This window comes from Dyadobacter fermentans DSM 18053, assembly GCF_000023125.1.
In the GTDB taxonomy this organism is placed as follows: Bacteria; Bacteroidota; Bacteroidia; order Cytophagales; family Spirosomataceae; genus Dyadobacter; species Dyadobacter fermentans.
In genome coordinates, this window is sequence record NC_013037.1 from 3229607 (window position 1) to 3344949 (window position 115343).

Below are 115343 nucleotides of genomic sequence, written 5' to 3' on the forward strand. Positions count from 1 at the left end.
TGCGGGTTGCATGCGAAATAGCTTTAGGCTGTAAGCTTTAAGCTATAAGCTGGAAGCTGTAAGAATTAGTTAACGAGCATATAGCTTATAGCTTAAAGCCTAAAGCTTAAAGCCCTTTTAATTAAAATCAATAACCAATAATATGTCAATTTCAGTGAACGAGGCCTCCGAGATCCAACGGGAGATTAGTGAACGCAGCGCTCCGGATTATCTGGACCAGCTGGAAGCAGAGGCCATTTACATTATGCGTGAAGTAGCCGGCCAGTTTGAGCGCCCTGCCCTGTTGTTTTCAGGAGGTAAGGATTCGATCACATTGGTTCATTTGGCGAAAAAAGCATTCGCACCCGGCAAAATCCCCTTCCCGCTGGTGCACGTCGATACCGGTCATAACTTCATCGAAGCGATCGAGTACCGCGACCAACTGGCCGAAGAAATCAATGCGAAACTGATCGTTCGCTACGTGGAAGATACCATTAAAGCGAAAGGATTGAAGGAGCAAACCGGCAAGAATGCAAGCCGCAACTGGCTACAAACCTTCACGTTGCTGGATACCATCGAAGAATTTGAATTTGACGCATGTATTGGCGGCGCACGCCGTGACGAGGAAAAAGCACGCGCGAAAGAGCGCATCTTCTCCTTCCGCGACGAGTTTGGTCAATGGGACCCGAAACGTCAGCGCCCCGAGCTCTGGAATTTGTTCAACGGCCGCATTCAGAAAGGGGAAAACGTACGCGTGTTCCCAATCTCGAACTGGACCGAGCTGGATGTGTGGGCTTACCTGAAAAGAGAAGGTATTGCATTGCCTTCGATCTACTTCGCGCACGAACGCGAACTGATCCTCCGCGACGGCAAGCTGCTGAATAATACGCCGGTAATCGAACCCGATCCGGAAGACCAGATCGTAACCCGCCAGGTACGTTTCCGCACCGTAGGCGATATGACCTGCACCGCAGCCGTGGAATCCGCAGCAGCCACCCTGGACGAAGTTATCGCTGAAATCACCATTTCAAGAATCAGCGAACGCGGCGAAACCCGCATCGACGATCAGCAAACGGAGGCAGCGATGGAGGATCGCAAAAAAGGAGGTTATTTCTGATCAAGGGAAGAAAGGAGGATGGAGGAAAGGGAGGATGAGAGAAAAAATATTCACTCATTCACTCATTCAATCATTCGAAATTCAATCATTCAGTCATTCAAAATTAAAAAGGTGGATTTACTAAGATTTATAACAGCAGGCTCCGTGGACGATGGCAAAAGCACATTGATCGGGCGCTTGCTTTACGATACAAAAAACATCCTGGCCGATCAGATGGAAGCCATCGAGCGTGCCAGCAAAACCCGTAATGCCGGTGAAATCGACCTAGCATTGCTGACGGACGGACTTCGTTCGGAGCGCGAGCAGGGCATTACCATCGACGTGGCTTACAAATATTTCCAGACGCCGAACCGCAAGTTTATCAGCATCGATGCGCCGGGGCACATTCAGTACACGCGTAACATGGTGACTGGTGCTTCCAATGCAGATTTAGCTATCATCCTCGTGGATGCGCGTCATGGCGTGGTGGAACAAACCCGCCGTCACTCGCTGATCGCTTCCATGCTGGGCATTCCGCATGTGATCGTGGCGGTGAACAAGATGGATTTGGTGGGAAACTCGGAGGATGCATTCCTTGAAATCGCGAAAACTTACAAAGAACTGGCCGAGAAACTGTCCATTAAAGACCTGACGATCATCCCAGTAAGCGCTTTGAATGGCGATAACATCGTGGAGCGTTCGGAAAGCATGAGCTGGTACACCGGCGAAACATTGCTTTCGGTGCTCGAAAATGTGAACGTATTGAAAGATCAGAACCAGGAAGACGGCCGTTTCGCGGTGCAATATGTGATCCGCCCTCAGACTGACGAGCTGCACGACTACCGCGGCTATGCCGGACGGGTGCAAAGCGGTACTTTCAAAAAGGGTGATGCCATTAAAGTATTGCCTTCCGAAAGAGAGTCTAAAATCGCTAAAATCGAATTCGGCGGAAACGAAATAGCGCAGGCATCTGTTCTTGAATCTGTAACGATATTACTCGAAGACGATATTGATATCAGCCGTGGCGATACGATCGTGACGGTGGACAACTCACCGATCGTGAGCCAGGATATCGAAGCGCTGGTGTGCTGGATGGACGACAAGAAGACGCTTAAACCAGGTAATAAATACGTTTTGCAACACGGTACAGCACGTTCTCGCTGCTCGATCCGTGGAATCGAATACCAGATCGACATCAACTCTTATGAAAAACTGGATGAGGTTGAGGCCCTGAAACTGAACGACGTAGCAAGAATCGTTCTGCGGACAGCCCAGCCCATCGCATACGACCCCTATCAGAAAAACCGCGCAAACGGCGCAGCGATTTTGATCGACGAGACGTCCAATGTGACCGTCGGGGCTTGTATGATCGAGTAATGTTTGGGGGATTACCCTTCGAGAGCTCGGCTTCGACCGCTCCGGCGGCCCGGTCCGCTCAGCCTGACAGTTTACATCTGTTACTTCTAAGCGAGATGTCACCCTGAGCGGAGTCGAAGGGTTTTAACACCCAGCATCACCACACTATTGAATAAAAATATACTATCCCGATAGACGATTAGAATATCATCATGAGCGATTTAATCATTTCTGACAAAGTATCCGCCGTTGCGAAGCGCGATATCATTGACCTGCAACAAAAAATCGGTGGATTCTACTCCGGTGAAACCCCGGAAGAGGCATTCCGTAAATTCCGCCTTACCCGCGGGGTGTATGGTCAGCGTCAGCCCGGCGTGCAGATGATTCGTATCAAATTGCCATACGGACGCATCACAGCCGATCAGCTGGTCCGCATTGCAGATACTTCCGACAAATTTGCAACCGGTAACCTGCACGCCACCACGCGCCAGGATATCCAGCTGCACTTTGTAAAACTTTCGGATTCGCCGCAATTGTGGGCCGATCTGGAAGATGCGGGCATCACGCTGAAAGAAGCTTGTGGTAACACGATTCGCAACGTAACGGCGTCGTCTATCGCGGGTATCGATCCCGATGAGCCGTTTGACGTGACGCCGATCACCCATTCGATCTTCTCCTACTTCCTCCGCAACCCGATCAACCAGGATATGGGCCGGAAGTTCAAAATTGCGGTTTCATCCTCTGAAAAGGACACCGCGCTGGCCTTCATCCACGACGTGGGTCTGATCGCTAAAATGGGTCAGAATGAAGCGGGTGAAACCGTTCGCGGTTTCAAAGTGCTTATCGGCGGCGGCCTTGGCGCGCAGCCTTTCTCGGCACAAACTGCATTCGAATTCCTCGAAGAAGAAAAGGTGATCCCATTCATCGAAGCCATGCTTCGCGTGTTCGATCGCTACGGCGAGCGCGTACGTCGCCATAAGGCGCGTATGAAGTTCCTTTTGAACGACCTCGGCCTCGAAGGCATGATGGAGAAAGTGGAGGAAGAACGCAAAGCGGTTAGAAACAAGATATTCCAGATTCCGGAAGACCTTTTCGGCACCAATGAATACGAGGCCATTAACCACGCGCCGCGTCCGTCATTGTCCGAAGCGGAAATCCTGAAAATCGCTGCTGAAAGCATCGAAGCCGACAAGCTCGATATTTTCACCAAATGGCTGCGTACCAATACATTTGAACAAAAACAAAAAGGCTGGTATGCCGTGCAGCTGCGCGTATTGCTGGGTGATATGAATTCCGACACCGCACGCAGTCTCGCCGATGTGGTTCGTCAATATGCGGCCGACGACATTCGTGTAACCGTGAACCAGGGCTACATTCTCCGTTTTGTGAAAGGCGAAGACCTCGTAGCATTGTACCACGAACTCGCGAAACTGGGCCTCGCAGCTCCCGGCTTCGACAGCACGATGGACATTACAACCTGCCCCGGAACCGATACTTGTAACCTTGCCATTTCGAGCAGCTACGGTATCACCCGCGTGCTCGAAGACGTAATGCGCGATGAGTTTCCGGAAATGATTTATAATCAGGACATTAAAATCAAAATCAGCGGCTGTATGAACGGTTGCGGCCAGCACAATGCGGCCAATATCGGTTTCCACGGCAGCTCGATCAAGAACGGCAAGCTGGTATTGCCTGCATTGCAGGTTTTGCTAGGCGGCGGTTTCTCCGGCGATGGCATCGGGCTGATCGGCGATAAGGTGATCAAAGTTCCAACCAAACGCGGACCGGAAGTTTTGCGCCTGATTTTCAACGATTACGAAGCCAATGCACTGGACGGCGAGTATTTCAACCAATATTACCTCCGCCAGACTAAAAATTACTTCTTCCAGCTCCTGAAACCACTCGCAGACCTGACGACCGTACAAGACGACGACTACCGCGACTGGGACCACGATGAGTTGTTCAAAACGGAAATCGGGGTTGGAGAATGTGCTTCGGTGCTCGTTGACCTCGTGGCGACGACCATTATCGAAGGTCAGGAAAAACTGAACCTGGCGAAAGAATCTTTCCAGTCGGACGTTTGGGCGGATGCCATTTACCACGCTTACAACGTGTTCATCACCGGTGCGAAAGGCTTGCTGATGTCGAAAGACGTGACTACCAACACGCAATATGGCATTATCAACGATTTCGAAACGCATTTCGGCGCGGATTTCAAGTACAATGTCCCTGCTGAATTTGCAGTAGAAAATCAAGCCGAAACGCCGTTTAAAGCATTGGTATTCAGCATTAATAAATTCGAACCAAGCGAAGCATTTGCCAGCTATTTCATCAATACTGCCGAAAGCTTCCTGAATTTCGTCCGCGAAACCCGCGAGGCGCAATTGATCGAAACCGGAGAGCCTGCATTGCAAGAGCTTTCATTCGGAAAAGATAGCTAAAATGGCTGTCGGCAATCGGCTTTCGGCAGTCGGCTTTTTTTGCTTTGGTTGAAGTTGTTCATCATCAATAGCACTCAAAAAGCCGACTGCCGGCAGCCGGCAGCCGAAGTCTCATTCACCATGAAACTGACACTTATCGGTGCAGGCCCGGGCGATCCCGACCTGATCACCCTCAAAGGAATCAAGGCCCTGCGAAAAGCACGGGTCGTGTTATACGATTCCCTTGCCCACCCCTCTTTACTGGATTACTGCCCGGAAGATTGCGTCAAAATCCTTGTCGGCAAACGCTTTGGAAAAACCAGCTGCGGCCAGGATGAGATCAACGATCTGATCGTCGAAAAGGCGCGTCAATATGGAGAAGTGGTGCGGTTGAAAGGCGGCGACTCGTTCATATTCGGTCGCGGTTACGAAGAGCTTATGTTTGCAGCCGAACACGGCATTGAATCGGAAGTTATTCCCGGGATTTCGAGCAGTTATGCGGCTCCTGCATTGGCGGGCATTCCGCTAACCTCCCGCGGTATGAGCGAGAGCTTTTGGGTAATCACCGGCACTACCAAGCAGCATGCACTTTCCAAAGACGTACATCTGGCCGCGCAATCGACGGCCACGGTGGTCATTTTAATGGGCTTACATAAGTTGCAGGAAATCGTCTCCATTTACTCCGAACTTGGCAAATTCGACGAATCCATTTCCATTATCCAAAACGGCACACTGGAAAACCAGAAGGTGGTGACGGGTAAAATCGGAAATATCGTTCCGCTTTCGCAGGTTGCCGAAATGGCCTCGCCGGCGATCATCGTGGTCGGGAAAGTGGCGGCATTACCGGATCTTTCTTATGATAAAGTGCGGGAAATGATGCAGCAGTCGCAGTCGGTCAGCGGGCTTGCGGAATAGGTGTTGAAGCAAGATAATCAGCTCACTTTTAATTAGAGCAAGCCAAGCAGCCAGTCGAGGTTCACGCTTGTCTCGTGGCCTCTGAATTCCAGGAAATAAATCAGTCCGGCCAGGATTACATAGCTGATAAACAGCCACTTCTTCTTCACTTCATATTGGTCGCGGTGATGGAAATAGTCGTACACCATCGAAGCCGTGAAGCCAAAAATCATCAGCACAAAACAGAGAACGCCGCAATCCTGACGGTAATGTTTGTACAAATGCAACGCCGGCGCGCCCAGCACCAGGTACATGAGCCACATGCAGAAACCGGCGCGGTACAGATAAACGCTTAGTCTGCGATCATTCTTGATGTCAAATAACCCTTCCAGCATAGCATTAAGTCTACTGTTGAACCAGTGAATATAGTCAAACCGAAACTGGAATCCTACCTTTCATGTTTCGTTGTTGTCACGCAACGGCCTTATTTACAATGCGTCTAAGCTCGCAACGGCTGCCGTTCAACCGGTAATTTCGGGCAAAATACAATCAAAGTATTAACTTTGCAGCCTGAATACCGATTTAGTACAAGATGTTCCTCCAATGAAAGCGTTCTCGACCCATTTGTTTCTGATGCTGCTCAATGCCGTCTCGAAGCTGTCCTGGGGAGCGCTCTACAAGCTTTCCGACATCGTCCGGTTCCTCATTTTCGACATTGGCCAGTACCGCAAAAAAGTGGTGCTCCAAAATATGCGCAACAGCTTCCCCGAGCTCAGCGAAACGAAAATCCACGAAATTGCCGCGAAATTCTATCGCAATTTCACCGATATTATCTTCGAAACGATCAAGCTGAAATCCATTAAAAAAGACGACTTGCTGCAACGTTTCGACCTGGAAATGCCCATTCTGATGCATTACTTTGAGAAAAGACAGAATGCGGTCGTGGTAGCCGGGCATTTGGGTAACTGGGAAATGCTTAACCTATTCGCCTCCGCCAAGCTGCCGCACCAGATCGTGGTCGTGTACCATGAGTTACAGAACGATACTTTCGAAGACTGGTTCAAAAACGTCCGCACGCGCTTCGGTACCGAAATGGTGACGATGAAAGAAGCCATTTCCAAGGCATTCGAGCCGCGCGACAGGCCGTTTTTATTTGTGTTGATCAATGATCAATCGGCCGTGCCGGAAAAGGCATTCTGGACGAAATTCCTGAACCAGGACACGGGCGTCTACCGCGGCGTGGAGTTGATCGCGCGACGGCTGAATGCGCCGGTACTGTATATGGGTATTCTCAAAAACGAAATGCGCCGCGGATTTTACAAGGCATATTTCAAACTGATCACCGAAAAACCGAAACAGGAACCGACCAACAGCATTCTTCAAAAGCAGATCGGTTTCCTGGAAGCAGATATCCGCCGCCAGCCCGATAACTGGCTTTGGACGCACAAACGCTGGAAGCATCCGCGCCCGGCGCATCTGAACCCGCTACAACTTTTACAGGAAACCCAAAAAAGTGAATAAACCGGCCAAATTCCTCATCCTGCGTTTTTCTTCCATCGGCGACATCGTGCTCACGACGCCCGTGGTGCGCTGCCTGAAAAAGCAGATGCCGGAGGCCGAAATCCACTATTTTACCAAAAGCAAATTCGAATTTCTCCTTCGCGACAATCCTTACATTGATAAGGTATGGCTGCTGGAAAAAGGCAATGCCAAAGAATTGCTCGCATTGCTTAAACAGGAAAAGTTCGACTACATCATTGATCTTCACCGCAACATCCGCACGCTCCGCATTAAATGGACGCTCGGCGTGCCCGCATTCAGTTTCGAGAAGCTGAATGTGCCGAAGTGGCTCATGACGCAGTTCAAGATCGATTACCTGCCCGATGTGCACATTGTGGACCGCTGTTTGGATACCTTAAAAACGTTCGGCATTCAGAACGATGGCGAAGGGCTCGACTATTTTATTCCTTATAAGGATCAGGTAGAACTGGAATGGCTGCCGGAAACGCACCGCCAAAGCTACGTCGCCTACGCGATCGGCGGGCAGCATTTCACGAAGAAAATGCCCGTGCCACGCATGATCGAGCTTTGCCGGAAGATCAACCATCCCGTCATTTTGCTAGGCGGACCGGAGGATGCGGAAGCCGGGGAGGCCATTCGCCTTGCATTGGGCGATGAACTGGTTTTGAATGCCTGCGGCAAATACAATTTCAACCAATCGGCTTCCTTAATACAAAAGGCCTTGATCGTGTTCTCGCACGACACGGGCTTAATGCACGTGGCGGCGGCATTCCGTAAGAAAGTGTATTCGATCTGGGGCAATACCATCCCCGAATTCGGGATGTATCCTTACCGCACCGCATTTGAGAAGCTGGAAGTAAAGGGCCTCGATTGCCGGCCTTGCTCGAAGATCGGTCATAGCAAATGTCCGAAAGGCCATTTCAAATGTATGAACGATATTTCGTTCGATTTCCCGATTCCAGAACTCCCGCGGTAAAATCCGTGTTGCATTTCCGAAACCGTTTTTTCCACACAAACATCCAAAATGGCAAAAAAAGTAAACATTGGTCTGGTGCAAATGAGCTGCACTTCGGACGTTGATGCTAACTTTCAGAAGGCTACCGAAAAAATCCGCGAAGCTGCGCAAAAAGGCGCGAATATCATTTGTCTGCAAGAGCTGTTCAAATCGCTCTATTTCTGCGACATTGAAGATCATTCCAATTTCAGTCTGGCCGAAGCCATTCCCGGCCCGTCGACCGAATCCCTCGGCGCGTTGGCAAGGGAACTGGGCGTGGTGATCATCGCCTCGCTGTTCGAAAAACGGGCGCACGGCTTGTACCATAATACCACCGCCGTGCTCGACGCCGACGGCGCCTACCTGGGCAAATACCGCAAAATGCACATCCCCGACGATCCGGGCTATTACGAGAAATTCTATTTTACGCCCGGCGACGCTCCCGTTACTGAGCAGGATACGGACGGCTACCGCATTTTCAATACCAAATTTGCCAAAATCGGCGTGCTCATCTGCTGGGACCAGTGGTACCCGGAAGCGGCCCGCATTACCAGCCTCATGGGCGCGGAAATCCTCTTCTACCCTACCGCCATCGGCTGGGATGTGAACGAAATCGATCCCATTATCAATGAAGAACAATACGGCGCCTGGCAGACCGTCCAGCGCGGACATGCCGTGGCGAATGGCGTGTACGTTGTTTCCGTGAACCGCGTAGGCCGCGAGGCCGATCAGCAGTTCTGGGGCGGCTCGTTCATCGCCAACCCGCAAGGCCGCCTGCTGTACCTCGCGCCGCACGAAGGCGAAGTGACGCACGTGGAAGAGCTGGACCTCGAAAAGCTCGACTTTTACCGCACGACCTGGCCCTTCCTCCGCGATCGCCGCGTGGATTCCTACCGGCCGATTTTGAAGCGGTTCATCGATCAGCCCTGATTTCGAAATATAATTATTTCAATATACGTCAAAAGAGCGCCCTGGCAACGGGGCGCTCTTTGTTTGTTTTAGATTAGTAAAATTTATTATCGAATTATTACAATTCTAGTCTGTAACGATTTTAAATGACCAATTTTTATTGTAAAAAAGGCTAAGTTTTTAGTTTAATCTCTTGCATTATTTAACATTGTCAGTATATTTGAAAAGTCATTAAACGAATGACAGAACTTCTGAACCGAAGATATATTCCAGCCGCACATGAATATATCTGGTAGTGTTGTCAGGAACTTGCCGCAAATCCGATAGGCAAATCGTAGCCATCTGATGAGTTCGCTCCAACACGATATAATTTTTTTAATACAGTTTTACTTCATACCGTGGACAAACACAACTTGTCGACGTCGGGCTTTTCTTTGGCCTAACTGAAACTGTTCGCACTGTTTGTCCTCGATTAAAGAGGGTATTGCTTTCCGGAAAAGCAGTGTTGCAAGCTTATGGCTGTGTTGTTCTGTCCACGCGAAAGTGTGTGCGGCGCACGGAAGTGTGGACGCCTCACAGCCATAACTTTTTTTCTCCTCCTACTACTACACCTAACATTTTTAAACCTGATTCCCCATGCGTAAAGTTCTACTCTTATTTATATGGGCTTGTCTGTGTTCCCCGGTTGCTTTGGCGCAAGTGCGCCAGCTCACCGGCAAGGTAACGGCAGCCGATGATGGTCTCGGACTTGCAGGCGCGTCAATCATTTACAAAGGCACCAATGTGGGCACGAATGCCGATGCCGACGGAAATTTCAGCTTTTCGGTTCCGGGTGACGGCGTGCTCGTCATTTCTTACGTAGGTTTTCTGATCAAAGAGTTGCCGATCGGCAACCAAACCAAATTTGACATCAAGCTGGACGCCGACACGCGACAGCTGGCCGAGGTGGTGGTTACCGCATTCGGTATCGAGCGTGAGAAAAAGGCGTTGGGATATACAGTACAGGAAGTAAAAGGAAGCGCGCTGACGGAATCGCGCTCGACGAACGTGGCGAATGCACTTTCTGGTAAAATCGCCGGGGTGCGCGTACAATCGAACGGCGGTCCGGGCAGCGGTTCCACGATCCAGATCCGCGGCTCATCGTCCGTTTCGGGCAATAACCAGCCGCTGATCGTGATCGACGGCGTGCCGATGGAGCAAACCGCCAATAAAACCTGGGGCGGCGGCATTTCGGAGATCAACCCCGATAATATCAAGGAAATGTCGGTACTCAAAGGGCCTAATGCGGCTGCATTGTACGGCTCGCGCGCTGCCAACGGCGTTATTTTGATTACTACCAAAAACGGCCAGGGCACAAAAGGTCTTGGTGTGGACATCAACTCCAACATCAGCTTTGAGCGCCCGTGGATCAAACCGAACTTCCAGAACACTTACGGCGGCGGAAATGGCTACCGCACCTGGTATAACGACGGGTGGAGCGGCAACATCACCGATCCGGCAGAAATTGCGCAGTATCGCGCCGTTTATGACGCAAGATATCCTCTGGTTGGATCAGAGGGGACCGACGAAAGCTGGGGAGCTCCGATGGACGGACGCCTGGTGAGACAGTGGTGGACTGGTGACGATGTTGCACCACTGACTCCTCAGCCCAACAACTGGGACGAATACTGGAACACCGGCCGCACGATCACCAACAGCATTGCGCTGAACGGCGGCAACGACAAAGGCTACTTCCGCCTCGGCCTGAGCCGCGTGGACCAGACGGGCATTATGTATTACAATGATTTCCACCGGAACAACTTCCGCATTAATTCGGGCTATAATCTCACCAAAAACCTGAGCATTACGCTTTCGGGCGAGTATATCAAATCCGGCTCGGACAACAAAAGCTACGGCAGCGGACAGGAATTTATCTGGTCGCACCGGCACGTTTCCTGGGCGCAATTGCGGGATTACGAAAGCTACACCGGCGTGCACAACCAGCGCGGCAACGACACCGATCCGCCTAACTGGCAGCATACCTTCTTCACCAACCCGTATTTCTCGCAGCGCAACCTGCCTCAAAGCAACGAAAAGGACCGCCTGCTGGGTAACATCGCATTGAACTACAAGATTTTACCATCACTGAGCATTATGCTCCGCAGCGGCACCGATTACTGGTCGGATACCCGCGTGAATGTGTCCAACTTCCTCCGCGTCCGCAACGGCGTACGCACGCCGGGCCGCTTCTCCGAAGAAGTGCTCCGCAGCCAGGAAACCAACTCGGATTTCATGCTGACTTACAACAAGGACATTTCAGCTGATTTCGGGCTGAACGTGCAGGTCGGTGGCATTCAACGGACTAATTATTACAAAAGAAACTATTTCTATGTAGGCGAAATGGTGGTAGACGGCCTCTACAATGCGGGCAACTCCGTTCCAAGCCAAAACACCATTGAAAGCGAAATCCGCAAATCGGAGACGCAGAGCTTGTTCGGGACGGCTAACCTTTCGTGGAGGGATGCATTGTTCCTCGACCTCACTGCCCGCAACGACTGGTCGAGCACGCTGCCTGCGAATGCACGCTCGTACTTCTACCCTTCCGCGTCATTGAGTGCGGTGCTCACGGAATTGTTTGATGTAAAAAGCAATGTGTTCACGTTCGGCAAAGTACGTGCGAGCTATGCACAGGTAGGTAACGACGCCACGCCTTACCAATTGGCCCAAACCTTCCTCGCCAAAGGCTCCTGGAATGGCGCAGTGCCCAAATTTTCCGAAAACATCGAAATCGCAAACAGCGGTTTGAAGCCGGAAATCACGACCGGCCTTGAACTCGGCGCCGACCTCCGGTTTTTGAAAGGCAAAATCGGCCTGGATGTGACTTATTACAAACAGACGACCAAAGACCAGATCCTCGGCGTGGAAATTTCCAAAGCGAGCGGCTACAACACCCGCATTCTGAATGCCGGAAAAATCACCAACCAGGGCGTTGAAATCTCGGTATCAGGCACGCCGGTGAAGCTGGCCGGCGGTTTCAGCTGGGACGTCTCGCTCAACTGGGCGCGCAACCGCAACAAAGTGATTGAACTGGCAGAAGGACTCACTACCTACACGCTTGCCACACAGCGCGGCATGTCGTCGGAAGCACGTGTGGGCCAGCCTTATGGCACATTTTACGGCGTGGGTTTCCAGAAACACAATGGACAGATCGTGTACGGTGCCAATGGATTGCCACTGACAGCCGCCGGACAAATGCTGGGTAACATCCAGCCCGACTGGATCGGTGGTATGCTGAACACATTGAATCACAAAGGCTTCTCACTGAGCGCATTGGTGGACGTGCGCATGGGTGGCGACATTTATGACGAAGGCACCGGCACCGCGCGCTGGACGGGCCAATATGCCGAAACGGCACTGGGCCGCGAAGAAGGCGTGATCGGCCAGGGTGTGCGGGAAGTGACGGCTGCGGATGGTTCCAAATCCTTTGTGCCGAACGACATTATCGTCACTGCCAATCAGCTTTATGGTTATGCCAATCCGCGCAACTACCACGAATCGGCGATTTTCGATGCGAGCTATGTGAAGCTGCGTGAAGTGTCGCTCGGCTACTCGTTCAGCCCGTCGCTTTTGAAAAAGGTAAAAATCCAGTCGGCCAAGATCTCGCTCGTGGGCCGGAACGTTTGGATGATCTTCAAAAACACCCCGCATATCGATCCGGAGATCGATGCGAAAGGGGGTAACCAGCAAGGATTCGGTTATGGTGAGCTGCCCAGCTCCCGCAGCATTGGCGCAAACCTCTCGCTGTCGTTCTGATTCAATCATTTGAAGACCTAAAAGCATTACGCAATGAAAAGCATTTTAACCCATAAAAGCATCTGGATGACCGCCCTCGCCGGCGCATTGAGCATCACCAGCTGCACCAAGGATTTCGATAGCATGAACGTGAGCCCGAACAGCCCCACGGCCATCGGTCCGCAATACCTGCTCCCTACCGGCATCGAAACCTCGGTAGACCGCTACTGGGGCCACCGCGACCGTTTCGAGCGGATCAACATCGACGCCGCCGAACTGTACGTGCAGCATTTGACGCGCAACATTTACAGCAATGAAGGCGACGATTACACGGTGTCGCCCGCATTGATCTCCAACAACTGGAAAGGCTTTTTCAACGACGGCCTGCTGAATTTCCAGCGCATTATCAACCAAACGAATGCGGAGTCCGCTTCACCTAACGCTAATTATGAAGGAGTGGCGCTGGTTATGCGTACCTGGGTGTTTTCGCTGCTGGTGGACATGTACGGCTCCATTCCCTACACCGACGCCATCAAGGGCACGGCCAGCGACCCGGTTTACACGCCGAAATACGATTCGATGGAAACCATTTACGCAGGTTTGCTCAATGACCTGAAACTGGCGAACGAGAAGCTGACCGTCGGCGGCCCGGCCATTGCAGGCGACATTCTGTATTCGGGTGATATTTTGAAATGGAAAAAATTCGCCAATTCGCTCCGCCTCCGCCTCGCTAACCGCCAGGCTGCCAAAAAGCCGGCAGAGTCGAAAGCGATCTTCACAGAAATCCTCGGCGACGCCACCAAATTCCCGATTTTCACCGGCAATGCGGATAATGCGTCGCTGAAATGCACGACGGTGCTGCCGAGCAACAACGAATGGAACCAGATCCTGATCCAGGGCGGACGTACGGACTGGAATATCAGCAAAACGCTGGCCGATAAGATGAATGCACTGGGCGACACCCGCATTACCGTGTATGCCAACCCGAATAAGGACGGCCTTTACCAGGGCCACGCCAACGGCCTGCCCGACGCCATCGCGACCGGCTACCTCGCCACCAGCTCCACCATCGGCAAGGCATTCACCGACGCCGCCGCGCCGGAAGTGATCATGACCTACGCAGATCTGAATTTCATCCTCGCCGAAGCCGTGCTGGACGGAGACGCGACAGGCGATGCGAAAAAGTACTTCGAAGAAGGCATTACCGCCTCGTTTGCCCAGTACGGCCTCACGCCGCCGGCAGGTTACTTCACCAAAGCCGGTCCGGTAAGCAAGGAAAAAGTGCTCGAACAGAAATGGATTTCGCTCTTCGGGCAAGGCGTGGAAGCGTGGATTGAATGGCGCCGGACGGGCTTCCCGGTGTTCCCGGCCGCCGACCCGCGTGCGGTGCTGAACAATGGCGGCGTGCTCCCTACCCGCTTCAATTACCCGGCCTCGGAATACTCGCTCAACGCGGCTTCCGTAGCCGATGGCGTGAAGCTCAATGGCGGGGCGGACGATATGAAGACCAAACTGTGGTGGGCTGAGAAATAACGGTTTAACTCCAAGAATTTGACCAATATGAAAAATACAAAATCGCTTTTCCCTTCCGCGCTAATCATGCTGGCTCTTGCATTCGGATTTGTGTCGTGTAAAGAAGAAGATCCATTCCTCGACCGCAACGTAGCGCCCGTGCTGGTGGACATTGTCGGCGCGCCTTTCGGGGCTCCCATTGCCAGCGAACCGACGGTGACCTACGCAGCTACGGCCGAAAAACTGACGCTCTCGGCCCGCCTGCTGGAACTCGACAAGACGAATATTCTCGACCATACCAAAGGCATCGACTCCATTCCGGTTCCGAACCTCAGCATTAAAATCACCCTCCGCACGGGCGCCGTGCTGGGCGAGGTTACTTCCGATGCGCAGGGGGTGGTGAAGCTGGAAAAAACGTGGGCCGACCTGGGCATAACTGCACCGAAAGCGGGCAGCATTACCAAAATTTCGTGGTCGGGCAGCCATAAGGGGATCGCATTTACGCGCTTCTCGCAAGTGCAGGCTAACTGATTGAAAAACAAGCCGGATGCACTTCTATCCCGGCTAGTTTATTTGTAAATTGAATTAAGATTTTCACTTCTGAATATTAATCGTCACGTACTTAAACTTTTGAACAATGAATCACAACATCGACCGTCGTAACCTGTTGAAGTCCGGTTTAATGGCATTGGGCGGAATGGCCATCGCCCCGCACCTTACTGCCGGTGCTTTTGAAAATACTCCATTGTCGCTCGACCCGGAAAACCGCATTTACCGCAGCCCGATGGTGCGCGAGCATTTCCTGCCTTCGGATTTCAAAGCACCAAAAATCGTAGCGAAACTGAGTTCGAACGAAAACCCATACGGCCCGCCGATGACGGCACAGAAAGCCGTGGCAGAATCCGTGAAAAACGGTAACCGTTACGCCTGGAAGGAAATGTACGACCTCATTGATAAAATCGCAAAAAAAGAAGGCGTGACGCCCGACCACATCATGATGGGCCCCGGCTCGTCGGATCTGCTGGAAAAAGTGGCATTGGTCACCTTCATGAAAGGCGGCAACATCGTCTCCGCCGACCCTTGTTATATGTCGCTCGTGAGCGTGGCTAAATCCGTAGGTGCTACCTGGAAGCCCGTTCCCTGCACGGCAGACTGGTCGCACGACCTGAAAGCGATGGAAGCGGCCATCGACAAGGATACCAAGCTGGTATATGTTTGTAACCCAAATAACCCGACCGGCGCCATTACGAAAGGCCAGGACCTGCTCGACTTCTGCTCGCGCGTGTCCGAAAAAGTGCCGGTATTCGTGGATGAAGCCTACATCGAGCTTGCGGTAGGTGCCGATACGCAAAGCATGGTGTCGCTTTTGACCCAAAAGAAAAACGTGATCATCGCCCGTACGTTCTCGAAAATCATGGGTATGGCCGGTATTCGCGTGGGTTACATTGCCGCCCAGCCTGAATTCCTGGCCGGTATCAACAAGATCACCCGCGGCGGCATGGGCATTTCCTACACGTCGATCTTCGCAGCATCCGCCAGTCTGGACGACAAGGATTTCCAGGGCAACACCCGCAAACTGAACCACGAGGCCAAAACATACCTTTACGAAAACCTGGACAAGATGGGTTACAAATACATCCCGTCGTACACCAACTTCGTCCTCTTCCCGATCTCCATCCCGGGCAAGGAGCTGCTCTCCAAAATGACCGCCAAAGGCATCGCCGTCCGCTCCTTCGACGTCCAGAATAAGCCCTGGTGCCGGGTAAGTATCGGTACGATGGATGAGATGAAGGCATTTGTGGGCGCACTGGGCGCATTGAGCTAAGTATTGCTTTGTTGTTACATCCCTACGGGATTCCGGCAAAGTGGCTGTACATTGTTTTGCTACCAATATTACGTGCCTGACGGCACTTTAATGTCGGAAGCCGAGTCGCGTAGCGACGTAATATCGGTAGCAAACACATCCGAAAACCAGCCGGTAAATGCCGTAGGCATGTAACAGCAATGGCAATGTGTGACAACACCTGACCACCACTAACGATACCATTTTCACTCCCGTTACAATCCTCCGCGAAAGCGACACTCCTCTTTGATCTTCGATACATTCCTATTACTTAACTGTTCCCGACCATGAGTGACGCATTACAAAAAACCATCACGCTATTATTATTAATTGCCCTGGGATTGTTGCTCAAAAGCAAGTTCAAGAACAAGGACCAAACCAACGGCATCAAGGAGATCATCCTCTCCGTGGCGCTACCCTCAACGATATTTATTTCATTAATGAAGATCGACATCGATTCGTCGATGTTTATCATTCCGCTCGTTACGCTCGTTTTCAACTTCCTGATGTTCTTTTCCGCGCCGCTGGCATTCGCATTGTTCGGCATTGAAAAAAACAGCCCTACCGGTCGCACATTGATGATGCTCATTCCTTCATTGGCGCCGGGGTTATCGTGTTTTCCGTTCATCGCGGAGTTTTTGGGTGAAAAAAGCCTGGCTATTGCGGCGCTGGCGGATGTGGGCAACAAGTTTTTTGTACTCATTTCGCTCTACATTCTCGCGATGAATATGTTTTTGAAAAACAGCGATGACAAGGAAACCAAAATGACCGGAAAGCTGAAAAGCCTCTTCGCGAGTATGTTTCAGGAGCCCATTAACCTGCTCATTTTCATCGCAATCATATTGCTTAGCCTGGGTATCAATTACAGCACATTACCGCCATTGGTAGTGGATATTTTTGATAAAACCAGCGCGATGATGACGCCGCTCGTGCTGCTCTTTATCGGCCTGGCCGTGCAACTGAAAGAAGGTAAGAAGCGTATTGTTGCCAGTATCCTGTTCTTCCGCGCGGGCATTACGATGCTTATCAGCGCGGGAATGATTTACGTGCTCAACATTACCGACCAGAACATGGTGCTGCTTTCGATCGTGATCCCGCTCAGTGCCGCCAGTTTCTGGCCGCTCGCGCACATTTCGGCATTCAACCTGCGGGAGGATGCCAAGGCGATGCCTAAGGAAAAAAGAACATTTGACCTGGAACTCGCTGTGTTGTTACTTGCATTCTCATTACCATTCTCAACGATATTAATTTTGGCAATCCTGTCTTCCGGTTCATTCTTCGCACATACTTCCACGCTCATCACCGCCGGGCTCGTATTGATCTGCCTCGGTGCGGTGCCTAATGTGCTCGGGAAAGTATTTGTGAAAATGTCGAAGGCATCGTCGTAACGCAACACCACATGAAGGTCCTGACCACCAGTATTTTTTCACTCCTGTCCCTTACTGTTTTTGCCCAAACCGAGCTCACAGCCGTCAGCAGCATCCAGTCGCAGGCCACCATCCGCATTTCGAAGAGCACCAAGCGCTGCAAGTATTTTTCGGCCAATGCACCCGTGACGATGGCCGACGGAAGTGTGAAATCCATTGCGGACGTGCGCGTGGGCGAGCATGTGAAGACGTGCAAGGACGGCAAAACGGCCACCACGCAGGTGAAGCAGATCGACATTTTCGACCAGCCCACGTTACCGCTGACGGCGGTGTACCTCCGGCCGGCGCACGACCATGCCACCCCGGATTCGCCGATTGTGCCCGCGTTGCTGCTCGAAGCCACGCCCGACCACAAGGTGCAAACCAATCACGGCAGAAAACGGATGAAAAAGCTTTCCAAAAAGGACATTCTGTATCGCTATGAGCCTTCCACCGGCATTGTATCATCATGGAAAGTGGGCGCGGTGCAAACGAACGCCCGGCGCGTGAAGAAGGCCTACGACCTGGAAACGGTGGACGGCACTTACCTGGTAGACAATGTGATGGTTGCCAACAACTGATTTATTATTTACTCAACAAACGGATAAAAGCCTCGCTTGCGGGGCTTTATTTTTTGGTGGATAGCGCTAAACTGACGCCGGCATTGGTCAGCAGCAAACCTTTTACGACCTTTGCACTTCATTTTTGAGCAGAACCAAAGACATTTCCAAATACCGTGACAGCAAATTCCGCTTCATCGACGCCCCGCGAGCTGGGTTTTACATTTCCCGCCGAATGGGCGCCGCACCGCGCTACCTGGCTTACTTTCCCGCACAACGACGCCTCCTGGCAAGGCGATAAGCTCGCCAAAATGCGTCCGCAATACCTGGCGTTCATCAAGGCCATCAGCCAGGGCGAAAAAGTGGGCGTTATCGCCAACGACGAAGCATTGAAGCAATTCATCATCGGCGAGCTCGACAAAACGGGTGTCGATTTGAATAAAATCGAGTTTATAGTAAAACCCACCAACGACGCCTGGTGCCGCGACCATGGTCCTTCTTTTGTGGTAAATCCCAAAACCGGCGAAAAAATGATCGTCGACTGGGGCCATAATGCCTGGGGAGGTAAATATCCGCCCTACGACGACGATAACCGCACGCCGCGGGCCGTGGCCGAATACCTGAACCTGCCGGTTGTAAACCCGGGCATCATCATGGAAGGCGGCTCGGTGGAATTCAATGGCGCGGGAACCATTCTCACCAGCGAATCCTGCCTGCTGAACCTGAACCGCAACCCGCACCTGAAGCAAGCGCAGATCGAGCAGCATTTGTTTGATTATTATGGTGTAGAGCAAATACTGTGGGTAGAAGGCGGCATAGAAGGCGACGACACCGACGGCCATATTGACGATACGACGCGCTTTGTGAATGAAGATACCGTCGTGGCTTGCGTAGAAAGCAACCCGGCCGACGACAACTACAAAATGCTGCAAACGAATCTCGGCATGCTGAAAAACATGCGGCTGGTCAGCGGCAAGCAACTTAATATCATTGAACTACCGATGCCGAAGGCGGTCGTGATCGACGGTTTCCGCACGCCAGGCTCGTATGCCAACTTTTTGATCTGCAATGCAGGCGTGATCGTGCCGGTATTCAACAATCCGCACGACCAGGTCGCGATCGATATTCTGGAAAAAGCTTTTCCGGGCAGGAAAATCATTCCGCTCCTGGCCACGGAAATTATCTGGGGACAAGGCAGTTTCCATTGCCTGAGCCAGCAGGAGCCGCTGGTTTAAACGTAAAAAGCCGGGAAGCGGTCGCTTCCCGGCTTTTTACTTATAGATCCGGCTTCTTGCGATTGATATACACATCTTCCAGCACATACTTTCGCGTGGCGGAAGCGCCGTCCTCCCATCTGAAACAGAGCATTGGCCTCGCCGGATTCGCATAGGCCAGGATATTGTCCAGCAGCACCGGCCGGTCCGACGCGGTGATATTCCCGCCCGATTTCAACACCGTCAGATTGAATTTCCTGCTGCTCAGGTTGAGCGTCACGACGAGCGTATGCGAAACGCCCGCCGGAATGTTGCCCAGCACTTGCTCCCCGCCTTTAAAATCGGTCATCATGCTGAGCTGCCCGGCGTCGGTCAGGAACAATCGCGCGATCATCGCTGCCGAGCCATCGGTAATGTCGATAAGCAGCCGCTCGCCCGAGCCTGAATGGGTGGCGGTGTAATAGAACCACAGGGTTTGGGTAAAATCAGTAGAAATGCCTTTGAATGAAAGGAACTGATTGTGTGCGGTCAGGCCGGGAGTGTTTATTTCGGTGAATGTAAGCGCCTTGCGGCCGGCAGTGGCGGAGTTGGTCACCTTGATGCGCGGTTGCAGTTCAGTACCGTAGTCGATGGCGTCGCCGACGGGATCGCCCGGAATGTTCTTTGCGGGCAGCGAGCCGACGGTTTCACTCTCGAAACTGGAGGTAAGAATGGCCGTTGTTTTGCAAGATGTAAAGAAAGATACCGGCACCAATGCGAACAGAAGCAAGCGAAAGGTTTTCATAGAAGTATTTGAGTTTGATGTTTACTAAAAGTAACAGCTCTCACACCCCTGTTTCAGCGTAGTAATACCTGCCTGATTAACCGGCTTTCGGTACGTATTGAAACGGAAAACTACTCCCTGTCGGCCAGATTGTCCCACTCCGTGCGCTCGTGCAGGAACACATTGTAATCCACAAAACCCCGGATACCGTCCACCCAGCCCTTTTCGCTGTGCTGCCAGAACAGCACGTGCGCGTCGGAGGCGAGGTCGTCCAGGTGCGTGCGCGAGTAGCCCGCGAGCCAGAGCGGATAATCGTCGAAGTTGCCGGCGATGTATTTTTTGTAATAATGCTCATTGACGTAAATGATAGGCTTCACGCCGTAATGCGCCTCGATGAGCGTGAGCCAGTTGCGCACACCTTTGATAATGATGTCGTCCGGCTTGCCGCCATTGACTTCCAGATCAAGCACCGGCGGCAGGTCCCCGGGTTCCATTCTTACCTGGCCGATGAAGTTATCAACCTGGCGGTCGGACATCACCCTAGGATTATAGAAATGGTACGCACCGCGCTTCATTCCTACCCGCCTGGCTTCCGCCCAGTTGCGTTTGAACTGCCTGTCGAGGTGCGTGGCGCCTTCCGTGGCTTTGATATACACGAAATCAATACTTACATTTTCCGAGCGCGCCATTTTGAGTTTATCCCAATTGATCTTCGCATTGTGGTGCGAAACGTCGATCCCGTGAACGGCATACCGCAGCGGCAGCTTGATACCGAACTTGCTGATAAACTCCCACTGATTTTCGTCTGTTTTATCGCTCCACCAGATCAGTCCGCCGATTATCACTACCACGGCCGCGATAATGGCCCAGCCCTTCGCAGGGAGCGGTTTCAGGTATTTAACATTACTAACTGACGAGCGGGTCTTCTTTTTTGCCATACCGCGCAAAAGTACGAAAGATCGTTGTTCCAGGCATATTGCCGCTCATTTTCCAGAGTTACCATCCATGTACTATGCAATACATAGTACCTGATATTGCCCATATATTTGAATCATCCAAACGGAATTAGTGCTCACCTTTTAAATAAACATAGCCATGAGACCTTCAATCAAAACAATCGCAATGACAATGGTAATCGCTGCAACCTTCGCTTTCAATGCTGTCGCCGAAGACAAGGAAGGCAAAAAAGCGGTAGTCTTCGAAACGGGCATTTTCGCCTCCAAAGCCGGTAAGTTGCATGTTAATGTGGATAAATACACCAATAATAAGGCGTTGATCGTCATCACGAACTACAAAGGCGAGGCTATCCACCGCGATGTGATCAGCCGCAGCACGGACAAGTTCAGAAAGGCCTACAACATCAACGAATTGCCCGAAGGCAGCTACACCGTTGAGATTACGGCCAATGGCAAAAAAGTCGAAAAGCATTTCGATGTGACTGAAATCCGCACCGACCGCCGCGTTGCCGTCAAGTAATCGCCCTCTTCAAAGCCAAAACGGCCAGCTTGGAGTTCCGAGCTGGCCGTTCTGCTTTTTTTGTATTTCAACCGTGGATCAGATCACCACGTTCACAATCCGTTTTGGAACGACGATCACTTTTTTGGCAGGCTTGCCTTCCATCCATTTCTGAACGGTTACGTCGGCCAATACCTCCTTCTCGATGTCCGCCGCCGGCGTGTCCAGCGGGAATGTCAACGACGCGCGCACTTTTCCATTGATCTGCACCGGATATTCGAATACTGAATCCTGCACGTATTTGGCTTCAAAAACCGGGAATTCGGCTTTGGAAACACCTCCTGCTTCATTACCCAATGCCGTCCACAATTCTTCCGAAATATGCGGCGCGTAGGGCGAAAGCAGGATTACCAATTGCTGCAATACTTCTTTGCTCTGGCATTTCTGGCTGCCGAGCTCATTCACGCACACCATAAACGCACTCACTGCGGTGTTGAACGAGAAGTTTTCGATGTCCTCACCGATCTTTTTGATCGTTTTGTGCAAAGTCTTCAATTCGTCGGGCTTCGCGGGAACGTCTTTCACCTGCCACTGGCCGGTTTCGGTGTAAAACAGGCGCCACAGCTTACGGATGAAGCGGTACGTTCCGTCGATTCCATTGGTATTCCAGGGTTTCGCCTGATCGAGCGGCCCGAGGAACATTTCGTACAACCGCAGGGTATCGGCCCCGTAGCGCTCCACGATATCGTCCGGGTTCACGACGTTAAACTTCGATTTCGACATTTTCTCCACTTCCACACCGCAAATGTATTTGCCGTCTTCGAGGATGAACTCAGCATGCTCGCCAGCGATATCCGGCCGCGTCGCTTTGAACTTGTCCACATCCAGCACGTCGTTTTCCACAATATTCACATCCACGTGCAATGCCGAAACCTCATATTGCGATTTCAAACCGGCGCTTACAAACACAGGCTTGCTGTAATCCTCTCCTTTGACGCGGTACACGAAGTTGCTGCGCCCCTGGATCATGCCCTGGTTGATGAGCTTTTTGAACGGCTCCTCTTCCTGCACAAATCCGCGGTCTTTCATGAATTTGTTCCAGAAACGGCTGTACAGTAAGTGCCCCGTCGCGTGCTCGGTGCCGCCGATGTACAAATCCACATCTTTCCAATAGCCGATCGCCTCTTTCGATGCGAATTCGTTCTCGTTTTTCGGGTCCATGTAGCGGTACCAGTACCAGCTGCTGCCCGCCCAGCCCGGCATGGTGCTGAGCTCGTAGCTATAACCTGCTCCGGTTTCGTAACCGTGACCAGAGCCCGAATTATAGCCAACACCTGAGCCATAAGACCACCCAACAGCGCGGCCCAGCGGCGGCTCTCCGTTTTCAGTCGGCAGGTATTTATCAACTTCCGGCAGGTTCAACGGCAGCTCGTTCAAGTCGAGCAGATATGGTACCGGCTGGCCTTCGCTGTCATTTTTGTAATAAACAGGCACCGGCTCGCCCCAGTAACGCTGGCGGCTGAACACCGCGTCGCGCAGGCGGTAGTTGATTTTTCCTTTACCTAATCCTTTTTCTTCCAGTACATTGATCAGCTTTTCGGTGGCCTCTTTGTAGGTCAATCCGTCGATAATGCCTGAATTGATATATTTTCCTTCTTTCGTCGCGTCGGCTTGTGTTTCAATGTCCTTTTGCGCGTCGAGGATCGGGATAATGGGCAGGTTGAAATGCTTGGCGAAGTTCCAGTCGCGCTGGTCGCCGGATGGTACGGCCATGACCGCCCCGGTTCCGTAGCCTGCCAGCACGTAGTCGGCAATGTAAACCGGCACCTTTTCTCCGCTGAACGGATTGAGCACGTACGCACCCGTGAATGCACCCGAAACCGTTTTCACGTCCGACATCCGGTCGCGCTCCGATTTCTTCTGCGTCATGGCAATGTAGTCATCAATTTCCGCCCGCTGCTCCGGCGTCGTGATCACATCCACAAGCTCATGCTCCGGCGCGATTACCATAAACGTAACGCCGTAAATCGTGTCTACTCGTGTTGTGAACACTTCGATAGAGGGAGGAAAGGAGGAAAGGGAATTTACAATACCACTTTCTCCCTTTCCTCCATCTTCCCTTTCCTCCCAAACCTGAAATTTGACCAACGCTCCAACCGAACGTCCGATCCAGTTCCGCTGCTGCTCTTTCAATGACTCCGTCCAATCCACCGTGTCCAGGCCGTCGATCAATCGCTGTGCGTATGCGGTGATGCGCATCATCCATTGGCGCATCAGTTTCTGGATCACGGGGAAGCCGCCGCGTTCGGAAACACCGTCTTTCACCTCGTCGTTCGACAATACCGATCCCAGGCCGGGGCACCAGTTTACGGTTGCGTCGGCGACGTAGGTCAGGCGGTATTTCAATGTCATCTTATATTGTACCTCTTCCGACCATGCATTCCACTCTTCGGCAGTGAATGCGGGGGTATCTTCATCCGCAGGTGCATTGATTTTGGCATTACCTTCCTGCGCGAATTTCGCGGTCAGGGTTTCAATCGGCTCCGCCTGGTCGGTATCGTTGTTGTACCAGCTGTTGAACAGCTCCGAGAAAATCCATTGCGTCCATTTATAGTAGCCCGGGTCGGACGTCCGCACTTCGCGGTTCCAGTCGTAGCTGAGTCCCAGGTTTTTCAGCTGCTCGATATAGCGGCTGATATTCTGCTCGGTGGTAATGGCCGGGTGCTGGCCGGTTTGGATGGCGTATTGCTCGGCGGGCAATCCGAAGCTATCGAAGCCCATCGGATGCAGCACGTTGAAGCCTTTCAGCCTTTTGTAACGGGAATAGATATCCGAGGCAATATACCCCAGCGGATGCCCCACATGCAGCCCTGCGCCCGAAGGGTAGGGAAACATATCCAACACATAATACTTCGGCAACTCCGACTCATTGGACACGCTGAATGTGCCGTTCTTCTGCCAGAAATCCTGCCATTTTTTTTCTATTTCGCGATGACTGTACTCGCTCATATCCTGTTAGTTGTTATGCTTTTCTCTGTGCGCCCCGTGTGCGTATCCGCCCAGAGTCCTGATTATCAGAAAGTAAAGCTTTTGTTTAATTTCTATTCTCCCAAATAAACCGCAAAAATAGCGTTTTTTGATCGGATTCGGGCTGTCCGTCTGATTATTAAGCCATCATCAAATTCGGAACGTTTCGCAGGCGCAGGAGGCTCCTTCGGAGCCGGGAATTCCATGCGCGTTCATTTGCTATAAACAGGTTGCCCCTCCGGGGCGTTTGTTGATCCGCTCGCACGATCGTAACGCCGGTGAATGCTACAAACAGGTCGGGCCTCCGGGGCCTTGTTTGTTCCGCTCGCAGGATCGTAATGCCGCTGCATGTCATCGCAACGCCGCTCCGGAGGAGCTTTCTGTTTATAGCAATCGCCGCCACCCGCCCTCGTTGGCTCCGAAGGAGCCTCCTGCGTCGCGCGATCCGGCATGGAATTTTACTGTTGTGAAGAAGTTATCCATTCTTTTCCCCAATTTTCAAGTGCTATGAAAAACGTGATGATTGCCTTGTGCGCATTGTTGATCAGCTACTCCGCCTCTGCTCAGTACGACCCCGCTTTCCGTTTCGGAATTAAGGCCGGAGCTAACTTATCGAATATCAACGGCAGCAACGACCTCACCCTCGCCCCCGGCGGTGATGCATTCAACTTCAAAGACAACTCGGATCGCTCGCTAGGCTTCGCAGGCGGCGTTTTCTTCCGTTTTGGAAAGACATTCTACATTCAACCCGAGCTGTTGCTGTCGCAAAAAGGCGGCCGGTTCAATGTTTATAAGGATGGCCTGACCAACTCTCAGGGCAAGGTGGATGTGCGGTTCAGCAATTTCGACCTGCCGGTGCTGTTTGGTTTCCGCGTCGCACGGTTTTTCCGCGTGAATGTCGGCCCAATGGCGTCGCTCCGGCTGTCAGGCAATGGCAAGATCGGCGACTCGTTCGATGATTTTACGGGCGATAACTCGGATGTAATGTTCCGGAACAGACTAGCGTACGGCTACCAAGCCGGTGTCGGTTTCGACTTCGGGCGGTTAAGCCTCGACGTGCGTTATGAGGGCAATTTTACGGAGATCGTAAAGGTGAATTTTAACAACGCTACTACCGCCTCGCAGTTCGGGAAGAAGGGCAACCTGTTCCAGGCAACGCTCGGCTACGCGATATTCTAAAACCGGCGGATATGCTCAAAACATCAAACGGAATCTGTGGCATTGGTTCCGTTTTTTTCTTCGCCATGCCTGCCGAATGCGGGGCTATTTCTACTTTTGTGTTTCATTCATTAAATTGCCTGTAAGCGAAAACGCACGAAATCAGGCCCATAAAGCAGCACAGTGGCGATCAATCAAGATAATGTAAGACTGGTTTTCGGACTCAAACTCAAACAACTCCGGCTCGACAAGGGAATGTCGCTCAGCGAACTTTCTCAGAAATCGGGGTTGTCGATTTCGTATATCAATGAAATCGAGAAAGGAAAGAAATACCCGAAATCCGACAAGATCCTTGCATTGGCGAGCGCCATTGAAGTCGATTACGACACGCTGGTTTCATTAAAACTGAGCAAACGGCTCGAACCGATTTCCGATCTGCTCAGTTCGAATGTGCTAACGGAATTACCGCTCGAACTGTTCGGCATTGACCCGGCCAACCTGCTCGAAATCCTTTCCGACGCGCCCACCAAAATCAGCGCATTTGTAGGCACACTCATCGAGATCGCCCGGAATTACAACATGTCGATCGAGAAGTTTTATTTCTCGGCATTGCGGACTTATCAGGAAATGCACGACAATTATTTTGAGGATATCGAACTTGAAGCGGAGCGATTCCTGGAAGAGCACCATGTGGAAGCCAGCCGCCTTCTCGACGAGCAGCAGCTCGAAAGCATTCTCAAAACGCAATACCATTACACGATCGAGCCGATCAACGAGCGCACCAACCCCGAATTCGCGACGGTGCGGTCGCTCACGATCACGAACGCATCCGGCACCCGCCTTTTGATCAACGCCCATTTATCCTCCGTACAACGGGCATTTATCTACGGGCGTGAGATAGGGTATTTGTATCTTAATCTGAAAAACCGGCTGCATACGACAGCGCTCGTGGAAGCGGAGTCGTTCGAGCAGTTGCTGAACAATTTCAAGGCATCCTATTTTGCCAGCGCGGTGATTATCAAGCGGAGTTTGCTGGTGCCGGCCATTGCCAACATTTTTGCACAAAAAACCTGGCAGCCGGAAAGCCTCATTCAGCTCATTCACGATTTCAATACAACGCCCGAGTCGTTTTGCTACCGGCTGAGCAATGTGCTGCCCCGGTATTTCGGCATTAATCAAATTTTCTTTGCGCGGTTCAACAACTTCGTCGGCCAGAATATCTTCCACATGACGAAGGAAATGCATATTTCCAGAAAGCATTACCCGCACACGGTGCGCGACGAGCATTACTGCCGCCGCTGGGTTGCCCTTACCGTCCTGAACGACCTGGGCGACATGATTTTGGCCAAACAGCCGCCGCGCATCCTCTGCAAAGCGCAGAAATCGACCTATATCGACACCCAGGACCAGTATCTGGTGGTGAGTTTTGCGCAACCGATGTCGCCTACGCCCAACCTGAACGTGAGCGTGTCCATGGGGATTTATCTCGATGAGCAGACGCGTGAAAAACTGGCATTTCTCGATGATCCCGCCCTTAATTCCCGCGAGGTAAACCAGACCTGCGAACGCTGCTCGCTCTTCGATTGCCGCGAGCGCATTGCAGCACCGGTGATCCTCCAAAAACGGCATAAGAACGAAGAGCTTCGGAAGGCATTGAAAAAGATGATTAATTAGTTATTGTCAACCAGTTACTCAGGTTATTAGCATTCAAATTCTAAAAATCCGAACCCTTGATGGGGGTTTCTTGTCAAATGGATGTCTGATAAGTACCCGCCGAGTTATTAAAAAATTCTTAGAAATAGGCAGGTCAAAAGTTACATTTCTCTTCTGAATTATCTTTGTCAACTATTTGAAGAAATTGCTATGCCCGGCACATATGATTTTGAGGATCTCATTCTAACACTATCGACGCCGTTTTACATTTGCCTGATCGGCCTTGAGATCTTTTTAACATACAAGACTTCCCATGAGGAACTGGCCAAACGTCCGGCCTATTCTCTGAAAGATACTTTGACGAATGCCACGCTTATGCTGCTCAACGGCGGGATCGACCTGCTTTTCCGGGCTGCGTATGTGGGCGTACTCATCTGGTTTTATAATTTTTCCTTTGTAGAACCAATCTCCAACCCCTATTGGTACTGGCTGGCATTGTTCCTGGCCGAAGACCTGGCATTTTATACCCTGCATTACGTCGATCACCATTGCCGGTTATTCTGGGCGGTGCATGTGACGCACCATTCGTCGGAGCATTTCAATCTCACTACGGGCTTCCGGTCGTCGGTATTCCAGCCGCTATACCGGTTCATTTACTTCATTCCGCTGGCGTTGGTGGGTTTCAATCCGGCTGATATCATCGTCATGTATTCCATCACGCAGATTTACGGCATCATCGTGCATACCGAGTACGTGGGCAAACTGGGCTGGCTCGAATACATTTTCGTAACGCCTTCGCACCACCGCGTGCACCATGCGAGCAATGTGCGGTACCTGGATAAAAATATGGGCATGTGCCTGATCATCTGGGACCGTATTTTCGGCACGTTTCAGGAAGAACTACCCAGTGACCCGCCGCGTTACGGCCTCACCAAGCAAATGGAACAGCGGGGAATCAGGCAGACTATTTTTCACGAATGGCAGGCCATCGGCGAAGATTTCATGCAGCCGGCCAGTTTTGCGACGAAGCTGAAATACCTCCTCAAAGCACCGGGCTGGTCGCCGGACGGCTCGCGTGAAACCAGTAAGGATTTGCAGCGAAAGCTGGCAGATGTTACTTCGGCTATCGGCCGTCAGCCATCAGACGATTTAAGCAATAATTCTAAAAGCCGGCAGGCAATAGCCAACAGCCAATAGACAATAGCCAACAGCCGACAGCCGACAGCCGACAGCCGAAGTTCTATTTAAACGCCCCAATCCCCGTAATCTCCGCCCCCAATATCAGCAAATGAATGTCATGCGTGCCCTCGTAGGTAATCACCGATTCGAGGTTCATCATGTGCCGCATTATGGGAAATTCGCCGGTAATGCCCATTGCGCCGAGAACCTGGCGGGCCTCGCGGGCAACGTTCAGCGCCATTTCCACATTATTTCTTTTGGCCATTGAAATCTGGACCGTGGTTGCTTCGCCGGCGTCCATCAACTGGCCCAGCCGCCATGCGAGCAGCTGCGCTTTCGTGATTTCGGTGAGCATTTCGGCCAGTTTCTTTTGGGTTAATTGAAATGCGCCGATCGGCTTATCGAACTGGATGCGTTCCGCGGAATACTTCACAGCCGTATCATAACAATCGACCGCCGCGCCGATGGCGCCCCACGCAATGCCGTACCGTGCTTTATCGAGACATTGTAATGCGGCTTTCAGACCCAAGGCGCCGGGAAGAATATGCGTTTCGGGAATTAATACATTGTCAAAAACAAGTTCGCCCGTCGCGCTGGTCCGCAGTGACCATTTGTTGTGAATTTCAGGAGTTGAAAGACCTTCCATGCCACGCTCCACGATCACGCCCTGCACCCTACCCTCCTCATTGCGCGCCCACACCACGCCGATTTGGGCAAATGGTGCATTCGAAATCCACATTTTGGACCCATTGAGCAGGTAGCCGCCGTCGGTCTTTACGATATTCGTCTGCATTCCGCCCGGGTTCGAGCCATGGTCGGGCTCGGTCAGTCCGAAACAGCCGAGCCATTCGCCGGTAGCGAGTTTGGGCAAATACTTCCGTTTCTGCTCCTCCGAGCCGAACGCAAAAATCGGCCACATCACCAGCGAGCTCTGCACCGAAACGGTCGACCGCATGCCCGAATCGCCCCTTTCGATTTCCTGGCACATGAGGCCATAGCTGGTGTAATCCAGCCCGCCGCCTCCATATTCCGCCGGGATCGTTGGCCCAAACACGCCCAATTCGCCGAATTTCGGGATTAAGTATTGAGGAAACTCCGCCTTCTGGGCAAGGTCTTCGATGACAGGCTTAATTTCCCGATCCGTAAAATCGCGCACAGCCTGCCGGATGAGGCGCTGCTCTTCGGTCAGCAGGTCGGAAATATTGAAGAAGTCGGTTTGAGTCATTTTTGTAGTCAGGCGTACATCAGTTTGCCTTTGGCTTTCGGGATTTCCCTTCCTAGCTCTTTCGCGGTAGCAATCCATTCGTCGATAACCCTTTGCGCATTGGCCAATGCCTCGCTTTGTGTCGCCCCATTAGCCATGCAACCTGGCAATTCGGGAACTTCAACAATGAAGGATTGATCTTCGTCGCTCCAATATATGATCAGTTGGTGATTACTAGACATAGCCAAAGGTTGTTTCACAATTTCTGAATTAATATTAGTTCATCAAAAAATCAAACCCCAAATACCTTCCTCACATAAACCAAATCTTCCTTATGCGCCTTTACGGCGTCCATTGTTTTCGGTGAAGTTTTTTCAAGGCATTGTTCCAACACCAAATGCGGCTTTACGCCGAGGCTGTCGAGCATTTGTGCGAGTCGCGGGTAGTCGATATCACCTTCAGTGAAGGTTTCCTGCCAGATACCGCCTTTGGATTGTCGCAAATGCAGCTCGGAGATCCGCTTGCCGTAGAGCTTCACGATGTCGAACAATGCGACTTGCGAGTTGCCGGAGCCGCGGTACACCCAATGCACATCCAGGCACAGCGATACGTTTTTCGGATCGGTAGCGAGGAGCATGTGGTGAAATTCCCGGGCGGCGGCACGCAGCTCCACATCGTGCGTGTGGTAGGCGAGCGTCATTCCGCGTTTTTTCAGCTCGGCTCCCAGCTTGTCGAGGTTGCGGGCCTGCTCGGTCAACTGCTCGTCCGATTTGTTCTTCTCACTTCCCCATTGGATAGGATTAGGATTCGTCACGATGATCTTCGTATCGGCGGGTTTCAGCGCATCGGCAATAGCCAGTACCGAAGAGATTGACTTCGAGGCCTCGCCCGCCTCGTGCAGGGAAGTATTGACATACACCGAAGGCATTGCCAGGCGGTATTTTTGCAGCACCGGCAGCAATTTCGGCACTTCGTCCGCGCTGTTGAAAGCCGGCTCGTAGGCTTTCAGGCCGGTGGAGGCGAATTCGGCCAGGGAAGCGTCCGGGTTGGCGCCCCATTCCTTGCCGTCGCGGGCGTAGAACGTAATCCACGAATACTGGTTGCAGGATAACGGAAACGGCGCGGCATGCTGCTCGGCCCGGGCGGCCTCGGAAAGCACGGCAGCCCCGGCCGATACAGCCAGCGTGTTCAGAAATTGGCGGCGGTTTTGCGACATGGCGAATTGTTTTGAATGCTGGCAGCATTGCCATTGTGCAGAAAAGGACATTTCGGAAAAATGCTACCCGGAGAACCGTAAATCGCCCGTAGCAACGGTCCGGCATCTCCGGTTGCCTGCTCCGAAAGTATGTGTACCTTTGCAGGATTAAAGGATAAATCCCTTTCCAAAATTATGCATCATACGCTTCAACTGACGCTGGCGCCCGACATCGCGCTGGACGAGGACAATTTCCGCCGCTTTGTCATCCAGAAACTCCGGCTGCGCGAGAGCGACAATCCATTCATTCGCAAAACACGCCAATCGATAGATGCCCGCAGCCGGCAGGTAAAAATTAATATACAAGCCGAAGTTTATGTTGGCGAAACGCCGCCAGCGCTTGCAGGCCAGCGGATCGTGTACCCGGATGTGAGCAAGCGCCCGCAGGCGCTGATCGTCGGCTGCGGACCGGCCGGCATGTTCGCCGCATTGCGGCTGATCGAGCTAGGTATCAAACCGGTTTTGTTCGAAAGAGGAAAGGACGTGCGCACGAGGCGGCGCGATCTGGCGGCTATTAATAAAGAACATCACGTCAACCCGGAATCGAATTACTGTTTTGGAGAAGGTGGCGCCGGCACGTATTCCGACGGCAAACTTTACACCCGCTCCAACAAGCGCGGCGACATCCGGCGCGTGCTCGAAATATTCGTCGCCCATAGCGCCAGCGAGCAAATCCTGATCGACACCCACCCGCACATCGGCACCAACAAGCTGCCGGTAGTGGTATCCGAAATGCGCGAAAGCATCCTCAAAGCAGGTGGCAAAATCCATTTTGACACCAAGGTAACCGACCTCATCGTGCGCGACAACCGCGTTACCGGCGTGGTCACCAATGACAAGGACGAACATACCGGCATCGGCGTCATACTGGCTACGGGCCATTCGGCGCGGGACATTTACGAGCTGCTGCACGCCAAAAACATCCTTATCGAGAGCAAATCCTTCGCGATGGGTGTCCGGATCGAACATCCGCAGAACACCATCGACAAAATACAATACCACTGCGAGGTGGATCGCGGGCCGTATTTGCCAGCGGCTTCGTACAGCCTTGTCACCCAAACCCGCTACAAAGGCGTGCAACGGGGCGTTTTCTCGTTTTGCATGTGCCCGGGCGGCTTCATTGTACCGGCGGCAACGGCCTCGGGCGAGGTGGTCGTCAATGGCATGTCGCCCTCCCGCCGCGATTCCCCCTATGCCAATTCGGGTATGGTGGTGACGATCGAAGAGGCCGACCTGGCACCTTACAAGGAATTCGGCCCGATGGCCGGCTTACAGCTCCAACGCGAACTCGAACAAGCCGCCTGCAAACTCGCAGGTGCCACTCAAACAGCGCCCGCGCAACTGGCCGTGGATTTCGTCAAAGGCCGCACATCCGCACATTTGCGCGACACTTCCTACCAGCCCGGCCTGCAATCGGTCGACCTGTACGACGTGCTTCCGGGCCACATCGCATTTCCATTGCGCGACGCATTGTCGGATTTCGGCCGTAAAATGCGCGGCTACCTCTCCGGCGACGCCCAACTGATCGGCGTCGAAAGCCGCACCTCCTCGCCCGTACGCATCCCGCGCGAGCGCGAAAGCTGCGAACATCCCGAAGTCAAAGGACTATTTCCCTGCGGCGAAGGCGCCGGTTACGCAGGAGGCATAATGTCCGCCGCCATGGACGGCGAACGCTGCGCGGAGCAACTCGCCAGGCTGTACGCCGGGGCGTTGGTATAAGCGTTAAAATCATTTTATGTAATCGTTATATTTGCATATATTGGTTTTTAACAACAGAAACACACTATACGATGCCAGAAATTTTCCGGATGTTCGGCATGAAGTTCTTCTTTTATAGCCTGGAACATCTACCCATTCACATCCACGTCAGAAGCGCTGACGGGACGGCCAAATTTGAAGTAAATCCGGTGAAGCTTGTCGAGAGCCGCGGCATAAAACCGAAGGATCTGGTCCTCGCGGAGGCATTGGTAGAGCAGCATTCGGAACTAATTATCAAGAAGTGGCATGAATTTCATGGTGAATGATTTAGTACTTAAATGAGTCTGTTATGAAAATCAGCAAGGTTTGGTTCGACGAAACCAATATATATCTGGTACTTGATAGCGGTCATACGATCGGGAACCCTTTGGGGTGGTTCAAACGACTCGAAAACGCGTCGGAAGCGCAACGTCTGCGTTTCGAAATCGGTCCATTAGGTGATAGCATCCATTGGGAAGAGCTGGACGAAGATCTGAGTCTGGAAAGCTTTTTCGATTTCAAAAGAGAACTCAATTACGCAAAAATTTAGGTCCGACACACTACCCCTACCATGACCTAACTACCTCATTAACCCTCTTAAATGGCCGCATTGGAATCGTTTTCCGCTTTTACCGAACAACTGACCCAGAAATTGCAATCCCCGCTCCCAGGTGAAACGGCCCACCGGGTAATGCAGGCTTCCTCCCGGCTCCGCCTTACCTTCAAGCCCAATACCCGCACCCGCCGCAGCGCGGTGCTGATCCTTTTTTACCCCTACCAGGACGAAATCTATTTCCCCCTCATTCTCCGTCCGGCCTACGACGGCGTGCACAGCGGCCAGGTGGCATTCCCCGGCGGGCGTTACGAGCTGAGCGACGAAAACCTCATCCGCACCGCGTTGCGGGAGGCGCAGGAAGAGATCGGCCTCAGGCTGACGGACGTGAAAATACTGGGCGCATTGACCGAACTTTTCATCCCCGCCAGCAACTTTCACGTGCTGCCGGTCGTGGCCGCGATGCCCTATCGCCCCGGCTTCTATCCCGACCCGCGCGAGGTCGAAGATATTTTTGAGATCAAACTCGAAGAAATTTCTGATATTAACATTATCGGATCGAGCGACATCCAAGTGCGTGGCGAACAGGTACATGCGCCGCATTATATGGTGCAGGGTTATAAAATCTGGGGCGCTACAGCCATGATGATCAGCGAGCTGCTGGCCGTGCTCAATGCGCCGGAGAACTGAGTTTTATCGCTTATTTTCCTATATTAGCAGTTAATTCAAGCTGATCTTCCGGTAACCTTCGCCCTGTTTCTTTCTTTTTGAACGAGCGAGTCCCCTGTGAAGGCCGGGAAGCGGATGGCTGATGATTATTTTCTGAATACTTAAAACCTGGTTCCTCCTGCATTTATGGACGAAAACGGAGCTGCGCCCGACGTAGAAGATAGCGGATTGCATGATAAACTGCCCATTTCGGGTTTATACGAAAACTGGTTTCTTGATTATGCCTCTTATGTAATTCTGGAACGCGCCGTTCCGGCGATCGAAGACGGGCTGAAACCCGTTCAACGGCGCATTATGCACGCGCTCAACGAAATGGACGACGGCCGCTTCAACAAGGTGGCCAACGTAGTCGGTTCATCCATGCAATACCACCCGCACGGCGATGCGTCTATTTATGATGCGATCGTCAATATCGGGCAAAAGGAACTGCTTTTCGACACGCAGGGTAACTGGGGCGATATCCGTACCGGCGACGGTGCCGCTGCTGCCCGTTACATCGAGGTGCGGCTGTCGCGGTTTGGCAAGGATGTCGTTTTTAATGACGATACCACCGAATGGCAGCTCTCCTACGACGGCCGTAAGCGCGAACCGATCACGCTGCCCGTCAAATTCCCGCTGCTGCTCACGCTCGGCGTGGAGGGTATCGCGGTAGGTTTGTCCACCAAAATACTTCCCCACAACTTCTGCGAGCTGATCGAGGCGTCGATCGGCATACTACAAGGCAAAGAGGTGACCATTTATCCCGATTTCCTCACGGGCGGGCTTGTCGATGTGTCCAACTATAACGATGGCCACCGCGGCGGAAAAGTACGGGTACGTGCCAAAATCGAGGAGGAGGACAAAAAGATGCTCGTTATCCGCGACATTCCTTTTGGCACCACCACTACTTCCCTCATCGAATCGATCATCAAAGCGAACGATGCGGGTAAGATCAAGATCAAAAAGGTGGTGGATAACACCGCCGCCGATGTGGAAATCCAGGTGCACCTAGCGCCCGGCGTTTCGCCCGACATTACGATGGACGCGCTTTACGCATTCACAGAATGCGAGGTCTCCATTTCGCCGAATGCGTGTATTATTATTGCTGAAAAGCCGCATTTCGTCGGCGTTACCGACATTCTCAAATACAACACCCAGCAGACGGTCCACCTCTTGCAGCGCGAGCTCGAAATCAAACGGCTCGAATTGCTCGAAAAGATCCTGTACGGCTCGCTGGAAAAGATATTTATCGAAAACCGCATTTACCGCGACATCGAAGAGTGCGAAACCTTCGAAGCGGTGATCCGGACGATTGATAAAGGACTTGAACCGTTCAAACCCCAGTTTTACCGCGAGATCACCGACGACGACATCGTTGCCCTCACCGAGATCCGCATTAAACGCATTTCCAAATACGACAGCTTCAAAGCCGACGAGCTAATGCGCAAATGGGAGGCCGACCTGGCCGAAACCGAGGACAACCTGGCGCATATCACGCGGTTCGCGATCGAGTATTTCAGGGATCTGCTTAAAAAATATGGCAAAAACCGCGGCAGAAGGACCGAAATCCGGGCTTTCAACCAGATTGCCGCCAATATCGTGGCCGCCAACAACCAGAAACTGTACGTAAACCGGGCCGAAGGTTTCGTCGGCTATGGCCTCAAAAAGGACGAGTACGTGATGGATTGTTCGGATATCGACGATATTATCGTTTTCCGGGGCGATGGACGGTGCGTGGTTACGAAGGTTCAGGACAAGGTTTTTGTTGGGAAAGACATTATCTATTGCGCGGTTTTTGTCAAAAACGATGAGCGAAAAGTGTATAATGTCGTGTATGTGGATGGCAAAACGGGCGTTTCATATGCCAAGCGTTTCCAGGTAACCGCCGTCACCCGCGACCGGGAGTATGATCTCACGCAAGGCACGCCGAAATCGAAAATTACGTACTTCACAGCGAACGATAATGGTGAGGCTGAGATCATTACGGTTAATCTTCAAGCACAAAGCAAAGCAAAAGTCAAGCAGTTCGACTACAATTTTGCGGAGCTGCTGATCAAAAACCGGAGCGCGATGGGTAACATTCTCACGAAATATCCCGTACGGAAAATTACATTGAAAGCGGCCGGGCGCTCGACGCTGGGCGGCGTGGATATGTGGTTCGATCCAATTATTGGTCGCCTCAACCGCGACGAACGCGGCGAATACCTTGGCAATTTCGGCCCGAGCGACAATATCGTCGTGATTTACAAGGACGGCAGCTACGAGCTTACGAATTTTGACCTGACGAACCATTACGAGCCGCACGAAGTACTGCTTGTCAAGAAGTTCGACACCAAACTGCCGATTACGGCCATTTATTTTGATGGTGGTCAGAAACAGCATTTTATCAAGCGGTTCAACATCGAAACTTCGTCGCTCGACAAGAAATTCCTTTTCATCAGCGACGCCAAAAACAGCAAGCTGATCCTTGCCAGCACAGATGTGCGCCCGCGCCTGGAAATCGTTTATCCCAAAACGGCGCAGAAAGAGCAATCGACCGAGGAATATCTGGTAGAAGACATGGTCGATATCCGCGGCTGGCGCGCGCAGGGCAACCGCATTCCTAACGACAAATTCAAGGACATCCGCTGGCTCGAACCCCTTGCCGTTCCCACAGAAGAACCGGCCGAAACGGTAACCGGCGAAGCCCCGGACGACGACAATGCCGAGGAAGCGACAGAGGAAACTGCGAATGCTTTGGAAGAAAATACTGTTATCCCAACGGAGCCCGAAGACGAAACTGAGGCCAGCGCGGCGGACGGAGACGAAGAATCCAAAACAAAAAGCGAAACCAAACCAAAAAAAGACAAGAAAGGACCCGATTCGAAAAAACAGCTAGGGCTGTTTGAATAGGGAAGAATGCTCAGGAACTGAAAATTCACAAGGCAACGCGTGTACAGGTGAAAAAATTGATCAAAATCATACTAGCCTTATTATTTGCCTGCATGGTTTTCATCTTGCTCTGCAATTTCTGGGTCGTTTACTGTACGCGGCAATACTCTTATTTTTCGATCGAAAGCCTGCCGCCGAATGACGTGGCGCTGGTGCTCGGCACGAGTAAAAAGTCGGAAAAAGGAACGGAAAACCTGTTTTTCAAATACAGAATGGAAGCCACGGCGCGGCTTTTTAAGGAGGGTAAAATCAAATACATTATCCTCAGCGGCAACAACGATTCGCAATACTATAACGAGCCGCTGGATATGCAGCGCGCGCTGCTTAACCTGGGCATTCCCGAGAACGTGATGACGCTCGATTACGCCGGTTTCCGCACGTTCGATTCCATTGTGCGCTGCAAACAGGTGTTCAACCAGGATAATTTCACTGTCATTTCTCAAAATTTCCACAACGCAAGGGCATTATACATTGCTCACAATGAAGGCATTAATGCCATTTCTTTCGCCGCTCAGGACGTTCCTGACGGCTATTCCTTCCGAACCCTCGTGCGCGAATACCTCGCGCGCCCGAAGGCGGTACTCGACGTTCACATTCTACGTCCGGCCGCGGACGTAACTTCCAATATTCAAATCGGGAAAAATGAGCATGACGAATGAGGCCGCGCGCGCACATCACCGTTCTGCTCCTGCTCGCCATTCTTGCTCGCACGAATGGCTTTTCTCAAACGGTTTATAACCTCAAAGGACGCGTCACCGACGCCACTACGGGCGATCCCGTCCCTTTTGCGAACGTCGGCATTCAGGGCCGGCCGGTGGGCACTATCACCGACTTCGACGGCATTTACCAGCTTACATTCACCGCACCTGCGGACTCGGTGGTCGTTACTTATGTGGGATATACCAGCCGGAGCAAAGCGATTATGCCGGACGTAGCACGGCAAACGATTGATTTTCAGCTCACACCCGGAACAACGCAACTGAGGGAAGTGCGGATATCGGCAGGCGAAAACCCGGCCTGGGCGATCCTGCGGAAAATAGTAGCCCGAAAAAAGGCCAATAATCCCGACGAGCTGACCGCCTACGAGTACGAATCCTACAACAAGATCCAGATCGACATTGATAACCTGTCGGATGGGTTCCGCAAGCGGAAATCCGTCAAGAAAATGGCGCATATCCTCGACCAGTTCGATGGCGTGAAGGGTGAAAACGGCGAGACGATCATCCCGATCTTCATTTCCGAGTCGGTTTCGGACGTCTTCTACCGCCGCGATCCGCAGAAAAAGAAAGAGGTGATCAACAAAACCAAAGTCTCGGGCGTGGGGCTGACCGACGGCAGTGTGGTTTCGCAGCTGATCGGGTCCACGTTTCAGCAATACAATTTTTACAACAACTGGCTCAATATCCTGCAAAAGGACTTTGTTTCCCCCATTTCCGACAACTGGAAGCTGTATTACGAATATTACCTGGCGGACAGCATCCCCAGCGGCACCGGATACGACTACCAGATCGACTTCGAACCGCGCCAGAAACAGGACCTTGCATTTACAGGCACGATGTGGGTCGACGGCGAGACGTTTGCATTGACGCAGGTGGACGTGAACGTGGGCAAACAAGCCAACCTGAACTACATCGATCGCATTAAAATCCAGCAATCCTACGAGCTTTCGGAGGCCAATAGCCACTGGCTGCCGCGCAGGACCCGCGTGCTGATCGACGTGGACGAGCCCACCCCGCAAGCCGCGGGAATGCTTTTGAAATTCTACTCCGCCCAATCCGGGTACAAGCTCAACGCCCCGCGCGAAAACCGGTTTTACGACACCGCCATCGAGCTCAAAGACGATTACCGCGACCACGACACGACATTCTGGATAAAAAGCCGGCCGGAAGTACTCAGCGCGCCGGAAAAGCTGACTTTTGAACTGATCGACTCCCTGAAAGCGCTCCCGGTGGTGAAGACCTACACCGAGTTGCTCAACATTTTTGTAAACGGCTACAAGCGCATCGACAAATGGAATATCGACCTCGGTCCCTATTTGTTTTTGTATGCCAACAACAGGGTCGAAGGCCACCGTTTCCGCCTCGGCTTCCGGACCGATCCGGGATTTAGCAAAAAATGGATTTTCAGCGGTTACGGGGCGTACGGCACGCGCGACCATGCATTTAAATACGGCGGCGGCCTGGACTACATTATCAGCCGCAAACCGTGGACAATGGCGGGCATCGCCTACGCACGGGACCTTGAACGACTGGGGCTCACCACCGAAACCATTGGCCCGAGCACCATTTTCGGGGCATTGTCGCGGTTCGGGGCATTCCGTCGGCCCTATTGGCAGCAGGATATTTCGGCCTATTTCAAAAGGGAAGTGGTGAAAGGGCTCACGGGCAGTGTGCAGCTCCGGCACCGCACGTTCGATCCGCTGTTTCCATTCACTTACCGCACCGATCCCGCCGCAGGCGAGCATTCCCCGTTACGGAGCGATTTCGATGTTACGGAAGTGAATTTTGAAGCAAGATTGGCCCGGAAAGAGACATTTTTGCTGAATGACAATGAGCGGATCAGCATGGGCACCGGAAATTCACCGGCATTTACGCTGCGCTACACGCACGGTTTCAAGCATTTGCTCGGCGCCGATTTCAACTACAATAAGTTTTCTTTCAATATTAAACAGAGCTTTCGCGCAGGCGTGATCGGGCGTACCTATTATAATGTAACGTTCGGCTATATTCCTTCCACCCTTCCCTACCCGATGCTCTACACGCCGCTGGGCAACGAGTCGTTCTTTTATGTGGAGAATGCCTATAATCTGATGCGCTATTTCGAGTTTGTGAGCGACCGGTATTTCGCGGTGCGGATGGAGCACAATTTCGAAGGATTTATATTAAACCGCATCCCTGCGATCCGGCGGCTGAAACTGCGTATGCTGGCCACGGGCCGATTGTTTTACGGCAACATCAGCCATGCGAACGAGACGCTCACCACCACTACCGACGAATCGGGCAAACAAATACTGACATTCAACCGCTTAGGCTCAAAACCTTACCTCGAACTCGGCTACGGGATCGACAATATTTTTCGCACGGGCCGCGTCGATTTCATCCACCGGCTCACGTATCTCGACAACCCTAATGTGTCGCCCTTCGCCGTGAAGATTTCCTTCTGGTTTAAATTGTAGGGATTTTAAATGCTTTTGAGGTCTTTGGAAGCATAAGTAAGATGCACTTCCTGCCCGATTTCGAGATCCGGCTTGTTGCGGTAAAAGGATAATTGCTCTTTCCCTTTTAAACAACGAATTTCCCAATGGTTGCCATGAAAGCGCACCGCTTCCACTTTGCCTATCCAACGGCTCTTTTCGGGTTTTCGGGTGGGTTTGATCTTCTCGGGGCGAATGTAGAATTGCTTTTTGCCCTGGTCACCCGCCAGCCAGTTGATATCTCCCGTCAGTTCGGCCACGTAGCTGTTTACCGGATTGTTATAAACCTCCTGCGGCGTGCCGATCTGGACGATTTTCCCATCGCGCAGCACGGCAATGCGGTCCGACCAGGCCAGCGCGTCGGCGGCTTCATGCGTGACGAATATGCAGCTCATCTTCTGCTGCCTGCGCAGGCGTTCGATCGCGTCGGCGAGCACGCGGCGGTTGTGATTGTCCAAATGCGCGAAAGGCTCGTCGAGCAGCAGCACGTCGGGCAGTTCGGCGATGGCTTTTGCAATGGCTGTGCGCTGCTTTTCACCGCCTGAGAGCAACTTTGCCTTCCGGTCTTTCACGTTTTTCAATGCGGTGGTTTCCAAAAGCTCCGCTACTTTCTCGTGTCGGTAATCCGGCTCGTAGAAACGCAGCGAATAAGCTATATTCTCCTCCACGGTTTGGTTCGGGAACAGTTCAAACTCCTGGTGAATGAGCCGGATGGCCTCGTGGCCGGGCATCAGCTCGCTGGCCACGGGTTTCAGCAGTTGCCCTTTGAAAAAAACATCACCTTGCTCCGCATCCAGGAAACGCCCCAGAATGCGCAGCAAGGTGCTTTTCCCCGACCCGCTTTCACCCAGGATACCCAGCCATTCCCCCGGCGCCAGTTCGAGATCGACGGCGGAAAGGACGGTGTCATGGCCAAATGTTTTGGTGATTTGCTGTGCGCGTAGCGTCGGACGGGACTGTTTCATGCTCAGGCCCAGGTAATTTTTTCCTGAATGGAGCTATTCCGACGCGCCGGTGTGTCGGGCGCGTTGTGGTAACCCAGGTAATAGAGGCCGAGGCATTTCTGGCCTTCTGGCAGCTCCAGGTACTCGGCAAGTTCTTTCAGCACCGCCGGACTGCTCCAATACGAGCCAATGCCGTAAGCCGTAGCCGTGAGCCACATATTTTGCACTGCACATGCCACTGCGGCAGTTTCTTCCCATTCGGGCACGTCGTTCGGGTGAAGCTCTGCATTAATAGCGATCACACAGGCCGATTTCAGGATTTTTTCGCCGGCAGCCTCGTAACGCGCCTGCGAGAATGATTCGGCAGGGGTGTTATTCCGGTAGCGCTCCATGAAAAAGCTCGCCAGATGTTGCAGCTTGTCCTGTCCGCGGAACACCATGAAACGCCACGGCTCGGTGCGTTTGTGCGTTGGCGCGTAATTGGCGTTTTCGAGAATGTTCTCGATGATTTCCTGCGGAATCTCCTTCTCGATGTAGCTGGGTGGGAAGATGCTCCGGCGTGTGCGGATGATATGATTAATGACTTCTACGGTCTGTTCCATTACAATTTATTTTACTACTCAAATTTGGTCAAAGGGCAAAACTAACGATTATACCTAAAATTTACCCCGAACCCGTGCTACTTTGCCGCTAAACCATTATTTTCAGCCTCTCCTTTTGCAAAACCCTTTACTTTGGCCCGTCAAAAAACATCGCCAATCAAACCTGAAATCGCATGCTTGTTACTACTACCCCGAACATCGAAGGTAAAAAGATCGTAAAGTATATCGGCCTGGTGAATGGTGAAGCCATCATCGGCGCCAACTTTTTCAAGGACTTCCTCGCGGGCATCCGCGACGTTGTGGGCGGGCGCTCGGGCTCGTACGAGCAGGGCCTGCGCGAGGCCAAGAGCATTGCCATCCGCGAAATGATGGAACAGGCCCAACGCCTCGGTGCAAATGCGGTGATCGGCGTGGATATCGACCTCGAAACGATCGGGAACGGCAGCTCAATGCTCATGGTAAGCGCCAACGGCACCGCAGTGTGCTACGAATAGTGCTTGCATCGTAATCCGCGCATTAGGATGCCCCGCATGGGATGCCCCGCATGGGATGCCCCGCATCTAAAATACGGCGCGGGCGATCTGCGAGACGTTATCGGACTTGCCCATTGTGTAAAAATGAAGCACGGGCACGCCATAGGCCAGCAGCTCCCTGCATTGTTGAATGCCCCATTCAATTCCTACCTGACGCACCTCTTTGTCGGTCGCGCATTGTTCCACTTCTTTTACCAGCTCCTGCGGGAATTCCAGGTGGAATATGTCGGCCAGGACGGTCAGCTGTTTTTTAGTTGAAATCGGTTTCAAGCCGGGGATGATCGGCACGGTAATGCCTTCGGCGCGGCAGCGTTCTACGAAACTGAAATATTTCCGGTTATCGAAAAACATCTGGGTCACGATATAATTGGCGCCCAGCTCTACTTTCCTTTTTAGAGCCGCGTAATCCGTATCGAACGACGCCGCATCGAAATGCTTTTCGGGATAGCCGGCCACGCCGATGCAGAAGTCCGTTGGCCATACCTGCGTTTCCGCATTGAGGAGTATGCCCTTATTCATATTATCCACCTGCGTCACCAGCTCCGATGCATAGGAATGCCCGCCGGGTTTTGGCCTGAACACGCCCGCAGAACGCTCGGCATCGCCGCGCAGCACGAGCACATTGTCGATGCCCAGGTAATGCAGGTCGATGAGTACGTCCTCGGTTTCATCTTTGGTAAACCCGCCGCAGATCACATGCGGCACCGCGTCCACTTTGAACCGCTCCATGATCCGCGCGCAGATACCCACTGTTCCGGGTCGCTTGCGGATGGGAATGCGTTCGATGGTGCCGTCGGTCCCGACGCGGTCGATGAGCTCCTCGCGGTGATACGTAACATCTACAAAAGGTGGATTGAACTCCATTAAAGGCTCGATTGAATTCAACAATTCGTTGACGTTCTGGCCTTTCAGCGGGGGAATGATCTCGATGGAGAATAAGGTTTTGCCTTCCGCACGGCGGATATACTCGGTAACTTTGGTCATTATAAAGGCGGTGGTGTGTTGCTAACGAGTACAAAGAAAGCAAAAAAATGGCCTACCGCATTACAGTAGGCCATTCCACGTAAACCCTCCTCTATCAGTGTTCGTCAAAAATGTTAATTGGGTTGCTGACAGGGCGTCAGTCCCAAAGCAACAATTTGCTTGACTGAATACTAATAACTAAAATTCTGTGCCAAATTAGGAAAGAAAGAGATTGCGAGCAATTCATATCAAACTTTTTTTATCGAAATGTAGATTAATTACTACGTTTCTCGGCAAAGATCCTGTTTTCCCGGCGTTTTAGCGGCAGTTTAGAGTTCAATTAGCATATCACCGGTTACAACCAGTGTTTATAATTTCACCACTTTTGGGAAATGATTCCCCAGGAAGCAACACATTTAAGCCTGGCCGACGCCAGGTCTCGTCATCTGGATGTGTTCGATGGCATCTTCCAGGTAAACCTCGCCCGATTGCCTGAAACCGAACGACTCGTAAAACCTTTTCAGGTAGAGCTGCGCACCAATGCGGATCGGAACGTTGCCGTACAGGGCTTCGACCTTCTGGATCGAGACGTTCAGCAGCTCGATGCCGTGACCGGCACCGCGGCCCTGCGATGAAACCACGATCCGCCCGATTGCCGGGTATTCGTATGATAATCCCGGCGGAACGATCCGCGCGAATGCCATGAGCACACCATCGCGGTAGCCCGATAGGTGGTGGCTCTGCAAATCCTTGTTATCCATATCCAGGTAACAGCAGCGTTGTTCGAGTACGAAAACCTCGCTTCGCAGCCGCAGGATGCCATAGAGCTCTTTGGTAGTGAGTTCGTCAAATGTCTGAAAGCGCCAGTTGAGTTGATTTGTCATGAAGAATTGTTCAAAAGAATTTATTTCGCCTGATATTGACCGTTTTTATAAATTTGCGGCACAATTAGCAATACAAGGTACCAACATTAAAATAACTAATAATATATTATAAGTATGGGAAGGGCTTTTGAATACAGAAAGGCACGGATGTTCAAACGGTGGGACAAGATGGCCAAAACTTTCACGAGGATTGGAAAAGACATCGTTCTGGCGGTGAAAAACGGAACTGCAGACCCCGCCACCAACTCGAAACTCCGGGTTCTCCTGCAAAACGCCAAGGCAGTGAACATGCCGAAGGAAACCGTGGAAAGGGCTATCAAACGCGCAACTGCCAAAGATCAGGACGATTATAAGGAAATGGTGTACGAAGGCTACGGCCCGCACGGCATCGCGATCCTCGTTGAAAGCACGACAGATAACCCAACCCGCACGGTGGCTAACGTAAGAAGCTATTTCAATAAGCTCGGCGGCAGCCTGGGAACAATGGGCATGCTCGACTTCATTTTCGACCGCAAATGCATTTTCAAGATCAAAAACACCGGTAAGGACCTCGAAGAGCTGGAATTCGAACTGATCGACGCCGGCGGCGAGGAGGTTTTCCTCGACGAAGAGACTAACCTGATCAACATTTACGGCGAGTTCTCGGCGTTTGGTGCATTACAGCATTATTTCGAAGAGAACGGCTATGAAATCGTGGAAGCGGATTTCGACCGCATTCCGAACGATACCAAGACATTGAGCGAAGAGCAAATCGCGGAAGTCGAGAAACTGATCGAAAAGATCGAGGAAGACGACGACGTGCAGCGCGTTTACCATAACATGGCTTAATGCAGCGCCACAATCCGGTGTTGTTTTTTCATAAATTCAAAATAGGCCCCGGCTTCCTTCCCTAACAGGGAGGCGCCCACGGGAGACGAAGATGAGACTGCCAAAACGGTCTCATTTTCTATTTTAACGGCCCCCAGACTGACGGCGATGAAGAACCAGCCCGCCGTCGTTTCCAGCAGCGTCCCTACCGCACTGCGCACAGGCGACTCGCCTTCGCCTATCTTTTCGAGGATCAGCCGCTCCTGCCGCGCCTGCTCGTACTGGCGCGCGTGCATATTCCTGTCCAGCTGCCCCATCGACCGCGACGTTTCATATTTGTCCCCCATCGAACTCTTCCCCTGATCATTCGCCGACTCCTGCGCCGCTTCCATGGCGGTCCACGCCACCTGCATGCGCTCATCGAGAAGAGATTTGAGTTCGGCGATCACCGTTGCTTTATCCATTTGTCAGAAATATGGCTGCCCGTGCGGCAGCTGTTATCAAAAGGTTGCAAATATAATGAGCAGCCGTTCAATAATGCGTACTCACTCGCAGCCGCCGGGGGTACGACAACTGCATCGAAATAAATAGTCAGACCAGCCCCTATTTCTTCTAAAAATACAAATCGCTATCATCGAAAAAGTGCGTCCTGAATGCAACTACTTTGGACGTACCGGCGAGTTATGTTTAAAACACTAATAACCAACTGAAAACTAAGTAAATACCAGCCATTCTACGTCAAAATAGCTGCCATTTTTCTAGCATTTAATTGACAATAATTTTAATTTTTGTCAGCAACAACCTCCTCTATTATCATGAAATATTTATACTACACATTATTGGTGGCCTGCTGGGCATCATGTCCATTTTGTTTTGGTCAATCTGTTAAGATCAATGAGCTGATGGCTTCCAATTCCAGCTCCTATTTGGATGAAACCGGTTCGGACGAGGACTGGATCGAGCTTTACAATGCCGGCGCTACGCCCGTGGATTTGAGCGGTTATTATCTTACCGACGACGCAGGCGAGTTGAAAAAATTCCAGTTACCATCCAGCAGCGGTGCACTAACCATCCAGCCCGGCGGCTTCCTGATCCTCTGGGCGAGCGGTTTGCCGTCGCGCGGGCCGAAACACCTCGGCTTCGGGCTTAGTGGCGACGGAGAGCAGCTGCTACTGGTCGCACCGAACGAGACGATCATCGACCAGCTCGATTTCCCGAAACAGCGAACGGACATTTCCTATGGGCGCAAAACGAACGGTTCTTCCGAAATCGTGTATTTCTCTCCCTCCTCGCCCAACGCCGGCAATATGGCGGCCAACTCCTACACGGGTTTCGCGTCGCCGCCGGTGATGAGCGTGGAAAGCGGCTTTTTCCAAAACAGCTTCACGCTCACGATTTCCACCGCTGTGCCGGGTGCAGAAGTGTATTACACCACCGACGGCTCCCAGCCCGACAAAAACAATATCACAGCGCCGGGCAAGGCTTATCAATTCAAAAACCAATACCCGAAAAACCCCGGAGATGGCATAGGGTCCACCTTTACCAATCACTTTCTTACGCTGAAACAGAATTCGCCCGTCAACATCCCGATAACCGACAAATCGGGGCAGCCTGACGTCCTTGCGGCCATTTCGGCTACCAACGATTTTATCCCTACCTATAATTCGGTGCCGGTGAAGCCGGTTTACAAAGGGATGGTCATCCGCGCAAAGGTTTATGAGGCCGGAAAACTGCCCAGCGAAACGGAATCCCGGACGTATCTTTTCACAACCGATGGCCAGCCTAAATCGCAGCTAGCGGTATTCTCCATCAAAACCGACCCGGACGATATGTTCGATTATGAGGACGGGATCGGGGTTGCGGGGAAAGATTTTGTGGATTGGCGTAATGCGAATCCGGGCGCCGGGTCGTTTGGGGCGCCGGTGGGAAACTATTACCGCAACACGGAAATTCCCTCGAATGTGGAAGTGCTGATCAACGGCAGTCCGGTCATTAACCAGGACCTTGGCCTGCGCATTCACGGCCAGGGGTCGAGGACCAGCGACAAGAAGAGTTTCCGGCTGTACTCCACCGGCCCGAATGCTTCCCAAAGCGATATCGACTACCCGCTTTTTCCGTCACTTCCTTTTCACACATTCAGGAGGCTGATCATGCGGAATTCCGGCAATGATTACGAGCGGACGCTCATGAAGGACTCTTACATTCATCAGATCGCGAAAGGGCTCGACATTGAATTGCAGGAATACCGTCCCGTCACAACCTACCTCAATGGCGAATACTGGGGCATTCACGACCTGCGCGAACGCCAGGATGAATACTATTTTGCCAGCCATTACGCGCTCGAACCCGAAAACATCGAGTTTTTCGCCGACCCCGAGATTGAAAACAATTCTGGGCATTACGCGGACCTTTCCAATTTCATCAAAACCCACAACATGGCCGACGCCGGCAATTATGACTACGCGTTGGCGCGAATGGACATCGACAATTTCATCGACTACTGCATTCTCGAACTTTATGCTGCGAACTGGGACTGGCCTTATGGGAATGTTACCTATTGGCGGCACAAGGTGCCGTACAGCCCGGCAGGCGGCAAGGGAAAGGATGGCCGCTGGCGCTGGGCACTTTTCGATGTCGATCTGAGCTTTGAAGAGCTGGATGCCAACCAGTTTCCCAAGGCATTGGGCGCCCCCGATTTCCTGCTGCAATATCTTTTGCCCAATACAACTTTCAGGAACAAGTTTATCAACCGTTATGCGGACCTGATCAACAGCCATTTTCAGCCTCAGCGCCTGCTGGATCAGATTAATGTTTGTAAAAACCTGATTGCGAATGAGATGCCGGAAAACATCAAACGCTGGAACCGCCCGGCGAGCATGGCTACCTGGGAGTCGAATGTTAACCTGATGGTCAATTTCGCTACCAACCGGCCCAATGTGGCCCGGGGGCATATTCAAGGACAATTCAATCTTAGCGCAGGCACACAGCAGATCTCCGTTCATGTTTCCAATCAGGACCACGGCTATGTGCGCGTGAATACGATCGACATTCTTCCGAGTACCCTCGGCGTTTCTGCGAATCCTTATCCATGGAATGGCATTTATTTCAAAAACGTGAACATTTCCCTTACGGCGATCGCCAAACCGGGCTATAAGTTTTTGCAATGGGAAAACCTGACTACCAATGCTATTTCGCACAGCGCCACCATTGGATTTGCGCCATCCTCTTCGTCCAACTATCGTGCGGTGTTCGCAGTAGATGTCGCCCCGGCACAAGTGCCCGCGCCGCTCGACCCCAGCGCATGTGCGTACGATTTCAATGCGTGGCTGGCTACTGCGGCCGGGAATACCTTTCCGGACAATATGCGGTTTGTATATATGGAAAACGACGACCCGGACCTTAATTCGCCCGTCGTCGGATTTACCAGCGGGGTTTATAACCTCACGAGCCGCACGCGCATCAACGGCCTAGGCGACCAGGGCATTTCGTTTATCAACACCGGCAATGCAGCGGGTAACCCGGGCTATCCGGGCATGAAGCTCGGCGGCGCCATTCTGGCATTGAATACCATCGGCAAGACCGTCGCGAGTGTGAAATGGACGGGCGGGACGGTCACGCCCAATGCAAGGCCTTACGCGATCCGGCTGCAATACCGCCTTTCGGAAACGGGGCCATTTACCGACGTGCTGAACCCTAATAACCAGCCGGTGGAATATGTCCGGTCGGCCACGGCGGGGCACGAGCAGGTGATCGATTGGGTGGCGCTCCCGGCCGAAGTCCTCAACAAACCTTACGTGCAGCTGCTATGGCGGTATTATTGTACGGACGCCACTTTGACGGGCGCGCGGGACGAACTGCGCCTGGACGATATTATGGTGCAAACCTGCTCCGACCCGCTGCCGGTGACGCTCGTTAGTTTTAATGCAACCACAGTGGAAGAAAAAGTACTGGTAACCTGGGCAACGACCGAAGAAAGGGACCACGACCATTTCGAGGTGCAGCGGTCGCACGACGCCCGCAGCTGGGCGGCCCTGGGACGCATTTCGGGAAAGGGAAGCGTGAATAGTTTCAACCAATACCGCTTTGAAGACCCATGGCCGTTATCCGGAACAAGTTATTATAGGTTAAAACAGGTCGATACCGACCAAACCTATGCGTTTTCCCACGTAGTAACCGTGCAACGGCCCGGGTTTGCTGCGAGCGTTTTTCCGAATCCGGCAGACCACATATTGTACTTGAAAATACCCGTTCAGAAAGGCGGGTCGAGCTACACTGTTATGGATGTTTCGGGGAACGTGCGGCTGCGCGGCTATGTAATGACTGGCCGGTCGTCGATTCCGATCGGAAGCTTATTACCGGGCTTTTATATCATGAAAATCCTGAATGATGACGGGACATCCGCTTTGTTGAAGTTTGTCAAAAAGTGAATGTCCCGTCGCTCTGGCCTCGCATTCGGGCGGGGTCAGAGCTTCGTTATTTTCTTTCTTACAAGCTCTCCGCCGGAATTGAACTCGATAATGTATTCGCCACGGTTCAGTTCCGAAACGTCGAGCTCTTTGCCCTCCTGCTTTCGCAACAGCTCACGGCCATTCAAATCCATTACCCTCAGGCCGCTCACGGCTGAGCCATCGCTCGTGGCGACTTCGATGATGTGCTGCGACGGGTTAGGAAAAACCGCCGACTCGCGCGCCACATTGTCGCTGCGCACGACGATGATCCTTGAAAGCGTCGCCGTCCCGTCGTAATCGACCTGGTTCAAGCGGTAATAGGTAGTGATGGGATAAGGCGACTCATCTGTAAAACGGTAGGTGTTCATTTCCTTGCTGTCGCCAGCGCCTGCTATGTTGCCCACCGTAGTGAATGTCTTCGCGTCGCTGCTTTTTTGAATCTCGAAATAGTCGTTACTCGTTTCCGAGCTCGTGACCCATTCCAGTTCGTTGAAGCCGTTAATGCCTTTTTGGCCATTAAACCGCACGAGTGTGACCGGCAATGGCGGCGGTGGAAGCGGCGGGGCGCTTGCCATGAACGGCTGGGCATTGGCTAGTATATTTTCGGACGGATCGACGATTGCGTCCCGCCAGAGGCTGGCTGCCATGCTCTGTCCCTGTTCGTTGAAGTGCAGGCCGTCGTAGCGCCCCTCATTGCCGATCGCATTCAAATTCGCTCCGCGGAATGTATAAGGGTCATCGTTGATCAGCTGATTCTGCGCGTCGGTAATTCCCTGCTTGATGCCGTTGTTGTAGCACGATGTGGCCACGAGCCATGGCAGTGCCTGGAAACCGGCCTCATCCCGCATCTTTTGGACAACTTGCTGGCTCCGGGAATAGAACCCCGGCCCGTCGGTATCGCCATCGTTGATACCATGCGCGGACAGGACGGCCCGCAGCCCGGTCCGGGGCGCATATTTGCTCATCGTATTGCGGATATTCACGTACGGCATCCGGATGTCATATTTGATAAATCCGTGGTCGAATGGAATATCGTAGGCAGCTTTCTGAAAATGCCCCATGTTGCTGCCTCCGAATGCCGCACTGTAAAACAGGATGGGCACGTTCAATGCTTCTACGAGCAAATCACCCAGTTTGGACCAGAACCAGGGCTGATCGGCCATCGGCGCGATCCCGCAGTTCTGACACAAATGCGTGGGAATGAGTGGTGGAAGGTGCTCCGGGCTTCCGGTTTGCAAATACTGGTTCCGAAGACCGGGATCGGCGTTAGGGTTCATGGAATTGACCATATCGCTCGTGGAGCCGGTCACAGCACCTTCGGCTGCGGCGGCATTGGAATGGCCCACAATGAGGAACACTTCCCCGACGCCCACCTTTTCGATCGTCACCGAGCTGCCGATCTGCTGATTTCCGTTGTTCATACCCCTTACTTCGAGATCGAACCGGCCGCCTGTGGAGGTGAGGAAACCGCTGAAAACGCCGTTGGTCAGGTCTGTGGTGATCGTTGTCCAGTTCACACCGCTGCCGGGCTCGCCGCCCCTGGTCTTTAACCGGGCCTCGATACGATGTACCTGATTCCCGGTACAAATGCCGGTAATGTAGACATTGGCATTACCACTCTGGTTACGCTGAAAAACCACTCTTGACGGCGGGAAACTAACACTGACCTGTGCCTGCACCAACGGATGGGTAAACAAGAAAGTAAAAAATAAATAGAGTTTTACGCGCATAGAAAGACGTTTAAAAAATTGAAAAACTGAACGAACCGGGTGCTGAAAAAGGCAACAGAACATTGGTCCGTCTGCCGGGGACGGATTGATTGATACTTAATACACCTTTTGGTTAAATGATTATCAGGAAATAGGGAGGAATCTCTAACGAAGCGTCGGGTAGTTGAGCATATTGACAAAAATAACAAAGTCAATGCCGCAAGTTAGCGAGAGTTACCGACAAATTATTCTACGGTATTTAGATTCTTTTCTACGGACAAAATGGAGGTTTATCTAAAATGATAAAAACCGAAAATTCCCTCCGGATTTTCGCATTGAGCGCTTCCTTATTATCTTTGCCAAACTTTCTTGAATACAAACAATGACACAACTTTCGGTCCGGCACTTACTTGGAATTAAAAACCTGAACGAGAACGACATTCAAACTATCCTGGATACAGCGACACAGTTCAAGGAAGTCATTAACCGCCCTATCAAGAAAGTACCTTCCCTGCGGGACATTACCATCGCCAACGTATTTTTCGAAAATTCCACCCGCACACGGCTATCTTTTGAGCTTGCCGAGAAGCGACTTTCTGCGGATGTCGTGAATTTTTCGGCGTCGGGAAGTTCGGTAAAAAAGGGCGAGACACTGCTCGACACGGTTAACAACATCCTGGCCATGAAAGTGGACATGATCGTAATGCGGCACAGCAGCCCCGGCGCGCCTCATTACCTTTCGAGCCGCATTCCGGCGAATGTGGTAAATGCCGGCGACGGCACCCACGAGCACCCTACCCAGGCATTGCTCGATGCATTCTCGATGCGTGAAAAACTGGGTGACCTGGCAGGTAAAAAGATTGCGATCATCGGCGACATCACGCATTCACGCGTAGCATTATCCAACATATTCTGCCTGCAAAAGCTGGGTGCCGAAGTAATGGTATGCGGGCCGTCTACACTGATCCCCAAACACTTGGGCGAGCTTGGCGTTAAAATCGGCCATAATGTGAAAGAAGCATTGCAATGGTGCGATGTAGCGAATGTGCTGCGTATACAACTGGAACGGCAGCAGATCAAGTATTTCCCGTCGCTGCGCGAGTATTCGTTGTATTATGGTATCAACAAGGCCATGCTCGACGAGTTGAACAAAGAGATCGTACTCATGCACCCGGGGCCGATCAACCGCGGCGTGGAACTATCGTCCGACGCTGCCGATTCGCACCATTCCATTATCCTGAACCAGGTGGAAAACGGCGTGGCCGTACGGATGGCCGTGCTATATCTGCTCGCACAGCAATAATCAGCACCTTACTTCTTTTCGCTTTCTTCCCAGCAGGCCTTTGTCCCATACTTTCTGAATATAGTCGGGCGGGTAAGGCACTTTGCATTCGGTATTGCCCATATTGACCTTCACTTTCCCGATCCTTTTCCCAACTTCCATTGCTTTTTTGGCCAGCGGGGGATAGTACGAACCTACGGCGATCACGAAGCCGTTCATGACGTACCGCACCTGGTTAGGCGCCGAATGCACCTCTCGCTCCACGCGATCGAGCAACTGATCGATTTCCTGCTGATCGAGCTGGTCGTCCGGGGTTAATGCCAGAATGCAGCCCCACGTTGCCCAGCCGGCATCGGCGGTGAGTTCGTCCTCGGATTCGATCCATTTCCGGGCCATTTCGAATTTCCAGGGACTTTCGGCCGCATTCCATGCCACGGTATACTCGCTGATCATGTGCCAGGTTGCTCCATTTATCCACTCGTCGAGCACCTCGGGCGTCATCAGCGCGGGTTTCGACATTAGCCCGGCCAGGTACATCGCATCCGAATTCCCGGTCTTAAACAGTTCCAATGCCAGTTCGTGGTCATTTTTATGCCTTTTCAGGATCGGTTTCATATCGCCGATCCTCACGCCGTAAATAGGCTCCACCGCACCGTGGTTCTTCATTGTTTTGAGCGTTTGCTCGGTGCCGAGCAATGCCAGCTCGTTCATTATCTCCTTCACCTGGTCCATTTCCGGAAGATTTGTTTTACATTCAAAATATAATGTTTTTGACAGAAATTATCCTTTTCATCCAAACCTAAAAATTCACCTGCCATGACTCACACCGAGGGAATGCTTCGCGACGGCGCGCTGGAAAATAAGACGATTATCGTAACCGGAGGCGGCACCGGACTGGGTAAATCAATGGCCGGATACTTCCTCCGGCTCGGCGCCAACGTGGTAATTTGCAGCAGAAAAGCCGATGTCCTTGCCAATACGGCGGACGAGCTTCGCCAAAGCACCGGCGGCCGAATTACGTTTGTGGCGTGTGATGTCAGGAAAACAGAAGAGGTGGAGCAGGTGATCGCGAGAGCCATTGAAACTTTCGGGCGCGTGGATGGGCTTGTCAACAACTCGGCGGGAAATTTCATCAGTCCTACCGAGCGGCTTTCTTACAAAGCGGTGGACACGATCGTGGACATCGTGTTGCGCGGCACTTATTATTTCACGCTGGCTTTGGGTAAATATTGGATTGAAAATCAGATCAAAGGCACTGTTCTCAACATCGTAACTACCTATGCGACAACCGGCTCCGGCTGGGTCGTTCCGTCGGCCATGGCCAAGGCGGGCGTCCTCACGATGACCAAATCGCTTGCATTCGAATGGGCGCGGCATGGTATCCGGCTGAATGCGATCGCACCCGGCCCTTTCCCGACCAAGGGTGCCTGGGACCGGCTGTTCCCCGAAGAACTGGCCCGGAAATTCTCCTTCGAAAACCGCATTCCGCTCGCACGCACCGGCGACCACCAGGAACTGGCCAACCTCGCGGCATATTTAATATCCAACTTTTCGGCCTATATGACCGGCGAAGTGATCACGCTCGACGGCGGGGAAGTGCTGTCTGCGGGGCAATTCAATTTCCTGAAAGAAGTAACTGACGATCAATGGGATGCCATCGAAGATCAGATCAAATCCGCTACCCGTACAGGCAAGACTCCGGAATAAAAATTTTATTATCGTTTTATTGGGTAATTTTGCCCGTTCCTTCGTTATTTGACAAACGATGAATACACGTACATGAGAACAAATTTTCGCTTTTGCATCTATATAATGTCTGTTTTGGTGATGGCCGGTTGCGCCTCATCGAACAAGTCTATGAAGCAGATTCCCGAGGCGCAGGTACGGCCCACCGAGCAGCAACAGCAGCAGGCTTCCGCCCCTGTGAATGAGGAACTTTCATTGATAGCGATCCAAAGCAAATACCTTCTGAAAGACACTACCCAAACGCAGGTCTTTTTGTATGTGGATGCCTATAAAGGAAAAAATCCGATCGGCGTAGCGGATTTCGTCCGGCTTTACAACCTCAACTACGTCATCTACTCGGATTACGGCACGCGCGAAAGGCTCGGCTATGGCAATGTAAAGCTCGATTCTTCGAACGTTTCGCGAATGGGCGACAAAATCGTCATTTCCTACGAGCTGAAAAGCCCCGACCGCGACTACGGCGTGCTGCTGAGCGAAATCAGCCAGGCCGGGACACTCAAAAAAGTACTGAACGACCTTACTATCCGCTTCAAAAAGTTGGCTGTGAACCAGATGTACGGTGTGTACACGGGTAATTCAACCCAGCCGTTGCAGCGGCATTATATCAATTCCACGGAGCAGTTTACCATCAAAAAGGCAGGCGAAAGCACCGACCAGCTGCACGTTTATTACTACAACCACGATTTCGAACCGGCAGGCTCGCCGATGAACATCGCGCCTAAAAACGTGAACAAGTCGCTGGAAGTGGACAGCACATTCACCATTACCGCTAACCAGCCGCTGCAATTCAGTAAGGAAGGTCTTTACAACGTTTTCGCGGATACGACCCAGTCCGAAGGTTTGGGCATTCTGGTGGTAAACGAGCGCTTCCCGAAAGTGACACGCCCGCAACTGCTGCTGGGCCCGTTGCTTTACATGAGCACGAACAACGAAATCAACGAAATCAAGAAGGCGGAAGATTATAAAAAAGCGCTGGATAAATATTGGCTGACGCTCATGAACGGAAATGCACCGCTGGCTCAGCAATCCATCCGCTCGTTTTACGGCCGCGTGGAAGAGGCAAACCAGCTTTTCACCACCTACAAGGAAGGCTGGAAAACCGACAAAGGAATGATCTACATCGTACTCGGCCCGCCGGACAAGGTGCAGCGCAGCAAGGACCGCGAAGTATGGACCTACGATCAGAAAGGCAACGCACAAAACGTCAATTTTACATTTAACAGGAGAAACAATCAATTTGTGGATGATCATTATGAACTGGTTCGCTATGCCGAATACCAGCCGATTTGGTATCCAGTAGTAGAAGCATGGAGAAACGGAAGTATACGGTAAGAAAACCAGCCCCCAAACAGTCCCAGGCCGACATGGTTTTTGGGACACAGTCGGTGTTGGAAACCCTTCGTTCGGGAAAAGAAATTGAACGGCTATTTATCCAGCGGGAGTTTGGCCTCGCGGAGATCGAAAAACTCGCCAAAGAACTGGGCGTTCCCTATCAGCGGGTGCCGGTTGAAAAGCTGAACCGGGTAACGCGCAAAAACCACCAGGGCGTCATCGCATTTGTATCGCCGATCCAGTACATGCCTTTGCACAATGTGCTTACGCAGGTATACGAGGACGGCAAAACCCCGCTCCTGCTTCTGCTCGACCGCGTTACCGATGTCCGCAACTTCGGGGCCATCGCACGTACAGCCGAATGCGCGGGCGTACAAGCGATCATTGTTCCCACGAAAGGCGGGGCTCAGATCAATGCCGATGCGATGAAAACATCGTCAGGCGCATTGAACTTCCTGCCCATTTGCCGCGAGCCGAATCTTTACGAAACGCTCACTTACCTGCGCAACAGCGGCCTGCAAATCATCGCCTGTACGGAAAAAACCGACAAATCACTCTATGATATCGATTTTACGGTACCAACAGTGATCATTATGGGCTCAGAAGAAGACGGTATTTCCAAAGAATTCATCGACCTCGCCGACAGCGGCGCACGCATCCCCCTTGCCGGACAAGTGGAATCACTGAATGTGTCGGTGGCGAGTTCGGTGGTGTTGTATGAGGCGGTAAGGCAGCGGATAAAGTAGCAGTTGTACGCGCTATTCAAGAAAAAGCGTATATTTTAAATAACACCTGAACCGGCATTGGATTGCATCTCCTCTAAGCACGTCAGGTGTTTTTTTTTGGCCTTACATCTCACTCCTGCCGAAAACTCTTCATGATCCAGCCGCCGCCTACAACATCGTCGCCTTCATAGAACACGGCTGCCTGTCCCGGCGCGATGCCGTTTACGCCGTCGTGGAAGCGGGCTACGATTTGGTCGGGGCCGGTTTGCTCGATGAGCGCCGGGGTGCCGTCGTGTTTGTAGCGTACTTTGGTGATAGTTTCCAGCGGCTTTTCGATGGATGCGTATTTTTGAAGGTTCAATTTGCTCACATTCATGCCGTCGCGGAAAAGGTCGGGCATGTCGCCGAGCACAACTTCGTTGGTATCTTTCCTTATTTCCGTCACGAAAACCGGGCGGCCTAATGCAATGCCGAGGCCTTTGCGCTGGCCGACGGTGTAGAACGGATAGCCTTCATGCTTGCCGACAATGGTGCCGTCCGCGTAAACGAAGTTACCTCCTGCTACTTCCGCTTCCAGTCCGGGAATGCGTCTTTTCAGGAAGCCGCGGTAGTCGTTATCCGGCACGAAACAGATTTCGTAGCTTTCAGATTTATTAACGAGGTCAATAAAACCTCTTTCACGCGCCATTTCGCGGATCTCCGCTTTATGCAGATACCCCAGCGGCAGTTTGGTCCTCGCCAGGCTTTCCTGCGACACACCCCATAGCACATAGCTTTGATCTTTCCAGGCATCTATCCCCTTGGAAACATAATGGCGGCCGTTATTGAACTGCATATTGGCATAATGCCCGGTAGCGATAAACTCGCAATCGAGCCGGTCGGCGCGGCGGAGCAATGCGTCCCATTTGATGTGGGTATTACAAAGCACGCAGGGGTTCGGCGTGCGGCCTTCCAGGTACTCGCCTGTGAAATGGTCGATCACGTAGTCACCAAACTCGGCGCGGATGTCGAGAATATAATGCGGAAAACCGAGCTCTACCGCGATATTACGTGCGTCGTTGATGGAATCCAGCGAACAGCATCCGGTTTCTTTCTTGGTACCGCCGCTGCTGGCGTAATCCCAGGTTTTCATGGTCATACCGATGACCTCATAACCTTGTTCGTGGAGAAGAACAGCTGCCAGCGAGCTGTCGATGCCGCCGCTCATGGCGACGAGAATGCGTCCGTGTTTACTCATTGTAGTAATCTGCCGAAGGTTGAATGCCTTCCGATTTTGATAGATTTGAAAAATTGTAACAGCAGCTCGCCGCCGTACAGTTCCGCAAAGGTATGCATTAATTGGCTCACGCGATCACCTGCCGGATTACATTCTTGATATTCAGCTCAATAATCTCCGTCATGGTTTCGCATTTGTTGTAATGCGGGTCGGAATAGTGCTGCGCTAGGCCTTCCCGCAGCTGGTGAATGTGATCGACGGTTGAGATTTTGTCCCGAATGCAAACATCCCGCAGGTCGCGCAGACGGTGGCGCTCCGCCTTGGCCTGGTACATGATCGACGATTGCTCTTCCTGCTGGTATTGCACCACCGTTTTGTCGGTCAGATATTCCATAGCCAGCTGCACATACGGCCGGTTTTCCTTGAAAAACTGAGGCATGTATACTTTGATGTTCCCTTCGTAGAACTGCTGGTCAAAGTCGATTGCCCGAAGCCGGAACTGGAAATCGTCGAAATCGGGGGTGATTTGCATCACGAAATTATAAGAACGCATATCGCCCAGCAGGGTAATCTTGCATCGCTCGTTGAACTTCACAAATTCTTTGGCGATACGGATCGGGTTATAGTCCGGGTCGCGCATACGGGTGCGGGCGAATTCGTCGCCGGGAATGCCGGCAATGTGCTCTTCGATGAGCGTTTCGCCGTCCACGATATAGTTGACCTGGTTTGGCGAAAAGATCTCTTCCAGTTCCAGCCCGTAAATGCGCGACGAATCGGCTTTTTTCACATAGAAATAATCGTAAATATCATTCAGCCGGTTCACGATCTTGACCCTGAACGGATTGGAATTGCCAAACTTGCAGTAGTCGATGCGATCGATGTATTTGTGCTCCACAATGCGCAGGTTACCCGAGGCTTTGAGCATCGCGTACACCTTCTTGAGCCCTGCATGCAGCCTTTCGAGCTCATGCGGCGGGTAAAGCGGACTTTCCCACAGCGTATCCCTGCCGTTTTTGTCAGTCACCGGAAACGACTCGTAGAAGTTCAGCAAATCGTGATAGGCCACCGGCAGCCGGGCATCACGCTGGTAAAAACGCAGGTATTTACGCAGCTCCGGGCTCACCGGATAAATCGGCTTTTTCTGTAATATTTTAACATCCCCCATTTCCATACAAGGAAGTTACGCATATTTGGCCTATTAAAACCATTGAAATGCCATTATGAGCTTATACGGACTGGTGATATGCGGCGGTGAGAGCACCAGAATGGGCACCGACAAAAGTCTTTTGGTATATGATCAAAAACCTCAGTACGAACACGTTGCCGACCTGCTCGTACCACTATGCGAACGCGTTATAATCAGTTGCAACGCAGAGCAGTTCAAATCCTTTCATACCCGTTACCACAAGCTCGAAGACCAGCCCGCATTCGCAGGCGCCGGCCCGATGACAGGGTTGCTATCCGTGATGGAAACGCTACCCGACAATGACTTTCTCGTGGCGGGCTGCGATTATCCATTCCTGAGCTCCGACGAAATGGCGAATTTTCTGCATTCCATTGAGAAGGATTTACCGGCCGCGGCCTTTTACAATGATGAAGGCTTTTACGAGCCGTTATTGGGATGGTATTCCAAATCAATCGGAAAAGCATTAAAAGAGGCATTTGCAGCGGGCAGGCATTCATTACAGCATTTCCTGAGGGCGAATGGTGCAGGAAAGTACCGGCCTTTGTCGCAAAAAACGATGATAAGCGTTGATACGCCGGAAGATTTCCGGGCAGCGAAGCGCGCGTTGGACATTAATGATATGCAAAATGGAGAGCAGCTCGATAATCACCCATAAAATCACGCGGATCGGCCGCAGCAATTCCGAGGTGCTCGACGACGCCCTGGCCGTGGAGGAGCCGCTGGAAATCCAGGTCGAATACCTGGCCGACGGCCGTAAAGTGCGCAAAAGCATATCGGTAACCATGCGCACGCCGGGCAACGATCCAGAGCTGGCAGCCGGTTTTTTGTTTACGGAAGGCATTATCCATTCCAGCGATCAGATCGGGCACATTACGCATTCAGCATTGGACGAGAACCGGGTGGTGGTGCAATGCTCGGAAGGGTTCGCGCCGCAACTCGCATCGCTTGAACGCAACTTTTACACCACTTCCAGCTGCGGCGTGTGCGGCAAGGCGAGCATCGACGCCATTAAAACCCGGTCCGTTTTCGATGGCACCGACGACGATTTAACGCTGGCAGCGGAAACGCTTTACAAACTGCCCGGGCAGATTAATCATCACCAGAATGTATTCGAAAGTACCGGCGGCCTGCATGCTTCGGCGCTATTCGACAGCTCGGGGCAGTTCCTGATGCTGCGGGAAGATGTGGGCCGGCATAATGCATTGGACAAACTCATCGGTGCGGCATTACTAACCGATGGCCTTCCGCTCAACAACCATATATTGCTTCTCAGCGGCCGCGCGAGCTTCGAACTCATTCAAAAAGCAAGCATGGCGGGCATCCGGGCCGTGGCGGCAATCGGTGCGCCATCGAGCCTGGCGGTGCAGCTGGCGCAGGAGAGCGGGATTACACTGGTGGGTTTTCTTAAACATGACAAGTTCAACATTTATACCGGTCATCACCGAATACTGTAACTATGAAAATTCGCATTCACCGGAACTCCGTCCGTTTCAGGCTATCGAAGTCGGAAGTGGGCAAGCTTGAAAACGAAGGCTACCTGGAAGAAACGACCGATTTCGGACCGGCGCAGCTCATTTATGCCGTACAGAAATCGCCGGTTAGTGAGTTGAATGCCCGTTTTGAACAAAACAAGGTGACACTCGAAGTGCCGGAAGGGCTGCTCGCCGGCTGGGCCGCGAACGACACTGTCGGTTTTGAAGGAAATATGCCGCTCGCCAACGGTGATTCGTTATATATGCTGATCGAAAAGGATTTTAAATGCCTGGATAACGTCAACGAGGACCAGTCCGACAATTACGACAACCCTAAAACCTGCTGAGCCATGTCCGAAAATCCGATCCCAGGAGCCGAAAACCCGGAAAAACTGACCGGTTTAAAGAAAGGCGAGATCAAAAAAGTAGCCGCAGGCATTCCGGCAGTAGTTTCCGCATTGGAAATGACCGTCGGCGAGGCGGGTTTTCAGCGCGGCATGAAAGCGCTTCTCAATCTGAACCAGAAAGGCGGCTTCGACTGCCCAAGCTGCGCCTGGCCCGACCCGGATGACGAGCGCTCGGGCATTGCCGAGTATTGTGAAAACGGCGCCCGCGCAGTGGCCGAGGAAGCTACCGCCAAAAAACTCACGGCGGAATTCTTCTCGCGGCATTCCGTACAAGAACTCGGCAAACTATCCGACTATGAGATCGGCGGCAAAGGCCGCATTGCGGAGCCGATGTACCTGCCTGCCGGCGGCACCCATTACCAGCCCATTACCTGGGACGCCGCTTTTGCACGGATCGGCACGGCGCTGAACAAGCTCGCGTCGCCGGATGAGGCCGTGTTCTACACGTCGGGCCGCACCAGCAACGAAGCGGCATTCCTGTACCAGCTTTTCGTGCGGGAATTCGGCACAAACAACCTGCCCGATTGCAGCAATATGTGCCACGAAAGCAGCGGAACGGCATTGGGCGAATCACTCGGGATCGGCAAAGGTTCGGTGACGCTCAACGACTTTTACCACGCCGAAGTGATCATGATCCTCGGCCAGAACCCCGGCACCAACCATCCGCGGATGCTGACAGCGCTGCAAAAGGCCAAAGCCAACGGCGCGACGATCATTTCCATTAACCCGCTGCCCGAAACCGGCCTCATGGGATTCAACAACCCGCAGCGCGTCGCCGGCGTACTGGGCCTCAACTCCTCGCTCACGGATATTTTCCTGCAAGTGAAGATCAATGGCGACATGGCGTTGCTGAAAGCGATCACGCTGCTCTTGCTGGAAGAGGAAGAAAAGAACCCTGGTACTGTGTTCGACCAGCAATTTATCCAACAAAACACACAAGGCTGCGCCGAATATCTGGAAGACCTGAAAGCGTACAATGCGCAGCAACTCGCCGCAGAGGCAGGTGTGCCATTCGCGCAGGTGCAGGAAGCCGCGCGTGTGCTTGCGGGGAAAAGCAAGGTTATAGCCTGCTGGGCGATGGGGCTTACGCAGCATAAAAATGCCGTCGCGACCATCAAAGAGATCGTCAATTTACTCTTGCTTAAAGGCAGTATCGGCAAGCCCGGTGCTGGCACGTGTCCAGTTCGCGGGCATAGCAATGTGCAGGGCGACCGCACGATGGGTATTTTTGAGCGACCCACCGCGAAATTCCTGGATTCGATCGAACGAAACTTCCATTTCGCGCCGCCGCGTGGACATGGCTACGACGTTGTAGAATGCATTAAAGCCATGCATGCGGGCGAAGCTAAGGTGTTTTTTGCCCTGGGAGGCAATTTCCTTTCGGCAACGCCGGATACCCGGTTTACCGCCGCGGCACTTCAAAAGTGCGAGCTCACCGTCCACGTTTCGACCAAACTCAACCGCAGCCACCTCGTGCACGGCCAGGAGGCATTGATATTGCCCTGCCTCGGCCGGAGCGATAAGGATATGCGCGGCGATGAAAACCGGTTTGTGTCGTGTGAAAATTCAATGGGCGTGATCCAGTTATCCCGCGGCGTGCTCACGCCGATTTCTGAGCATTTGCTGAGCGAACCGGAAATTGTGTGCAGGCTGGCCAAAGCCACTTTGGGAACACGCAGCAACGTATCGTGGGACAAATATGCGGCGGATTACGACCTCATCCGCAACGATATCGAACGCACCATTCCCGGTTTCGCCGATTACAATGAGCGGGTAAGGCAGCCGGGAGGCTTTTATTTGCCCAATTGCAACCGTTCCGGGGCGTTTGACACGCCGAGCGGCAAAGCGCATTTCCACATTGCCGCCCCCGAAACACCAGTTCTCAAACCGGGCGAGCTGATGATGATGACCATCCGCAGTCACGACCAGTTCAACACCACCGTGTACGGCCTCAACGACCGCTACCGCGGCATTTACAACGAGCGGCGCGTCATTTTGATGAATAGCAAGGACATACAGGAACGCGGCCTGCAAAACGGCGACCTGGTGGATCTGCACAACCATTTCGACGGCATCGAGCGGGTAGCGCATCAATTTGTGGTGGTCGAATACCCGATTCCCGAGCAATGCACGGCGACCTATTTCCCCGAGACCAATGTGCTGGTGCCGATCACGAGCGTGGCCGAGAAGAGCAACACGCCTACTTCAAAAATGGTAATCCTCACCGTGAAGCCGCATGGGGCATTGGCATAACTTAATATTCTGCTAACAAATGCCGGATGATCTTGCCTTAATTTCGCAGCTGATAGCCCGTATGGGGTAAAATGAGCCGAAAACTATCTTTTAAAGTGAAGTTTAATTTGAATACAATGAAAAAAGGATTTTTAATGCTTGCAATCGGGCTGATGAGCCTGGTGTCGATGGATGGTATGTCACAAAAGAAAAACAAGGTGATCGCGCACCGCGGCGCCTGGAAAAATACCGGCGCAACCGAAAACTCGATCGGTGCGCTGGAACACGCGATCAAGCTGGGCTGCTATGGCAGCGAGTTTGACGTGCACATGTCGGCCGATTCGGTTTTGTATGTTTTGCACGACCATTCCATTCAGGGAACGGACATCGAAAAGACAAATTCAGCCGAGCTTTCAAAAATTAAACTGGCTAATGGCGAGCAGCTGCCTACGTTGGAGGCTTATCTGAAAGCGGGTTCGAAGCAGAAGAAAACGCGTTTGATCCTCGAAATCAAAACATCGAAGATCAGTAAGGAGCGCTCGCTTGCGTTGGCGACCAAATGCGTGGAATTGGTTAAGAAAATGAAAGTCGAAAAAATCACGGACTACATTGCATTCAGCTGGGATGTGTGCCTGAAAGTGAAAGAACTCGCGCCGAAAGCGCACGTGGAATATCTGAACGGAGACAAAACGCCCGACGAAATCCAGGCAGCCGGCCTCGATGGCATCGACTACCACTATACCGTTTTGAAGAAAAAAGAAGATTACATCCCCGCAATGCGCCAGAAAAAGCTGACTACCAACGTGTGGACAGTAAACAGCGAAGAAGATTTGAAATACTTCCTCGAAAAGGACGTGGATTACATTACCACCAACGAACCCGAGCTGTTGCTGAGCCTTTCAAAGTAAGGTTTTTTGGAATACATTAAAAGCAAAACTCCCGACCGGTTACCGGTCGGGAGTTTTACTTTTAATGTAATATCCATGCATTAACGAATGCGGGCCATTTGCAGCTGGCCGTTCGTTTCCTGCCATGCCCGGATCACTTGTGTCAATTGCTTGTATTCGATCAGAAAGCCATCGTGGCCGTACAGCGAGTCTATCTCCTGGAAAGCTGCGTCGGGAATGTGCCGGGCCAGAAATTGCTGCTCCGAAAGCGGGAAAAGCAAATCGGATTTAATGCCGAGCACGAGCGTTTTGGCCTTCACAAGCCCGAGCGCGTGCACAATGCCACCGCGGTTGCGGCCTACATTATGAGAGTCCATGATTTTGGATAAAACCCAGTAGGAGAATGCATTGAACCGTTTTACAAACTTATCGCCCTGGTATTGCTGGTACGACGATGCGCGAAAATCGTCGATCTGGTCGGGATTGTCGCGGGCTTGCGTAAAGTTATAGGTATCATAATTGCGGTACGAAAGCAATGCGATTGAGCGAGCGGCACGCATGCCCATGGCGCCCGCGTCGGGGCTTTCGTCGGTATAAGTCGGGTCGGCTTGGATGGCCATCCGCTGCGATTCGTTGAATGCGATGCCCCAGGGCGAATGCAGGGCGTTGGACGCGATCAGGATTAGTTCATCGAACAAATGCGGCTTTTCAACCGCCCATTCGAGCGCCTGCTGCCCGCCGAGCGAGCCGCCAATGCAGATTTTGATCTTACTGATCGACAATTCCTGCCGGAGTAAATCCAGCGTTCCCACCACGTCGCGAACAGTAATGGTCGGAAAATTGCGGTAGTAGGGCTCGTTGGTGCGCGGGTTCACCGACAACGGCCCCGTGGAGCCGTAAGCCGAGCCTAGCACATTGGCGCAAATAATGAAATGCTGTTCGGGATTGAAATACTTACCCTCTCCTACCAGTCCGTCCCACCAATCGGTGGCATTGGAGGTGCCAGTGAGCGCGTGGCAAATCCACACGATGTTGGTATCGCTGGCGTTCCTTTCTCCGTAGGTAGTGTATGCGAGTTCAAATCCCGGCAATTCGCCGCCCATCTCGAGCGCGTAGGGATAGGGGTATTTAAATGTCTTCTGTTCCGCTTGCATAGAGCCACAGCAGGTGGTTAAATTCAACACATGGTAAAATTGACAGCCGAAATACAGATTTTCGGTTGCAGCTGCGAGACTAAAGCCAATCGGCTTACGGAAATTTCTAACTGTAAGAGCACACGAATTGAGTTTATATCTCCTAATAACTTAGGTGGGAATTAGCACCTTTCTCCGATGTGGTAGCAGGTTGCCAGAGGTTCGTTGAGCCCATTCTCTCGCCTCTTCTTTATAAATCAACCGCCGTTCAGGGAAGCAATTGATTGATGCTGCAATATTAAGCCGGGATGCCTGAAAATACAAATAAATGCGAAAATTCTGTCGCCCCGCGGCCATGTCCGGAAGCGCGGAGGCGTATCTTTGCCTCTTAACTATTTTTAATGTAATGAGAATCTTTTTTCACAGTCTGCTGCTCGTAATGGGCGCTGTGCAGGCATTTGGACAGTCCGTAACACCCTCACCGGAAATCATCCGCAAACACATTTCCTACCTAGCGTCCGATAAAATGAAGGGCCGCGGCACCGGCAGCAAGGAAAATGAAAAGGCCGCAAAATATGTGGCGAAACAATTCAAAAAGTACCAGCTTTTACCCAAAGGCACCGACGGTTACTACCAGCCTTTCACGGCGAAAATCAGACGCATAGTGGTCCCCGATAGTGTTCGCGAGGCCCGGAACGTGATCGGATTTCTCGACAACGGCGCGCAGTACACCATCGTGATAGGCGCTCATTTCGACCACCTTGGCCTCGGCCGGCAGGGCAGTTCGAAGGCCGACAAGCCCGAAGGCCAGATCCACAACGGCGCCGACGATAATGCCTCCGGCGTGGCCGGTTTGCTCGAACTGGCGCGGTATTTTTGCGGAAATGACAAAAAGGAACCCTATAATTTCCTTTTCATCGCATTCGGTGCGGAAGAACTGGGGCTCGTTGGCTCGCGTTATTTTGTCAATAACCCGACATTGCCTTTGGCTGAAATCAACTTTATGTCCAACATGGATATGATCGGTCGGTACGACCCTAACCGCGGCGTGGGCATTGGCGGCTATGGCACGAGTGCGGAATGGCCGGTCGTTTTTAAAGATCTAAAAAGCGATACGAAGTTTTTTACCGATAATGCCGGCAGCGGCGGCTCCGATCACGGTTCGTTTTATGCCAAACAAATCCCGGTGCTGTTTTTCCATACCGGCGGCCACGACGATTACCACAAGCCTACCGACGACACGGAGAAGATAGACGTGAATGCCGAGGCTGGTATCCTCGGGATTCAGATCAAACTCATTGAGAATGCGATGTTATTACCAAAACTCAGTTTTACAGAGGTTAAATAAACCTATTTTGGAAACCCTTTAAAGTCAGTTTGTTTTGTACGGTTTTGTTGCTCCCTCATTTACCTATGGCCAGCCTCACATCTCTCCAGAAGAGTTGTACGGAACGCTATTCCGTGACGTGCAGTGCAGCCACATTTTCTCTGATTCCAAAACATTCGCCGATGCGATCCCATTGGAAGATCCGGTGCTGATTATCGAACGGTATCACCGCGAAAAGCACCTGCCCGAGTTCAATATGGACACCTTTATTCGGGGGCATTTCAGGATGCCGGCGCATATCGTGTGTGATTTTGTGTCCGACAGAAGCGAGCCTGTTTCCGAACATGTGGGCAAGCTCTGGTCGGTACTCACGCGCCAGCCCGAAAACCAGGAGCGCGGTGGCTCATTGATTCCCCTGCCTTACCCGTACGTGGTGCCGGGCGGGCGTTTCAGGGAAATATATTATTGGGACAGCTACTTTACCATGCTCGGGCTCAAAGAGTCGGGGCGGGCGGAGCTGATCGAGAATATGCTTAATAACTTCGCCTACCTGGTGGATACATTGGGCTTCATTCCGACGGCCAACCGGACTTACTACCTGAGCCGCTCGCAGCCCCCGTTCTTCTCGCTCATGGTGCGGCTGTTCAGCGATATGGAGGGTAAAAAAGTATTGAAAAAATACCTGCCGCAAATGCAGAAGGAGTACGACTACTGGATGGATGGCGGCCACGAGCCCGGCGAACCTTTCACAGCCCATCGCCGGGTGGTACATCTGCCCGACGGCGTGGTGCTGAACCGCTATTGGGACGATAAGGCGACGCCCCGGCCGGAATCGTACGGCGAGGACACCGACCTGGCACGCGAGGCCAGCGAGGCGCACGGCACCGCGCCCGACGAACTGTACCGGCACATCCGCGCCGCGGCCGAGTCGGGCTGGGATTTCAGCAGCCGCTGGTTTGCCGATGAAACAGATTTCACCAGCATTCACACGACGGACATCCTGCCGATCGACCTGAATTGCCTGATGTACCACCTCGAAAAGACCATCGCCGAGGCCTACCTGCTAAGCGACAATCGCCGGATGCATTTGCTTTACGAGGAAAAGGCGCGCCAGCGGAACATCGCCATTCAGACCTATTTCTGGGACGAATCCAGGCATTATTACATGGATTACGATTTCAAAAAAAGGAATTTTACCAAGGCGATCACCATTGCGGGTACTTTTCCATTGTTTTTCAAACTCGCCCCAAAACCGCATTCGCATTATGTGCGGGCATACATTCGTCTCAACTTTTTGAAATCGGGCGGGCTGCTCACCACCATGGTGCGTACCGGCCAGCAATGGGATGCCCCTAACGGCTGGGCTCCGCTGCAATGGATCGCCTACAAGGGATTGCGGAACTACAATTTCCACCGCACGGCCAATGAACTAAGCGACGAATGGCTCTCGCTCATCGAGAAAGAATTCAGGCATTCGGGCAAGATGCTCGAAAAATACAATGTATCCGACACGAACCTGCTTGCCGGCGGCGGTGAGTATGAAATCCAGGAAGGCTTTGGCTGGACCAACGGCGTGTATCTCCGGATGAAAAACAGAAAACGGTAGCGGCGCCTGGTTGCATGCCGCCCGTTCTTCTATCCATTTTCCAATAAATAATATTAAAAATCAATAAGAAAATCTTCCCTTAGCAGATATTTTTAATACCTTGCCGTAACCAAGCCCATTTGACTTCATGAAACTTCCCATATACCAAATCGACGCTTTTACGGACAAGTTGTTTGGTGGAAACCCTGCCGCGGTAGTGCCTTTGGAACAATGGCTGCCCGAGGAAACGATGCTCGCCATCGCCGCTGAAAACAACCTTGCCGAAACCGCATTTTACGTCCCGACCGAGTCCGGATTCCACATCCGCTGGTTTACCCCTGCCGTTGAAGTGGACCTCTGCGGCCACGCCACGCTCGCGGCCGCTTATGTGATTTTTAATATTCAGAATTACGAAGGGCACTCGATCCAATTCGAATCGCGGAGCGGCGTGCTCACCGTCGATTGCAAGGAAGACTGGCTTACATTGAACTTCCCCGTGGATCAATACCACATCGCCGTGCCGCCTCCGGGGCTGGTAGAAAGCCTCAAAAACACAACGCTCCTGGAAGTATACAAAGGGAAAACCGACTATCTGGTCGTGGTTGAATCGGAAGAAGTGGTTAAGAACCTTGATTTTGACATTATCATCCTGTCCACGATCCCCGCACGCGGTGTGATCGTGACCGCGGCAGGCGACGAGGTCGATTTCGTGTCTCGCTTCTTTGCGCCGCAATCGGGCATTGACGAAGATCCCGTGACCGGCTCCGCGCACACCACGCTCATCCCCTACTGGGCCGAAAAACTGTCCAAAACGAAACTCAATGCCCGTCAGCTATCACGCCGCGGCGGCTTTCTGAAATGCGAGCTGGACGGCGAACGCGTATTCATCGGCGGCCAGGCAAAACTATACCTCAAAGGCGAAATACTGGTAGATTAGGCGCGGCCGGCTAGGTGCTACCGGCCAGGCGCGGCCGGCTAGGTGCATACCAGCTAGGCGCGGCCCGCGAATTTTGTACGCTGTCCGGCGTACAGCCCGGCCACTACGAGCACCGTTCCGAGAACGGTGTAGATCGTTACCGGTTCGCCCATGAGCCACCATGCGAAGAAAAATCCGAACAAAGGACAGAGGAAAAGCCAAAGGGATGCCTTCACGGTGTCGAGCCGGAGCAGGTAGAACCAGCAGATAAGTCCGGCGATCGATACGGCCAGGCTAAGCCACAATACCGAACCCCAGAACATCGTATCCAACCGGGTGGTGCTGAAATCGCTCACGAGCAATGTGACCGGCAGCAGGAATGCGCCGCCCAAAAACACCTGCCAGCCGTTGATGAGCAGATTGGGCAGCTCCCATCGAACCGTAGCGTAGTAAACGCTCGCAGCCGACACAGCCACCATGCTGATCAGCAGCAGGATAACACCACCGAGCGTGGTGTAACTGTCGGCAAGCAAGGGATATGTTGCCACAGCCACGCCCGCCATTCCCAGCACAATGCCTGTCCATTCCTCTGCCCGGGGCTTCCGTTTGAGCCACCACGACGACAGCAGCACGATGATCAGCGGATTGGTGGAAACCGCCAGACTGCCGATTCCGGCCGCGGTATATTTCATTGCATACACGTACAGCCCCAGGTAGAACGTTGTATTCAGAAAACCGAACAATGCCAATTGCTTCCATTCGGTTTTTCGGGGCAACCGGTAGGCCTTATCTTTGGCAAACAGGTACGAAAATGATAGCAGCAATATACCGGCGATAAAAAACCGGACGTTTGCCAGTATCAAAGGAGGTGCAGATTGCACGCCGAATTTCGTTGCGACCGACGCCGACGACCAGAGAATGGAAAAGAGAAGACCGATACCGATGTTTTTCACACGCAAGAATAATAACCAGCCAAAATTACTAGTTGTACCTCGGCTTCCGCCCCCACTTTTTATATTTTTGGGTATGATTAACAAAAAAAATGCGCTGCGGGCGGTGTTTGCCACGCTGCTTTGTGCCCCGGCGCTCCACACGCATGCCCAAAATCAATGGACCTATGATTTCAACAATGGTTTGCTGCCGATTGAAAGCGGCGGCCCGGCGCTGAAACCCGTGGGCCAGGCCGGGCAGATCATCAAGGAACAGATCCCCGGCTCCGATTACCTTTCCCGGTCCATTTATGTTTTTGAAAAAAATAGCGGCCTGCAATTCAACAATGCCGAAACGAAGGGTTTTCTCAACAAATCGTTCACGGTCGAGATCTATTTCAAACTCACGGAACTCGACAGCTGGAAACGCGTGCTCGACTTTAAAAACCGCAAAAGCGACTACGGAACCTACATTTATAACGGCAAACTGAATTTTTACGATTTCGCGGTGAGCGAAAAAGCACCTGTGCGCGCAAACCAGTATGTGCATTATGTCTACTCGCGCGACCACGAAACCAAAACCATTAAGATGTACATTAATGGCCTTTCGAAAGTGGAGTTCAAAGACCCCGGCACCGAAGGCATGCTGGACGCCGACCAGGTGTTGAACATGTTTCAGGACGACCTCATTGCCGGCAACGAGTCCGGCGCCGGCACCATTGCACTCATCCGCCTGTACGACCGCGTGATGACGCCCGTATTCGTTCGCCGGAGCTATCAAACGATCGCCAAAAATTTTAAAGAACCGGTCGCCAAGAAAGAAGAGCCTGAAAAAGAGCAGCTCGTGGAGGAAAAGCCGGAGCCTGCCCGAAACAAAAACCTCGCAATGGTAACCGGCCGGGTATATGACGGCCGCAGCCTGAAACCCGTGAACGACGCCGAAGTGCACGTCCGCAAATCGGCGAACGACTCGCTGGTGGCGCATACCAAAACCGTCGGAGGCGTTTACAATGTAGAGCTCCCGCCGCACGAAAGCTACCGGATTACGGCGCAAGCCGATGGGTTTCAAGCCCGAAGCGTGACGGTCCGCACCAATAATCGTTTTGAGGAAATCAAGGCACTGATGAACATGTCGCCCGAGAGCCACTCCACGCCGCTCTCGACCCTGTATTTCAGTCAGGGCACCGAAGTGCTGGAAGACAGCGCCCTGTCCGATCTCGATTCGATTGTGAGTTATTTTCAGAAAAGACAAGACCTGCGCCTCGTACTGAAAGGCCACACGGACAATACCGGCAGCTTCGAAAAGAACCTGGAACTTTCCAACAAGCGCGTGGAAACGGTGAAGGCCTATCTGATCGGCAAAGGTATCATTGCAGAGCGCATTGAAGGGTCGGGCTACGGATCGGCGCAGCCGCGGCAGATGAACCAAACGGAAGCTACGAAGAAGTCAAATCGAAGGGTGGAAGTCTGGGCAGAGCCGGTAAAAAGATAAAGCCATCTCATGGAGATGGCTTTATACTGACTATTCCTAAACCCTTAACCTTTTCTTATCTTATATATCTTTACGCTTCAAAAGCTTTGTTTCTAACTTGGTAACGCATCGGCGCTGCCGATCGTTTCATTGTTTTTGTAAAGAAAGAATCCTGTCAATAATACTCGAATTTTTCTTCTCTACAAAATTCAGAGAACTTAACCAATATACGCTGTTAATTATTCTCCAGATCTGACGAAATCTTGCTGTTTCGTCCTTTTTCAATGCTTCCGGCGCTTTCGATTTTGCCGGTTCGCAATCCTGAAATCCTGTTATTTTACAAAGATAATTTTATTTCAGTTAGCGTCATGGATTTATTCAATTCTAATGGCGCCGTATTGCATTACAAATGTCCGCATTAAATTTGAAATTACAAATTGTCCAAAAAACGTATATCAAAATTTTCTTTGGAATTTTATCGCAATTTCAACACTTCAAAACTTATTTTATACTAGTAATCAGTAAAACACTTTTATTTAATTTTACAAAATCATTCAAAAACCAAATAAATACAATTCTTGAAATATTTATATTTTCTTTAAAAAGTACTATCATTGGTTATAATTGTTCATTGTCGCCTGTATCCCCAAAGTACAAAACGATGTAACCATATCACCTGCTTTGTCCAAAATGATGGGCAGCTCCGCCATTTCCTCATTGGAAAAAGGTTTTAGCACATAATCTACTTGCCTGCCGCGTGGAAAATTATTTCCGATCCCGAAACGCAATCTGGGGTATTCTGTGGTGCCGATTATTTCCTCAATATTCTTCAATCCGTTGTGGCCGCCGTGGCTTCCCTTCGGCTTAATCCGCAACGTCCCGAACGGCAATTGTAGCTCATCCACAATGGTTAGTGTGTTTTCGGCCTGCACTTTGTACTGATCCATATAATACCGGATCGATTTCCCGCTCAGGTTCATATAGGTAGTAGGTTTGATAAAATAAATGTGCCTGCCTTTATACTTCCACTCTGCCACGAACGCCAGTTTTTCAAAGGAAAATTTGAAATCGTGCTGCGCGGCAAGGCGGTCGAGCACCATAAAGCCTGCATTATGTCGGGTAAAAGCGTACTCCGGACCTATATTCCCCAGCCCGGCAATCAGATATTTCATTGAATAAAAGTTTTAATTTCGTCTAAGAGCACATTAATTTAGGCTAAAATTCAGGGAAATTTCATGATACCCCAAAAACGATTAGTACTCAGCAGCCCCCTTCTGGAAATAATGATCAGTCGGCTATGCCAGCAAGTGATTGAGAATCACCAGGATTTTTCTAACACGGTCGTCATGGGCTTACAGCCGCGGGGAATCCACTTTGCCGAACGCATTGTAGAGGAACTCCGCGCGAAGACGGGCCAGAATATCCTCGTGGGGCATCTTGACGCTACCTTTTACCGGGACGATTTCCGCCGCCGCGAGTCCCCGCTCGTGCCGAACAAAACCAATGTACCTTTCCTGATCGAAGGCAAAAAAGTGATCCTGATCGACGACGTGCTCGCCAGCGGACGCATGGTGCGCGCCGCGCTGGACGCCATGACGGCATTTGGCCGCCCCAAAGTGGTGGAACTGCTCGTGCTGATCGATCGCCGCTACAACCGCGAACTGCCGATTGACCCCGATTATGTCGGAATGGAGGTGAGCACGCTGGAAACGCAGCGTGTGCAGGTGGAATGGAAAGAACAGGGCTTCGAGGCTGACCATATCTGGCTCGTCGACTAGCGCATTGCCTCAGGGCTGATGCCCCGGCCGTGAAGCCTCTTCCTTGGCCTCCACCTTCCCGATTTCATCGGTTTTATAGGTAAGTTTATTCACATAAAACACCTCGCGCCCCTGCCCGATCGACGACGGACCGATGCGGTGCATGCCGTACGCAAGGAAATATTGGCCGTACCACGGCGAAAGGTAGCCGTCCTCATTGTTCAGCACCTTTTCTTTTTCCGACTTCGGATTGATCTTAAACTTCTCCGTTTCGACCACCACCTGGTTGCGGCTGATCACCTCCGTGTGGATTTCCCCTTCCTGCGGGTATGCAAGCACGAAATAGTCGTCAACAGGCGTTACCTGCACCATTTCCTGTAAATCGAAGCTCGTCAGGTCTTTAATCGTGATGGTATTGTCCCAAATGAGCTTGCCGCTCTTGTCGAACCCGCACACAATGGCGTGCGTGTAGCGATAACCTTCGAGCGCTCGTGCCACGTACGGGCGCGAGATCCCGCCAGAGATCACCGGGCTGGTAGAGCGCTGGTTTGGGTAGTACACTTCGGCTACCAGCACGATTTCCTTCTCGGTCTGGATCAGCTGGTGCACCAGCAGCCGGTAACGGAACCGGTTTTCCTTGCCAAGACTTTTGCGCTTGCCTATTTTTTCGAGCACCCGCGCGCGCCGTTTGGGTTTCATGTAGTTGAAGAAATTCTGCAACTCCGAAAACTCGATGAACTGCGGCTCCTCCGGCGTATCGTGGGCAATATGCGTGACATAAAGCCCCTGCGAATATTGCGTACATCCTACCGAATAGTTGCCGATCAGGTAGGAATCGTCCGGATTGAGCGGCACAATCTGGCCAGAAATGAAACTGTAACGCGGATCGCTCAGCGATGTCCTTTTCAGCAGCTTTCCGTCGTAGTTGTAGGTTTTGATCTCAAAAACGCAATTTTTTTTCCGGTAAGCATAGGTGATCACATTGATATATCCGTCGATTTCATTGATATCGACATTGTTCAGCTCCGTATTTTTCTCAAACAGGCCGGGCAGCACGCGTGTGGTGTGGTCGAAAAACGAATGCACGATCACGATCGGGCGCGAGCGGTAGTAGCCCGAGACGAGCGCCTTGCTTCCTATGACCTTGAAATGCTGCACATCAACACCTGAGAGCAGGTTTCCCTTATAAGTGTCGATGGAGCCGTCGTGATAATTGAGTTGCAGGAACAGAAACCGGTCCGTATCGGGCTCCGCGAACAGCCAGTAGCCGCTTTCCTCGGCTTTGTAGGCCATCACCGGAATGTAGCGGAAATCCAGCTTGTAGGACGTGCGCCAAAGCGCTTTGAGCGTGGTATCGTATTTCACAAACTCCCATTGTTCGCTCCTGTTGGAAAATTCGCTTCCCCGGATAACCGACAAAATACCCCGTTCGCCCAGACTGAAAACCTCGAATTGCTCGGAAGAAGAAGAACTGGTCGGGATTTCGAGGCGATCGGACTGCTGCAACTGTGCCCAGGCCGCCCACAGCGGCGCAAAGACCAGTAACAGCATTATTTTTAACCCGGAATAATTTATAGAACGCTTATGCATAACTTCTTCCTGCTGGGGTGTGACACACATCAATAATTAGCCTAATTTTGCATGTTGCAAGGCTCACATTGCTATTAATATTAGAAATAATTTCACTTAAATAAAAACTTGCGGGAATGTAACCCCCGATTTTTCATGACAATTGAAGCAATACTCAAGGAGGATATTCAAAAAGCGGTCCAAAAACATTTCCAGCTGGAAAGTCAGGAAGTTATCCTACAACCTACCAAGAAAGAATTTGAGGGATTTTACACATTTGTCACATTTCCTTTGACCAAAGCGGCCCGCAAGGCACCGGCCGAAATCGGGCAGATTATCGGCGATGAGCTCGTGGCTTCGTCCTCGCTTGTGGCGGGTTTCAATGTCGTGCAGGGCTTTTTAAATATCAGTTTGAAAGACAGCACGTGGCTGGACCTCTTCGGCGGGATTCATTCCGATGAGGCATTTGGTACGCTGCCTTCGAACGGCAAGTCGGTGATGGTGGAGTTTTCATCCCCCAACACCAACAAACCGCTTCACCTGGGCCATTTGCGCAACAACTTTCTGGGAGATTCCCTTTCCAAAATCCTGAAAGCGAGCGGTTACGACGTGGTCAAAACGTGCCTCGTCAACGACCGCGGCATTCATATCTGCAAGTCTATGCTGGCCTACCGCGAGCTGGGCAATGGCGAAACGCCCGAATCCAGCGGAATCAAAGGCGATCACCTGGCGGGCAAGTATTATGTGCTGTTTGATATTGAGTATAAAAAGCAGATCAAAGCGCTGGTGGCGGAAGGTTTGAGCGAGGAAGAAGCTGCTAAAAAGGCGCCGTGGATTCTGGAAGCGCAGAAACTGCTCCTGCTTTGGGAAAATAACGACGCCGAAACGGTCGCGCTTTGGCAAAAAATGAACAACTGGGTGTATGACGGCTTTGCGCAGACTTACAAGAAAATCGGCGTAAGCTTCGACAAAACCTATTATGAATCAAATACTTACCTGCTAGGGAAGGACATCATTGAAGAAGGACTTCAAAAAGGGGTATTCTTCAAAAAACCGGACAACTCGGTTTGGATCGACCTTGCCGAAGAAGGGCTGGACGAGAAACTCGTGCTTCGCGGCGACGGCACGTCGGTTTACATTACCCAGGACTTGGGCACAACCGAACTGAAAAACGGCGATTTCAGCAACGACCGCTACCTGTGGGTAGTGGGCAATGAGCAGGATTATCACTTCAAAGTGCTGTTCGCGATCCTCAAACGCCTCGGCCGCACCTACGCCGATGGCTGTTACCACATCAGTTACGGCATGGTGGATCTGCCGTCGGGCAAGATGAAATCCCGCGAGGGAACAGTTGTCGACGCCGACGATCTGGTGGCGCAAATGGTGCAAACCGCCACCGATCGCACGCAGGAACTTGGTAAAATCGACGATTTCAACAGCGAAGAAGCGAAGCAGCTTTACAGTCAGCTTGCATTAGGCGCATTGAAATACTTCCTTCTGAAAGTTGATCCCAAGAAGAGAATGCTCTTCAACCCGGAAGAATCAATTGATTTCCAAGGACATACAGGGCCATTTATCCAATACACCTATGCCCGCATCCGTTCCATTATGCGGAAAGCGGAGCAGGCAGGCATCGCAGCGGAAGTTCCGGGCGTAAATTATGCAATGCACCAGGCAGAACGCGAACTTGTTTTTTCATTGTCGCAATACCCGGTGAAGGTTTTGGCCGCGGCCAACGAATTCGCCCCGTCGCTCATTTCGCAGTACGCATTTGAGCTTGCGAAGGTCTATAACCAGTTCTACGCAGAGGTTTCGATCTTCTCGGACCCTGATCCCGAGGCGGTGAAATTGCGGGTTGCATTGTCGAGTGCGGTTGCGGAAACGATTCGCAAGGCTTTGGGGTTATTGGGCATAGACGTTCCTGAGCGAATGTAGGATAATAGTTACCAAAATCTGCTGATCAGTGCGTTTTTGGGAAATGGTAACGACAACTCAAATATGTGCCAACCGTTTTATTCATATATGTACTAACCATAACCAAAACTACGATGAGCTTCATTAAGACACTTTTCATTATGATTACATCCTTGATTACCGGGCTTTTTGCCGACAAATCTGAAATAGCGGTCCGTCCGGAAAACGCTCCCGTTGCAAAACAAACGCTGTATGATTTCAAGGTAAAATCGCTGGTAGGCGGTAAAACCGTTGATCTGAGCAAATACAAAGGCAAAAAGGTCGTGATCCTGAATGTGGCCTCCAAATGCGGCTACACGAAGCAATATGCCGATTGGGAGAAATTCTACAAAGACCACGGCGACAAAGTGGTGGTGTTAGGCTTTCCTGCCAACAACTTCGGCGGCCAGGAGCCGGGCACCAGCGAAGAGATCGCGACATTCTGCTCGGCAACTTACGGCGTGACCTTCCCGATGTTCGAGAAAGTATCCGTAACCGGCGACGACCAGGCTCCGATTTACAAATGGCTGAGCGACAAAGATGCGAACGGCTGGAACGACAAAGTTCCTACCTGGAACTTCTGCAAGTACGTAATCAACGAAAAGGGCGAACTGACACACTTCTTCGCCTCGAAAGTACTGCCAACCGACGCCGAGTTTACGAAGGCGGTTGGAATTTAGGTAAATGGGCTGTCGGAGACGAGTATCCAGAATGTTTTGATACGCGTCTCCGGCCGTTTTCAAAAAGTCGGCTATACACAGCTATGAAAGATATTGAAAAAGCCCGTCGCTACCTTCGTAATGCTGGGGAAATGCTCCGAAAAAATGAAGTTGATGAGGACGGTATTTACAATAACCGCAAACATGTAAAGATTGCAGGAAATCGCGCTTACTCTGGTGTTCTAACAGCCCTGGACGCTGTGCTGGGTAACAAGACCAGCGACCGAAAGACCTTGGATTGGTACGAAGAAGAATTAACTAATATCGATCCGAAGATTTTGCCCTATTTCCTGACAGCTTATGATGTACTTTACCTGGCAATGGGTTACGACGGTAATCTAATTGCCGCTATTTCAAAAGAAGGCCTCGACATCGCCGAAAAAATCATAAACTGGGCCGAGCAAAGAACAGCAGCCTGACATTACCCGAATTAACAATACCCAAAAATGAATCCCTGGATCGAAGCCGCACGCCCGAGAACACTTCCTCTTGCCTTGTCTTGTATTTTAATGGGCTGCTTCCTGGCCGCTGCTTCGGGACAATTCAGCTGGACGGTGGCGGGTTTGAGCGTGCTGACGACCATTCTTCTGCAAGTACTTTCCAACTTTGCCAACGACTACGGCGATGCCGTGAATGGCAAAGACACCGAGCTACGTGAAGGGCCGCGCAGGGCAGTGCATTCGGGGCACATTACGGCAGAGAAAATGCTGCGTGCGATTATCATTTTCTCGGTGCTCGCATTGATTTCGGGCGTTGCCTTACTTACGATCGCGCTGAAAGGAGCACCTGCCAACACTTTCTGGGTGTTTCTGGGCATCGGCATTGCGTGCATTATCGCGGCCATTACCTACACGGCGGGCAAGCGGCCGTACGGCTACGTCGGCTTTGGCGACCTTTCTGTGCTGATCTTTTTCGGCTGGGTGGGCGTGCTCGGCAGCAACTTCCTACACACGCACGTGTGGGACTGGGGCCTGTTGCTTCCTGCAACTAGCTGCGGCCTATTCGCAGTAGGCGTGCTGAATATCAACAATATCCGTGACATCGACTCCGACCGGGCTACCGGCAAAAACTCCATCCCCGTCCGCATTGGCCGCGAAAAAGCCATCGTGTACCACTGGTGCATTCTGCTGATCGGTATGCTATGCGTAACGGTTTACAGCGCCCAGCACTTTTCGAGCTACGCCAGTCTGATTTTCTTTCTCAGCTTCCCACTTTTCGTCAAAAACGGTCTCGCAATCTCACGCCTCACCAAAGCCAGCGAACTCGACCCTTACCTGAAACAAATGGCGCTCTCGACGCTGCTTTTTGTGATTTTGTTCGGGATCGGGATTGTGATCTGAGGATGACTGGAGGCCAGATAACGAATCTATCTTTTCCGAAAGCTAAATGCGTTTATATTCCCCGTAGTCATTGCTTCACAAAAAAGTTAAGTGGTGAAAGACTACAACAATCAACTTCCGCAGATTAAACGAAAGAATGGAATTTCATCATCACTCTGACATTCCTGCAATCCTTCGAAGTACACGCGATCGCCAAGATCTCTGGCACCGATGATGACTAACCTTGTACATTAACTCGATCGCGGTAAAGTTTCGTCCGTTGTCAGCTATCAGTTCAAACATAATATCTGTTTGATATAACCCGTCGCTTCCACTGTTGTTTATGTCTTCAAAAAAATCCTGACTTTCTAAGGAAATTTCGTTATCGAACAAATCTTCAGGCCCATTCAACCAAGCAGTGTATCCTACTCGAATAATTGAATTATTGATTACGACAACCTGCGAATCCCATTTTGCCTTCTCTCCTAAAATGTCTGATTGATAACGGGTAAAAACTTCATCGAATTCTTCGATCCTAGTAGGAATTGACTTTTTGAAGCGCCAAACAACATTAGATAAAATTTCCATAATCTGTTCATATCAAGTTTACATAGCCTTATCAGCGAACTATTGATATAAACTTAATTGAGAAGCAGGATTCAGTCACAGGCAATATGCGCCTAACTTATCTTACGACTATACGCGATTTATTCTGCGGCAAGCTGCTAATTTGCCGTACCTGAGAAGGAAGTGAACAAGTTGATAGTTCAATTTAGCCGATGTGCAGTAGACTGCTATTTTACGAACGGCTTAATTGCATTACCCAACAGGCTATAACCTTTATCATTCGGATGCAGGCCGTCGGAGAACAGGGTTTCGTCGATTTTTCCGTCGGGTTTCAGGAATACTTTTCCCGGGTCGAGGAAAGTTACATTTGCTTCGCCGGTGATCTGTGACAATCTTTGGTTCAATGCTGCCACGCGCTGTTCCTGCTGGCGGCGGGGGTAAATGCCCATCATGACGAGCTGCGCCTGTGGCTGCCGGTTTTGGATAGCCGCAATCAACATTTTCCAGCCTTCGGCTATTTCATCGTCACTGTTGAGGCCGAGGTTATTTGTGCCGATATTCACGAACACTTGTTTCGCTTTGAAACCGTCCAGTTCGCCGTGGTAAATGCGCCAAAGTACATTCTCGATGCGATCCCAGCCGTAACCCATATTCACCGAATTTTTTCCGAAAGTGCTGTTCCAGGAAGATTCGCCTACGGCACGCGGCCCTTTCGGCAAGCCGCCCCAGAAGTGCGTGATCGAGTTGCCTATTACCACGGTGGACGGCGCGTTTTTGCGATTCAGGTCCAGCACTTCGGAATGTCGTTTTTCCCAATCATAATTGTGCAACTCGCGCATTTGAGTTACCGGACGGGTTGTTGAAAATTCGCCTGACGGCTCATGAAGCACCTTCCTTAAATGCTTTTCATAGCCATCGGCCATTTGCAGCATTCCGAGATCAGTAGGATGCGTGCCATCCACGGTCGACTCGTAGGTTTGGTCAAAATCTGCTTTTGGAATGATGTAAATGTTTTGAAAACCCTGCGATTTCAGTGCGGCGAATGCGTCTTTCAATACCTCATTTACCTCCACATAATAATGCTTGCTCTGGGCGTTGATGGCCTCATCGGTATACCCCGCATGCTCAGCGAGCACGATCGGTACATCGGGGCGCTTCCGGCGCAATGCCGTAACGGTATTGATCACGCGCTTTTTAATCTCCTCCGTAGTCAGTCCCAGTTTTGAATCGGGACGAATGGTGAGATTAGGCAGGCAGTCCAGCACATACACTTTCGCATCGATCTCCCCTACCAGGTCCACCACCTCGGTTTCCAGCCTGCCATTTCCCGAAAAGCCGAGATTAATGAGCGGCCGGTCCATTTTTCGACCTAATATGGATGTCCAGGCCATCCCCGGCCGCGACGCACACGCGCCCTGCGCGATGGAAGTACCGTAAATCACGATCGGTTTTTCCGGCCTAACGGGCAGGGGCACAAACTCGGTGCCTGCTGCCGTGCCCACTTCCAGCCATTTCACGCTGTTGTAAAGCGGCAAAAAGAGGCGGTATTCTCTCCCATGTTTGTGGTAATTATCGTTCGGAGCGAGGTTGCGGAAATCGTAGGTAATGGTATCCCCAAATGCATATTTACCCGCACACCAGAGCCATTCCCCATCGCTGCTTACTGCATAAAGGTCCACGCCGCTCACGCCTGTGGCGGGCATATGCGGGAGCGCGTGTTTACCGCCAATCGCATACCGGATCTTAATATCAGGGGAATTGGACCGGAACCGGATCATCAGCCCGGCAGACTGGTTGGACAAATTCCACACCACATCCCGAACCTGCTTTTCAGCCCGTGCCGGAAGGCGGTCATACGGATTTTTCAATTCCTTCGGCCACGCTTGCCCTTCCACGACCGGAAATGCAGAGGACTGCGGGTTCCACCATGTGTATTGGCTACTTTGAGCAAAAACCTGGACACTCAGGAACAGGATCAGGCAAAAACTGAAAATGGATCTGGAAAGCATAAAATGAGAACGGACACCCTTGTATCGCTACAAAAGTGCCCGTTTGGCCATTTCTCCCGTTTTGGAAGGATATTATTTCACGATCACGCCATCGGCTATAAACGTCAGCTCTTCCTTCGGCTCGGTGATTTTGGCTATTTCCTCTTTGCTCTGTCCCGCATCCTGGGCGTAATGCCTCAGATGCTCCACCGGCACCATTGATTTCTTGGCCTCTCCTTCGAAAACCACCGTTTTTCCGGCAATGTCTTTCGGAACAAAAAAGCCATAATCCTTAAACATCACACGCATCGTCTCGCCATTATTGAGGTTAACTTTCATCCAGCAGCCTTTCACCTGGCAAACCGATTCCACAGTCCCGGTCACTTTGGCCGGCATTTCATTCTTCCCCTCCATCTTAGCCGGAAGCGCCGTCGCCGCAATCGCCTTTTTCTCGTCGATCTGCTTGCCAAAGTTGCCTTGCGCCTTCGCGAAAGAGATGGTGAGAATAAGCAGGAGTACTGGAAGTATCTTTTTCATAGTCACAATGTTTTAAGTGCGTTATGTATTCGTTTGCTTAAAGTTAACACCTCTCTCCCGACAATCAAAACCACTCATTCCAACACTTCGACCCAACCTTTGCAGTGATTACCCTGCGGTGTGTCGACTACGTAAAGGTAGGTGCCGTTGGCGATGTCTTTGCCCCAGTTGTTCTTGTAGTCGGTGGATTTGAAGATTGATTTGCCCCAGCGGTTGAAGATTTCCAGCGAGGAGGAGGCTACCGGCACGATGAAGAAATCGTTTTTGCCGTCGCCATTCGGCGTGATCACGTTGCTGAGTGTGAATGCAGGCTCGGCGCTGATCTTTTTGGAGGCCGTCAGTGAGCAGCCGGCCGCGTTGTAGGCCGTGAGCGTGATCGTATATTCGCCCGGAATTTCATAAATGTAGTTTTTCACTTCCGGGTCCGACACCGGGTTGCCCGTGCCCATGTTCCATTCGTAACGGTGCGCTCTGCCATGTTTGCTGGTCAGCGAGTAGGAAAATGGCTCGTTACAGGCGCCGCCCGATTGCACCACATCGAAGTCCGGCGCGTAGGACTGGTCCACATTCACCGTAATTTCGCGCAGCGGGCGACAGCCGTCTTCATAAAGCCCTTCGATCACGTAGGTGGTCGTTTGCGTGGGTTTTACGGTTACCGACCTGCCTATTGTTTCTGGCAAGCCCGTCGTGGCGTGCCATTTATATTGCGGGGCATTGCCGGAGATGGTCAGCGTGACAGTCGCGCCCAGGCATACCTCCGTGTCGGGCATATCCACGAAATCCGTCTTTTTACCAACGTTAATTTTAACTTTCTCGGTCACCTTGCAACCCACTGCATTGCTGATTTCAACGGAATATTCGGTCGATTCTTTGACGGTGGCCACAGGCGTAGCAATATTCGCATTATCGAGGCCGGTTGCCGGAGACCATTTGTATTGCGTGCCTCCGCTTGCGCCCAGTTTGATGGCTGAATTTTCACAGACCGTTGTATCACCTGTCACAGTCGTCACGAGCGTTTCGACGACGATCTTCTTCTGCGCAACATCCATTCGCTTGCAGCTCAGCCGGTTATAGGCAGTAAGTGTTACCGTATACTCTCCCGGTTTGGCAAATGTATATTCCGATTGCTCCCCGTCGCGGGAAATCGTGTTGCCATTCACCTCCCAGATGTAATCGACACCGCCCTCGCTGGTGTTCATAAATGTAAGTTCCAGCGGCGCGCAGCCTTTCAAAACATCCTTCGTTTGCCCTGCATAAACATCGAAATCAGCTTTCAAACGGTCGATATCAATCTTGAATGCGGCATTATTGCAATTCTCGCTGTTGTTGGTTTCCGACCACGCTTCGGGCGTCGTGGGAAAATGGCTGCCTCCGCATGCGCAGGTTGCGTGGTAAATCATCCCGTTTTTATCGAACCGGCTCGTTCCGCCGTCAACGTGGTCGCCTTGCAGGCGCTGGTCGCGGGCCAGGCTTCCGAAAAACGTCGCGTACAGCAGCGACTTCGCACCTTGTTCGAGAATGGCGATGTAAAAGTTATTGCCATTCGTGGTAGGCTGCATGGCGTCCTCGGTAACGGGCAGCGCCGTGGTGCTGCTCGCAGGATTGTTGGCCGTGCTGGTGTTGACATTTCCACCCCAGCCCGCCAGGTAAATATTGCCGCATTCGCTCACGAGAAAGGCCGTAGGCGAAATATCCGGCGTGCCCCGGCCGGAGCCGATGATGGTCGAGAATATGCTTTGGGTCAATGAGGCATTCAATGCATGCACAAACTGGCCGCTTTTGGCATTCTGATAAACACCCTGGCTCACGGGATAGCTCCCCATCGTTAGCCCGTACACGTACACCTGATTGGCCTGATCCGTATCGAGCAGGTAAGCGCCATCCTCCTTGTCGGTGCCCAGGTATGTGAGCGCCGACAGCTGATCATTGGCAAAACGGGCTACAAATCCATCTTCGGTGCCTTTCAACGCCGTCTGGTAGGCGCCCGGTTTAGTCTGCAAATTGCCGCTTTGAGTAATCCCGGCAACATACACTTCGCCGCTGGCAGTCACTTTCAACGAATATGCAGCGTCCCATTTTTCGCCGCCCAGATAAGTTGACCATAACAGCTGGTCCAGCCCCGCCGACAACTTGAAAACGACTCCATCCTGGTCGCCAGCCAGCTTGTTTTGGGCTGGATTTTTAAGCGGAAAATTCATCGAATTTGTGGATGAGGCCACATATACATTGTCATTCTTGTCAATCCCGATTTCGCCACGGAAACTATCCCCGTAGTTCCGTATCGTCACATTGTCGGTTATGCTGACGCCGTCGTTGCCGCTTCCGCCAATGAATGTCGAGCCGGTGAGCTGACTGCCTGCTGCATTCAATTTCGACACAAACAAATCACCGCCGTTGGCAAGTCTTAGTCCTGAAATGGGCTCAATATTGCTTCCGCCGCCAAATGTCTGTTGAAATGCATTGGTGCGGGCAGGGAAATCTTTTGAAGAAGTTGTGCCCAATATCAGCAGCTCTTTCCGGCTGTTGACGATGAGGCTTGTGGGAAGGTCGGTATTGTCACCGCCCAGGAAAGTTGCGTAGAGCAGGTCGGTGCCGCTGGGATTGAATTTCAGGATAGAAACATCAACCAATCCCTCAAATCTGACCTGAAATGCACCGGTTGTGGCCGGGAAGTCGGTTCCGAACACGGTGCCGCCGGAGTAGAGGTTGCCCTCGTCGTCGTAGGTCGCGGTATGGCCCCAGTTATCCGACGACGCGCCCGAGTAAGTAGAGAAAATCAGTTCCGGGTCAATGGTCAGTGGCAATGTTTTGTCATAACCGTCCGGTAATTCGAAATGCGCCGTATGATCGGCGGACAGCCGGAATGCCGATGCTACGTCCTTCGTGCGCGCATCGGCCGACTGAAAGGAATAAGGCTGCGCCTCCCGGATGTCCCCCACCGAAGTCTTGATCACAATCTGCCCCGATTCATTCAATGTCACCGCATCGGCGCCTTTGTACTGGAAGCGAATCCGGGAAGCATCCGCGCCTGGCCCGACGATGAATTCGTATTTAAGTTTCGCCTGGTTCAGGTAAATGCGCAGGTCGATGTCCGGATAAATGTCCTCGTAAATCACCTCCTCAAAGCCCCTCGCTCCGTCAGCCCAGGTAGTCTCATCTTTCCCGAGAAAATAGTTGTACGATGCCTTACTCTGATTAACCGTCTTGCAATGGGCAGTTGGCGACGCATTGAGGAAAGAAACTTCCACCCCATGCGCACGAACGCCCGGCGCGCTCATGTCCGCACGTGCGGCAGGTCCACCGCCGTTCCCGTTGGCGTGCAAAGAGGAAACCTTGTCGGCATCATAAAGTACGTAAAGCAATGAATGCTGTTTCAAAAAGAGGAAACCACCGGGAATAGCGGCCCGAAAACGGATGTCCGGGTCCCATTGGCCTTTGTTCTCGATGAAGTAGGCCGAAGCAGCCTGTGAATGCTCGGCTGCGCGGACGAGGATCAGAAACGATATAAGGAGAAGCCGTAGAGTTTTCTGCATATTCCGCGCGGCAGGTTTTTTCTATTTGAACGCAGAAACCGAGATGATATTTTTACAAAAATCGTATTCCTGCTGCACATTTGAACCCAGCAAAACGAGCTGATTCTGTGTATTCTTCATTACGTGATCCAGGTACCAATTGATGCCTTGCACATCCAGATTTGTCGTTGGCTCATCCAGAAAAACCACCGGCACATCCGACAAGAATGCCAGCCCGAGCTTCACGCGCTGCTTCATTCCCGACGAAAAATGGCGGATGATCTTGTTGCTGGCATGCGGCAACTGGATAAAATCCTCGAAATCCTTTGCGGAAATGCCATTTTTAAAGGGCTTGAATTTGCTGTGAAAGTCGATCTGCTCCCGCAATGTGAATTCCTCGATCAATTCAAGGTAAGGTGCCGCAATGACGATGTGCTTGTACCAATGGTCGGTTTCGACCTCTTTACCATTGCTGGCAGTGTAGGTAATTTTGCCCTCGGAAACCGGGATCATGCCCGTCAGCAGTTGCAGCAACGTCGATTTTCCGCTTCCGTTTGGCCCTACAAAAACATATTGCTCACCCGCTGCAAGCTCAAAACTTGCATTGCGCACAATCCACTCCTTAATGAACTTCTTTCCTATTTTCTCGACTGAAATCTGCACTTGGTCCCTTGTGATGTATCCTGGTTTGCCCGCTTACCGGGCGAAAATGTCCTTCTGCTAATTATTACGGTCCGACTTCCGGTCTTCGATCGTCAGCTTCACCAACTCGATGCGTGTGTCCTGCACGGAAACGATCTGGAACGAGTAAGGCGGCATTTCAACAACCTCGTTTTCGTCTGGCAAATCGCCGTAGAAATGAATGAGCATACCGGCAATCGTGTCATAATCGCCTTCCGGAAGCTCCCAGCCGTATTTATCGTTCAGGTAGTCGAGCTCGTGGCGTGCGCTGAGCATGTAGGTATGTTCGTCGAGCTGGCGTTCTGTCCAGTCTTCGGTGGTGTCGTATTCATCCTGAATTTCTCCGAAAATCTGCTCCACCACGTCTTCCACGCTCACCAGTCCGGAAGTTCCGCCAAATTCGTCGACTACCAATGCAATACTCCGCCGTTCTTCGAGAAAACGGAGCATGAGGTCGCGCGCAGGCATCGCTTCCGGCACGATCAGGATCGGCGTGATGATGCTGCTGATGTCCTTCGGCTTTTTAAACAGCGACAATGCGTGGCAATAGCCCAGCACTTCGTCCACCGATTCTTTGTGCACGATGATTTTGGAATGCCCGCTGGTAAGAAATGCCGTCCGCAGGTCCTCGATGGTCGCATTGACATTCACCGCTGAAATTTCCATGCGCGGGATCATGCAATCCCTGATCCTCAAATCTTTGAAATCCAGCGCATTGATAAACATACGCTCTTCGATGCTATGGTCGTCGAAATCGGGATCATCGGCTGAAATGATATCGTCGCGCAAGGAGGGCGACAAGATATTTTCCTTCACAAACGGCTCGATCACCCAGTAGAGCGGCGTCATCAGCCACTCACCGAAACGGACCGGGAACGCTTTCAGATCGAGCACTTTCGGAAAGCTGCGGCCGATTTTGACCCAGCTCGAATAGCTGACCATCCACAAAACGGCCAGTGCAGCGAACAATGCGACGATGAGCAGCCAGTTTTGTGTGCCGGTGCTGAGCTCGAATAATGGAAATATTGTGATAACCCCCATAAAACACCCCAAGGCAACGGCCAGGAGGCGGATCATACGCAGGATGCGACGCCAGTAGAGCGTTTGCTCCACCTGCTCGCTTTTCTCGTGCCGGAGCGAATAACGGTCGATCCACACATCCAGCAGCACCGACCGCACCGCGCCATAATAGCCCGCCAGCAGGAAGAACACGATCGTGGTAACGAGGAAAATGAGGTTCATCGCTTCGGTTTTTTAACAGGTTTGGGCTTCCGGTCGGGCCTGGGTTCACCGGCCTGCTTGGCTAGGGTAGCAGCCCTGAGTCGGCTGAATTGGAATAGTAAAAAACAAATGACGCACAACAATAGCAACCAGTAGCTTTCGAAAAGCCCGGCGCGCCGGAATTCGAGTACCCACAAGGCGAGAAAGCCGAAAGCGAGGGCCAGGAAAATCGTCCGGATCAGTTTGGAATTCATTAATGAAGGATATGCTTAAACATGCAGGGTATCAGCCCTGTTTTTTCAATGATTTTCAAAGATACCACAGATTGCGCCAAAACGGTCATCCATGCATTAATCTTCGTTTCAACGCATAATAAACCATACATAACTCGGTCATTTCACCCTAAAATAGCTAACTTGCAGGGATTGCCGTACAATTCAGGGCCGACACTTGAATTGTAAAATTAATTCTTGAAAAAATATCCTTTATTACTATGAGCGAAACGACAAAACGCTTTGCACCCGGTGTTGTAACCGGCGATGGAGTTAGTGAAATTTTCCGCCACGCCAACGAAAACAACTACGCCCTTCCGGCCGTGAACGTGGTAGGAACCAATTCAGTGAATGCGGTCCTGGAAACAGCCAAAGCGGTTAACAGCCCTGTTATTGTTCAATTTTCGAATGGCGGAGCTATATTTTATGCAGGTAAAAGCCTTTCTAACGCCAACCAGCAGGCGGCTATCGCCGGCGGTATCTCCGGTGCACAGCACGTACACCAGATGGCGGCATTGTACGAAGTACCTGTAATCCTTCACACAGATCACTGCGCGAAAAAGTTGCTTCCGTGGATCGACGGTTTGCTGGAAGCAGGCGAGCGTCATTTCGATCAGTACGGCAAGCCATTGTACAGCTCGCATATGCTCGACCTTTCGGAAGAGCCTTTGGAAGAAAACATCGAAACCTGCGCTAAATATTTCGAGCGTATGGCGAAAATCGGCATGACCCTCGAAATCGAATTGGGCGTGACCGGTGGCGAAGAAGACGGTGTGGATAACACAGATGTGGACAGCTCGAAACTGTACACGCAGCCTGAGGAAGTGGCATACGCTTACGAAGAACTTTCAAAAATCTCCCCTAACTTCACCATTGCAGCTGCATTCGGTAATGTTCACGGGGTATACAAGCCAGGTAATGTGAAGTTGGAGCCGAAAATCCTCCGCAACTCACAAGACTATATCAAGCAGAAATTCGGCACCGGCGACCTGCCTGTTAACTTCGTATTCCACGGAGGATCAGGCTCATCCCGCGAAGAGATCCGCGAAGCGATCGAGTACGGCGCGATCAAAATGAACATCGACACCGACATGCAATGGTCGACCTGGGAAGGTGTTCTCAACTACTACAAAGCAAAAGAAGGCTACCTGCAAGCCCAGCTCGGCAACCCCGAAGGCGCAGATTCGCCCAACAAAAAATACTACGACCCACGCGTATGGCTACGCAAAGGCGAAGAGAGCATGATCGCTCGCTTGAAAGTGGCGTTTGAAGATTTGAACTGCATTAACCAATTGGGATAATCGGTTCCGGATTTTGAAGAAAAAGCAACCTGAAAGGGTTGCTTTTTTTGTGGCCGTTGGCTGAAACATCAGCGGATCAATGTCAGCGAACCCATGATTTCGGGACTGTTTTCGGTCAGCCTGATTTTGTACGCGTACACGCCGGGCATTTGCAACGCGCCCGCCACTGTCCCGTCGAATGCATTCTGATAACCTTCGGAATGGAAGATCACCTCGCCCCAGCGATTGTAAATGGTTACCCGGCATTTGGGATAACCTTCAATGCCTTTCAACTCCCACGTTTCGTTGATCCCGTCCTGGTTCGGCGTGAATGCGTCGGGGATGAAGATGTTTTCGGTGATCTTTACTTGAACTTCGCCCCTGGCCACACAGCCGGATGCATTCGTGGCCGCTATCAGGTAAGTAATGCTTCGGGAGGGAGTCGAAACGGGATCGGCGTATGTGACATCGTTCAGAAAATCGGGCGGCATCCACCGGTAGGCCACATCCAGCGAATCTTTCACGCCGATATGAATAGGCTTGTCGCGTGAAGCATACAGAATTTCCACCAGATCCAGCGCCGGGGCCCGACTTACCGTGACCTCACGTTTCGCAACGGCATTCGGGCAGGCCTCCGAGCCCTCGATGATATATTGGATTTCATGCGTTCCCTCACCCGCAGCTTTCGGATCAAAGGTGTTGCCCGTCACGCCCGCCCCCGCAAATGTTCCGCCGGGCGGTGCAGCATGCAGTTCAATTGGCAATGTCGTATCACAAATGGGCGGAATGCTATCCATTTCAGCGCCTGATGACACGACGCTAACGCGGACTGTTTCAGATTCGAAGGAATCCGGGCATCCGTTTATTTTAGTGGTTAGAAGCCGATATTCGCCCTCTTCTGAAACGGTCACGCTTTGCGCATTGGCGCCCCAAATCGTTTTGCCGTCTTTGGTCCATTGGAATTCGGGTTGCGGGTTGGAGAAGGTTTGTTTGGAAGTTAAGATCGCTTGTGAACCTTCGCAGATGGTGAGGGTTTGGATGGCCGTGGTGTCTTTGTAAAGGTTTTTGTCCAGAGTTTGCATTTCGTTGCAGTCGAGAACCACCAGCGTGTAGTAAAAGCTTACAGAACCAATTTTTTGCCCATTTCGGTATTCTTCGACTGAAATACCTACAAAGTACTGGCCTGCTTCACCAGCTCTAACCGTCATCAGGCCGGTATTCTCGTTGATGGTCAGTCCCGGGTTTCCGTGAACCTGATCGCGCTCGGAATAACCATTTGCCCATGTTAGATCGTAAAAGTGGACTATATCTTCCGAAATAGTCCTTTCGGAACTTACCGCGTAGGGCTTGGAAAGTTTGTATTTAAGAATGTCACCATCGCTGTCCGCTGCCGCGAAATAAATGTCCGCAAGATCATCCCTGCACACAAAAAAGGTCTTAATATTTCCAATAGTCGGACTTGAATTCCGCACAACAGCGCCATTCCCCGTCATTGGGGGAATGATCGTTGTCACCCATTCTTGCGAACCGGGCGAGTTAAGAAAATTGCGGTCCTTTCCATCCCGGGTTCCTACTGAATGCCATGCCACGATAAAGCCGTTATCCGAACGTAAACTGGCTAACTGCGGTACTTGTATCGTTTTTTCGTAGATATTGACTAACACATGGCGCTGGCCCTCAAAATCTTCCCAGGGGCCTGTTCCGGCACAAGCAAGTGTATCCTGCTCCACTTCCCGCGACGATATTTTGTCCAGGTAAAAAAGACCGAAATACTGCCACTGCCTGCTGGTTTCCCAATGTTTGTCGTTCTTGAAAAGGTAAATGTATTGCAGCGGCTGCCCCAGCTCTGCGCTTGTTGCATCAAGATACAGCGTCAATCTTATCTTGAATTTATCATTTGCACCCGGCACTGTCTGCCATTCAAGATGGCTTCCCATCACCGAAAGGCAGAACGCCTGATGGCTGCAACAAAGCAATGCGATGATTAGAAACAGTCTGACCATTCCCGACAGGTTAAATTAGAAGCGGCTGCCGCATCCGACAATCCACTCCCATTTTACCAATCCGCAACTCGCAAATGAAATCCAATGTGCAACGGGCTGATTTCAATTAGCAAGGATTACATCCGGCATTTTCGCATCGGCCGGGAAAACCGTTTATTCATTTGCTACTAACCCGCGGATAAAGGGAGTCCACTTGCCTGCAAGGCGCCGGATATCTTGGCGTCATGAATATCCCGAGCCCGGAATGCCCCATTCAGCGATTTTACTTTCTTGATACATTGCGCGGAATCGCGTCCTTTTCCGTTCTTATCTGGCATTATCAACATTTCTATTTCGACAATACCGAGCGGAAAGCGGATTTTGACAGAGCCGTCCAACCTGCCTACGGCATTTTAAAACCTTGTATGATTATGGAATAACTAGCCGTTTACCTGTTCTTCATTTTGTCGGGGTTCATCTTTTTCTCTATGTATGCCCACGACATTGCACGCCGGACGGTGTCGTTAAAAACCTTTGTTTGGAACCGGTTTTCGAGACTCTACCCGTTACATCTCGCGACGCTGCTACTCACTTGTGCATTGCAATTTGTGCATTACCGGCTTTTTCGAGCCTACTTCGTATATAGTTATAACAACCTGAAACACTTTGCGTTGCAGCTGGGATTTATTTCATATTGGGGTTTCAGGATGGGCATTCTTTCAACGGCCCTGTCTGGTCGGTGTCGGTGGAGGTTTTGTTATACGGCATATTCTTTGCCTTTTGCCGCTTTGTACCGTTAAAGCCAGGGTTCCTGCTGCTCATGAGTCTGCTAGGGCTAGCTATCGGCGGCGTTCATGCCGGTGCGGGCCTTTTCTGCTTTTTTATCGGCGGGGTATTGTATTGGCTTCTGGAATACCAGCGTCGGAGGCCGCGATCGGTTTTCAGGGATATATGGCTTCCCGGCCTGGCAGTTGTGACGGCTGGTTCTGTATTTTATCTGTCGACTTTTGCCCAATCCGCCCATTTCAAAATTCACATCGCATGTGTAAGCATTCTGCCTGCAATGGTCTATTTTCTGGCATGGTTACAAGTCCGCTTCCCCACTGCGGGAAGTCCTGGGCAGCGTTCGGCGACCTGACCTACGCCTCCTACCTGATCCATTTTCCGCTGCAAATAGTCATGCACGGCCTCTTCAAACGATACGCATTTTTCAACCCCGATCAACCGGCGACGCTCATTGCATTTGTCATTTCCACTTACGCATTGGCCTATCTTACATATCGTTTTTTTGAGTTGCCGGCTAAAAACTACCTGCGAGACTGGTTGACTTAACTGAATTTATTAAAAAAGCAGCCCCGAAAGACTGCACCGATTGTTCATTCCCTCCTGCCTCCTGCTTATTTAAATTTCCGTGGCGGAAGAGAGCCACTAGCTTCGCGGACATTTAAACAGCAACCATTACGATGCTAAAACATTCTCTCAGATTGGCATTCTTCGTCCTCGTCAACCATGTATGCGCACAAGAAACGCCCGGCCGAGTTGCAGCGACGATCGCCAACAACGACCTTTTCGTGAAAGCTTATGTGAATGACAAAGGGCCGTTCAATTTCCTGGTCGATACGGGAGCATCCGGTATGGGCCGGATCGATGAACGCGTTGCGCATGCTCTCGGCCTTATCGCGTCCGACTCTGCCAGAAATTACGACGGAAGCGGGAAATTTAACACCGTACCCGTTTTTACTGTGTCCAGCTTGCGGCTAGGCAATTTGACGGAGCACAACGTTGTTCTGTTATCAAGGAATTATAACAGCCACCGCAAAGAAGGCAGAATGCTTATTGACGGCATCATCGGACGGGAGTTTTTCCAAGAGTACCTCCTTACGATCGACGCAACTCGCGGAGAAATCACCTATTCGAAGGATTCTTTGAATGGCGGTGATAACGGAGTCGTTCATTACCAACGAGGCTTTGAAATTAGTGCAGTTGTTGGAGATACGTCTTGTTTGCTGCATATCGATACCGGTTCTACCCTAAGCCTGCATTTTCCCAAAACTGTTATTGACCGGCTTTCGCACACCGATACCAAAAACAAATCCATTGCACGGCGTGCCAATTCCGAATACTTCATTCAGGAAGCAATACTGCACTCCCCGATATCTGTCAGCTCCGTCAATGCCAAAGACCTGCTAGTAGACTATTCCGAGCAAGCACGATTTATCAACGTGGGTATGCGGTTTCTTAAAAACTATAAATTAATCATCGACCAGAAGCGTCAACTTCTCAAAATTGAGTAGCGGACCTGGCGCTACTCCGCCACCATCATCCGCTTCCGGTGCGCCACACCCCAATCGCGCAGTGTCTTGATCACAATTTCCAGCGAATGGCCGTATTCGGTCAGCGAGTATTCGACGACCACCGGAATGGAGTCGTAAACCGTCCGTTTCACAAGGTCGTTGCTTTCCAGCTCGCGCAGCTCTTTGGAGAGCATTTTGTCGGTGATACCGGGCACTTCTTTCGCGATTTGCGAGAAGCGTTTATTCCCGAACATCAGGGATATGATGATCGGCAGCTTCCATTTGCCGCTCAGTACTTCCAATGCGTCGCGCACGGGCAGGATGCTTTTCGTGCACTCTCCCCAGCTGTGCGGGTTTTTCTCCTTCGTTTTTTCCATAGCCGATTTTACCACTATCCTTTTGTATACTACTTACAAATGTATAGTAAATTTAATTAAGTTTGCATGCCGGTTAATCAAAAAGGCACATCAAACTTAGATAAAAATGAGCGAGTTAATAGAAAAGTTGAATTGGCGCTATGCCACCAAACGCATGAACGGCGAGTCCGTTCCACAGGAAAAGCTGGACAATATCCTTGAAGCCATCAAGCTGGCACCGTCATCGGTCGGTTTGCAGCCCTATAATATTGTGATCGTAAAAGATCAGGCACTGAAAGACAGGATCCACAACGAAGCCGCGTCCCGCCAGGCGCAGATTCCGGATGCCTCGCATTTGTTGATTTTCGCCGTTTGGGAGAAGGTTACGTCGCAGCATGTGGACGATTATATCAAATTCTTCGCCGCCACCCGCAACATAAGCGTTGAGTCGCTGGCAGGTTTTCATAGCAGCATTAACGGTGGTATCCTCAGCCGTAGCGAGGATGTAAATTTCGACTGGTCGGCACGTCAGGCATACATCGCGTTAGGCCACGGGCTCGTAGCTGCGGCTACCGAAGAAGTAGACGCCACGCCGATGGAAGGTTTTGACGCAGCCAAGGTGGACGAGATCCTCGGATTGCGCGAGAAAGGGCTGCGCAGCGTGGTAATCCTTGCATTGGGTTACCGCGATGCCGACAAAGACCCATATGTGAATGCCAAAAAAGTGCGCAGGTCGCGCGAAGAACTTTTTATCTCCATCTGACATTGTTTTAACGGGGGAGGAACGTCAGGATACGGTAAAGTGTAGTCAAGTGTAGTCAGGAATGGTCAAGAATTGTTGGAGCCATAAATGACAATACCTGACCAAAAATGACAAAAATGACTCTCCCCAAAGATCATAATACAGAACCGCGATAATCATGAAAGTCGAAATATGGAGTGATGTCATGTGCCCGTTTTGCTACATCGGCAAGCGGCGCTTTGAAAGTGCGCTGGCGGAGTTTCCGCAAGCGGACCAAATCCAGGTGGAGTGGAAAAGCTTCCAGCTGAACCCGCAAATGAAAACCGAACCGGGCCGGAGCATCAACGACTACCTGGCCGAAACAAAAGGCTGGACACCCGAATATGCCCAGCAGGTAAACGACCAGGTTACTAACATGGCCGCCGAAGTGGGCCTGGAATATAATATGGACAAGGCAGTGCTCGCCAACTCATTCGATGCCCACCGTTTTTTGCAGTTTGCCAAAACTAAAGGGCTCGGCGATGCCGCTGAGGAGCAATTGTTCAAAGCCTATTTTACCGATGGCCGCAACACGGCCGATCACGCCACGCTGATCGAACTCGGAACGGCCATCGGCCTGGACGCCGCAGAATTGAAGGCCATTCTCGAAGGCACGCGTTTCAGCGAGGATGTACGTCGGGACATTTACGAGGCACAGCAAGTAGGCGCACGCGGCGTCCCGTTTTTCGTGCTCGACCGCAAATATGCCGTTTCAGGGGCGCAACACACCGAAACATTCCTGGGCGCATTGCAGCAATCATTTGCAGAGTGGGAAAAAGCCAACCCCAAACCACTCGTAAACCTGGCCGACGGTGCAAACTGCATCATCGACGGGCAATGCGACTGAGCCAGATATTTGAATGCAAAAGCGGTCTCCGGGAACTCCGGTGGGCCGCTTTTTTGTTTTCGGGCGCATGGCTGGTACGGTTCTATAAGTAAAGTCGGTGGCGCGGGCCTGGAATGTCGTGTAATTTGTGCTAATTGCGATAATTTGTTGCACAAAAAACCTGGCGTCCAACCACCGCTATCAGCACTTTACACCCGACTATATGCGCTTTCTGGCATTCTTGCTGCTCTTTTTGGCCATGCAACAACTCTCCCGCGCAGGCGGGTTGCGGGGACGCATTACCACAAAAAATGGCGAAGCACTCCCCTACGCGGGCATCGCCGTGAAAGGCACCAGCAACGGCACCATGGCCAATGAGGAAGGCGAATACGAGTTTTCCCTCTCGCCCGGTAGTTACGAGATCATTTTCCAATACCTGGGTTTCAAAAGTATTTCCAAAACCCTCACCATCGGCTCCGATTTCACTGAGCTGAACGTGACCATGGAAGAGCAGGCACTCAGCTTGCAGGAAGCCACCATCGGCAAGGCCAAGGAAGACCCCGCTTACAGCATTATGCGCCGGGCCATTGCCAAAGCCCGCTTCCACCAGTTGCAAGTGCGTGGTTATACGGCCAGAGTGTATTCACGCAGCACCGGCGTCGCCACCAAAATCCCATTCCTTTTACAAAAAAGGCTGAAAAAAGAAGGCGTACAGCAAGGCAAGGCCATTCTCAACGAAAGCGTGGCGGAGATTAAGTACCGCCGTCCCAATAACTACAGCCAGCGCATTATCTCCACCCGCAACAGCCTCGACAACAGCATTCCTTCACCCAACGAATACATTCTCGCCAGTTTGTACAGTCCCGAGATCGCGGGCACCATTTCCCCGCTGTCGCCCAAGTCATTTGCCTATTATAAATTTGAGTACGAAGGCTATTTCGAAGAGCGGGGCGAGGTTGTGAATAAAATAAGGGTTATCCCGAAAGCTTATGGCGAAGGGGTTTTTAAGGGGAGTTTGTTTATTCTTGAAGACCGTTGGGCCATTCATAGCTACGATTTGCAAACTACTACCAGCGGTTTGAACATTTCTGCCAAGCAGCTGTTCAGTCCGGTGCAGGGTGTATGGATACCCGTGAACCAGCAATTTAAACTGAATGGCAGTTACCTTGGTTTCGCCGGGGAGTTCCGATACCTGGTTTCGCTCACATACGAAAAGCTGGACGTCGACCCCGGCTTACGCGAGGACATTGCCATCGCCGACCACAAAAAAGAGGATGCGCCAAAAGTTAAAGGCGGTAAAGACCTCGAAAACCTGATCCAGGCGCAAAAGGAATTCTCTACGAAAAACTTCCGCAAACTCACCAAACAATACGAAAAGCAGCAGAAAAAGGAACAAAAAGGCCAGTTAGGCAACGATCGGCTCGTGCGCCAGGATTCGATCGTGATCGATTCCATGGCCAACAAGCGCGACACGACCTACTGGCAGGCGCTCCGGCCCATTCCGCTCACGAAGTCGGAGGTTTCCAGCTACGTCACGCAGGATAGCATTAAGGTTGTCAAAGATTCGCTGCGTGTGAAAACGAAGCCCGATTCTACGCATTTCAAGCCCATTCACCTCGCTTTGGGCAACACCTATCAGCTGGGTAACCGCAATAGTTTTTATTTCAAAAGTCCGTTGCTTTCGATCAGCTATAACTCGGTGGAGGGTAATGCGATCAACATCATTACCGAGTGGCAGAAGCGCTGGGGAAAAGCGTCGTATTTCAGTCTGCGGCCGCTGGTGCGCTACTCGTTCGGGCGGAAACGGTTGTATGGGAACCTGGAAACGAACATTGGCGGCAGAAACTGGAATCTCGGACTGTCGGGCGGGGAAATGGCCTCGCAGATTAACAACCGCGACCCTATTCCCCCTCTCCCGAACAGCATTGCCGCGCGGTTTTTCGATCGCAGTTTGATGAAGGTTTATCAAAAACAATTCGGCCGCATTCAATACTCGCTCCGCAACATCGGCGATGTGCTCAGCCTGAACGCCAGTCTGGACTTCGAGCACCGGAAAGAGCTTTTTAACCAGGAAAGCGCCCGGCCGATCATATTCTGGAGCCAATTCGGATTTACGCCAAACAGGCCGATCAACCGGGAACTGGACAACACCGGCTTTGAGGACCACCGGGCATGGATTCTAGATCTTACCGCTACATTGCGCCCTTGGAGGAGATACCTGATCCGAAATGGGGAGAAACGCTATTTGAGAAGCAAAGGCCCGGCATTCAGCGTGAATTATAAAAGCGGATTGGGCTTCCTCGGCGATGTGGATTATTCGCTCTTGCAAGGCACCATCCGGCAGGACCTGAGTCTCGGCCCGAGGAGCAACCTCGAATACCTGGTAAATGCAGGAGGTTTTATGCGGGCCAGAACGATGTTTTTCCCCGATTACCAGCACTTTATGGGGAATGAATTCTTCTTTCAATACGTCTATCCACCCGACCAGTTCCGGATGCTACCCTACTACCGTTACAGCACCTCGAAATGGTTTTTCCAAACGCATTTAACCTGGACAATGCAGCATTTCCTGCTCACACGCATTCAGGCCTTGCGCGTAACGGGCATTTCCGAAACGTTGCAGCTGCATTACCTGCGCGTGCCCACGATGCGGAATTATTCGGAAGCCGTTTATGGGCTTGATAATATCATGCGGATCGTCCGTTTGGAGGCCGTTGCGCAATTCCACGCCGGGCATTTCCAGGGCATGGGATGGCGCATCGGTGCCTCCTTTCGGTTCGGACGGTAATTATTTCACTTTCGCAGCCTTGAAACGCGGCGTGGTTTTCGAAGCCGTCGGCGGCCATACATTATTGTCGAGATCGAGGTCGGCCAGGCGCTGGCTTGGGTCGATTACGATCATTTGAATGTCGGCCACATTCCGGTCTATCGTGAAGGAATACTCAGGGTAAGTCCAGCCCCAATCGGCCAATTGCGTGGTTTTGGAATACCATTTTTCATTCTTTTCACCCCGCATGATTTCAAGCGGTATGTAAAAATTTTCCTGCGTGCCGTCCTTGTAGCTCACCACTACATCCAGCGGCATAGGCATCTGGCCGATTCTTTCCAGCACCACATCGGTTTTACCGGCATTAGCCACTACTTCGCGGATGCTGTAATCGATCGTTTTGGTAGTCCCTACAAAATTCTCCCAAAACCAGTCGAGTTCCAGGCCCGACTCCTTTTCCATAATGCGCTTCAAATCCGTCGGGTTGGGATGCTTGAACTTCCATTCATTGAAATACCGCTTCATGCCGCGCTGGAATGCTTCCTTCCCCATGATATAATTGAGCTGGTTCAGGAAAACGGCCCCTTTGTTGTAGCTCGCCACGCTGTATGCCTTGTTGGTATTATAATGATCGGCGTGCGTCGTAAGCGGCTCTTCCGCACCCGACTTAACGAGCGCGCGGTAGCTGTTGGTCGAATTGCGCTGCGGGTCGCCCTTGGCAGGGAAGAGCTCCGCCATCACGATATTTTGCGCATAAGTCGTGAAGCCTTCGTCCATCCAGGGGTATTTCGATTCGTTGGTCGCCAAAAGGCCCTGGAACCAGCTGTGAATTGACTCATGCACCGTCACGCTCGTCAATGCATGGAGGTTCAGGCGGCCGGTGATAAGCGTAGCCATCGGATATTCCATACCGCCGTCGCCGCCCTGGATCACCGAGTATTGCTTGTAAGGATAACGCCCGAACTGCTCATTCATGATCTTGAAAGCACGCACTGCCAGTGGCTGCATTTGTTTCCACACATTAGCCAGCGTGTCGGTTTGGTAAAAGAAATGCAGGTCTAGCTTATCGTCCACTTTCACAACGTCGTGCTGATAATCGCGGTCGGCGGCCCACATGAAGTCGTGCACTTCCGGCGCAACAAAATGCCAGGTAAGGCGGTCACCCGGTTTGTGGGATACATTTTTAGTTGAATAGCCGTGGCCGATCTTATCGGGATTCTGCAAATAGCCAGTCCCCGCGATCGTGTAGGCTGCGTCCATGGTGATTTTCACATCAAAGTCGCCCCAAATCCCATGAAATTCGCGGGCAATGTAAGGGTTCGCATGCCATCCTTCGTAATCGTATTCCGACATTTTGGGATACCACTGCGCCATCGAATAGTCGATCCCCTCGGCATTGGCCCGGCCTGTGCGGCGGATTTGCAACGGTACCTGCGCTTCAAACTCCATATCGAATGTATGCTGCGATTTTGGAAGAATCTTCTCGTTCAGCGTCACTTCGAGGATAGTCCCAACCACTTCGTATTTGAGTGCTTTGCCATTTTGTTTCAATGAAAGCACCTTTTCATAACCGATTTCGGAAGGCGATAGCTTGGAAATACGGTCCTTCACCCGCGGATCAGGGTCGCTGATCGAGCGCGAACGAACGTCCATCTGACTGCCGGGCTGGAATGCATTGAGGTATAAATGGTAAAATACCTTTTGAAGTGTATCCGGGGAATTGTTGGTGTAAACGAGCTTTTGGATGCCTTTGTACCGATGATTGACGGCGTCAAAGTCGATCTCCATCTGATACTTCGCGCGCTGTTGCCAACGGTCACTTTGTGCTGAAACCTGAAACGCAAGCGCGACCAGCAAAAGCACTGATAATTTAAATTTCATTCGAACAAGTGTAATTTGATTAAACCGCAAATTACGTCAAATCCCCTTGAAACTGTGCATCATTCTCCACAAAAAACCTCATTTTAAAGCGATTGCAGCGGTTTCAGGCATTTTGAGCGCATTTACGCTTCTGGCACAGAGTTGGTAATTATTGGATCAGATATCAATAATCAAAAACCTAAAATACTTGTCAATCATGCTTAGATGGACCGTAATATTTCTCGTAATCGCTATCATTGCCGGTATCCTTGGATTCGGTGGAATAGCAGCAGGCGCAGCCGGAATCGCTAAAATTCTTTTCTTCGTATTCCTCGTCCTTTTTGTGTTAAGCTTATTAAGCCGCGGCGTCGGGCGATCCTGACGACTTTCGGAAATATAACAAATGAAAAAAGCGGACTCAGTGTCCGCTTTTTTCGTATTCCTTATTCCCATTCAATGGTTGCAGGCGGTTTGGAAGAAATGTCGTAAACGACCCTGTTCACCCCTTTCACCTTGTTGATAATGTCGTTGGAAACTTCCGCGAGGAAATCATAGGGCAAATGCGCCCAGTCGGCGGTCATACCGTCCACCGAAGTTACCGCGCGCAGGGCTACCACGCGCTCATACGTGCGCTCGTCGCCCATTACGCCCACGCTCTGCACGGGAAGGAGCATTGCGCCTGCCTGCCAAACGTCTTTGTAAAGGTCCCATTTGCGGAGGCCGCCGATAAATATCGCGTCTACCTCCTGCAAAATCGCTACTTTTTCCTCCGTAATGTCTCCTAAAATGCGGATCGCCAGGCCTGGTCCCGGGAACGGGTGGCGGCTAAGGATCTTCTCGTCGATACCCAGTGTACGTCCAACCGCCCTTACTTCATCTTTAAACAATGTATTCAGCGGCTCCACGACTTTCAGTTTCATGAAATCGGGCAAACCACCCACGTTGTGGTGTGACTTGATGGTCGCCGAAGGTCCTTTGACGGAAACGGATTCGATCACGTCGGGGTAAATAGTACCCTGTCCAAGCCATTTCACGTCCTCGATCAAATGCGCTTCCTGATCGAAAATATCGATGAACGACTTGCCGATCGCCTTGCGTTTCGCTTCCGGATCGCTCAGGCCGTCGAGTTGCTGGTAAAAGTGTGATTTAGAATCTACACCTTTGATATTGAGGCCCATGTCCTGGTAAGAATGCAGCACTTGCTCAAACTCATCCTTACGCAGCAGACCGTTATCTACGAAAATACAATACAAATTCTGACCGATCGCGTGGTGTACCAGCGTAGCAGCCACCGTGGAATCTACGCCACCCGAAAGTGCCATTACGACCTTGTCGTTACCCAATTTCTTGCGAAGCTGCTCGATCGTATGCTCTACGAACGACTCGGAAGTCCAGTCCTGCTTGCAACCGCAAATGTTCACTACAAAATTGTGCAGCAGCTTTTTACCTTCCGTTGTGTGCGTTACCTCGGGGTGGAACTGAATACCGTAGGTTAATTCGTCCTCCACTTTAAATGCAGCCACTTTCACGGACTCCGTAGAAGCGATCACGTGGAAATTCTGCGGCGCGCGCATAATAGTATCACCATGCGACATCCACACCTGCGATGATTCCGACAAGCCTGCCAGCAGCGACGAGTCCGGATCGCCGAGTTCCAGCTTCGCGCGGCCATATTCACGGTGCTGCGAAGGTTTCACATCGCCGCCCAGCTCCTGTGCGAGCAACTGTGCGCCATAGCATACGCCGAGCAGGGGCAATGTTTTGCGAAATTTGTTGAGATCTACCCGGGGAGAATCTTCGTCCCTTACAGAACAGGGGCTTCCTGAGAGAATGACACCTTTGACGTTGGGAGTGAGTTCGGGGAAATTGTTGTATGGGTGGATTTCACAATAAACATTCAGTTCGCGAACTCTCCGTGCAATTAACTGGGTGTACTGTGAGCCAAAATCTAAAATCAGAATTTGTTCAGTCATATATATGCTATCTAAAACGCAAAGGTAGGGAGATTGGCGGAAAAGTGAAAAATGAAGTTGAAAGTTTAAGAGAGAGTATACACAGAGACTGAGTTTACCTTCTGCTAAATCGGCATTGCCGCAGGATTTTTGAAGCGTGATCGAGGTTTGCGGACGGGTTAGTTTCGCAAAAAAAGTCCGACGGGCCGATCAGTAAGAACTGCGAACATCGTCCTGCGCACCACCTCTCTCATCATATGAAATCTAAATTGTCACTCCTATTGGTGATTTTCACCTTTTACAACACATTGGTTATCGGCCAAACAGCTTCCGGCAAGATTGAAGGTGCTGTCGTGGATGAGAAATTGGCGGCATTGCCATTCGCCAGCATCGTATTAACAAACATCAATGACACGACATCAGCGATTGGAGTAACGGCCGATGAAAATGGCAGTTTTAGTTTCGACAAAGTCACAAATGGGTCATACATCGTTGCCGTCTCTATGGTGGGCTACCAGAAGGCTGTTAGTGAGGTTTTTACGATTACAAACAACTTCATCCGGATACCAACGCTACAACTGGCAAGCACACCGCAAAATCTCTCCGAGGTTACCATATCCGCGAAAAAACCGTTTATCGAACAGCAGATTGATAAAACAGTGATCAATGTTGCAAGCAGCATCACGTCTACCGGAAGTTCCGTTTTGCAGGTATTGGAAAAATCGCCGGGCATAACCGTAAACGCACATCAGGAGGAAATCGAGCTGGCGGGCAAATCGACGCCCCTGATACTGATTGATGGACGACCTACCTATCTGTCACAAGCCGACCTTTTTATGCTCCTAAAAAATACACCGAGCGAAAACATCGAGAAAATTGAGCTCATAACCAATCCTTCCTCGAAATATGACGCGTCAGGAAATTCGGGCATCATCAACATTATTTTCAAAAAGGGAAGCCGGCCCGGAACGAATGGCAGCGTCACGATGTCCGGTAGCGTCATAACTCATGGCTATGGTCGGGGTGATATTATCGGCAACGTCAATCACGGCGTAGGGAAGATTAACTTATTTGCTTCACTAAACGGAATGGAGGGAAAAGGATTCAGCAAGACTATTTATGACCGAATCATTACTAATGGATCTGACCAGACACGCTTTGATCAGGTTTATGGGAATATCCATTGGGTGAAAAATTACGGCTATCGAGTCGGGATAGATTATAATATCAGTAAAAGCACTAGTGTCGGCGCCAAAGTTAATGGCGCATTTAACGAAGTCCACACTTTGTCCCGATACTCAGATACTAAATTGTACGATGCGCAATTAACACTTAAACAAAGTTACTATACAACCGCAGCTACCAGGAATGCGCAGAATAATTTCAATGCTAATTTTAACCTAAGACATTCGACAAAAAAGGGCATGGAAATAACTTTTGACACGGATTACCTGTCTTACATTGGAAAGCGTATCAACTCACTCACAACTAGTTTCTTCAAGCCCGATGGCAGTCAGGACGGCCCGCCGGAAGCAGTCAGAAACACGATGCCTCTTCTTATCAGGATTGGAGTTACCAAACTGGATTTTGTCAAAAAATTTGAAAAGTTTTCGTTTGAAGGTGGACTGAAATCAAGCCTTGTCAAAGCCGATAATGAAATGCTTTATGAAAGCCTTGAAAACCAGTGGTTCGTCGATAGTCTTCGCTCGGATCGTTTCATTTATAAGGAAAACATCAACGCCGCTTATTTGTCTTTTCAGGGACCACTTACATCCCGCACCACATTGCAACTCGGCTTGCGATTGGAGCACACCAGATTATCAGGATATTCGGTGACATTGAAAAAACGAAATGATCAAAATTACGTCCGACCGTTCCCGACCCTCTTTTTATCACATGAGCTCAATGCAACCAACCTGCTGACCTGCTCTTACGGCTACCGCATTGACCGGCCCAACTACCAGCTACTTAATCCTTTCGAAAGCTACCTCGACCCGTACACTACCCTGCGCGGAAACCCTGTTTTGAAGCCACAGTTTACTCATAACATCCAACTCACGCATTTGCTACGCGGTTACATAACTACCACGCTCGCCTACTCAGTAGTCAGAGATCTGATTGTTAAGGAGTATCCCTATATCGTAACGGAAGAGCAGAAAATGTATCTGACACCTGAGAATATGCGCTTTCAACGAAATCTGAATGTGACGATATCCGCACCAATATCCATACTACCCTGGTGGATCATGCAGGTAAATTTATCTGGGCAGATGAATCGGTATCGTGCGTACTATAAATATGAAGTGTTTAATGTTAGGCAATCTAACTTCACATTTGCGCTAACTAATGCCTTGAACTTAGGTAAAGACTGGACGGCTGAGGTTTCAGGAAGCTATTTCAGCCGACGCATTTATGGACTTATTCAAAGTCGCCCCTCCGGCTTCATCAACTTCGGCGTCCAAAAGTCTTTTCTGCATAACCGCATGTTCTTGAAATTTGCAGGCCAGGACATCTTTTGGACAAACAAATTTGTAGGTTCCACAAAGTTTGCCGACATGAATTTCACCGTTACGTCACTAGGGGTAAGCCAAGTCTTCACAATTTCTTTTTCCTACAAATTCGGAAACTCGAACATTTCCAAAGAAAAACCTTCTAACAACCATGTAGAAGAGCTGCAAAAAAGAGCATCCGGTGGCATATAGTAACGTTCAAACCACTATTTAACCGTTTAAACTTTTTTCCAGCCTTCATGCAACTTCCTTTTATCCCTTTGTATCTATAAGCCGGAAGATGGGCACACACCACTTATCTAACGTTTGAACCATTTATGTAATCAAAGGTTCTATGTTATACCAAGTACCTATCTTTGCAGTGTACCTAATGGACAACTCGCCCCGGGTGCATTGAACTTTTAACTATTAGCCATGAAAATCTTAATCAACCTAACTGCAGCACTGCTGCTGGGCAGTGGTATTGTGCTCGCACAAGCGCCCCAGCCCCTTACCGGAAAAGGAAAGGTGACCGGCGCGGTGCTTGATGAAAAGTCGCAGCCCTTCCCCTTCGTGAACATTTTGCTGCTGCAAGCGAAAGATTCGGTGCTCGTGAAAGGTATCGCAGCCGACGAAGACGGCAAGTATGCATTCGACCAGGTGGCATCCGGCAAATACCTCACGCTTGTTTCGATGGTGGGCTATCAGAAAGCATACAGCGAACCATTTAATGTGAAAGATACGCCCGTAAACCTTCCCACTTTCACTCTCAAAACCGACACACAATCGCTGAACGAGGTGACCGTCGTGGCGAAAAAGCCATTCATCGAACAAGAGATCGACCGGACGGTGGTGAATGTGGAAAACAGCATTGTTTCCGCCGGCGCAACGGCGCTGGAAGTGCTGGAACGCGCTCCCGGTGTGACGGTCGACCAGCAGAACGAACAACTGAAACTGCGTGGTAAGGAAGGTGTAATCGTCCAGATCGATGGAAAACAAACCTTTTTATCCCAGCAAGAACTCATCACACTCCTGCGCAACACACCGAGCGACAACATCGAAAAAATTGAACTGATCACCAACCCTTCGGCCAAATACGACGCGGCGGGAAACTCGGGGATCATCAATATCAAAATGAAGCGCAATAAAAACTATGGTACCAACGGCAATGTAAACCTGGGCGGCGCCTGGGCAAAATACGGGCGGGCAAATGCCACTGGTACATTGAACCACCGCGCTGGAAAAGTAAGCTCATTCATTAGCGCCGGCGCTTTTTATAATAAGGGTTTTAACAACAACGACATCTACCGCACCATTCCCTTCGAGGATAAAGTGACGATTTTCGACCAGAAAACGGAGCGTATCAACCGGTCGGAATACTACAATGTGCGTGCCGGCGTCGATTATTTTGCAACGGATAAAACCACATTGGGCGTACTCGTTTCGGGTTTCTACAACGATTGGAGCAACCCGTTCGGGCAAACGAATACGAGAATATTGAACGAAGACCTGAGCCTGCAACGGACATTCCGGACCAACGTTTTCAATGGCGGCAAAATGAATAACATCAGTTCCAACCTGAACCTCAAACACCAGTTCAACGACAAAGGCAAGGAACTGACTTTCGACCTCGACTACGTGCATTACGGCGGCAAAAAGAAAAGCGAGCTGGATACCCGCTACTTCAATGCCAACGGCACGCCCGACGACGCGGCTACCGAAATTGTCCGCAACGACATGCCTTCGGACATCAACATTGCAATGGCGAAACTGGATTACACCCAGCCGATCGGTAAAGGAAAATTTGAAACCGGTTTGAAAACCAGCTACGTGACTTCGGATAACGACATGGTGTTCGAAACATTCATCGACAGCTGGCAGCTCGACCCGAAGCGTTCCAATCGGTTCAAATACACCGAAAATGTGAATGCAGCTTACGCCAACTACGCCGGCGCTATCACCAAAAAAATCAAATACCAGGTCGGCGTCCGTGCTGAACACACGCACTCGATCGGCAACTCGGTGACGCTGAACCAGAAGCGCGACAGAAATTATATCGATCTGTTCCCCAGCGTGTTCCTGTCTAACCAGCTGGATACAAATAACGTCCTCAACCTGTCGTACAGCCGCCGGATCGACCGCCCGAACTACCAATCGCTGAACCCGTTTGAGTTTTACCTCGACCCATACACATTCCAGCGCGGTAACCCGAACCTGAAACCTCAGTACACACATTCGTTCCAATTGGTACACGTGTACAAAAATGCATTGAACACAACGCTGGCTTACAGCCGCATTAAGGATATGATCGCAGATGAGCTGCCGCAGCAGATCGCGTCGGAAAACAAAACATTCGTGACGTCGGATAACCTTGATAATCAGGACAACATCAGCCTGACGGTGTCCTTCCCGATACCGGTAACTAAGTGGTGGCAGGTGCAGACGAACTTTACGGGCGTGTATAACCATTACAAATCATATTACCTCGAACAACAGCTCGAAATCAAGCAGGTATCGTGGAATATGTATGCGAGCAATCAATTTACCATCGGCAAAGGATGGTCCGCTGAGCTCTCCGGATGGTATAATAGCCGGCAGTTCTATGGCTTGTACGCCGCCCGCCCGATGGGAATGATCAATGCAGGTGTTCAAAAGAATATCATGAACAAAAAAGGAACGATCCGCCTGAATGTGAACGACATCTTCTGGACCAACCGCTTCAACGGTACTGCGGTGTACAAGGATATCGATTTCAGAGTGCGTTCCGAATGGCCCAGCCGCCAGTTCAGACTGACCTTCACTTACAACTTCGGTAACCAGAATGTGAAGGGAGCCCGCCAGCGCAACACCGGTTCGGATGATTTGCAGAAACGCGCAGGCGGCAATTAAAAGTGGAATCCCGGCCGAACGAGGCCAGTGTTCATAAATTAGTTAGGTTTGTTATGCAGAAAATCCATCCCGCGATGTGCGGGATGGATTTCTTTTTGATATAAACCTAAAAGGAGAATGCTTATGCTTGCAGCGCCGCAACACCCGGAAGCACTTTGCCTTCCATGTATTCGAGCAATGCGCCGCCACCGGTTGAAACGTAGCTCACGCGGTCGCCATACCCGGCATTATTGATCGCCGAAGCAGAATCACCGCCGCCGATCAATGAGAATGCGTCGTTTTCTTCGGTTACTGCCACTACCGCCTCAGCAATCGCGTTGGTTCCTTTGGCAAAGTTCGGGAATTCGAAAACGCCCATTGGTCCGTTCCAGAGTACCGTTTTGGAGTTCTTGATGATATCGCTGAAAATCTTTGCAGTTTCAGGGCCGATATCCAGTCCTTCCCATTCGTCGGGAATGTTGCCGGCTTGTACCACCTTGCGCTCCGCGTCGTTCGAGAACTTGTCGGCGATTACGGTATCCACGGGGAGGATCAGGTTAATGCCTTTTGCTTTCGCTTTCTCGATCAGCTCCAATGTAAGATCCTGCTTATCAGCTTCCAGCAAGGATTTTCCAATGCTTCCGCCTTGCGCTTTGGAGAAAGTATATGACATACCGCCGCCGATGATGAGGTTATCCACTTTATCAAGCAGGCGTTCGATGATCAGGATTTTGTCGGAGATTTTTGCACCGCCCATGATCGCCGTGAATGGTCTTTCCGAATGCTCCAGAAGACGTTCTGCATTATCCAGCTCCGCTTGCATTACATAACCACAAACTTTGTCGGCAAAGAACTTACCGATTACAGCCGTGGAAGCGTGCGCGCGGTGAGCAGTTCCGAATGCATCCATCACCCACACGTCACCCAGTTTCGAAAGCTTTTCGGCGAATTCTTCGTTACCTTTTTCTTCTTCTTTATAAAAACGCAGGTTTTCGAGCAACAGAACTTCTCCCGGCTGCAATGCAGCGGCCAGCTCGGTAGCGCTTGCGCCAATGCAATCGTCGGCAAACTTCACGGTTTTGCCCAGGATGAGCGAAAGCGGGTTCACCAGGTGTTTCAGGGAGTATTTTTCGGTTGGACCGTCCTTGGGGCGACCCAAGTGTGACATTAAAATGACGGAACCGCCGTCATTAAGAATCTTGCTGATTGTAGGAATGGTCGCACGGATACGGGTATCGTCCGTGATCTCAAATTTTTCATTAAGCGGGACATTGAAATCCACGCGCACCAGGGCTTTTTTCCCTGAAAAATCATAAGAATCTAATGTAGTCATGGGCAGGTAAAATTGTTATCCATAGAGAACAAATGTAAATCAATTTCTTAATTATATACTATGCATTTCAGAAAAGGCAGCACGCATCATAACTATAATCCAATTTTTACCTTTCATTTTTCTATAAAAAGGATAATTAACCAAATTTTAATATAAACCGGCCCGTAGCGGTCAGCAGCGGCCTTATTTCATTTTTTGAGGGCAAAAAGCTGATCATTTTAATATCGCGAAATAGATATTTTTGGTAACTTTATTTCTTCATCAACTAAGGAATGAGCGCTTTGTCTGCCGAATTGCCCGATCCGTTTACCCAGGAACAAGTGTTCCCGACGGACCTCCCGCCCAAGTATTATCTCGAATATTTCAACTACGTACTCGCGTTCGTGCGCAAGCGCTATGCCCACATACTGCACGAGAGCGAGCTGGAATTTCTGAATGATTACGAGTCGCTGTCCGAGGATGCGCAATGTCTTTTTATCCGTTTCAGCAACCGCAGCAAATCGTTTTTCCGCACCAACAGCCTCTCCTATTCGGAGATCGGGGACCTGCCCGCAGTGCTCACGGAGCTCCTCGAACGGAACTTCATTGAAACGCTTTGCGAAGCGCACGACACACGCTTTGCGGAAGTAATCGACCTTTTTACCAAACCGGAATTGCTGGAAGTCACCAGGCTGCTGCAACCGGACGTAATGCCCGCCAAAAGCATCAAAAAGCCCGATCTCGTGCGCTGGCTGCTGTATGAATATGATTTCAAGGTGCTTTGCGAGGTGATCGGCGAGATAGAACCGGTGGTGAAAGTGTCGTTCGAGGCGGAGGTGATGCTGATGAAGTTCCTGTTTTTCGGCAACCGCTATGCCGATATGACCGAGTTCGTCGTCCGCGACCTGGGCCACGTCCGGTTTCAGTCGTTTGATGAGCAGTTTTTGTCCATTCAATTTGATACCAGGAAAGACGCCGACGATACTTTAATGGTATCCTTAATGAAGGAAACTTTCGACGTGATCAAGCAGGATCTGCCGCCGGAAGAAATTTACGACTGGTTTATGAACTGGCATGTGGCGAGTGGCACTAGCCTCAGTAACAAAGCATTACCATCATTTAACTCATTTATATTAAAAGTAAGCGCCTGGCTCGAACGTAAGAAAATGCTTTCACAAGCGCTCACCATTTACCAGCTCACCAATGACGCCCCCGCCCGCGAGCGGCGCGTGCGGCTGCTGTACAACCTGGGCGAGATCGACGAGGCGCTGGCCTTGTGCGAGGAAATCGCCGAAAGTCCGCAAAATGCCGACGAGCGGTTTTTCAGCCTGGATTTTCATGAAAAGATCAAAAACAAAAAAGCCCGGATCATCAAACGAACGACCCGGGCCTTGAAAGCCGCCGAAGCGATAGAAGTACCGGTTTCCTTCCGCTTCCGGGTGGAGTTCGGCGCGATTACTTATTACCAGGAGCAGGGCTACAATGCATTTTTCAGCGAAAACGAGCCGTGGCGCGCATTGTTCGGGCTGCTGTTTTGGGACATTATATATGATACCAATGTGCAGACGATCCATAACCCGCTGCAACGCATTCCGTCCGATTTTTTTCTGCCCGATTTTTATTTCAAACGGTCGGCACAATTGAAGGAACGGCTCGAAGCCGCGCATTCGCGGGAAATCATCGACGAGCTCGTCAGCCAGACATTCGCGGATAAATACGGCATTACCAACGTGCTGGTCCCGTGGTACGAAGGCGCATTGGACAAGGTTTTGACCTTAACTTCCCTGCTTAGTCCCGAAAAGATCCACAAAATCATGCTCGAAATGGCGCTCAACCTCCGCGAAAACACCCGCGGCTTCCCCGACCTGCTGGTTTGGAACGACGACGATTATGCATTCATCGAAATCAAATCGCCGACCGACCACCTTTCGTCGCGGCAGCTGCATTGGCAACATTTCTTCGCCGAGCACGGTGTGCAAAGCCGCATTGTTCGGGTGAACTGGATCAAAGAGGACATTAGTCTAATGTAAACTCGGCCGTTACCGGCAAGTGATCCGACGCGTATTTTTCGTCGATCACTTTCGTGTTGGCGCTTTTGAGCTGGCTATCCTTCTTATGCATGATGAAATCGATGGTCTTTTTCGGCACTTCCACCGGGATCGTCGGCTTGCAATTGGTGCAGGAGCGGGTGAAATGCTGATCGAAAAAGGCGATCACGGGACTGTCCGGCGTGGCATTGAAGTCGCCGCCGAGGATCATGGGCAACTCTGTATTTCCGAAATGCTTCCAAATCGTTTCGGCTTGAAGCATGCGGTTCGGCTCCTTCAATCCCAAATGCGTGCTGGCGAAAATCAGCTTGCGGTTATCGGGCAATTGCACGGTTACCGCGGCAATGGTGCGGTCTTCTTCCTTCAATTCGGGGCGGATCGGCAATGCATATTTCGCAGAATCGACGATCGGGAATTTGGTGAGCACCGCCACGCCGTAGTCGCCGCCCTGGTGATCGATCGCCTTCGAAAAATAGAACTTCATGCCGGTTAATGCGGCGAGTTGCTGCGCCTGGTTTTTGCCTTTGCCGGAGCGCTCGGTGTTCACATCCACTTCCTGCAAAGCCACAAAATCGGGCTTTTCGGCATTGATCACCTTCGCAATCGCCTCTACGTCGATCTTGTCGCCGGCCGAGGGCGGGTTGCAATGGTGGATGTTGTAAGTCATCACTTTGAAGCGCTGCTTTTTGACAGGCTGGTCAGGCGGCGTTGCGGCCACTCCGTGGAATGCGAGGAGCGCCAGCAGGGGTAAGAAATAGTTTTTCATTGGTGGTACGATGGATTATAAATTGGTGCGTCAAAAATAGCTATCATTACACATTCATTAACAATCCCTGCTTCATGAAGCTCCGAAAAATTCTATTCGCCGTGGCCGCGCTGACGGGCCTCGGCGTGGCGCACGCGCAAACCCGGCCGGAGGATGTGAAAACTTTCACGCTGCCCAACGGCATGAAATTCCTCGTTTTGGAAGACCATTCGATCCCGACGGCCAACATGTACCTCTTTTGGAAAGTGGGCTCGCGCAACGAGGTGCACGGCATTACCGGCCTCTCCCATTTCTTCGAACACATGATGTTCAACGGCTCCAAAAATTACGGCCCCAAGCAGTTCGACCGCGTGATGGAAGCCAACGGCGGCTCCAACAACGCGTACACGAACGAAAACGTGACCGTGTACACCGACTGGTTCCAGAAAGACGCGCTGGAAACGATTTTCAAACTCGAATCCGACCGCATCGGCCACCTCACGATCGACCCTAAAATGGTGGAAAGCGAGCGCGGCGTGGTGCTTTCGGAGCGCAGTACAGGGCTCGAAAACAGTAATTATCGGGTGATCAATGAGCTGGTCCAGTCGGTCGCATTCCAGGAGCATCCTTATATGTTTCCCGTGATCGGCTTTGAGTCGGACATTAAGAGCTGGACGCAGGCTGACCTTGAAAATTATTTCAAAACCTACTATTCACCTAACAACGCAACGGTTGTGGTGGTGGGTGATATTAAATATGAAGTGGTCAGGAAACTGGCTGATCAGTACATGGCCCCGCTTGCCGCGCGCGCCCTCCCGCCGAAGATCCGCACCGTGGAGCCGCCGCAGAATGGCGAGCGCCGCGTGACGACCTACAAAGACATTACCACACCCAACGTGCTCCTCGCCTACCACGTCCCCGAAACCGCCCACGCCGATTATTATGCGCTGGACCTGTTGAGCAGCTTGTTAAGCTCGGGCAACTCATCGCGGCTGGTGAAATCGCTGGTCATGGATACTACCATTGCTTCCACGGTTTTCACAGGGCTCGACAATGGCTTCGACCCCACATTATTTGCCGTTTACGGCGTGGCTGGGGATAATATCTCCGCTCCCGACCTTGAAAAAGCCATTGAAAAGCAGATCGATATGATCATCCAAAACGGCGTTACCGATTCGGAATTACAGAAAGTGAAGAACCAGAAACTCATGGAATTTTACCGCACGCTGGAAACCATTAATGGCAAAGCGAACAGTTTGGGAACTTACGACGTGTTTTTTGGGGATTATAAAAAGATGTTCGAAGCGCCGGAAAACTATAAAAAGGTCACTGCGGACGACATTAAGCGCGTTGCCGGCCAGTACTTCACCGAGCGCAACCGCACTGTGGGCTACCTGCTGCCCGAAAAATCGAAATAACAGCCATTCAAATGATATTGGAATGAAAAACATACTCATGCTAATCCTGGCCTTTTGCACATTGACGGCAAAGGCCCAGAATAATTTCAAAGTACCGCCTTACGAGAAATTCAAACTGAAAAACGGGCTGACGGTTTACCTCATGGAGCAACACGAGGTGCCGCTGATCAACGTCTCGGCCGTGTTCGATGCCGGCTCCATTAACGACGGCGAGCGCTATGGCCTGGCCAGCCTCACTGCCGACGCATTGCTTTTCGGCACGCAGAAATATACCAAAGCGCAGATCGAAGAAATGACCGATTATGTAGGCGCCAGCATGTCCACCTATGCTTCGAAGGACAATGCGGGCTTAACGGCCTCTTTTGCCGCGAAGGACCAGGAAAAATTATTTGAACTGATCCAGCAAGTGCTGTTGTACCCCGTTTTTGATGCCACCGAATTCGACAAGCACAAGCAACGCACATTGCTCGAACTTGCCCAGGCGAAAGAAAGCCCGCGCACGGTGATCGGCAACTATTACAATGCGCTTCTTTTCAACAACTTCCCTTACGCGACGCCCACGACGGGCAGCAAATCGACGGTCGAAAAGATCGATGTCGCCTCCGTGAAGGCATTTTACCTAAGCAATTACACCACCGGAAAAGGAGCTATTGCGGTAGTAGGCGATTTCAAAGCGGCGGACATGAAGAAAAAAGTAACCGCAATGTTTGGCGAATGGAAAACCGCTCCGGCACGGATGGTGAAACGCGTGGCACCGAACCTGGAATTTGAGAAAAACAGGGTCTTGCTGGTGAACAAAGAAGATGCCCGCGAAACGACTTTCATGATCGGCGGAAAGGGGATCGACTATAATTCACCTGATTACGTGCCTGTGGTGGTGATTAACACCATTCTCGGCGGCCGGTTCACGTCCTGGCTCAACGATGCATTGCGCGTTAACTCGGGGCTTACCTACGGCGCAGTGAGCCGGTTTACCCGGTACAAATATGCAGGCACGTTTGGTATTTACACATTTACCAAAAACTCCACGACGGTGCCGGCGATCGATATGGCGCTGAATGTGCTGGATAGTTTGCACAAAAACGGCATTAATGAAGAAATCCTCGCGTCGGCGAAGGCCTACGTCAAAGGCGATTTCCCGCCGGATTACGAGTCGGCCGGGGCATTGGCGCGGCTGCTGACCGATATGTTTACCTACAATTTCGACGAGAGTTTCATCAACACTTTCCAGGCCAAAGTGGACGGACTGACGGTAGCGCAGGCAAAAGACATTATTGCAACCTATTTTCCCAAAGACAAGCTCCAATTCGTGCTCGTAGGCAAGGCGTCGGAGATCAGGGACCAGGTTAAAAAGTACGGCGAGATCAGCGAAAAAGAGATCAAGGCCGACGGGTTTTAGTATATCAACAATGGGTAATGCTTTAAACAGGACTGGGTTACAGAAACTTTTTGGCAATACCTATCTTAAACAATCAACGAAATGACGATGAAAAAACTAATCGGTTTGGGCTGTCTGACGGCTGCATTGCTGGGCGGTAGCGACCTTTTTGCACAAGGCAAGCCCGTGTACACGGCGCCGATCGGCTTACAGGCATATACTTTCCGCGGCAGCTGGGGCAAAGGGATCGAAGCGACCCTCGACACGATCAAATCCCTCGGCGTCACCGAAATGGAAGGCGGCCCCATTGCCGGCATGACCACCGAAGAACTGCGCAAGCAGCTCGACAAGCGTGGTATTAAAATGCGCTCCATCGGCGCCGACTACAAAAAGCTAAGCGAAAGCACCGCGCAAACCATCAAAGATGCCAAAATCCTGGGCGCCGAATATGTGATGGTAGCCTGGATTCCCCACGAAAAAGGCAATTTCAATCTGGAAACCGCGAAAAAAGCAGTAGCCGATTTCAACAAAGCCGGCAAGGAGCTGAAAGAGGCAGGCATTTCACTGACTTACCATAACCACGGCTACGAATTTGTGCCTTACGAAGACGGAACGCTGTTTGATTACATTGTAAAAAATACCAATCCGGAGTATGTGAACTTCGAAATGGACATTCTCTGGACTGCATTCCCGGGACAAGACCCCGCGAAGCTGCTCCTGAAATATCCCACCCGATGGAAGCTCATGCACCTCAAGGACTTGAGAAAGGGTGTCAAAGGTGACCTCTCAGGCGGCACGCCAACCACCAACGACGTAGCACTTGGCACCGGCCAGATCGACATCCCGGCCACCCTTAAAGCAGCGAAAAAAGTAGGTATCAAGCACTATTTCATCGAAGACGAAAGCCCGTCCTACCTGAAACAGATTCCGGTAACGATTGCTTATATCAAGAGTATCAAGGAATAAAGTAGCAAGGGGAAAGGACGAAAGGAAAGCAATTATCAGACAGGAAGTAGAAAGGAAGCGACGAACAAGCCACGGAGTGGCTGCCTGTTTATAGCAATAGAACGCCGATTCAGCGGCTGGCTCCGTCGGAGCCTCCTGACAAACCGAAGGAGGCTCCGACGGAGCCAACGCATGGCGGATATCCGGGATGCTATAAACAGGTGGGCCCGCTGGGCCACTCTGCCTTTTTCCTTCGTTTTCCACTCTTTCCTTCCGCCTTTTCCTTCATTCCACTTTTCCACTCATTCCTACCTTTCCTTCGCCCTTCCCCCCGGCCAATGCGAAACTTGCCAAGTCTGCCGATACTTTTTACTTTGCATCAAAAAAGCAATCAACATGGAACCAGCGCTATTGAATGAAGTACCGTCGCTCGATTTGGCCGATTTTACGTCGGGAGATGCCCGGCGCAAGCAGCAGTTTGTGGAACACCTCGGCGAGGCATTTACCAACATCGGTTTTGTAGCCATTAAGAATCACGGATTAAGCGACGAACTCCGTAATGACCTCTACGACAGCGTTCAGGAGTTTTTCTCACAGCCGGACGATGTCAAGAGAAAATACGAATTCCCCGAATTGTTCGGTCAGCGCGGCTACATCGGTAAGGGCAAGGAAACGGCCAAGGGCTTTAAAGTGGCGGATTTGAAAGAGTTTTACCATGTAGGTCAGCCGGAGCCGGTCGGCCAGATGCCTTCCAATATTTTTCCCGAAGAATTTCCCGATTTCAAAAAATATACGCTCGAAGTGTATCATACCTTCGAAAGCACCGGCAAAACGCTGCTCCGCGCCATTGCCATTTACCTCGGATTGCCGGAAGATTATTTTGAAGATAAGGTCAAAAACGGCGACAGCCTGCTCCGGGC

At 51.3% G+C, this 115343-nt stretch carries 94 protein-coding genes and 1 riboswitch (2 of these 95 running past the window's edge); of the genes, 61 read left to right on the forward strand and 33 right to left on the reverse strand.

All coding sequences use genetic code 11. The features are described from left to right. The 5 genes from DFER_RS12915 to cobA form a co-directional block, all read left to right on the forward strand. A protein-coding gene (locus DFER_RS12915) for a phosphoadenylyl-sulfate reductase (protein ID WP_015812082.1) crosses the window boundary here: on the forward strand, nt 1–21 show its end. Its footprint begins 681 nt before the window's first position; only the last 21 of its 702 coding nucleotides appear in the window; the start codon falls outside the window, past its left edge; it ends in the stop codon at nt 19–21. Between the two features lie 121 nt (nt 22–142). Further along, on the forward strand, nt 143–1096 hold the full coding sequence (gene cysD / locus DFER_RS12920; protein WP_015812083.1) for a sulfate adenylyltransferase subunit CysD: 954 nt from the start codon (nt 143–145) through the stop codon (nt 1094–1096). A gap of 111 nt (nt 1097–1207) precedes the next feature. Continuing rightward, nucleotides 1208–2452: a sulfate adenylyltransferase subunit 1 gene (locus DFER_RS12925; RefSeq protein ID WP_041736432.1), complete on the forward strand. Its 1245-nt coding sequence runs from the start codon at nt 1208–1210 to the stop codon at nt 2450–2452. Between the two features lie 191 nt (nt 2453–2643). Next, on the forward strand, nt 2644–4872 hold the full coding sequence (locus tag DFER_RS12930; protein WP_015812085.1) for a nitrite/sulfite reductase: 2229 nt from the start codon (nt 2644–2646) through the stop codon (nt 4870–4872). A 120-nt stretch (nt 4873–4992) separates the two neighbouring features. Continuing rightward, nucleotides 4993–5766, forward strand: a complete 774-nt coding sequence (gene cobA, locus DFER_RS12935) for a uroporphyrinogen-III C-methyltransferase (RefSeq protein WP_015812086.1) — start codon at nt 4993–4995, stop codon at nt 5764–5766. 32 nt (nt 5767–5798) lie between these two features. Here cobA and DFER_RS12940 read toward each other — a convergent pair whose 3' ends face one another. Beyond that, on the reverse strand, nt 5799–6140 hold the full coding sequence (locus DFER_RS12940) for a hypothetical protein (protein ID WP_015812087.1): 342 nt from the start codon (nt 6138–6140) through the stop codon (nt 5799–5801). 208 nt (nt 6141–6348) lie between these two features. On the opposite strand from DFER_RS12940, the gene DFER_RS12945 reads away from it, so the two are divergent. From DFER_RS12945 to DFER_RS12990, 10 genes are all read left to right on the forward strand, one after another. Then, nucleotides 6349–7266, forward strand: a complete 918-nt coding sequence (locus tag DFER_RS12945) for a lysophospholipid acyltransferase family protein (protein ID WP_015812088.1) — start codon at nt 6349–6351, stop codon at nt 7264–7266. After that, entirely contained in the window at nt 7259–8242 is a 984-nt protein-coding gene (locus DFER_RS12950) for a glycosyltransferase family 9 protein (protein WP_015812089.1), read from the forward strand. Before DFER_RS12945 ends, DFER_RS12950 begins: the two co-directional genes overlap by 8 nt. A gap of 48 nt (nt 8243–8290) precedes the next feature. After that, nucleotides 8291–9190, forward strand: a complete 900-nt coding sequence (locus DFER_RS12955) for a carbon-nitrogen hydrolase (RefSeq protein ID WP_015812090.1) — start codon at nt 8291–8293, stop codon at nt 9188–9190. A gap of 615 nt (nt 9191–9805) precedes the next feature. Then, a complete protein-coding gene (locus DFER_RS12960) occupies nt 9806–12961 on the forward strand; it encodes a SusC/RagA family TonB-linked outer membrane protein (protein WP_015812091.1) in 3156 nt (1051 codons plus the stop codon). Nucleotides 12962–12994: 33 nt separating this feature from the next. Beyond that, the gene (locus DFER_RS12965; RefSeq protein ID WP_015812092.1) at nt 12995–14473 is read left to right on the forward strand and encodes a SusD/RagB family nutrient-binding outer membrane lipoprotein; all 1479 of its coding nucleotides are present in this window, start codon (nt 12995–12997) and stop codon (nt 14471–14473) included. A gap of 27 nt (nt 14474–14500) precedes the next feature. Next, nucleotides 14501–14983 (forward strand): hypothetical protein, encoded by a 483-nt coding sequence (locus tag DFER_RS12970; RefSeq protein WP_015812093.1) that lies wholly within the window; start codon nt 14501–14503, stop codon nt 14981–14983. Nucleotides 14984–15089: 106 nt separating this feature from the next. Further along, the gene (locus DFER_RS12975) at nt 15090–16277 is read left to right on the forward strand and encodes a pyridoxal phosphate-dependent aminotransferase (protein ID WP_015812094.1); all 1188 of its coding nucleotides are present in this window, start codon (nt 15090–15092) and stop codon (nt 16275–16277) included. Between the two features lie 305 nt (nt 16278–16582). Then, nucleotides 16583–17683, forward strand: a complete 1101-nt coding sequence (locus tag DFER_RS12980; RefSeq protein ID WP_015812095.1) for an AEC family transporter — start codon at nt 16583–16585, stop codon at nt 17681–17683. 11 nt (nt 17684–17694) lie between these two features. Next, complete coding sequence (locus DFER_RS12985) at nt 17695–18282, forward strand: Hint domain-containing protein (RefSeq protein ID WP_015812096.1); 588 nt, start codon at nt 17695–17697, stop codon at nt 18280–18282. A 155-nt stretch (nt 18283–18437) separates the two neighbouring features. After that, nucleotides 18438–19496, forward strand: coding sequence for an agmatine deiminase family protein (locus DFER_RS12990; protein ID WP_015812097.1), 1059 nt, complete (start codon nt 18438–18440; stop codon nt 19494–19496). Between the two features lie 40 nt (nt 19497–19536). On the opposite strand, the gene DFER_RS12995 is transcribed toward DFER_RS12990, so the two are convergent. Then, nucleotides 19537–20259, reverse strand: coding sequence for a hypothetical protein (locus DFER_RS12995; RefSeq protein ID WP_015812098.1), 723 nt, complete (start codon nt 20257–20259; stop codon nt 19537–19539). Between the two features lie 110 nt (nt 20260–20369). Then, entirely contained in the window at nt 20370–21176 is an 807-nt protein-coding gene (locus DFER_RS13000) for a glycoside hydrolase family 25 protein (protein WP_015812099.1), read from the reverse strand. A 157-nt stretch (nt 21177–21333) separates the two neighbouring features. On the opposite strand from DFER_RS13000, the gene DFER_RS13005 reads away from it, so the two are divergent. Next, nucleotides 21334–21714: a T9SS type A sorting domain-containing protein gene (locus DFER_RS13005; RefSeq protein ID WP_229206244.1), complete on the forward strand. Its 381-nt coding sequence runs from the start codon at nt 21334–21336 to the stop codon at nt 21712–21714. Between the two features lie 78 nt (nt 21715–21792). Here DFER_RS13005 and leuS read toward each other — a convergent pair whose 3' ends face one another. Continuing rightward, nucleotides 21793–24702: a leucine--tRNA ligase gene (leuS, locus tag DFER_RS13010; RefSeq protein ID WP_015812101.1), complete on the reverse strand. Its 2910-nt coding sequence runs from the start codon at nt 24700–24702 to the stop codon at nt 21793–21795. Between the two features lie 525 nt (nt 24703–25227). Between leuS and DFER_RS13015 the strand changes: the two genes are divergently transcribed. The 3 genes from DFER_RS13015 (at nt 25228) to DFER_RS13025 (ending at nt 28728) form a co-directional block, all read left to right on the forward strand. Then, nucleotides 25228–25899 carry a porin family protein gene (locus DFER_RS13015; RefSeq protein WP_015812102.1) on the forward strand — a complete coding sequence of 224 codons (672 nt, stop codon included), beginning with the start codon at nt 25228–25230 and terminating at the stop codon, nt 25897–25899. 162 nt (nt 25900–26061) lie between these two features. Continuing rightward, nucleotides 26062–27552, forward strand: coding sequence for a helix-turn-helix domain-containing protein (locus DFER_RS13020; RefSeq protein ID WP_015812103.1), 1491 nt, complete (start codon nt 26062–26064; stop codon nt 27550–27552). Nucleotides 27553–27741: 189 nt separating this feature from the next. Next, the gene (locus DFER_RS13025) at nt 27742–28728 is read left to right on the forward strand and encodes a sterol desaturase family protein (protein ID WP_015812104.1); all 987 of its coding nucleotides are present in this window, start codon (nt 27742–27744) and stop codon (nt 28726–28728) included. Nucleotides 28729–28771: 43 nt separating this feature from the next. Here the strand turns inward: DFER_RS13025 and DFER_RS13030 are convergent, their stop codons facing one another. Genes DFER_RS13030 through DFER_RS13040 form a run of 3 tightly spaced genes read right to left on the reverse strand, consistent with a single transcriptional unit; the run spans nt 28772 to nt 31130 of the window. Further along, nucleotides 28772–29935 carry an acyl-CoA dehydrogenase family protein gene (locus DFER_RS13030; protein WP_015812105.1) on the reverse strand — a complete coding sequence of 388 codons (1164 nt, stop codon included), beginning with the start codon at nt 29933–29935 and terminating at the stop codon, nt 28772–28774. Nucleotides 29936–29943: 8 nt separating this feature from the next. Beyond that, entirely contained in the window at nt 29944–30156 is a 213-nt protein-coding gene (locus DFER_RS13035) for a type II toxin-antitoxin system HicB family antitoxin (protein WP_015812106.1), read from the reverse strand. A gap of 50 nt (nt 30157–30206) precedes the next feature. Continuing rightward, the gene (locus tag DFER_RS13040) at nt 30207–31130 is read right to left on the reverse strand and encodes a sugar phosphate isomerase/epimerase family protein (RefSeq protein ID WP_015812107.1); all 924 of its coding nucleotides are present in this window, start codon (nt 31128–31130) and stop codon (nt 30207–30209) included. Nucleotides 31131–31304: 174 nt separating this feature from the next. Here DFER_RS13040 and DFER_RS13045 point away from each other — a divergent pair, with 174 nt between their 5' ends. The 7 genes from DFER_RS13045 to DFER_RS13075 all read left to right on the forward strand — a co-directional run bounded on the left by DFER_RS13045 (nt 31305) and on the right by DFER_RS13075 (nt 40273). Continuing rightward, entirely contained in the window at nt 31305–32888 is a 1584-nt protein-coding gene (locus tag DFER_RS13045) for an NAD(P)/FAD-dependent oxidoreductase (protein ID WP_041735062.1), read from the forward strand. Nucleotides 32889–32959: 71 nt separating this feature from the next. After that, nucleotides 32960–33193: a DUF4160 domain-containing protein gene (locus DFER_RS13050; protein WP_041735065.1), complete on the forward strand. Its 234-nt coding sequence runs from the start codon at nt 32960–32962 to the stop codon at nt 33191–33193. Between the two features lie 23 nt (nt 33194–33216). Next, complete coding sequence (locus DFER_RS13055) at nt 33217–33456, forward strand: DUF2442 domain-containing protein (protein ID WP_015812110.1); 240 nt, start codon at nt 33217–33219, stop codon at nt 33454–33456. 51 nt (nt 33457–33507) lie between these two features. Next, nucleotides 33508–34149 (forward strand): NUDIX hydrolase, encoded by a 642-nt coding sequence (locus DFER_RS13060; protein ID WP_015812111.1) that lies wholly within the window; start codon nt 33508–33510, stop codon nt 34147–34149. A 165-nt stretch (nt 34150–34314) separates the two neighbouring features. After that, nucleotides 34315–37059, forward strand: a complete 2745-nt coding sequence (locus DFER_RS13065; RefSeq protein ID WP_015812112.1) for a DNA gyrase/topoisomerase IV subunit A — start codon at nt 34315–34317, stop codon at nt 37057–37059. Nucleotides 37060–37151: 92 nt separating this feature from the next. Continuing rightward, nucleotides 37152–37757, forward strand: coding sequence for a SanA/YdcF family protein (locus tag DFER_RS13070; RefSeq protein ID WP_015812113.1), 606 nt, complete (start codon nt 37152–37154; stop codon nt 37755–37757). Continuing rightward, on the forward strand, nt 37754–40273 hold the full coding sequence (locus tag DFER_RS13075; protein ID WP_015812114.1) for a DUF5686 and carboxypeptidase-like regulatory domain-containing protein: 2520 nt from the start codon (nt 37754–37756) through the stop codon (nt 40271–40273). The genes DFER_RS13070 and DFER_RS13075 overlap by 4 nt, the downstream gene beginning before the upstream one ends. A gap of 5 nt (nt 40274–40278) precedes the next feature. On the opposite strand, the gene DFER_RS13080 is transcribed toward DFER_RS13075, so the two are convergent. After that, nucleotides 40279–41256, reverse strand: coding sequence for an ABC transporter ATP-binding protein (locus tag DFER_RS13080; protein WP_015812115.1), 978 nt, complete (start codon nt 41254–41256; stop codon nt 40279–40281). Between the two features lie 2 nt (nt 41257–41258). Continuing rightward, nucleotides 41259–41837: a nitroreductase family protein gene (locus DFER_RS13085; RefSeq protein ID WP_015812116.1), complete on the reverse strand. Its 579-nt coding sequence runs from the start codon at nt 41835–41837 to the stop codon at nt 41259–41261. A 173-nt stretch (nt 41838–42010) separates the two neighbouring features. Between DFER_RS13085 and DFER_RS13090 the strand changes: the two genes are divergently transcribed. Further along, nucleotides 42011–42331, forward strand: coding sequence for a heavy metal-binding domain-containing protein (locus tag DFER_RS13090; RefSeq protein ID WP_015812117.1), 321 nt, complete (start codon nt 42011–42013; stop codon nt 42329–42331). Between the two features lie 66 nt (nt 42332–42397). Here DFER_RS13090 and metF read toward each other — a convergent pair whose 3' ends face one another. Beyond that, nucleotides 42398–43354 carry a methylenetetrahydrofolate reductase [NAD(P)H] gene (metF, locus tag DFER_RS13095; protein ID WP_015812118.1) on the reverse strand — a complete coding sequence of 319 codons (957 nt, stop codon included), beginning with the start codon at nt 43352–43354 and terminating at the stop codon, nt 42398–42400. A 395-nt stretch (nt 43355–43749) separates the two neighbouring features. Continuing rightward, nucleotides 43750–44217, reverse strand: coding sequence for a GNAT family N-acetyltransferase (locus DFER_RS13100; protein WP_015812119.1), 468 nt, complete (start codon nt 44215–44217; stop codon nt 43750–43752). 114 nt (nt 44218–44331) lie between these two features. Between DFER_RS13100 and DFER_RS13105 the strand changes: the two genes are divergently transcribed. Continuing rightward, on the forward strand, nt 44332–45045 hold the full coding sequence (locus DFER_RS13105; protein WP_041735069.1) for a YebC/PmpR family DNA-binding transcriptional regulator: 714 nt from the start codon (nt 44332–44334) through the stop codon (nt 45043–45045). On the opposite strand, the gene DFER_RS13110 is transcribed toward DFER_RS13105, so the two are convergent. Continuing rightward, the gene (locus tag DFER_RS13110; protein ID WP_015812121.1) at nt 45042–45488 is read right to left on the reverse strand and encodes a hypothetical protein; all 447 of its coding nucleotides are present in this window, start codon (nt 45486–45488) and stop codon (nt 45042–45044) included. The genes DFER_RS13105 and DFER_RS13110 overlap by 4 nt on opposite strands. A gap of 351 nt (nt 45489–45839) precedes the next feature. On the opposite strand from DFER_RS13110, the gene DFER_RS13115 reads away from it, so the two are divergent. Beyond that, nucleotides 45840–49451, forward strand: a complete 3612-nt coding sequence (locus tag DFER_RS13115) for a CotH kinase family protein (protein WP_041735072.1) — start codon at nt 45840–45842, stop codon at nt 49449–49451. 35 nt (nt 49452–49486) lie between these two features. Here the strand turns inward: DFER_RS13115 and DFER_RS13120 are convergent, their stop codons facing one another. Then, complete coding sequence (locus tag DFER_RS13120) at nt 49487–51202, reverse strand: T9SS type A sorting domain-containing protein (RefSeq protein WP_015812123.1); 1716 nt, start codon at nt 51200–51202, stop codon at nt 49487–49489. Nucleotides 51203–51563: 361 nt separating this feature from the next. Here DFER_RS13120 and DFER_RS13125 point away from each other — a divergent pair, with 361 nt between their 5' ends. After that, nucleotides 51564–52484 (forward strand): aspartate carbamoyltransferase catalytic subunit, encoded by a 921-nt coding sequence (locus DFER_RS13125; protein ID WP_015812124.1) that lies wholly within the window; start codon nt 51564–51566, stop codon nt 52482–52484. Here DFER_RS13125 and DFER_RS13130 read toward each other — a convergent pair whose 3' ends face one another. Next, complete coding sequence (locus DFER_RS13130; RefSeq protein ID WP_015812125.1) at nt 52485–53195, reverse strand: DNA alkylation repair protein; 711 nt, start codon at nt 53193–53195, stop codon at nt 52485–52487. It abuts the gene before it with no gap. An 84-nt stretch (nt 53196–53279) separates the two neighbouring features. Here DFER_RS13130 and DFER_RS13135 point away from each other — a divergent pair, with 84 nt between their 5' ends. The 3 genes from DFER_RS13135 (at nt 53280) to rlmB (ending at nt 56287) form a co-directional block, all read left to right on the forward strand. Further along, the gene (locus DFER_RS13135; protein ID WP_015812126.1) at nt 53280–54170 is read left to right on the forward strand and encodes an SDR family oxidoreductase; all 891 of its coding nucleotides are present in this window, start codon (nt 53280–53282) and stop codon (nt 54168–54170) included. Nucleotides 54171–54320: 150 nt separating this feature from the next. Then, entirely contained in the window at nt 54321–55541 is a 1221-nt protein-coding gene (locus DFER_RS13140) for a GWxTD domain-containing protein (RefSeq protein ID WP_015812127.1), read from the forward strand. Further along, nucleotides 55517–56287 carry a 23S rRNA (guanosine(2251)-2'-O)-methyltransferase RlmB gene (gene rlmB, locus DFER_RS13145; protein ID WP_015812128.1) on the forward strand — a complete coding sequence of 257 codons (771 nt, stop codon included), beginning with the start codon at nt 55517–55519 and terminating at the stop codon, nt 56285–56287. Before DFER_RS13140 ends, rlmB begins: the two co-directional genes overlap by 25 nt. A 109-nt stretch (nt 56288–56396) precedes the next feature. On the opposite strand, the gene mnmA is transcribed toward rlmB, so the two are convergent. Together mnmA and DFER_RS13155 are read right to left on the reverse strand one after the other, a co-directional pair. Next, on the reverse strand, nt 56397–57503 hold the full coding sequence (gene mnmA / locus DFER_RS13150; RefSeq protein ID WP_015812129.1) for a tRNA 2-thiouridine(34) synthase MnmA: 1107 nt from the start codon (nt 57501–57503) through the stop codon (nt 56397–56399). A 106-nt stretch (nt 57504–57609) separates the two neighbouring features. Continuing rightward, the gene (locus tag DFER_RS13155) at nt 57610–58653 is read right to left on the reverse strand and encodes a hypothetical protein (RefSeq protein WP_015812130.1); all 1044 of its coding nucleotides are present in this window, start codon (nt 58651–58653) and stop codon (nt 57610–57612) included. A gap of 49 nt (nt 58654–58702) precedes the next feature. Between DFER_RS13155 and mobA the strand changes: the two genes are divergently transcribed. From mobA to DFER_RS13180, 5 genes are all read left to right on the forward strand, one after another. Beyond that, a complete protein-coding gene (gene mobA / locus DFER_RS13160) occupies nt 58703–59323 on the forward strand; it encodes a molybdenum cofactor guanylyltransferase (RefSeq protein WP_015812131.1) in 621 nt (206 codons plus the stop codon). Continuing rightward, on the forward strand, nt 59295–60122 hold the full coding sequence (gene fdhD, locus DFER_RS13165) for a formate dehydrogenase accessory sulfurtransferase FdhD (protein WP_015812132.1): 828 nt from the start codon (nt 59295–59297) through the stop codon (nt 60120–60122). The genes mobA and fdhD overlap by 29 nt, the downstream gene beginning before the upstream one ends. Nucleotides 60123–60124: 2 nt before the next feature. Continuing rightward, nucleotides 60125–60487, forward strand: a complete 363-nt coding sequence (locus DFER_RS13170) for a DUF7009 family protein (RefSeq protein ID WP_015812133.1) — start codon at nt 60125–60127, stop codon at nt 60485–60487. A 3-nt stretch (nt 60488–60490) separates the two neighbouring features. Then, nucleotides 60491–62800, forward strand: coding sequence for an FdhF/YdeP family oxidoreductase (locus tag DFER_RS13175; protein ID WP_015812134.1), 2310 nt, complete (start codon nt 60491–60493; stop codon nt 62798–62800). A 116-nt stretch (nt 62801–62916) separates the two neighbouring features. Beyond that, nucleotides 62917–63687, forward strand: coding sequence for a glycerophosphodiester phosphodiesterase (locus tag DFER_RS13180; RefSeq protein WP_143828731.1), 771 nt, complete (start codon nt 62917–62919; stop codon nt 63685–63687). Nucleotides 63688–63767: 80 nt separating this feature from the next. Here the strand turns inward: DFER_RS13180 and DFER_RS13185 are convergent, their stop codons facing one another. Then, complete coding sequence (locus tag DFER_RS13185; RefSeq protein ID WP_015812136.1) at nt 63768–64820, reverse strand: homoserine O-acetyltransferase family protein; 1053 nt, start codon at nt 64818–64820, stop codon at nt 63768–63770. Nucleotides 64821–64950: 130 nt separating this feature from the next. Continuing rightward, a riboswitch (SAM riboswitch) is annotated at nt 64951–65058 on the reverse strand. A 147-nt stretch (nt 65059–65205) separates the two neighbouring features. On the opposite strand from DFER_RS13185, the gene DFER_RS13190 reads away from it, so the two are divergent. From DFER_RS13190 to DFER_RS13200, 3 genes are all read left to right on the forward strand, one after another. Further along, nucleotides 65206–66147 carry a M20/M25/M40 family metallo-hydrolase gene (locus tag DFER_RS13190; protein WP_050774690.1) on the forward strand — a complete coding sequence of 314 codons (942 nt, stop codon included), beginning with the start codon at nt 65206–65208 and terminating at the stop codon, nt 66145–66147. 94 nt (nt 66148–66241) lie between these two features. Continuing rightward, the gene (treA, locus tag DFER_RS13195) at nt 66242–67732 is read left to right on the forward strand and encodes an alpha,alpha-trehalase TreA (RefSeq protein ID WP_050774691.1); all 1491 of its coding nucleotides are present in this window, start codon (nt 66242–66244) and stop codon (nt 67730–67732) included. A 127-nt stretch (nt 67733–67859) separates the two neighbouring features. After that, on the forward strand, nt 67860–68648 hold the full coding sequence (locus tag DFER_RS13200) for a PhzF family protein (protein ID WP_015812139.1): 789 nt from the start codon (nt 67860–67862) through the stop codon (nt 68646–68648). Between the two features lie 53 nt (nt 68649–68701). Here DFER_RS13200 and DFER_RS13205 read toward each other — a convergent pair whose 3' ends face one another. Then, the gene (locus tag DFER_RS13205; protein ID WP_041736437.1) at nt 68702–69580 is read right to left on the reverse strand and encodes a DMT family transporter; all 879 of its coding nucleotides are present in this window, start codon (nt 69578–69580) and stop codon (nt 68702–68704) included. A gap of 73 nt (nt 69581–69653) precedes the next feature. On the opposite strand from DFER_RS13205, the gene DFER_RS13210 reads away from it, so the two are divergent. Further along, nucleotides 69654–71048 carry an OmpA family protein gene (locus DFER_RS13210; protein WP_015812141.1) on the forward strand — a complete coding sequence of 465 codons (1395 nt, stop codon included), beginning with the start codon at nt 69654–69656 and terminating at the stop codon, nt 71046–71048. 590 nt (nt 71049–71638) lie between these two features. On the opposite strand, the gene pth is transcribed toward DFER_RS13210, so the two are convergent. After that, complete coding sequence (gene pth / locus DFER_RS13215; RefSeq protein WP_015812142.1) at nt 71639–72199, reverse strand: aminoacyl-tRNA hydrolase; 561 nt, start codon at nt 72197–72199, stop codon at nt 71639–71641. A 111-nt stretch (nt 72200–72310) separates the two neighbouring features. Between pth and pyrR the strand changes: the two genes are divergently transcribed. After that, nucleotides 72311–72805, forward strand: a complete 495-nt coding sequence (gene pyrR, locus DFER_RS13220; protein ID WP_229206245.1) for a bifunctional pyr operon transcriptional regulator/uracil phosphoribosyltransferase PyrR — start codon at nt 72311–72313, stop codon at nt 72803–72805. A gap of 9 nt (nt 72806–72814) precedes the next feature. Here pyrR and DFER_RS13225 read toward each other — a convergent pair whose 3' ends face one another. Then, nucleotides 72815–74335 (reverse strand): hypothetical protein, encoded by a 1521-nt coding sequence (locus tag DFER_RS13225; RefSeq protein ID WP_015812144.1) that lies wholly within the window; start codon nt 74333–74335, stop codon nt 72815–72817. Between the two features lie 174 nt (nt 74336–74509). Between DFER_RS13225 and argS the strand changes: the two genes are divergently transcribed. The 4 genes from argS to DFER_RS13245 all read left to right on the forward strand — a co-directional run bounded on the left by argS (nt 74510) and on the right by DFER_RS13245 (nt 78365). Beyond that, a complete protein-coding gene (gene argS, locus DFER_RS13230; RefSeq protein ID WP_015812145.1) occupies nt 74510–76288 on the forward strand; it encodes an arginine--tRNA ligase in 1779 nt (592 codons plus the stop codon). Nucleotides 76289–76428: 140 nt separating this feature from the next. Then, nucleotides 76429–76986 carry a glutathione peroxidase gene (locus DFER_RS13235; protein ID WP_143828732.1) on the forward strand — a complete coding sequence of 186 codons (558 nt, stop codon included), beginning with the start codon at nt 76429–76431 and terminating at the stop codon, nt 76984–76986. A gap of 83 nt (nt 76987–77069) precedes the next feature. Next, nucleotides 77070–77444, forward strand: coding sequence for a DUF5618 family protein (locus DFER_RS13240; RefSeq protein ID WP_041735075.1), 375 nt, complete (start codon nt 77070–77072; stop codon nt 77442–77444). 27 nt (nt 77445–77471) lie between these two features. Beyond that, nucleotides 77472–78365, forward strand: a complete 894-nt coding sequence (locus DFER_RS13245) for a 1,4-dihydroxy-2-naphthoate polyprenyltransferase (RefSeq protein ID WP_015812148.1) — start codon at nt 77472–77474, stop codon at nt 78363–78365. Nucleotides 78366–78515: 150 nt separating this feature from the next. Here the strand turns inward: DFER_RS13245 and DFER_RS13250 are convergent, their stop codons facing one another. From DFER_RS13250 to DFER_RS13280, 7 genes are all read right to left on the reverse strand, one after another. Continuing rightward, complete coding sequence (locus tag DFER_RS13250; RefSeq protein WP_041735077.1) at nt 78516–78932, reverse strand: hypothetical protein; 417 nt, start codon at nt 78930–78932, stop codon at nt 78516–78518. 206 nt (nt 78933–79138) lie between these two features. Beyond that, complete coding sequence (locus DFER_RS13255) at nt 79139–80920, reverse strand: SGNH/GDSL hydrolase family protein (protein ID WP_015812149.1); 1782 nt, start codon at nt 80918–80920, stop codon at nt 79139–79141. Nucleotides 80921–80992: 72 nt separating this feature from the next. Next, complete coding sequence (locus DFER_RS13260; RefSeq protein WP_015812150.1) at nt 80993–81436, reverse strand: DUF4920 domain-containing protein; 444 nt, start codon at nt 81434–81436, stop codon at nt 80993–80995. 74 nt (nt 81437–81510) lie between these two features. Next, entirely contained in the window at nt 81511–84969 is a 3459-nt protein-coding gene (locus DFER_RS13265) for a DUF7948 domain-containing protein (protein ID WP_015812151.1), read from the reverse strand. 21 nt (nt 84970–84990) lie between these two features. Then, a complete protein-coding gene (locus tag DFER_RS13270; RefSeq protein WP_015812152.1) occupies nt 84991–85611 on the reverse strand; it encodes an ABC transporter ATP-binding protein in 621 nt (206 codons plus the stop codon). 57 nt (nt 85612–85668) lie between these two features. Continuing rightward, nucleotides 85669–86871 carry a hemolysin family protein gene (locus tag DFER_RS13275; protein ID WP_015812153.1) on the reverse strand — a complete coding sequence of 401 codons (1203 nt, stop codon included), beginning with the start codon at nt 86869–86871 and terminating at the stop codon, nt 85669–85671. Beyond that, nucleotides 86868–87104: a hypothetical protein gene (locus DFER_RS13280; RefSeq protein ID WP_015812154.1), complete on the reverse strand. Its 237-nt coding sequence runs from the start codon at nt 87102–87104 to the stop codon at nt 86868–86870. The genes DFER_RS13275 and DFER_RS13280 overlap by 4 nt, the downstream gene beginning before the upstream one ends. Before the next feature lie 239 nt (nt 87105–87343). Here DFER_RS13280 and fbaA point away from each other — a divergent pair, with 239 nt between their 5' ends. After that, nucleotides 87344–88423, forward strand: coding sequence for a class II fructose-bisphosphate aldolase (gene fbaA, locus DFER_RS13285; RefSeq protein ID WP_015812155.1), 1080 nt, complete (start codon nt 87344–87346; stop codon nt 88421–88423). Between the two features lie 68 nt (nt 88424–88491). On the opposite strand, the gene DFER_RS13290 is transcribed toward fbaA, so the two are convergent. Then, a complete protein-coding gene (locus tag DFER_RS13290) occupies nt 88492–90405 on the reverse strand; it encodes a T9SS type B sorting domain-containing protein (protein ID WP_015812156.1) in 1914 nt (637 codons plus the stop codon). A 1020-nt stretch (nt 90406–91425) separates the two neighbouring features. Here DFER_RS13290 and DFER_RS29250 point away from each other — a divergent pair. After that, nucleotides 91426–91716, forward strand: a complete 291-nt coding sequence (locus DFER_RS29250; protein ID WP_187293464.1) for an acyltransferase — start codon at nt 91426–91428, stop codon at nt 91714–91716. A gap of 152 nt (nt 91717–91868) precedes the next feature. Continuing rightward, a complete protein-coding gene (locus tag DFER_RS13300) occupies nt 91869–92678 on the forward strand; it encodes a retropepsin-like aspartic protease (protein WP_229206246.1) in 810 nt (269 codons plus the stop codon). Nucleotides 92679–92689: 11 nt separating this feature from the next. On the opposite strand, the gene DFER_RS13305 is transcribed toward DFER_RS13300, so the two are convergent. Then, on the reverse strand, nt 92690–93055 hold the full coding sequence (locus DFER_RS13305; protein WP_015812158.1) for a winged helix-turn-helix transcriptional regulator: 366 nt from the start codon (nt 93053–93055) through the stop codon (nt 92690–92692). Nucleotides 93056–93161: 106 nt separating this feature from the next. Between DFER_RS13305 and DFER_RS13310 the strand changes: the two genes are divergently transcribed. From DFER_RS13310 to DFER_RS13320, 3 genes are all read left to right on the forward strand, one after another. Beyond that, a complete protein-coding gene (locus tag DFER_RS13310; protein WP_015812159.1) occupies nt 93162–93797 on the forward strand; it encodes an NAD(P)H-dependent oxidoreductase in 636 nt (211 codons plus the stop codon). Between the two features lie 157 nt (nt 93798–93954). Continuing rightward, nucleotides 93955–94662 (forward strand): DsbA family oxidoreductase, encoded by a 708-nt coding sequence (locus DFER_RS13315; protein WP_015812160.1) that lies wholly within the window; start codon nt 93955–93957, stop codon nt 94660–94662. A gap of 202 nt (nt 94663–94864) precedes the next feature. Then, nucleotides 94865–97429 carry a DUF5686 and carboxypeptidase regulatory-like domain-containing protein gene (locus DFER_RS13320; protein WP_015812161.1) on the forward strand — a complete coding sequence of 855 codons (2565 nt, stop codon included), beginning with the start codon at nt 94865–94867 and terminating at the stop codon, nt 97427–97429. On the opposite strand, the gene DFER_RS13325 is transcribed toward DFER_RS13320, so the two are convergent. After that, complete coding sequence (locus tag DFER_RS13325) at nt 97430–99289, reverse strand: M1 family metallopeptidase (RefSeq protein ID WP_015812162.1); 1860 nt, start codon at nt 99287–99289, stop codon at nt 97430–97432. A gap of 196 nt (nt 99290–99485) precedes the next feature. Here DFER_RS13325 and DFER_RS29600 point away from each other — a divergent pair, with 196 nt between their 5' ends. Continuing rightward, nucleotides 99486–99650 carry a DUF1328 family protein gene (locus tag DFER_RS29600; protein ID WP_083769210.1) on the forward strand — a complete coding sequence of 55 codons (165 nt, stop codon included), beginning with the start codon at nt 99486–99488 and terminating at the stop codon, nt 99648–99650. Between the two features lie 61 nt (nt 99651–99711). On the opposite strand, the gene guaA is transcribed toward DFER_RS29600, so the two are convergent. After that, nucleotides 99712–101241, reverse strand: coding sequence for a glutamine-hydrolyzing GMP synthase (gene guaA, locus DFER_RS13335; protein ID WP_015812163.1), 1530 nt, complete (start codon nt 101239–101241; stop codon nt 99712–99714). Nucleotides 101242–101477: 236 nt separating this feature from the next. On the opposite strand from guaA, the gene DFER_RS13340 reads away from it, so the two are divergent. Beyond that, nucleotides 101478–103922 carry a TonB-dependent receptor gene (locus DFER_RS13340; protein ID WP_015812164.1) on the forward strand — a complete coding sequence of 815 codons (2445 nt, stop codon included), beginning with the start codon at nt 101478–101480 and terminating at the stop codon, nt 103920–103922. A gap of 222 nt (nt 103923–104144) precedes the next feature. Next, nucleotides 104145–106598: a TonB-dependent receptor gene (locus DFER_RS13345; RefSeq protein WP_015812165.1), complete on the forward strand. Its 2454-nt coding sequence runs from the start codon at nt 104145–104147 to the stop codon at nt 106596–106598. 121 nt (nt 106599–106719) lie between these two features. Here DFER_RS13345 and DFER_RS13350 read toward each other — a convergent pair whose 3' ends face one another. Further along, a complete protein-coding gene (locus DFER_RS13350) occupies nt 106720–107910 on the reverse strand; it encodes a phosphoglycerate kinase (protein WP_015812166.1) in 1191 nt (396 codons plus the stop codon). A 272-nt stretch (nt 107911–108182) separates the two neighbouring features. Between DFER_RS13350 and DFER_RS13355 the strand changes: the two genes are divergently transcribed. Next, on the forward strand, nt 108183–109919 hold the full coding sequence (locus tag DFER_RS13355; protein WP_015812167.1) for a VRR-NUC domain-containing protein: 1737 nt from the start codon (nt 108183–108185) through the stop codon (nt 109917–109919). On the opposite strand, the gene DFER_RS13360 is transcribed toward DFER_RS13355, so the two are convergent. Then, nucleotides 109906–110703, reverse strand: a complete 798-nt coding sequence (locus DFER_RS13360; RefSeq protein WP_015812168.1) for an endonuclease/exonuclease/phosphatase family protein — start codon at nt 110701–110703, stop codon at nt 109906–109908. The two genes, DFER_RS13355 and DFER_RS13360, sit on opposite strands and share 14 nt — an antisense overlap. A gap of 74 nt (nt 110704–110777) precedes the next feature. On the opposite strand from DFER_RS13360, the gene DFER_RS13365 reads away from it, so the two are divergent. From DFER_RS13365 to DFER_RS13380, 4 genes are all read left to right on the forward strand, one after another. Further along, a complete protein-coding gene (locus DFER_RS13365; protein ID WP_015812169.1) occupies nt 110778–112100 on the forward strand; it encodes a M16 family metallopeptidase in 1323 nt (440 codons plus the stop codon). A 22-nt stretch (nt 112101–112122) separates the two neighbouring features. Continuing rightward, complete coding sequence (locus tag DFER_RS13370) at nt 112123–113499, forward strand: M16 family metallopeptidase (RefSeq protein WP_015812170.1); 1377 nt, start codon at nt 112123–112125, stop codon at nt 113497–113499. An 87-nt stretch (nt 113500–113586) separates the two neighbouring features. Continuing rightward, the gene (locus DFER_RS13375; protein WP_041736441.1) at nt 113587–114444 is read left to right on the forward strand and encodes a sugar phosphate isomerase/epimerase family protein; all 858 of its coding nucleotides are present in this window, start codon (nt 113587–113589) and stop codon (nt 114442–114444) included. Between the two features lie 375 nt (nt 114445–114819). Continuing rightward, nucleotides 114820–115343: the 5' portion of an isopenicillin N synthase family dioxygenase gene (locus DFER_RS13380; protein WP_015812172.1), read on the forward strand. The gene runs 433 nt beyond the window's last position; the window shows 524 of its 957 coding nt (coding positions 1–524); its start codon is at nt 114820–114822; its stop codon lies off the right edge, out of view.

What these genes read in the sequence shown, in the direction of transcription:
- cysD (WP_015812083.1), top strand. Translation starts at nt 143, where the DNA reads ATGTCAATTTCAGTGAACGAGGCCTCCGAGATCCAACGGGAGATTAGT.
- DFER_RS12930 (WP_015812085.1), top strand. Translation starts at nt 2,644, where the DNA reads ATGAGCGATTTAATCATTTCTGACAAAGTATCCGCCGTTGCGAAGCGC.
- cobA (WP_015812086.1), top strand. Translation starts at nt 4,993, where the DNA reads ATGAAACTGACACTTATCGGTGCAGGCCCGGGCGATCCCGACCTGATC.
- DFER_RS12940 (WP_015812087.1), bottom strand. Translation starts at nt 6,140, where the DNA reads ATGCTGGAAGGGTTATTTGACATCAAGAATGATCGCAGACTAAGCGTT.
- DFER_RS12945 (WP_015812088.1), top strand. Translation starts at nt 6,349, where the DNA reads ATGAAAGCGTTCTCGACCCATTTGTTTCTGATGCTGCTCAATGCCGTC.
- DFER_RS12955 (WP_015812090.1), top strand. Translation starts at nt 8,291, where the DNA reads ATGGCAAAAAAAGTAAACATTGGTCTGGTGCAAATGAGCTGCACTTCG.
- DFER_RS12960 (WP_015812091.1), top strand. Translation starts at nt 9,806, where the DNA reads ATGCGTAAAGTTCTACTCTTATTTATATGGGCTTGTCTGTGTTCCCCG.
- DFER_RS12965 (WP_015812092.1), top strand. Translation starts at nt 12,995, where the DNA reads ATGAAAAGCATTTTAACCCATAAAAGCATCTGGATGACCGCCCTCGCC.
- DFER_RS12970 (WP_015812093.1), top strand. Translation starts at nt 14,501, where the DNA reads ATGAAAAATACAAAATCGCTTTTCCCTTCCGCGCTAATCATGCTGGCT.
- DFER_RS12975 (WP_015812094.1), top strand. Translation starts at nt 15,090, where the DNA reads ATGAATCACAACATCGACCGTCGTAACCTGTTGAAGTCCGGTTTAATG.
- DFER_RS12980 (WP_015812095.1), top strand. Translation starts at nt 16,583, where the DNA reads ATGAGTGACGCATTACAAAAAACCATCACGCTATTATTATTAATTGCC.
- DFER_RS12985 (WP_015812096.1), top strand. Translation starts at nt 17,695, where the DNA reads ATGAAGGTCCTGACCACCAGTATTTTTTCACTCCTGTCCCTTACTGTT.
- DFER_RS12995 (WP_015812098.1), bottom strand. Translation starts at nt 20,259, where the DNA reads ATGAAAACCTTTCGCTTGCTTCTGTTCGCATTGGTGCCGGTATCTTTC.
- DFER_RS13000 (WP_015812099.1), bottom strand. Translation starts at nt 21,176, where the DNA reads ATGGCAAAAAAGAAGACCCGCTCGTCAGTTAGTAATGTTAAATACCTG.
- DFER_RS13005 (WP_229206244.1), top strand. Translation starts at nt 21,334, where the DNA reads ATGAGACCTTCAATCAAAACAATCGCAATGACAATGGTAATCGCTGCA.
- leuS (WP_015812101.1), bottom strand. Translation starts at nt 24,702, where the DNA reads ATGAGCGAGTACAGTCATCGCGAAATAGAAAAAAAATGGCAGGATTTC.
- DFER_RS13015 (WP_015812102.1), top strand. Translation starts at nt 25,228, where the DNA reads ATGAAAAACGTGATGATTGCCTTGTGCGCATTGTTGATCAGCTACTCC.
- DFER_RS13025 (WP_015812104.1), top strand. Translation starts at nt 27,742, where the DNA reads ATGCCCGGCACATATGATTTTGAGGATCTCATTCTAACACTATCGACG.
- DFER_RS13030 (WP_015812105.1), bottom strand. Translation starts at nt 29,935, where the DNA reads ATGACTCAAACCGACTTCTTCAATATTTCCGACCTGCTGACCGAAGAG.
- DFER_RS13035 (WP_015812106.1), bottom strand. Translation starts at nt 30,156, where the DNA reads ATGTCTAGTAATCACCAACTGATCATATATTGGAGCGACGAAGATCAA.
- DFER_RS13040 (WP_015812107.1), bottom strand. Translation starts at nt 31,130, where the DNA reads ATGTCGCAAAACCGCCGCCAATTTCTGAACACGCTGGCTGTATCGGCC.
- DFER_RS13045 (WP_041735062.1), top strand. Translation starts at nt 31,305, where the DNA reads ATGCATCATACGCTTCAACTGACGCTGGCGCCCGACATCGCGCTGGAC.
- DFER_RS13050 (WP_041735065.1), top strand. Translation starts at nt 32,960, where the DNA reads ATGCCAGAAATTTTCCGGATGTTCGGCATGAAGTTCTTCTTTTATAGC.
- DFER_RS13055 (WP_015812110.1), top strand. Translation starts at nt 33,217, where the DNA reads ATGAAAATCAGCAAGGTTTGGTTCGACGAAACCAATATATATCTGGTA.
- DFER_RS13060 (WP_015812111.1), top strand. Translation starts at nt 33,508, where the DNA reads ATGGCCGCATTGGAATCGTTTTCCGCTTTTACCGAACAACTGACCCAG.
- DFER_RS13065 (WP_015812112.1), top strand. Translation starts at nt 34,315, where the DNA reads ATGGACGAAAACGGAGCTGCGCCCGACGTAGAAGATAGCGGATTGCAT.
- DFER_RS13070 (WP_015812113.1), top strand. Translation starts at nt 37,152, where the DNA reads ATGGTTTTCATCTTGCTCTGCAATTTCTGGGTCGTTTACTGTACGCGG.
- DFER_RS13075 (WP_015812114.1), top strand. Translation starts at nt 37,754, where the DNA reads ATGAGGCCGCGCGCGCACATCACCGTTCTGCTCCTGCTCGCCATTCTT.
- DFER_RS13080 (WP_015812115.1), bottom strand. Translation starts at nt 41,256, where the DNA reads ATGAAACAGTCCCGTCCGACGCTACGCGCACAGCAAATCACCAAAACA.
- DFER_RS13085 (WP_015812116.1), bottom strand. Translation starts at nt 41,837, where the DNA reads ATGGAACAGACCGTAGAAGTCATTAATCATATCATCCGCACACGCCGG.
- DFER_RS13090 (WP_015812117.1), top strand. Translation starts at nt 42,011, where the DNA reads ATGCTTGTTACTACTACCCCGAACATCGAAGGTAAAAAGATCGTAAAG.
- metF (WP_015812118.1), bottom strand. Translation starts at nt 43,354, where the DNA reads ATGACCAAAGTTACCGAGTATATCCGCCGTGCGGAAGGCAAAACCTTA.
- DFER_RS13100 (WP_015812119.1), bottom strand. Translation starts at nt 44,217, where the DNA reads ATGACAAATCAACTCAACTGGCGCTTTCAGACATTTGACGAACTCACT.
- DFER_RS13105 (WP_041735069.1), top strand. Translation starts at nt 44,332, where the DNA reads ATGGGAAGGGCTTTTGAATACAGAAAGGCACGGATGTTCAAACGGTGG.
- DFER_RS13110 (WP_015812121.1), bottom strand. Translation starts at nt 45,488, where the DNA reads ATGGATAAAGCAACGGTGATCGCCGAACTCAAATCTCTTCTCGATGAG.
- DFER_RS13115 (WP_041735072.1), top strand. Translation starts at nt 45,840, where the DNA reads ATGAAATATTTATACTACACATTATTGGTGGCCTGCTGGGCATCATGT.
- DFER_RS13120 (WP_015812123.1), bottom strand. Translation starts at nt 51,202, where the DNA reads ATGCGCGTAAAACTCTATTTATTTTTTACTTTCTTGTTTACCCATCCG.
- DFER_RS13125 (WP_015812124.1), top strand. Translation starts at nt 51,564, where the DNA reads ATGACACAACTTTCGGTCCGGCACTTACTTGGAATTAAAAACCTGAAC.
- DFER_RS13130 (WP_015812125.1), bottom strand. Translation starts at nt 53,195, where the DNA reads ATGGACCAGGTGAAGGAGATAATGAACGAGCTGGCATTGCTCGGCACC.
- DFER_RS13135 (WP_015812126.1), top strand. Translation starts at nt 53,280, where the DNA reads ATGACTCACACCGAGGGAATGCTTCGCGACGGCGCGCTGGAAAATAAG.
- DFER_RS13140 (WP_015812127.1), top strand. Translation starts at nt 54,321, where the DNA reads ATGAAGCAGATTCCCGAGGCGCAGGTACGGCCCACCGAGCAGCAACAG.
- rlmB (WP_015812128.1), top strand. Translation starts at nt 55,517, where the DNA reads ATGGAGAAACGGAAGTATACGGTAAGAAAACCAGCCCCCAAACAGTCC.
- mnmA (WP_015812129.1), bottom strand. Translation starts at nt 57,503, where the DNA reads ATGAGTAAACACGGACGCATTCTCGTCGCCATGAGCGGCGGCATCGAC.
- DFER_RS13155 (WP_015812130.1), bottom strand. Translation starts at nt 58,653, where the DNA reads ATGGAAATGGGGGATGTTAAAATATTACAGAAAAAGCCGATTTATCCG.
- mobA (WP_015812131.1), top strand. Translation starts at nt 58,703, where the DNA reads ATGAGCTTATACGGACTGGTGATATGCGGCGGTGAGAGCACCAGAATG.
- fdhD (WP_015812132.1), top strand. Translation starts at nt 59,295, where the DNA reads ATGGAGAGCAGCTCGATAATCACCCATAAAATCACGCGGATCGGCCGC.
- DFER_RS13170 (WP_015812133.1), top strand. Translation starts at nt 60,125, where the DNA reads ATGAAAATTCGCATTCACCGGAACTCCGTCCGTTTCAGGCTATCGAAG.
- DFER_RS13175 (WP_015812134.1), top strand. Translation starts at nt 60,491, where the DNA reads ATGTCCGAAAATCCGATCCCAGGAGCCGAAAACCCGGAAAAACTGACC.
- DFER_RS13180 (WP_143828731.1), top strand. Translation starts at nt 62,917, where the DNA reads ATGAAAAAAGGATTTTTAATGCTTGCAATCGGGCTGATGAGCCTGGTG.
- DFER_RS13185 (WP_015812136.1), bottom strand. Translation starts at nt 64,820, where the DNA reads ATGCAAGCGGAACAGAAGACATTTAAATACCCCTATCCCTACGCGCTC.
- DFER_RS13190 (WP_050774690.1), top strand. Translation starts at nt 65,206, where the DNA reads ATGAGAATCTTTTTTCACAGTCTGCTGCTCGTAATGGGCGCTGTGCAG.
- DFER_RS13200 (WP_015812139.1), top strand. Translation starts at nt 67,860, where the DNA reads ATGAAACTTCCCATATACCAAATCGACGCTTTTACGGACAAGTTGTTT.
- DFER_RS13210 (WP_015812141.1), top strand. Translation starts at nt 69,654, where the DNA reads ATGATTAACAAAAAAAATGCGCTGCGGGCGGTGTTTGCCACGCTGCTT.
- pth (WP_015812142.1), bottom strand. Translation starts at nt 72,199, where the DNA reads ATGAAATATCTGATTGCCGGGCTGGGGAATATAGGTCCGGAGTACGCT.
- pyrR (WP_229206245.1), top strand. Translation starts at nt 72,311, where the DNA reads ATGATCAGTCGGCTATGCCAGCAAGTGATTGAGAATCACCAGGATTTT.
- DFER_RS13225 (WP_015812144.1), bottom strand. Translation starts at nt 74,335, where the DNA reads ATGCTGTTACTGGTCTTTGCGCCGCTGTGGGCGGCCTGGGCACAGTTG.
- argS (WP_015812145.1), top strand. Translation starts at nt 74,510, where the DNA reads ATGACAATTGAAGCAATACTCAAGGAGGATATTCAAAAAGCGGTCCAA.
- DFER_RS13235 (WP_143828732.1), top strand. Translation starts at nt 76,429, where the DNA reads ATGATTACATCCTTGATTACCGGGCTTTTTGCCGACAAATCTGAAATA.
- DFER_RS13240 (WP_041735075.1), top strand. Translation starts at nt 77,070, where the DNA reads ATGAAAGATATTGAAAAAGCCCGTCGCTACCTTCGTAATGCTGGGGAA.
- DFER_RS13245 (WP_015812148.1), top strand. Translation starts at nt 77,472, where the DNA reads ATGAATCCCTGGATCGAAGCCGCACGCCCGAGAACACTTCCTCTTGCC.
- DFER_RS13250 (WP_041735077.1), bottom strand. Translation starts at nt 78,932, where the DNA reads ATGGAAATTTTATCTAATGTTGTTTGGCGCTTCAAAAAGTCAATTCCT.
- DFER_RS13255 (WP_015812149.1), bottom strand. Translation starts at nt 80,920, where the DNA reads ATGCTTTCCAGATCCATTTTCAGTTTTTGCCTGATCCTGTTCCTGAGT.
- DFER_RS13260 (WP_015812150.1), bottom strand. Translation starts at nt 81,436, where the DNA reads ATGAAAAAGATACTTCCAGTACTCCTGCTTATTCTCACCATCTCTTTC.
- DFER_RS13265 (WP_015812151.1), bottom strand. Translation starts at nt 84,969, where the DNA reads ATGCAGAAAACTCTACGGCTTCTCCTTATATCGTTTCTGATCCTCGTC.
- DFER_RS13275 (WP_015812153.1), bottom strand. Translation starts at nt 86,871, where the DNA reads ATGAACCTCATTTTCCTCGTTACCACGATCGTGTTCTTCCTGCTGGCG.
- DFER_RS13280 (WP_015812154.1), bottom strand. Translation starts at nt 87,104, where the DNA reads ATGAATTCCAAACTGATCCGGACGATTTTCCTGGCCCTCGCTTTCGGC.
- fbaA (WP_015812155.1), top strand. Translation starts at nt 87,344, where the DNA reads ATGAGCGAAACGACAAAACGCTTTGCACCCGGTGTTGTAACCGGCGAT.
- DFER_RS13290 (WP_015812156.1), bottom strand. Translation starts at nt 90,405, where the DNA reads ATGGTCAGACTGTTTCTAATCATCGCATTGCTTTGTTGCAGCCATCAG.
- DFER_RS29250 (WP_187293464.1), top strand. Translation starts at nt 91,426, where the DNA reads ATGTGTAAGCATTCTGCCTGCAATGGTCTATTTTCTGGCATGGTTACA.
- DFER_RS13305 (WP_015812158.1), bottom strand. Translation starts at nt 93,055, where the DNA reads ATGGAAAAAACGAAGGAGAAAAACCCGCACAGCTGGGGAGAGTGCACG.
- DFER_RS13310 (WP_015812159.1), top strand. Translation starts at nt 93,162, where the DNA reads ATGAGCGAGTTAATAGAAAAGTTGAATTGGCGCTATGCCACCAAACGC.
- DFER_RS13315 (WP_015812160.1), top strand. Translation starts at nt 93,955, where the DNA reads ATGAAAGTCGAAATATGGAGTGATGTCATGTGCCCGTTTTGCTACATC.
- DFER_RS13320 (WP_015812161.1), top strand. Translation starts at nt 94,865, where the DNA reads ATGCGCTTTCTGGCATTCTTGCTGCTCTTTTTGGCCATGCAACAACTC.
- DFER_RS13325 (WP_015812162.1), bottom strand. Translation starts at nt 99,289, where the DNA reads ATGAAATTTAAATTATCAGTGCTTTTGCTGGTCGCGCTTGCGTTTCAG.
- DFER_RS29600 (WP_083769210.1), top strand. Translation starts at nt 99,486, where the DNA reads ATGCTTAGATGGACCGTAATATTTCTCGTAATCGCTATCATTGCCGGT.
- guaA (WP_015812163.1), bottom strand. Translation starts at nt 101,241, where the DNA reads ATGACTGAACAAATTCTGATTTTAGATTTTGGCTCACAGTACACCCAG.
- DFER_RS13340 (WP_015812164.1), top strand. Translation starts at nt 101,478, where the DNA reads ATGAAATCTAAATTGTCACTCCTATTGGTGATTTTCACCTTTTACAAC.
- DFER_RS13345 (WP_015812165.1), top strand. Translation starts at nt 104,145, where the DNA reads ATGAAAATCTTAATCAACCTAACTGCAGCACTGCTGCTGGGCAGTGGT.
- DFER_RS13350 (WP_015812166.1), bottom strand. Translation starts at nt 107,910, where the DNA reads ATGACTACATTAGATTCTTATGATTTTTCAGGGAAAAAAGCCCTGGTG.
- DFER_RS13355 (WP_015812167.1), top strand. Translation starts at nt 108,183, where the DNA reads ATGAGCGCTTTGTCTGCCGAATTGCCCGATCCGTTTACCCAGGAACAA.
- DFER_RS13360 (WP_015812168.1), bottom strand. Translation starts at nt 110,703, where the DNA reads ATGAAAAACTATTTCTTACCCCTGCTGGCGCTCCTCGCATTCCACGGA.
- DFER_RS13365 (WP_015812169.1), top strand. Translation starts at nt 110,778, where the DNA reads ATGAAGCTCCGAAAAATTCTATTCGCCGTGGCCGCGCTGACGGGCCTC.
- DFER_RS13370 (WP_015812170.1), top strand. Translation starts at nt 112,123, where the DNA reads ATGAAAAACATACTCATGCTAATCCTGGCCTTTTGCACATTGACGGCA.
- DFER_RS13375 (WP_041736441.1), top strand. Translation starts at nt 113,587, where the DNA reads ATGAAAAAACTAATCGGTTTGGGCTGTCTGACGGCTGCATTGCTGGGC.